Here is a 98,497-nt window from a genome sequence, read left to right as displayed (position 1 = left end):
GATGCCCGAACGTCACCACACCCGGCCTCGCCACCAGCACCTCCACCACAACCAAGATCAGTTGCACTGAAGCCTAGAAACCACCCGGCGTGTCGGGGCTATAACTCCATGATCACCGCAGAGGGGCGGGGACGGCGGGCCGCGTGGGGCAGGGGGCAGGGGGCAGGGGGCCGGGGGAAGGTCAGGTTAGGTGGGACTCTAGGGCGTTCAGGGCTTCGGGGACTGTGGTGGTTACCTGCAGGAGGTTGCGGCCGGCGGTCTTGAGGAAGGTCTGGTCGGCCAGGCCGTCCAGCCAGTCCAGCAGGGGGCGGTAGAAGCCGTCGGTGTCGATCAGCACCATCGGCTTGGTGTGCAGGGCAAGGGTCGCGGTGGTCCAGACCTCGAACAGCTCGTCCAGGGTGCCCAGCCCGCCGGGCAGGGTGAGGAACGCGTCCGACTTGTCGATCATCAGGGTCTTGCGGCTGGCCATCGAGTCGGTCACCAGCAGCTCGTCCGAGGCCAGGTCGGCGACCTCCAGATCGACGAGCGACTGTGGGATCACCCCCAGGGTGCGCCCACCGGCGGAGCGGGCGCCGTCCGCCAGCGCGCCCATCATGCCGACGCAGCCGCCGCCGCTGACCAGCGTGTGACCGCGTCGGGCCAGCTCCACACCGGTCTCGGTGGCCAGGTCCAGCCAGCGCTGGTCCAGCGTGCGGGAGGAGGCGCAGAAGACGCAGATCGCGGCCATCAGTTGTCCCGTGGCTGGTCGGCGGCCTGCGCGGCGGCGGCCTGCTGGTCCGCACCGGTACGGGCGACGGCCTCGTCGCGGACCGCCTCCTGCTCCACGGAGAGTGCGGCCTCCGCCTCGACGATGTACCGGACCGCGGCGTCGACGTCGTCGGTGAGACAGATCAGGTCCAGGTCGACCGGCCCGATCTTGCCGTCGGCGGCCATCGTGTCGCGCATCCAGTCGAGCAGGCCCTGCCAGTAGGCGACACCCATCAGCACCACCGGGAACCGGGTGACCTTGCCGGTCTGCACCAGGGTGAGCGCCTCGAACAGCTCGTCCATGGTGCCGAACCCACCGGGCAGCACGACGAACGCCTGCGCGTACTTGACGAACATCGTCTTGCGGGCGAAGAAGTAGCGGAAGTCGATGGCCAGGTCGACCCACTCGTTGAGGCCCTGCTCGAACGGAAGCTCGATGCCGAGCCCGACGGAGAGCCCACCTGCCTCACTGGCGCCGCGGTTGGCCGCCTCCATCACCCCCGGCCCACCCCCGGTGATCACCGCGTAGCCGGCCCGGGCGAGGGAGCCGCCCAGTTGCTCGGCCAACCGGCACTCGGCGCTGGCCGGGCCGCTGCGTGCGGAGCCGAACACGCTGACCGCTGGCGGCAGGTCGGCGAGGGTGTCGAAACCCTCGACGAACTCGGAGAGGATGCGCAGCGCGCGCCAGGCGTCCTTGGTCTTCCAGTCGCCGCGCCCACGCGAATCCAGCAGGCGTTGGTCGGCGGTGCTGCTCGGGATCGACCCTCGGCGCAGCGTGACCGCGCCCCGGTGTCGCTCCTGCCCTGGACCGCGACCGGCCTCCCGCCCGTTGCTCTGGCTCATGGGGCAACCGTAGTGGAGCGGCACCGCGCAGGTGTGCGGGGCGGGGACGCCGAGAAATAGTTCGGGATCATGGGCAACTATTCCGCTTCCCCGTACGTCTTACTATTCACATACCGGGTATGCCCGGCGCGCGCCTTCGGGGGAGGAGACAGCGTGATCAGTAACAGCGAGATGATCCGGATCCGTCGCCAGATGCAGCGACGGATCCGAGACGTGGTGGCTGAACGCCGCCGCAGCAGAGCGCAGGACCCCGCCCTCGTCTCCCCCGCAGCCTCCACCCCCTCGGGAGCTGATCAAGAGGTTTGCGTCGCCGACAACGGGCCCGGCTGACGCAAACCTCTTGATCACCGGGGCAACCCGGCCGGCGTCAGGCCGGGGCCAGCCAGCGGTGCAGGGTTGCCGCGCCGTCCCGGATCTTGCTGATCTCGACGTGCTCGTCCTTGTGGTGGGCGAGGTTGGGGTCGCCCGGGCCGAAGTTCAGCGCGGGGATGCCCATGGCCGCGAACCGGGCCACGTCCGTCCAGCCCAGCTTGCCGATCGGCGCCGCGCCCACCGCCGCCAGGAACTCCTGCGCCGGAGCCGCCTGTAGGCCCGGGGCCGCACCGGCCATCGCGTCGGTCACCGCCAGGTCGAAGCCAGCGAACACCTCCCGCAGGTGCGCCTCCGCGGCTGCCGGGTCGCGGTCCGGCGCGTACCGATAGTTGACCTCGATCTCGCAGCGATCGGGGATCACGTTGCCGGCGACCCCGCCGATGATCCGTACCGCGTTCATGCCCTCGCGGTAGTCGCAGCCCTCGATGGTGACCCGGCGCGCCTCGTACGTCTGGAGACGCCGCAGCACCTCGGTGGCCGCGTGGATGGCGTTCACGCCGTGCCAGGAGCGCGCCGCGTGCGCCCGCTCCCCCGTCGTCGTCACGATGGCCCGCATGGTGCCCTGACAGCCCGCCTCGACGATGCCGTACGTCGGCTCCAGCAGCACCGCGAAGTCCGCCTCCAGCCACTCCGGGTACGCCTGGCCCACCAGGTTGAGCCCGTTGTACCGCGACTCGATCTCCTCGGCCTCGTAGAAGAAGTACGTCACGTCGTAGCGCGGCTCGGGCAGCGTGACCGCCAGGTGCAGCGCGTACGCGGTGCCGGACTTCATGTCGGAGGTGCCGCAGCCGTACATCAGGTCGCCGCGCATGGTCGACGGGAAGTTGTTGTTCAGGGGCACCGTGTCGAGGTGCCCGGCCAACACGACGCGCTGCGACCGACCGAGGTCGGTACGCGCCATCACGGTGTTGCCGTGCCGGTGGGTGGTCAGGTGCGGTACGCCCCGCAGCACCTCCTCGACGCAGTCGGCGATCACCTTCTCGTTCAGGGATACGGACTCTATGTCGACCAGAGCGCGGGTCAGCTGCACCGGATCGGCGAGGACCTCGGGGGTCAGCGGGTTCTCCATGGTTCGCACGGTACCTTCAGGTCTGTCCGTGCGAGGAGTGAGCTGAGGCCGGCCCGGCCACGACCGAGAGGTGCAACAGTGACGTCCGCAGATTCCGCCTGGGGCATTGGCCTGGCCACGGTCACGGCAGATGAGCAGGTGCTCGACACCTGGTACCCGACCGGCAAGCTGGGCCTGGGTGAGCTGCCACTGGTCGCCGGTGAGGACAAGTCGGACGTGCTCGACCTGCCGCCGGCGGCGCTCGGCGACCGGCCCCTGCCCGGTCTGCGTACCGTCCAGGTGGTCACCGTGATCGGCTCGCTCGACGACCCGATCAAGGACGCCCCCGACGCGTACCTCCGGTTGCACCTGCTCTCGCACCGCCTGGTGCGACCCAACCAGCTCAACCTCGACGGCATCTTCGGCAAGCTAGCCAACGTGGCCTGGACGTCCGCCGGGCCGTGCCCACCGGAGCGGGTGGACGAGCTGCGGGTGATCGAGCGTGCGGCCGGCCGCCACCTGGCGGTGTACGGGGTGGACAAGTTCCCCCGGATGACCGACTACGTGGTGCCTTCCGGGGTGCGGATCGCCGACGCGGACCGGGTCCGGCTGGGCGCCCACCTGGCCGCCGGCACCACGGTGATGCACGAGGGTTTCGTGAACTTCAACGCCGGCACCGTCGGCACCTCGATGGTCGAGGGGCGGATCGTGCAGGGTGTGCTGGTCGGTGACGGCTCCGACATCGGCGGCGGCGCTTCCATCATGGGCACCCTCTCCGGCGGCGGCACCGACCGGGTCAGCATCGGCGAGCGCAGCCTGGTCGGGGCGAACGCCGGCGTCGGGATCTCACTCGGTGACGACTGTGTGGTCGAGGCCGGCTGCTACATCACCGCCGCGTCGAAGATCACTCTCCCGGACGGCCGGGTGGTCAAGGGCCGGGAGTTGTCCGGCGTCGACGGCCTGCTGTTCTGGCGCAACTCGGTGACCGGGGCGCTGGAGGCCCGGCCGCGTACCGGCCGGGGCATCGAGCTGAACGCCGCCCTGCACGCCAACGACTGACGAACCCGCCGGGTCCGCGGCGCTCGGCCGCGGACCCGGACGGGGTACGCCTCAGCGCAACCGGTACGCCTGGATGATCTTTTCGGTCACCGTGTTACCCGCGGTGTCCTGGGCGGTGGCCCGCAGCGACACGTGGCCGGTGCCGGCCGGATGCCGCAACGTGGCCGACCAGCCGTTGGCGGAGGTCCGGACCAGCTTCGCCCTGCCCCAGGTCTTCCCGCCGTCGTAGGAGACGTCGACGTTGATCTTCTCCACCCGGGCGGCCGGCGCGCCGGGCTGCCGTTGCACCCGCACCGGGACGACGAAGTCCCGACCGGCCGGCGCGCTGTTGTCGACCCGCAGCGGCGGCGCGAAACGCACCACCGACAGGGGCAGCCGGGCCGGCGTGTCACCGGCGACGTGCCGCGACCGGAAGGTCCAACTGGATTCGACCTCGGTGCTCAGGTCGGTGAAGCTTCGCTTCAACGACGTGACGAGCCGGTAGTCCGCCGCGCCCGGCGGCACGGCGAACTGTCCGTAGCCGGCGTACTCGTTCTCGCCGACCAGCTTGCCGTTGCGCCAGAGCGTGGTTGCCTCACTGTCGCTCAACGAGCCGCCCGGGTGCCCGGCCGCGTCGCTGAACAGCGGCACGTCGACCAGGATGGTGTCACCCTCCCGGGTGACGCTCTGGTGCGGCCATTTCGGGTTCGGGAAGGACGGTCCGTACGGGGCCTGGTTCCAGGTCTCCGTCACCGTCCGCCCGGCCCGGTACGCGGTGGGGGTGGAGAAGAGCGCGGCGTTCGCGTTCAACCAGCCGTCCTCGTCCCGCGTGCCGAAGTAGATCTCGGACTCCCACTTCACGTTCTTGGTGTTGTAGTGCTCGACCCGCTGGCCGGGCACTGTGGTGGGCAGGACCAGGGCGGCGCCGCCGACGTTGTACTCCAGCACGGGGTACACCAGCCGCTCGGCCTCGGTGCCCGGGTCGCCGCCGCGGAACCGGTGCACGACGGTGGCCAGGTCCCGTCGGGTGTAGTCGCGGATCAACCCGGTGGGCATGCGGCCCGGGATCGCTTCGGCCAGCGCGTACAGGTAGGGGCTGTTGGCCGTGTCCGGCTTGATCCACTGGCTGCTGACGGTGGCCACGAACCGGTCGGCGGAGACCGACTTGCCGATGTTGCCGCTGGCCAGGTCGGTGAACGTGTCCGTCCAGAGTCCAACGGTGTACCCGCTGCCGTCGTCGGCGGTGAAGTTGCCGCTGACGTCGATCAGCTCCGGGGCCGCCGTCCGGTCCGGAATGGTGGTCCGTACCGGCTTGGCCTGGCGGGCGTCCACGACGATCCGGGTGTCCCCTTCGACGGTCAGTACGGGTTGCGTCAACAGGGACATCCCGCGCGGCTCGTCCTCCGGGCCGGGCTCGTAGACCAGGCCGCTGAGGCCGTAGTGCCCCTTGGGCAGCCGCACGGTGGCCACCCCGTCCGAGCTGACGAGGTCCCAGGTGCCGAAGGTGTCCATCCCGACCAGCAGGGTCCAGTGGTCCGGGGTGCGGGCACCGGCGCGGTTCAGGTGCTCCACGGTGAGCGTGTAGCTCTCCACCTCCCGGTTCACGGCCAGCGGGGTGACCGCGACCGCCGCACCGGAGCGGGCCACGATCCGTCCGGTCCAGTAGCCGTCGGCGTCGCCGAGCCGGGTGTCCGCGGTGACGGTCGTGGCGGCGGTGCCGCCCGCCGGCACGGTGAGCTGGTTGGCACCCAGGGCGAACAGGCCGGCCGGCAGCGCGCGACCGCCGGGGCCGGCGCCCTCGACGCTCAGGTCCACCGTGATGGGGGCCGGACCGTCGTTGCGCCAGGTCACCGTGCGGGTGATCGGGGTGTCGTCACTGTGCGGCCAGAGCGTACGCCCGAACGAGACGCTCACCGGGTCGCTGGTGATCTGCTGGGTGATCGCGTGTGCGACGTCGACCCGCCCGGCGCCCTGCTGGTAGGCGGTCTGGTCCGGATGCGGCTTGGCGGCGGCCATCAGGGTGGCCTTGAGCCGGTCGGCCCGCCATCCCGGGTGCTGCTGGGCCAGCAGCGCGGCCGACCCGGCCACGTGCGGAGTGGCCATCGAGGTGCCGGAGATCGTGACGTAGCGGTCCCCCACCGGCTCGCCGATGACACCGTTGGCGGACCGTGCGGCGACGATGTCGACGCCGGGCGCGGTGATGTCCGGCTTCAGCGCGTCGTCGCCGACCCGGGGGCCCCGGCTGGAGAAGTCGGCCAGGTCGTCGTTGCGGTCCACCGCGCCCACGGCGAGCCCGGCGTCCGCGGAGGCCGGGGAGCCGACCGAGCCGTCTGCGCCGTCGTTGCCGGCGGCGAGGACGAACAGCGTCCCGGTCTGCGCCGTCAGGGTCTGCACCGCCTCCTCCAGCGGGTCGACCTCCGGGGTGTCCCAGCCGCCGAGGCTCATGTTGATCACGGCGGCCTTCTTCTCCACCGCGGCCCACTGCATGCCGGCGAGGATCGCCGAGTCGGGGCAGCCCTGGTCTTCGCAGACCTTGCCGTCCAGCAGCGTCGCGTCGGGCGCCACACCCCGGTACTTGCCGCCGGAGGCCGCGCCGGTGCCCGCGATGGTCGAGGCCACGTGGGTGCCGTGGCCGACCGTGTCCCGAGCGTCGGCGGCCTCGGTGAAGTTGCGCGCCTCGGCCACCTTGCCGGCCAGGTCCGGGTGGGTCGCGTCGACGCCGGTATCCAGCACCGCGACTGACACTCCCTTGCCGGTGAACCCGGCCGCCCAGGCGGCGGGCGCGCCGATCTGCGGCACGCTGTGGTCGAGGGACACCTTGCGGCGGCCGTCCAGCCAGATCCGCTCGACGCCCCCCGCCGCGTCGAGGCGGGCCCCAGCGGGGCCGGTGGCGACGGTCGCCCAGACCGCGCCGAGGGCGGACTTGTCGGTGGCCAGGGCGGCGCCGTGAATCGCCGGCAGGTCGCGGGTCACCCGCGTGCCGGGCAGAGCCGCCGGGGCACGCCGGGCGGTGCCGGTCGAGCCGTACGCCACCAGCAGCGGCAGGTTGTCGCGGCGGGCGTCGTCGTAGCCGGCGGCGATCAGCCCGGTCACGTCGAACAGTCGCCGGTCGACCCGGCCGGCGCGGATCAGCGGCAGGGCGTCCTCCGGCAGCACGGTGAGCTGACCGCGCTCGCGGCTGGTGAGGAAGCGCAGATGCGCACGGTCGGGGCCGGGGCGGACGGCGGCGGACCCGGACGCGGAGACGGTGACCCGGTCGCCGGTGAGCAGGGTGACCGTCTTCGGGGTGGCGGTGCCGGTCGCGGTACGCGGGGCGGCGTCGGGGGCGGACGTGGTGGTGGGTGGGCTGGCCATCGCGGTCACCGGTGTGCCCAGCACGAGAGCTGCGACGGCGGTGACGGCGATGGAAATTCTGCTGCGTCGATGCAACGGTTCCTCCTTCGTGGACGTTTATATCCATGAGACGTGCATAGACCGCCGCCAGTATTGCATACCCGGTATACAAAAAAAGGGTCGAAAATATGACGGACCTGCCAACCCACGGCAGGGTCGACGGGCATCATCGACCGGGTGACCTCCATGAAGGACCGGATGCTCGCCGGTGAGCCCTACCTCGCCGACGACCCCGAGATCATCGCCGACCTGGACCGGGCCGCCCGGCTGATGGAGCGCTTCAACACCAGCTCCGCTGCGGATCCGCGGGCGCGGCTGGGGGCACTGCGTGAGTTGCTCGGCGACCTGGGCGACGACACCTGGATCCGCCCGCCGTTCTACTGCGACTACGGCTGGCAGATCCGGATCGGCCCGCGCAGCTTCGTCAACTACCACGCGGTCTTCCTCGACGTCGCGCCGATCACCATCGGCGCGGACGTCCAGATCGGACCGAACGTGCAACTACTCACGCCGACTCACCCGGTGGAGCCCGGGCCGCGCCGCGACAAGTGGGAGGCCGCCAAACCGATCACCCTCGACGACAACGTCTGGCTCGGCGGCGGCGCCATCGTGCTGGCCGGGGTGTCGATCGGCGCCAACACCGTCGTCGGCGCGGGCGCGGTGGTGACCCGGGACCTGCCCGCCAACGTGGTCGCGGTCGGCAACCCCGCCCGGCCGGTCCGCGAACTGGGCTGACCGCGCCAACGCCGGCCGCCCGTCCAGGCGGCCGGCGGGTCAGACGGGCGGCGGGCAGGCGGCCGGCGGCTCAGGCAGGCGGACCACCAGGTCGGCCCGGTCGGCGGTGGGGGTGATCAGGGCCGCGTTGGCCTCGTCACTGCCCAGCGCCCACTCGCGTGCCTGCTCCGGCGACCGCCCGAACGCCTCGTGTCGGGCGGTCAACCGACGCTGGCGCAGGTCGGCGTCCAGATCGAGGAACCACGCCTCGTGCAGCAGCGTGCGCACCTCCTGCCACGGGAAGTCCGGCAGGAGCAAATAGTTGCCCTCGGTCACCACCAACCGGACCGACGGCGGCACCTCGATCGCCCCGGCCACCGGCTCCTCCAACTCCCGGCGGAACTCCGGCGCGTACACCGAGGTGGGCTCCAACCGACGCAACCGGCGCAGCAACGAGACGAACCCGTTGGCGTCGAAGGTGTCCACCGCGCCCTTGCGCTCCGCGCGACCCAACCGGACCAGCTGCGTCTGCGCCAGGTGGAAGCCGTCCATCGGCACCAGCCTGGCGGTCGACCCCACGGCCGCCACGACCTGCTCAGCCAGCGTGGACTTCCCGGCCCCCGGCGCGCCGGCGATGCCCAGCAACTGTCGCGGGCCCGCCTCGGCCAACGCCAGCGCGCGATGCACCAACGCGTCGACGGACAGCACCAGAGCCGGTGGCATCAGTCGAGGACCGGCGTGCTGATCGTGAACCGCGCCTGCACGGCCGCCTGGACGGTCTGCGGCTGCGGGTCCAACTCCAGCTCTGGTGGGCCACCGCCCGCGCCGCTCCCGGCGAACGCCGCGCGGGCGAACATCGGCCGGTCGGCCGGCCCGGCGTCGGCCAGCTCGAGCAACGAGGTGACCTGGGCACCGAGCGCCTCGGCGTACTCCCGGGCCCGCACCAGCGCGTCCCGGATCGCGGCGTGCCGGGCCTCGCGGTGGGCGGGGCTGTCCGGGCGAAGCTCCCACCAGGGCCCGGCCACCTCGACCTGATCCTGGTCGGCCAACCGGAGCATCAGCTCGCCGAGGGCGGTGAAGTCGGTGACGGTGACCGTGGTGGTCACGCTGCCGTGCCAGGCGACGACCCGCTCGCCCGAGCGACGGGTCTCCGGCCGCACCCGCAGGTCGCCGGTCTCCCGCCGTGCCACCGCCGGCCCGGAGCCGTCCAGCAGCACCCGGATGGCGGCGGCACGCTCGGCCAGCCTGGTCAGGGTGGTTTCCCGATCCCGGTCCCGCGCGGTCGCGGTGACCGCGAACCGGGCCAGCTCGGGCGGCACCTCCCGGTACGCCTCGCCGCGCACCTGCACCACCGGACTGTCCGCCGCCATGCCCCTCAGCCTAGTCAGCCGCGGGCCGCCGCGCCGCGTAGGAGACGGTCTCGACGCCGACTCGCAGACCGGTCAGATGACCGCCGGCCGCCCCCAACTCGTGCAGCCAGGACACCTCGGCGGTGTGGTCACCGCCGAGGGGGAACTGCCTGTCGTACGCGTCGAACCGGCGGTCGCGCAGCGCCAGGCGGGAGGTACGCGCCTCGTCGTAGCGTGCGGTGAGCGTCGGTGCGTCGCCGGCACGCAGCGCGGCGGTCAGGTCGTCCAGGAACGCGGTGACCTCGGTCAGCTCGCGCAGCACCCGGTCCCGGTTACCGAGCAGCATGTTCGCGGTCCGCTCGGCGGGGGTGCCGGCGACCCGGGTGCCGTCGGAGAAGCTGCCCGCGGCGAGCGCGAGGATCGCGTCGCGCAGTGGCGCCCGCTGCACGGCACCGGCCAGCGCGCCGGCCAGCAGGTGCGGCACGTGTGAGGCGAGGGCGGCGGCCGAGTCGTGCTCCGTCGGGGACATTGGCACCACCCGGGCCTCGAAGAGGTCCACCAGCAGCTCGGCCAGCCGGCGGAACGCGGCCGTGGCCGCCCCGGCCGTCGGGCACAGGACCCAGGCGGCGCCGGTGAGCAGGTCCGGCCCCGCAGCCGTCAGACCCGCCCGGTCGGTGCCGGCCATCGGGTGGCCGGGCACGAACCGGTGCGTCAGCCCCTGTGCGGTGGCGAACGCCGCCACCTCCTCCTTGGTGCTGCCGACGTCGGTCAGCACACACCGCTCACCGGTCATCGCCGCCACCTCGACGAGGGTCGCCGGCAGGGTGGGCAACGGCCCGCAGAGGAAGACCACGTCCCGGTCGGCCACCGCCTCGACCAGCCGGTCCGGAGCGGGTACGCCGATCCGGCGGGCCTCCCGGCGGGTGGCCTCGTCCGGGTCCCACCCGGTCACGTCGACGCCCGCGGCGTGCATCCGGAGCAGCACCGAGCCTCCGATCAGACCGGTGCCGACCACCGCCGCCCGCACCCGCGCGCCGGGCCTGTCCACCATCCGCACACCTCGACGTTCCTGCTGGGGGTGCGGGGCCGACACGGCCCCGACCGGGTCCGGCCGAGGATATCGTCCGAGGCCGGCCCGCCCGCCGCTCAGTCCTCGACGCCCAGCGCGCACCCGGTCACGAGCCGCAAGATCGTAGATCTGACCGAGGCCGACCGGAAGGGGGTTGTCCGGTTCAGACCAGCGTCGTACGGTCCGCTCCGCCGCCCGCCACGTCGACGCGGGCTACAGCGGGAAGGAAACGAAATGTCCGCGACATACCGGGCGCTCGCCTCGGTGGTCATGTTGATCGGCTTCTACGTCGTCGCGCTCCTCCAGCTCGCCGCCGTCGTCGCGCTCGGCGTCTGGCTGTTCGATCACACCAACGGGATCGTCACCGGGAAGCTGCTGCTGCCCCTGGTCATCGCGCTGGGCGCGGTGGCCGTCGGGTTGTGGCGCGCGATCCGTACGAAGAACGAGCCGGCACCCGGCCTGATCCTCACCGAGCGCGAGGCGCCGGGCCTCTGGGCCGCCGTGCGCGAGCTGGCCACCGCGGTCGGCACCCGCGCCCCGGACGAGATCCGGCTGGTGCCGGAGGTGAACGCGGCGGTCGCCGAGCAGAGCAAACTGCTCGGCCTGGTCGGCGGACGGCGCACCCTGTACGTCGGGCTGCCCCTGCTCCAGGCGATGCGGACCGACCAGTTGCGCTCGGTCCTCGCGCACGAGCTGGGCCACTACTCCGGCAAGCACACCCGCCTCGGCGGGGTGGCCTACCGGGGTCGGTTGGCGATCGCGGAGACGCTGGAGCAGATCAGCCCGCGTAACCCGATCGGCTGGGTCTTCAAGGGCTACGCGAAGCTCTACCTGATGGTGGACAACGCCGCGTCCCGGCGGCAGGAGCTGGAGGCCGACCGCTCCTCGGTGCTGCTGGCCGGGCACGACGCCGCGGCCTCCGCGCTGCGTACGCTGCCGGCGCTCGACGCGGCCTGGGGCTTCTTCATGCGTCGGTACGTCGAGCCGGGCTGGTCCGCCGAGCTGGCGCCGGACGACCTCTTCGGCGGCTTCGGTCAACTGCTGCACGGCCGGCGGGACGAGATCGCCGAGATGCGGGAGAACGTCCCTGACCGGGCTCCCTCCCCGTGGGACACCCACCCGCCGATCGGCGTCCGGGTCGGCGCGATGGCGGCCCTGCCGGCCGTAGCGGTCGCGCCGGACGAGCGGCCCGCCACGCTGCTGCTCGCCGACATCGCCACCGCCGGACGGCAGTTGCAGGGGCTCGTCGTCGACCACGGCCGCCGTCAGGTGTTGCCCTGGGCGCAGTTCATCGCCGCGGCGGTCGCGGCCGGCGTGCAACAGCGGGCGGACGGCATCTACCGGGCCACGGGGCGGTTCACCGGCGTTTCCCAGCCGGGCCTCACGACGGTGCTGGACCTGGTCCGCTCCGGTCGGTTGGGGGAGTTCGCCGAGCAGTTCTTCGACGACGCGACCCGCGAGGAGGCCGCGGCCCAGTTCGCCGGGCCGATGGAGACGCTGCTCGACAACGCGGCCGTCCGCTCCGGTCAGGCGCACTGGCAGCTCTCCTGGTCCGGTCCGGCGCAGCTCGTCGGGCCGCAGGGGCAGCCGTGGGACCTCGCCGAAATCGCCAAGTTGGCAGTCGCCCCGCAGAGCCTGGACGTGGCGTTGGCCCGCCTGGTCGAGCTGGGCGTCGACCCCGCCGGCGCGACGGTGGTGGAGGACCGGGTCTCCGGGCGGGACGCCGGCCTGATCGGCGCACTGGCCAACATCAAGATCGACGGTACGGAGCACGACGTGCTCATTCTCGACCGAGGGCTGGTCCTGATCAGCAACCCCGGCAAGGCCAGCCAGGGCGAGAAGCGGCTACGCGCGCTCGTCGGCTCGGTGCCGATGGCGGAGTTGGTGGCCGGGCACACGTTCCTGCCCTACGAGGAGATCGCCGCCGTGGACGTCAAGCGGGAGGTGCCGCTCAAGGCCGAGGTGACCCTGCACGACGGCCGGGTGGTCGCCCTGCAGGAGCTGATGGGCAGCGAACTGCTGGAGAAGCAGAGCCGGAACACCCTGCTGCGGGTCTTCCGTCAGATCGCCGACTGACACCGTCCGGGCGGTCGGGCCGACGGCTCGACCGCCCGGAGCGCGATCAGGCCTGGGCGAGGCGGGCCGCGACCCCGGCGATGTGCTCGTCGGACTCGGTCAGCGCCGCCCGTACGTGCTGTTGGCCGCCGGGACCGTAGAAGGCGCCGGCGGCGACCAGGATGCCGCGCCGAGCCAGCCAGTCGACGGTCTGCCAGCAGTCCTCACCTCGGGTCAACCAGAGGTAGAGACCCGCCTCGGAGTGCTCGACGGTGAACCCGGCACCGGTGAACGCGGCGGCCAGCACCTCCCGCCGGGCGCGGTAACGCTCCCGCTGTTCCTCGGCGTGTCGCTCGTCCTCCAGTGCCGCCACCATGGCCGCCTGCACCGGCGCGGGCACGATCATCCCCGCGTGTTTGCGCACCTTCAGCAGCTCGGCGACGAGCGCCGGGTCACCGGCGACGAAGCCGGCCCGGTAGCCGGCGAGGTTGGACCGCTTGGACAGCGAGTGCAGGGCGAGCAGCCCGGCATAGCTGCCACCGCTGACCTGCGGCGACAGCACCGAAACCGGATCGGCCGACCAGCCGAGCGGCAGGTAGCACTCGTCGCTGGCGACCACCGCCCCGCGTTCCCGAGCCCAGTCGACCACCTTGCGCAGATGCGCCGCGGGCAGCACCCGACCCGTCGGGTTGCCGGGCGAGTTGACCCACACCAGGCGGACCCGCGGGGTCGGCCCCAGCGAGGTGAGCGAGTCGGTGCGCACGACAGTCGCGCCGGCCAACCGGGCACCGTCCTCGTAGGTGGGGTACGCGATCGACGGCACCACCACCACGTCACCCGAGCCGATGCCGAGCAGGGTCGGCAGCCAGGCGACCATCTCCTTGGAGCCGATGGTCGGCAGCACACCGAGACCGTCGACCCCGGCACCACAGGCCCGGGACACCCACGCCGCGATCGCGGCCCGCAACGCCTGCGTGCCGGCGGTCAGCGGGTAACCGGGAGCATCGGACGCGTCAGCCAACGCCCGCCGGATCACCTCGGGCACCGGGTCGACCGGCGTACCCATGGAGAGGTTGATCAGGCCCTCCGGATGCGCCGCGGCCAGCGTGGCCGCGGCGTCCAGGGTGTCCCAGGTGAACTCGGGCAGTCGCGACGAGACCGGCGCGGGCCGGTTCAGTGGCCCTCGCCGCGCGGCGGCTGCGCGGCGACGAAGGTGGCGTCCTTCTCCACCTTGCCGATCTTCGAGGCGCCGCCGGGCGAGCCCAGCTCCTCGAAGAACTCGTAGTTGGCGCCGGTGTAGTCCTTCCACTGCTCCGGGACGTCGTCCTCGTAGAAGATCGCCTCCACCGGGCAGACCGGCTCACAGGCACCACAGTCGACGCACTCGTCGGGGTGGATGTAGAGCATCCGATTGCCCTCGTAAATGCAGTCGACCGGGCATTCCTCGATGCATGCCTTGTCGAGCACATCCACGCACGGCTCGGCGATGATGTAGGTCACCGGTCTTCTCCTCCGCAAGACACGCCGCGATCACCCGCGACAGTAAGAGCCTAGTATCTCGCCGGGGAGGGGGTCGATCGTGCTCCGACAGCAGGATGTGGGACACCGAATCGTAGTCCGCCGGATTGTGGGGATTCGCGAAGGCCGCCCGCTCTTCTCCGACGCCCTCGGCGAGCTGGTCGAGCTGAGCGAGACTCATCTCACGCTCTCCACCGCGCAGGGCCAACTGCGGGTCCCGGTGGCACAGGTCCACCGCGCCAAGCGGGTGCCACCCACCCGCCGGCCAACCGCCGCGGCGGTCGTGGCACTGGAACGGGCCGCCGACGAGGCCTGGCCGGCACCGACCCGGGGCCAACTCGGTGACTGGCTGCTCCGCGCCGCCGACGGCTGGACCGGGCGGGCCAACTCGGCGCTGCCGATCGGCGACCCTGACCGGCCGCTGCCCGCCGCCGTGGACGCGGTCGAACGCTGGTACTCCGAACAGGGCCAACCACCCATCATCAACACGCCACTGCCACTCGCCGCCCCGGTCGGCGCCGAGTTGGACACCCGCGGCTGGGCCGCCCGCCCGCCGGTCCTGGTCCAGACCGCCCCGCTCCCCCTACCGGCGCCAGCGGCCAGCTCACCGCCCGGCAACGCGCCGGTCGCCCGCCATACCCCCGCAACCGCCGGTCAGCACACCGACCAGCCCGGCACCACCGTTGCGGATGCCGATCGGTGGAACAGTGCGGTCGTCGAGCTGGCCGCCGCGCCGAGCGCGGAGTGGCTGGCCGTCGCGGCCGGCCGCAAGGGCGGCCTGCCGGACGCCGCCCGGCACGTGCTCACCGCCGTGGGCCAGGTTCGCTTCGCCCACGTGTACGACGACGGCACACTGGTGGCGGTCGGCCGAGGCACGGTGACCGGCCAGGGGCGTTGGCTGGGCCTCAGCCTGATCGAGGTGTTGCCGGTGGCCCGCCGTCAGGGACTGGCCAGTCGGGTGATCCACGAGTTGGCCGCCTGGGGCGTGTCGGCCGGTGCGACGCACGCGTTCCTCCAGGTCGAGCAGCACAACACCGCGGCGGTCGCGCTCTACCGGCGGCTGGGCTTCACCACGCACCACACCTACCTGACCCGAGTCGCCCCGCACTGACCCCGACCGGAACGCAGGGCGAACCCGCAAACGTGCGGGCCAGCCACACGCGGCGAGCCGGCACGCGGCCAGCCTGGCACGTGGCCCGCCGACACGTGGCCAGCCCGACACCTGGCCAGCCCGACACGCGGCAAGCCCGGCACCGTGATCGACTCGACTTTCAGGAAATCGCGGCATCTACCTGCCCAGGACGCCCCGATTTGACGAAATCCGAGTTGATCAACAGGAAGTCGGGGCATCCGCTCGCCCGGGACAGCCCGACTTCATGAAAACCGAGTTGATCAAGCCGCGAGCCCGACAGTGCACGCCCGCACAAGCCCGGAGGCACGCCAACTACGAACCCCACTGCCCCGACGACGCACGGCCCACTCACCCGAGTGGTGCGTTCGGGCGGGTCAGCGGCGGACGACGCGGCGGGGTTTGGCGGCTTTGACCTCGGCGTACCGCTTGAGCTGCCAGGAGCGGTAGTCACGCCCCAGCGCGGTGAGCACCAGGTAGCCGATCAGCACGCCGGCGCTGGCGGCGAGCAGGTACAGCCAGATCTGGGCGAAGAACGTCGGCGCGCCCCCGTCGAACGGGTTGTGACCGATCAGGAGGGGCCCGACCAGCACGGTCAACACCATTGCCGCGAGCACCACGAGGGCCATGTCGGCCGCCCAGTCCGCGAGTGGCCGGCGACGACCCCAGCGGAAGGCGACCACGGCCAGGGTCAGCCCGATCACCGCGAACATCGCCAGCGACACCCGGTCGGCGACGGTGTCGTCATCCTCGAAGCCGAGCCGGATGATCAGCCGGGCGACCACGTTGACCGCGAACAGTGCTGCCACGAGCACACCGATATCGCGCCACCGTCTGTCCATCGCCAGCCCTCCTGCCGTACGCCCCGTCGCGGGGCTCAGATCCCTGGCTGGAATATCTACCACCCTTACCTGGGTGGCGTCATCAGCCCGAGCGTGGCGGGCGGGGCGAGAATCTGCCGGAAGCCCATCACCGCGAAGGTCATCGCACCGGCCACGATCATGGCGAGGCCGACCCAGTTGTCGCCGGCCAGCAGCAGGTCACCCTCGTTGGTCCGGATGGCGGCTACCACCATCAGCGCAAACCACGGCACCGCCGGCAGCGCAACCGCCCACCTGCGGCCGACCGCCGCGTACGCGAACCAGCTCAGCGCGATGTTGGCGCCGACGGCGAGGAGTGCCGAGACGCCGATCAACTGCCCACCGACGCGGACCGTGGCGAGCAGCAGTTCGAGCACCCCGCTCAGCACTCCGGCGACCACTACGACGATCGCACCGGCCACCCGCAGGCCCAGGTCCAGCAGTCGCGGCGGCGGCCCCGCCGGGGGCGGGGCATCCTGGTCGTCCAGAACCGTCATCGACGCGGGCAGAGTCACCGAAGACCCGCCGCCGAGACCGAAGACCGGTCCGGGGCGTCCTCGACCGAAGACCGATCCGCACCAGCCCCGGCCGTAGACCGGCCCGCACCAGCCGCAGACCGGACCGCACCAGCCGCAGACCGATCCGTACCAGCCCCAACCACAGACCCGCCCACACCAGCCCCGACCGCAGACCGGGTCGGTGCGGTCTCCTCGGGGAGCCCGGCGAAGAGGTCGTCCTCCCAGCCGTACGGCCCGGAGCCCGGGCCCTTCTCGCCGACCGCGAGGGTGAAGAACTCCACGCCCATGAACTCGCCGCCGAAGTTACCGGCGATCGAGTAGAGCCAGGAGGTGGCCGGGATCTGGGTGGCGTGCGCCCGCATCGCGGCCTCCTTGGCCGTGTGCTCGTCGGTGCCGTCGATCCGGGCGGCGATCTGGGCGTCCGGAGTGCCGAAGGGCAGGTCGGCGATGTCCGCGATGCCGCCGAACGGGTTGTCGGAGGACTCCGCGAAGTGCGCCATGCCGGCTTCCAGGACGCTGAGCGGCAGGGCGGTCCAGTAGACCTTCAGCGGGGCGCAGCCCTCGGCGGCGGCCAACTCGACAGCGCGCATCGCCACCCGGTGGGCCTGGATGTGGTCGGGGTGGCCGTAGAAGCCGTCCGGGTCGTACGTGATCAGCACCTGCGGGCGTACCTCCCGCATGATCTCCACCAGGTGCCCGGCGGCCTCGTCGAGGTCGGCCTGCCAGAAGGCGCGGGGGTGGTCGTTGGTTTCGAGCCCCATCATTCCCGAGTCGCGGTAGCGGCCGGCCCCGCCCAGGAAGCGGTGGTCGCTGACGCCGAGCGCGGCGCAGGCGGCGGCCAGCTCGGCGATCCGGTACCCGCCGAGCTGGTCGGCCTCGGCGGCGGCGAGTTGGGCCAGCGCCGGGACGTGGATCTCGCCCTCCTCGCCGAGGGTGCAGGTCACCAGCGTGACGTGGGCGCCGTTGGCGGCGTAGTGGGCCATCGTCGAGCCGGTGCCGATCGACTCGTCGTCGGGGTGCGCGTGGACCAGCAACAGGCGGCGGTCGGGCAGCGTCGTCACGACGGTCACTCTAACCGGCAGTCAGGGCCCGCCGACGCTGACGCGTCCGCCCAGGTCGGCCACATCACCTCGCGTACGGCTCTACGATCTGGTCTGTGGACTTTCCGGAGCTGGCCGCCCGCACCCGCCGGTTCAGCCACGGCGCGCCGCGCGCTGTCTCCGTGGCTGAGGACGGCTCCCGGGTGATCTTCCTGCGCTCGGCCGGGCCGGAGGATCCGGCGGACGCGCTCTGGCTGCTGGACGTGGCCACCGCCGAGGAACGCCTGGTCGCCGACCCGGCGACCCTGCTGGGCGAGGGCGGAGACGTCCGGTCGCTCTCACCTGGCGAACGCGCGCTGCGCGAGCGGCTGCGGCTCAGCGCCGCCGGCATCGGCTCGTACGCGCTGGACGCCGCCGGTCGGATCGCGGTGTTCGCGCTGGCCGGGCGGTTGTTCCGGGCGGATCTGGTGCACGGCGACGTGGTGGAGGTGGCCGCCGTCGGCCCGGTGCTGGACCCACGTCCGGACCCGACCGGGCAACGGTTGGCGTACGTGACCGACGCGGGCGAGGGTGTGCGCCGGGGTGAGCTGCGGGTGATCGAGACGGACGGCACCGACACCCTGCTGGCCGGCGAGGACGCCGGGGTGAGCTGGGGGTTGGCCGAGCACATCGCGGCGGAGGAGTTCGGCCGGTTCCGTGGCTACTGGTGGGCGCCGGACGGGCGCTCGGTGCTCGCGGCCCGGGTCGACGAGTCCCGCCTGGACCGCTGGCACCTGCACGACCCGGCCCAGCCGGGCAGCCCGCCGACCGCCGTCGCGTACCCCCGGGCTGGTGGCCCGAACGCGGAGGTCAGCCTGCACCTGCTGGACCTCGATGACGGCTGGGTCGACGTGCACTGGGACCGGGAGACCTACCCGTACCTGACCTCGGTCAACTGGGTCGAGGGCAGCCCGTTGATCACTGTGCTGCGCCGTTCGCAGCAGCACGGGCTGGTGCTGGCGGTCGACCCCCGTACGGGTGAGACGCAGGTGCACGCCGAGCTGGCCGATCCGCGCTGGGTCGAGCCGATCGCCGGCACCCCGGCGCACCTGCCGGACGGCCGGGTGCTGGTCGGCGGGGAGTTGGCACACGACGGGTACGACGCACGGTGCCTGTTCGCCGACGGCACCCTGCTCACTCCGCCGTCGCTGTACGTGCGGCGGGTGGTGGGTCGCCTGTCGGCCGGTTCCGGCCCGGCCGATCTGCTGGTCGAGGCCAGCGATGGTGAGCCGAGCGAGCGGCATCTGTTCCGGATCCGCACCACCATCGGCGGTGGGGTGGACGCGCGCCGGATCACCACCGACTCGGGTTGGCACACCGCTGCCGTGGGCGGTGACGTGCTGGCCGTCGGGGTCGCGTCACTGGACCACGCCGGGGTGCGGTGGACGATCCGGCGCGGCGACCAGGAGCTCGCCGAGTTGCGGTCGTTGGCCGCCACCCCGCCGTATTCGCCGTTGCCGCTGCTGGAACGGGTGACCGACCGACGGTTGCCGGCGGCGGTGCTCTACCCGGACAACCACGTGACGGGCCGGCGGCTGCCGGTGCTGCTGGACATCTACGGCGGGCCGGGGCACCAGGAGGTCGTGGCGGCGCGGGCCGCGTGGCTGGAGCGGCAGTGGTGGGCCGATGCCGGGTTCGCGGTGGTCACCATCGACAACCGGGGTACGCCGGGAGTGGCCCCGTCGTTCGAGAAGGCGATCCACCGGCGGGTGGCCGACGTGGTCCTCACCGACCAGATCGACGCCCTGACCGCGCTCGCCGGGAAGCACCCCGACCTGGACATGGGGCGGGTGGGGGTGCGTGGTTGGTCGTTCGGCGGGTGGCTGGCCGGGTTGGCGGTGCTGCGCCACCCGGAGCTGTTCCGGTGCGGGATCGCGGGTGCGCCGGTGACCGACTGGGCGCTGTACGACACCGCGTACACCGAGCGTTATCTGGGGTTACCGGAGGACGGCACGGACGTCTACGCGCACCACTCGCTCGTCGAGTTGGCCGCCGAGCCGATCACTGGCCCGAACCAGACCCGCCCGTTACTGCTGGTGCACGGCCTGGCCGACGACAACGTGGTGGCCGCGCACACGCTGCGACTCTCCGCGGCCCTGCTGAGCACCGGCCGCCCGCACGCCGTGCTGCCGCTGACCGGGGCCACCCACCTGGCCGCGAACGGCACCGCCGAGCGACTGCTTCCGCTGGAGCTTGATTTCCTCCGTACCCATCTGCTTTGACGCAGCATTCGATAAACGGTTTCGGCATACCGCGCCCCGGTCGCATGCCATGCTGACCGAAGCGGGACCCGGCAGAGCGATTCCCCAGGGTGGCACCGCTTTCCCTTGTGCCGAAAGGACTCCATCATGGTGGGCATTGCGCAGAAACCCTCGGTCGCCGCCGTTCAGGAAGGCGAGTTTCCGGTCACGCACTTTCGCACGACGACCGTAAACGGAATCGACATCTTCTATCGCGAGGCCGGGCCGGCCGACGGTCCCGTCCTTCTGCTGCTGCACGGATTTCCCACGGCGTCCTCGCAGTTCCGCCACCTGATCCCCCTGCTCGCGGACCGGTACCGGGTGATCGCACCGGACTTCCCGGGTTTCGGCCACAGCGCCAGCCCGGACCGGTCGTCGTTCGACTACACGTTCGCCAACTTCGCCGACCTGATGGAAGGGCTGCTCGGCCAGCTCGGCGTGGATCGGTACGCGCTCTACTGCTTCGACTACGGGGCACCGACCGGCTATCGGCTGGCCCTCAAGGGGCCCGAACGGGTCAGCGCGCTCATCGTGCAGAACGGCAACGCGTACGAAGAGGGCCTGAGCGCATTCTGGGATCCGATCAAGGCCTACTGGGCAGAGAAGACCGACGAGCGCCGCCAGGCCATCGCGTTCATCCTCAACCCCGACACGGTCAAGCAGCAGTACACGGCAGGGGTGAAGGACCCCAGCCGGCTCGACCCCGACCGGTGGGCCCACGACGACGCGCAGCTCGCCCGCCCCGGCAACGCGGACATCCAGCTTGATCTGTTCTACGACTACGGCAGCAACGTCACGTTGTACCCGGAGTTCCACGCCTTCTTCCGCGACCACCAGCCGCCGACGCTGATCATCTGGGGCCAGAACGACCCGGTCTTCCCGGCCGCTGGCGCCCACCCCTATCGCAAGGACCTGCCGTCGGCCGAGTTCCACCTGCTCGACACCGGCCACTTCCTGCTGGAGGACAGGCTCGACGTCGCCGCGCCGATGATCCACGACTTCCTGGACCGCTCCATCGGCTGATCAGCACTGGCTGGTCCTCGGCGCGGCCCGCTGGACCAGGGGCTTGCATCTCAAGCCGCTTGAGATCGCATAGTGGGCGTCGTGGACAGAGACGAGCTGTACCCCATCGGGGATGTCGCCCGGCGGACCGGCCTGAGCGTCAGCGCCGTCCGGTACTACGCGGACGCCGGTGTCGTCACGCCGGCCGCCAGCACCCCGGCCGGCCACCGCCTGTACGACGTGGCGGCCATCGCCCGGCTGGAACTGGTTCGGACGCTTCGGGAACTCGACGCCGGCCTGGACGAGATCCGGCGGGTGCTGGCCGGCGAGGCGACACTGCGCGAACTGGCCGCCACCCACCTGTCCCTGCTGGCCCGGCAGGAGGCACGCCTGCGCAGCCGGCGGGCGGTGCTGTCGGCCATCCTGCGGCAGGACTCCACTGCCGAGCAGGTCACGCTGATGCACAAGCTGGTCGGCATGCCGGACGAGGAACGCGATCGACTGATCGACGAGTTCTGGGCCGAGGTCACCACCGGCTGGGAGCCGCCGGAGCGGATGGTCGACTGGTGGCGGGCGGCCCGACCGCAGCTGCCCGACCATCCCACCGCGGCCCAGTTGGAGGCGTGGATCGAGCTGGCCGAGCTGGTCCGGGACACCGAGGTCCGGCAGGCCGTGCGCCGTGAGCTGCACGAGGCGTGCACCACCGGCGCCGGGCCGCTGATGACCTCGTCGCCGATGTTGGACGCCCTGGAAGCGGGCGCGGCGATCGGCCAGCCGGTGCTGGACGCGGCGCGCGAGCAGGTGCCGCCGGACTCACCCAGGGGGCGGGAGATCGCCGAGGCGTGGATGGGGTGGCTGACCGGCATCTTCGCGACACCGGACAGCCCCGGGATACCGGACACACCCGAGTTTCGGATCCAGGCCGCGGACCAGATGCGCAAGGGCGCGGAGTGGGACCGCATGCCGCCGGAGGGACCATTCGACACCTACGTGGAGCTGGTCACCGCCGTGAACGACGTACCGCCGGAGCGATTCCCGTACGAGTGGCTGGCCGCGGCACTGCGCGCGTCCGTCGTACCGGCCCCCTGACCGGCGACATCCGCCCGCTCTCCCCTGCCTGGCACTGGTGCCGGATCCTCGCCACCGGCGTGGTCAGGACGGAGGGCCGCCGCGGTCGGCCGCCCGTGCGCGCACCTCGCGCGTGGCGGTGAGTAGCGCATCAGCAGCGCGGTCGAAATAGTCGAACAGCACCGCCAACTCCTCTGGCCGGTACTGCTGGAACAGCTCGCCCAGCCGCTGCCGGGCCGGGCCGACGATGGTGTCCACGTCGAGCGTGGGCACGGGTTCCACAAGCACCCGTCGCCGGTCGGCCGGGTCGGCGGTTCGCCGTACGTGCCCTGCCCGTTCCAGCCTGTCGATCAGCCGGGTGGTCGCGCCGGTGGTCAACCCGGTGCGCTCGGCCAGCTCGCCGGAGGCCAGCCGGCCGGCAAGATTCAGGACGCTGAGTGCCGCCCAGTCGGTGCTGTGCAGCCCTGCCGCGTCCGCAGCGGCCTGCGTGTGCGCGGTGACCGCGTCGAGGTAGCGCCGGAACGACTCATGGGCGCCCTCGGGAAGACCGGGCGGTGGCGTGGCGTCGGTCATGGCGGGACGGCTCCTTCTGCGCTAATCTCTGCATGCGTGCAGAGATTGCATGCGCGCAACCTCTGTCTGCACGAAGCCAATATAGGCATCGGCGGCGACAACCCGGAAGGAAAACCGATGAGCCACTCCGACCGCGGCACCGACCTGGCGGCGATCGCCGAGGTCATGGACGCGATCGCGCGCGCCTGGGACGCCGCCGACGCCGACGCGTTCGGGCGCTCCTTCACCGAGGACGCGTCGTACGTGACATTCGTCGGCACCCTCTACCGCGGCCGGGCCGACATCACCGAGGGCCACCGTGCCCTGTTCCGTGCCTTCACCAAGGGCACCCGGATGGCCTCGGAAACTCTCAGCACCACATTCCTCGGCCCCGACATCGCGGTCGTGGTCGGCCGGGGCGACACCTACAAGGGCCGCCGCCGGCCCGCCCTCGCCAAAATCCAGACCTACACCCTGGTACGCCAACCAGCGGGCTGGCGGGTCGCTGCCTTCCACAACACCCGCCGGCGCTCACTGATGGAGGCAGTGCAGTTCCGCTTCGCTCCCGGCACCCGCCCGGCGGCGACAGCGTAAGCCGTGCGGCCGGACGTTCACGACCACGCTCACAGCACCCCGAGGCCGATGGCGAGTGGGTGATCGTGGCTGGGGCGTCCGGGTCCCGGGCGACCTGGGCGACCACCTCTCGTGCGGGTGGCCGGTGGCGGATCCAGGGACCGAACCCCACGCTCGACCTTGTCCACCCAGCTCTTCGACTTCCCCAACCGATCCGCGAACGACTGTTGCGACAACCTCCGCCGCACCCGCAGGTACGCCACCCGACGACCGATCGGCACCGGCTCACCGCCCATCACGCCACCGCCGATCCGGCACGGCCCGAGTCGTCTCGTCCACCGGTATCCGCTCCGCCTCAGCCTGCGCGAGCAACCGACGTTTGGCCTCTTCGCGTTCGTCAGCGTCGATCTGCTCGCCCCGGCTCTGTGCCAATTCGGGCTGCGTACGGCCCACCTGCGACCTCCCTGGGAGTCGCGGCTGCGGTGCTCTGGAGTGAACTACCGTTGCCGCAAGACTGAGGGGCGCGGATCGCAGCAGGACCGATGGCAACATCCGCCGCTCGATCACGCCCTGTAGCCACCTGCTCACTTGGTGAGGGAAGGGCGGCCAGGTACACGAAAGACCAGGTCAGACGGAATCCGGAGGAAGTCGTACGCCCCGGGCGACTACGCGCCAACCAGAGCGGCCAGTTCGGCAAGTTCCTTGGACATCGCCCGCCGACGCCGCTCGGAGATTGACTGGACCATGTCACGGGCATACCGCTGCTGTCGCAGCCAGGCAGGCGCCTGGTCTCGCAGTGAGTGCGCTGGGCGTCGATACTCAAGCGGCCAGAGGCGTCCAGGGCCACGGGTGGAATGCGATGCGCCCGCTGCGACCGTCCGCGCCACTCGAGAGGCATCCGTGCGACCCAGGAGATGTGATGTGATGGCAACCCCTGCCGCTCCTCGCGTCCGGTTCCCGACTCGCGTCGTGAATTGGGGTACGTAGCTCAGTACTATCCGGTGGTTCCAGCGGGCAACCCCGGACGCGGGATGCCATAACCGCCACCAGCCCAAAATACGCAATCCGGAGCAGGCATCGCGACACCCGGCCGGTCGGTAGCCGGCAAAGTACCCAATTAAGTACTCATCTTGCCCTGGTACGAGATGTCGAAGATCGGATGTTGCCGTCAGCCCACACGGTGTGCCAAGGAGCTTCCATTATGATCAACCCTTCAGATCAGGTGTCTTACGAGCATTCGCCGCTTTGGCGGCGAACGCTCGGTGAAGTTCCAGAGGACAACTGGGCAGCGCACCGGACGGGGTTGCGCGCGGCGTATCAACAGTTTCGGTCGGCAGTGGCGCCGCTCGCCAACGAGATCGTACTCTCGATGCCAATGTTCACCGACCACTCCATCTCCCACATTGACGCCCTGTGGGATACCGCCTCTATCGTCTGCGGGGAAGACTTTCCCATCAATCCCGCCGAAGCTTTCGTCCTCGGCGGCGCCTTCCTGATGCACGATCTCGGGATGGGGCTGTGCGCCTATCCAGGCGGCGTAGATCAAGTAATCGCTGATCCTGCCTATCCTGGTCTCCTGACCATCGCGACAGAGCGGCTACAGAACCTGGAGCCCGCTGCTGATCCGGCGGCTGCCGCCGATGTGGCGCAAAAGCAGGCGCTCGTCGAGCTATTGCGTCGGCGCCACGCCGAGCGAGCCCAGCAGTTGCTGCGGACGCCCTTCACAGCGTCAGACGGCAGCGACAACTACCTCTTGTCCGACCTAAGCCTTCGACTCGACTATGGCAGCCTGATCGGCGAGATCGCCGAGAGTCACTGGTGGGACGTGGATCGCTTACGGAATCTGGACCGGGTGCAAGGTTCCCGGCCCGACCATCCGCCAGCCTGGACCGTGGACCCACTAAAGATCGCCTGTGTCCTGCGTTTAGCTGACGCCGCGCACATCGACAGCCGGCGCGCCCCGAGCTATGTGCACGCGTTTCGGCGTCCGACTGGCATCGCTGAGGATCACTGGGTCTTCCAGGAGCGACTGACTCGTCCGCAGTTGGATGACGACCGGCTCGTTTACACGTCGACTCGGCGCTTCGCTGGTGCAGAAGCACCTGCCTGGTGGCTGGCCTACGAGACGATTCAGATGATCGACGGCGAGTTGCGCCGTGTCGACGCACTTTGCGCCGACTTGAAGCGTCCACGTTTCCGCGCCCGGTCGGTCGCTGGGGCCGACTCTCCCGATCGACTTGCCAACCACTTGCAGACCGACAGGTGGCGTCCCATCGATGCACGCGTCAGGGTCACTGACGTCAATAAGGTTGTCGGCAATCTCGGTGGTGAGAAACTGTATGGGAATCGGCCGGATGTGGCCATGCGTGAACTGGTCGCCAATGCTTCTGATGCGACGCTAGCTCGCTCCGCCCGTGAGGGCACGCCACCTGGTGCCGTCACCATCATGCTTGCAATGGAAGGCGGTTCATGGTGGCTGACGGTCGCGGACCAAGGAATCGGTATGCAACCCGACACGATGGTGTCGGCGCTGACAGACTTCGGCTTCTCCCGCTGGCGATCCGCCGACTCATTGATCGAGTACCCGGAATTAAGCCGTTTCCAGCCCACCGGCCGCTTCGGCATCGGCTTCTTCTCGGTCTTCATGATCGCTGACGAGGTGATCGTCCGCAGCCTGGCGCTGGAAGAAGCCGCACGCGACACGCATGTCCTTGAATTCAGCAACGGCGCATCGGTGAGACCATTGCTGCGTGCAGCCGAACGCGCTGAATGGCTCCGGCAGCCCGGAACTGTAATACGAGTGCGACTCAGGCTTGATCCGCGGTCGACAAATGGCCTGTTTCGTAACGCGAGCCAACGCCTAACTCACACGGAATACCTGCATGCGATGGTGCTGCCGATGTGCGCGCTGGCTCGCGTGCATATCGATGTGCAAGGCCCGGATGACCCGGTGCCAGTTCGCTTGGTTCACTCGAATGACTGGGTGACGATCTCGAACTCAGAGTTGTTCGAGCGTATCTATCACCGACCCGATGACACCTACGGGCAACGACTCGGGCTCGATATCTACCGCCAGCGTTTCCTCGACCGTGCGGAGGAGATCCGTGACGAGCAGGGGCGCGTGATCGGCAGGGCCATGATGACGTCAATGTGGGAGGATATCAGCGGTGCGGGTTATTGGATAGCCTGCTTTTCGCACGTTTACGTAGGTGGCCTGCGGTCCGATACTCTTCGGGAGACCATGGGCGTCTTCGTCGGCAACCCTCTCACTGCGGATCGGCTTCGGTCGTTTCCGGAAGCCAATCCCCAGCAGCTGACCCAGTGGGCGGAGTCGCAGGCCGAGAGGGTTAGGCGAAGCTCACCGATGAGTTCGGCACAGCGACAAATGATAGGGAACCTGGGAAGGGCGTTGGGGGCGGTGGCACCACAACTGCCTTGTGCGCTGTCGAATGACAGAGCACTTGACGTAGCAGGCTTGCGACTGTGGCTGGAAGACCGCAGTTGCGTACTCCTGGTCGACGATCGATTCTACGTGCATCACAGGCTGGATGATACCCCGTGGTTCATTTCCTACAGCGGGGGCGAGTTGCAGTTCCCTCGGGACTGTTTGGTCGTTAGCTTCTACTCCGACTGGCTCTACCCGGAAGAGGTGCTGCCACGCCCCAAGGACGAACGCTTCGCTGACACAGAGCTTCAGGGACCAAAGTGGAACGCCCGTAGCTGGTGGTACGACAGCGGCAATTACGGAGCGATCGGTATTGTGGTCCGCACCATCGCGGAGATTTGGCGCCTTGATCTGGCTGAGCTGCTCGATCTGATGGAACCGATGCACCTGGACGAGGACGGCGATGTGCGGTGTCCTGTGCCGCTCGTCGGGGGCGGTGCCGAGCTGGTAGAAATGGTGCAGTTGAAGCGCCCAGATGTTGTGTCGCAGCTGGCACTGGCGGTTGACGCATGAACCGACCACCTCGGCTAGCAAGCTTCGCACGGCTACCAGCGGCGCGGCGCGCCGGCTCGCGCCCGGTGGCGCGGCAGTCCGGTGAGCGCTTGCCCCCGGCAATGTTCTGGGGCCGGAGCCCGGAAAGCGAGGCCGTTCAGGTTCAGTTCCAGTTGGAACGGTACCGCTACATACTGCAGCAGATCCAGGCCGCGAACGAGAATGTTCACCGCTTTCTTGGCATCTATCAGACGCTCGCCACCGCACTCATCGGAGCAGCGTTGGCGATCTTCGTTCGCTACACCGACTGGGGCATTACATCGGAGACTGCCAGAGCGAGCATTCTCGCTCTCATGTGGCTGGTGACTGTTATCGCCGCTTTCACCGTCCTGGTGGTGATCGTAGGCGTTCTGACCTGGCTCGACTACCGCCAGGAAGAATGCCAGTTGTTGTCTGAGGTCCTCCACCCGGAGTTCCGGGCCCCGCCAAGACTCCGAAACTTTTACCGGTGGTACGAGACCTATATCGTGGCCTTCATCGCGGTAACGGTCGCCATGATGTGGTGGTGCGGGACGGAGTTAATTATTCCTTCCATTAAGGCATAGGGCCACGAGATCATCGTCGTCGCCGAGTAACCGGATATGCCGCAATGCGCTGAACAAGCAGGCGGGTGTCCGCTGATCGCGCGTGCCGCCCGCTATCGAGTCACGGGCGGTACGCCTCGTACACCTCACGAAACGCTGCCGCCTCCGCCGTCCCGGTTTGCTCGACCGCCGGAGCACTTCCCGCGCCCGCCACCAGTTCGAGGACACCACCCGCCCCGACCGGACCTCGTCGGCGGCGACGACACTGGCCTCGTCCGGCTGGCCGGCGGCCAACAGTGCCATGGCGAGATCCAGACGGGCGGAAGCAGAGCGCCGTGGCCGCGCACCGCCATCGCCGCGCGGATCCAGTTCCGCCAAGGCAGCCCGGGCCATCTGCTCGGCAGCCGGGTCCCCCGCCCATGCCAGCGTGGTGGCCGTGTACGCCAATGCCTTCGTCGGGTCGTACCGGTAGTGGTGCTCGGCCCGCTCCGGCACTGGCAGGTTCGCCGTCAACCGCTCCAGACGATCCAGCGCCGCACGCGTCCGCCGCACGTCAGCCAACCGCGCCCACACCCGCGCCTCCTGGGCGGTCGCCTGGATGTACGCCGGACCACCCCGAGGAGCAACCCGCTGCGCCTGCCGCGACAGGTCCATCGCCCGCCGGTAGTCGCCCTGGGTGAGCGAGTCCCACGCCCGCGTCTGCTTCCACGTCCAAGGCGACGCTCGACAAGTACAACAGGTCGCCCGAGTAGGACACGTCGTCCATGGCCACCCCACCCGGCCAAGGTGCTACCCACCCGGCGGCGCCTGCCGGATCGTCGCCGCACACTCATTGCCGATGACAACGCACCCGATACGGCCGACGAGAGCACTTCGGGACAGTCAGATCGGGGCTGAGTCGGTAGGGTGCCGTCGTTGGGACGCCAGCCATTCCCGGATGTAGTCCCCGACATGCACCAAGTGGCATTCACCGATTCGAAGGAAGCCCGGCATGAGCAGCCCACGCGAAACCTTCCTCCGGCTGGTGAACGGTGTCTGCGACGGTCCGTACGAAGACTTGGCTGACCTGTACGCCGAAGAAACCCATGTCACGCATCCGTTCCACCCGCTCGACCCGCCTCCGCTGCTCAGCCGCAGTGAGCTGCACGAGCACTTCACCGCGCCACCTCCGGTCGCCCGGACGCTGAAGCGTAAGCCGGTCGACGTGACGATCCATGAAACCGCCGACCCGGAGGTGATCGTCGCCGAGTTCGCCTACCAGGGGCGGGTCGACGAGACAGGCGAGACGTTCCGGGTGCCGTGTGTCTTCGTGATGCGCATCCGCGACGGGCTCATCATCGAGTCCCGTGACTACATCGACCACATCTCCAGTGCGCGGGCCTGGGGTCAACTCGACAGTCTGCTGACCGCGCTTCGTCCGCAGGAAAGCACCACGATTGACGGTGCAGCCCAGCCCTGATTCCCTCCGGCTGCTCCACCGACAGCCCTCCCACAGTGACGACGCGGTGCAATCAAAACGTGTGGAGCCGCCCGGCGTCTGATGGGTACCGTCCGGCGGTGGGGCAGATCGGACGGTACCGCTACGTCGGTCCGGCGGAGCTGAATGACCACGGGGCCGCGGTCGTCGACGTCGTTGCCGTCGACACAACTGCCTCGCTCGACGGCTGGCTCGCCCAGCGGGATCGCAAGGAGGTCACCGAGCCCTTCACGTTCGTCGTTGCTCTCGACGGCACGCTCAGGCTGGCGCCCCGTCGAAGCGAACACGTCGTCCTTGCCGAGGGTCAGGATGTCCTCGCCGCCGGGGAGATCAGGTTCGCTCCCACGGAGACCGGCTGGCGCGTTGTCGAGGTGACCAATCAGTCGACTGGATACTGCCCCGATCCGGACTCCTGGCCCGCAGTGACCAGGGCACTCGACCGCTTGGGCGTACCTCATCCTGGCACCTTCACCGACAAGGTCATCTTCCGCCGATGTCCCACCTGCGGCGAGCGGAACATCGTGCGCGACGACGACTTCACCTGCGCCCTGTGCGACGGCCGTCTACCCACACGGTGGAACTTCCCGCCTGGCTGAGGCCCATCCCAGACGTAGGCTCTGCGGTCATGCACAGCACCCTGACCGAGCATGCCCGGTGCCTCTACGGCGACGAGTACCGGTCCGCGTCGCAGTGTGGACCGGACCACCAGGAGCAGTACTTCGTCGAAGAACTGACCTTCGCGGACGCGGAAGCCATCCTCGCGATGCTGCGGGAACTCTGCCCGAACCTGGCCGACGGATTTCTGCCGGTCTGGGTCCGCAATCTGGCTTACCGGCTTGTGCTCCTGCAGCGGCCGAACCAGCCGGCGCTCATGCGCGAGGCGGCCGCCAGCCTGTACCTGCACGGTCCCGATTGGGACGACCTCGCGGCAGAGCTACGCAGGCAGGCCGACGCACTGGAAGACCGCTGACCAGGACAGATGAGGTACGTGTGGGCGACGGACCGGGTCAGATCCACTGATCTGCCGCCGCTGCGAGGAGCGGGCGTCAAGAGACCGACGGCGGCCAGCGGTGTGTGCGCCACTCGTCCCAGGTCGCGAATCCAGCCGGTGGGTCATCGATGGGTTCGCTGCCGTCAAGCTCGCCCGGCGTCGGGATCTCGATGCTGGCAGCCCACTCGGCGAGTTCCTCGTCGGACATGGGCCAGGTCGTGTGTGGCGCTTCGGCCTGGCGCTGATCGAGTCGTCTGCGCTGCTCGGCTGGGGTGAGTGCGAAGTAGCGCAGCTCCACCGTCGCGCCGAGGTCCGCTGCTGCCTGCCGCAGCGCGGAGCGCTCGTCCCGACTCCAGAGGCCGAAGTCGATCACGACGTTGTTGCCGAGGTCGAGGGCGCGCAGCCCGATCTGGATGAGCAGTCCTTCGATCACGTCCTGAGCCGATGGCGGATTCTCCTGCCCGTAGAGAGCCTTCACCCACTCGTCCTTGGTGAGTCGAAGTGCTCTCTGCTCGGCCTCGATCCGCCGAGCGGCTGTGGTCTTCCCCGTGCAGGGGAGCCCGACGGTCAGGAACAGTGTTGGTTGCCTCATCATCACCCGCTTCCGCCCGAACGCCCCATCATCGCTGACAGCCGCTCACGCCGCCGGGAGGTCGCAACCAGCTCCGTCGCCCTGAGATGCTCGTTCCGACCGGGACGGCCGTGGCCCCGCCCGTCAGGGCAGCGGGTACGCGGTCAGACGGTCGGCGAGTTGCGTCGGGTGGCTGAGCGCCACCGCGTGGCCGCCGTCCATCTCGTCCGGGACGACGCCTAGTCGGTCGGCGGCCACCCGGCGCTGGAAGTCCGCCGGGAAGAACCGGTCCTCGCGTGCGATGAGCACCCTCGTCGGCACCTCTGGCCAGGTGTCCAGGGGCCACGGCTCGTCCCCTTCCGCGCTGACCTGGCCCCGGCTGTGTGCGGGTGCCGCCGCGACGATGTCGGCGGGCACGCCGTTGTAGAACTGCTGCTCCTCGCTGAGCCCTTCCGTGCCGCGGTAACCGGTGTTGGCCCACCAGTCACCGGGCCTCTCACCGGGCTTCGGGACCATCGGTGTGAGCAGGACGATCAGCCGCACCGGCAGCTTGTCGGCAATCAGCGGCGCGGTGAACGCACCGTACGAGTGCCCGACGACCACGAGGTCGCGCCGGTCGCCGATCGCGTCGACGACCGTCTGGCAGAACTCGGTGAACCCCGCCGAGCTGTCCTCGATCGGCAGCTCCGGGACCACCACGTCGTGGCCGCGCCTGGTCAGCTCGGGGACAAGGAGATGCCAGTCCCAGGCGCTGCCCCCGCCGCCGTGGATCAGAACGAAAGTCGCCATGCCCCGAAGCCTGACGCACGGGTACGACATCCAGCTCACCGATTCGCCGACAGACGTGCGGGGCGGATTTCGCCGCCACGCGCACCGACTATCGGACTTCGATGATGACCTTTCCGAATGGGCTGGCCGACTCGTAGTGCCGAAACGCCGCGCCGGCTTCCTCGAACGGGAACGCGCGACTGGTGACGGGCCGAAGCTGGTGCGCGGTGATGATCTCGTTCAGCTGGGTGAACTGGGCGTGATTTCCGACCGCCAGCGCCCGGACCGTCGCGGCGACACCGAACAGCAGGCGAGGGTCGAGTGGTGGCCAGTCACCGGAGAGGGACCCGACGAACGCGACGTGCCCGTTGACGGCAAGCGACTTCAGTGACTGCTCCAGTGAGCCGGCAGTGTCGACGACCCGGTCGACCCCTCGCCCGCCGGTGATGTCGCGGACCACGGTATGCCAGTCGGGAACGGCCCGATAGTTGACGACCTCGTCAGCGCCCAGGTCACGAAGGCGCCGCTCCTTTTCCACCTGGCCGGTTGTGGCGATCACCCTCGCACCGAGAAGCTTGGCCAGTTGCACAGCGAACAGTGATACGCCGCCCGATCCGGTGGTCAATACCGTGTGTCCGGGCTGGATCCCGGGACCGTCCCCGGTCAGCGCGTTCCATGCGGTGACGGCGGCGCACGGCAGCGTCGCGGCTTCGGCGTAGGAGAGGTGTTCGGGGACCGGGACGAGGGCTTGCTCCGGCAGGACGGCGAGTTCGGTGAGCATGCCGTCGAGGGAGCCTCCCAGTTGTGGCAGGTATGACGGTTCCAGGGGGCCGTCCAACCATTGCGGGAACAGCGCGGCGGTGACCCGGTCACCCGGTCGCACCAGTTGGACGCCTGGCCCCACGGCAATCACCTGTCCGGCACCGTCGCCGACCGGGATGACGTCCGATTTGACCGGCAGCACGTACCGCCCCCGCAGCACCAGCAGGTCGCGGAAGCTGAGCGAGACGGCGTGGACCGCGACCGCCACCTCGCCGACACCTGGCGTGGGCGGTTCGTGGGTACGCAGCTTCAGACCATCAATGCCGTCGCCGCTGTTCACACGGTAGCTGCGCACGGAAGGGGGCAGCACATTCATCGCGGTCATCCCTCGATGAACTGGTAGTCGCTGACGATGCACCCGTCCGTGCCGAGCACAAGGATCTCCAGCCCGACACCGCCCACGTCGCCACCGTCGCGAGGCACCATCTCCCAGCGAAACTTGACCATGTCGTGGAGCCGTTCCGCATCCCCACGGCAACGGAACACGAAGGTGCCCGGGGCGACGAACTCCTCGTACGCGCGTGTCACTCGCACCTGAAGCTCGTCGTGCCCACGCGCCTCCAGGACGAGGCGACCGAACCCCAGGCCCTTGGCGGCCTGTCGCATCTCCTGAGGCGCCTGCAGGACATGGACCCCGTCGGTGGACCACAGCTCGCGGACGGCGGCGCGTCGGCGTTCCGGGTCGGGTTCGTTCCACACCGCGACGTAGCGGTCAGTGAGGTTCTTCAGGTCGATGTCAGCCATGCTGATCCTTCGGTCGTGGATGATCGTTGCGACCACGACTGTTCTGTACCGGATGCGCCGCGACAATTCCCCGGAGGGAATCGCCAACCGGCCCGGCACCCGGTACACAGAAAGAATGATCACCGAATCCGCGAGTGGCGGACTCGCAGGTGCGTTACGCACATGGCGCACCCGACGACGCGTCAGCCAACTCGAACTGGCGGTGCGGGCCGGCACCACGCAACGGCACGTCAGCTTCATTGAGAGCGGACGCTCAATGCCTGGCCGGGCGATGATCATACGGCTGGCCGAATCGCTGGAGGTGCCGATCCGTGAACGCAACGGGCTGCTCCTCGCCGCCGGATTCGCGCCCGCGTACCCACAGCGTGAACTGGACGACCCCCAACTGGCGCCGGTCCGAGCCGCCCTCGAGCGCGTCCTGCAGGGCCACCTGCCGTACCCGGCCGTGATCGTCGACCGGCACGGCGACCTCATCTCCGCCAACGCCGGCTTCCAGATGATCACTCGCGGAGTGGACCCACACCTGCTCACTCCACCGGTGAGCGTCCCCCGAGTCCTGCTGCACCCCTGCGGTCTCGCACCCCGCATCGTCAACCTCGACGAATGGGCCTGGCACATCATCGACAGCGTCCGAGCTGAAAGCGTCCGCAACCCGAGCGACCGGCTCCAGCGCCTCGCCGAGGAACTCGTCGACCTGGCACCTCCGCGGCCACGGCAACTCTCGCCACATCACCTCGGGTTCGCGGTGCCAATGCATCTGCGCACAAGCAACCCGGACAGCCGGGAACTGCGGCTCATCACCACACTCACCCACTTCGGCACCGCCACCGACGTCACCATCGCCGAACTCCGCCTGGAAGCATTCCTCCCGGCCGACGAAGCCACCAGCGCAGCGCTAGCCGACCTCGTCAGGTGGTAGGTAACACTCCGCCAGCGCCGATCCGAGGAGGCTGGCCAGAAACCGACGCCGGCCGAGGGCCCCTACGGCACTGTCTGGCCGGGGCGGCCAGCACGGTAGTCCGCGGTGCCCCCAGTCTCCTCTGGGGCTAACGCTACGGGCGAGGTATACCTAGCCCTACGCCGTTCCGATAACTGGGGGTAGTGGTTTTCGTTCGGTGGAATGGTTGCCTGGCGACATGTCGAGATTCAAGGGAGTGGGAACGTTCCTACTCATCACCTTTGGCGCAACCTGGACTGTCGAGATCACGCTCTGCCTGCAGGGCTTCTCGCTGGCAAATCCGCTCGTGCAGATCCTCTCCCTCGCCTGGATCGCGCCCGCCGCCGCTGCCTTCATTGTTCGCCGCTGGGTCACACGCGAAGGTTTCACCGACGCCGGGATGGCGCTGCGACTGCGCGCGGCTTGGCCCCACTACCTTGCGGCCTGGCTCGGACCGCTGGCATTCGCCGCCGCCGCCGTCGGCATCGCAGCGGCCCTGGGGCTGTGGCGGCCGACCCTGGCACCGGTGAACGATCTGGTACCTGGCCTGCCGTGGTGGGCCTTCCTGACTGTCCTGATGCTCCTCGTACCGCTACTGGCCCCGCTCTACTGGGGCGAGGAGTTCGGCTGGACCAGCTACCTGCGGCTGCGGATCTTTCCCGGACGACCGCTGGCCGCCACCCTGGCCACCGGCCTGATCTGGGCGATCTGGCACTATCCGCTGCCCTTCCTCGGCTACATCGAGTTCAGCAACGTGACCCTGGGCCTGCTGGTCTGGACGGTGTCATTCCTGTGCCAAGAGATCATCCTTGCCTGGCTGCGGCTGCGCAGCGGCAGCATCTGGACCACAAGCGTTGCGCACGCCGGAAACAACATGACCCTGTCGCTGCTGACCGGCACCCTGCTGGGTGAAACATTCGATGCTATTGCGGCCACGATGCTGATGACCGCCCCCATGGCAGCGGTGGCCGGCTGGATTCTGCTCAGCGGGCGGTACCGGGCCGTGCCACAACGCCCGACACACCAGCCGTCTGCCAAGCCTCAAGACGTATCGACATGGTCCTCCTCGAGACACCACGCGTGACCGGAATGATCCGCACGCTCTGGATGACAGGGGTGCTCTGCGTCGTTCCCCCTCGATCACGTGCACGCTCATGACTCTGACGATGACCGGACAGCCGATCACGGCTGGCCGGTCATCGGTCCGAGGGAAAGGACGGTTCAAGGGCGTGGCACGTCAGCGAAAGGAGTCGATGTTGCGCGCGGCCCACGCGGCGAAGGGGCGTGGCGATCGGCCCAGCACCTCCGACACGTCTGGGCTGATCCGCTGCTCCCGTGCGGTCGGCGTGCCCACGATCGCCAGCGTCCCCTCGACCACCGGTGGTGGCATGAAACGCAGCATCTGTTCGCGGGCCTCGTCCGGCGTCTGCTCGAGAAAGTTGATCGGTTCGCCGAGCGCGGTAGCGAGATCGGCGACCCGTTCACGTGGTGTGCTCAGCGCCGGACCGGTCAGCTCATACGTGCGGCCGGCGTGGGTGGCGTCGCGAAGGGCGACAGCCGCCACCTCGGCGATGTCGTCGGGGTCGATCACCGGCAGACCGACCTCGCCGAACGGTGCGGCCACCGTCCGTTGGTTGCGAACCGGTCCGGCCCAGGCGAGGGCGTTGGAGGCGAAACCGCCAGGGCGCAGGATCGTCCAGCCGAGGCCGGACCGACGTACAAGGTCTTCGATGGCGTGCAGGGGTGCGTGCGACGCCGCCCCCGGCCTGGTACCGACCGCCTGCGAGGATTGCAGCACGATGCGCTTCACACCGGCGGCCGTGGTGACCCGCAGGATCTCGGGCATGTTGAGATGCGCCCCGGCGCCCTCCACGAGCAGGAACAGCGCTTCGGCGCCAGCGAGCGCCGGCCCCAGGCTGTCCGGCCGCTCCAGGTCCGCGCGATGGTGGCGCACCCCGTCCGGTACGACGACCGGGCGTCGTGCACGGGACACCGCCGTCGCCGCGGCACCCGACGCCGCGAGGATCGACAACAGCTTCCGACCGACGTTCCCGGTGGCGCCTGTCACGACGAACATGTCTCAACCTCCAGATCGACCGCGTCGTTCGCGCGGCTGGAGGAGACGTTAGTAGCGTCGATATAGCAGGTACCTAGAGGATAGTATTGGATCTATGAGGGAGGCCACATGCAACGGTCAGCGAACCCCGAGCTGGCCTGCCCGGTCGCGCCGGTCGTCGACATCGTGTTCAGCCGATGGACCACACCGATTTTGTGGGCTCTGCACGAGTACGGTCGGCAGCGATTCGTGGAGCTGGAGCGCCGGCTGACCAGCATCACCCCGAAGGTGCTCACGCAACGGCTCCGCCAACTCGAACGCGACGGGCTGGTGACGCGCACCTACCACGCCGAGGTGCCACCCCGGGTCGAATACGAGATCACCGAGCTGGGTGCCAGCCTCGGTCCGCTCTTCGCGCACCTGTCCACCTGGGCCGACACCCACCTCGGCGAGGTGGAGCGTGCACGGCACGCCTACGACGCAGAACGATGAGCCTACGCCGGCCAGCTCATGGCGGTGGTGGCCCGAGAGGCCATGACCCCTGTCCGCAGCTGGCCGATAAGCGGAAGTCCGGACTCATGGCTGTTGAGGAGTTTCGTCTGCTCTCGATGACGGAACCGCCGGGATCGCCGACTGCGGATCGACACCGGCGAACGCAAGCCCGATGACGAACCCGGCGACCTCCTCCAGCTGGCGTGCCCGGTCCAGCCCGCCAAGTACGGCAGGAACGCCTCCGACGTCGCGTACGAGCGAGCCGACGATCTCCAGCGCTCCGGGGTCGTCCCCGCACATCGCGACAGTTGCCGGTGTCGACGCGGGTGCCGTCCACCGCGTCGATGGGAACAGATGGAACGCCTTGACCACGTGAGCGCCGGGGGCGAGTTCGGCGACGTGCTGCGCAATCGCGCGTCCGGATCGCGTCCGCAGCACACCGATGCCATGCTCGACCGCGTTGGTCGGATCAATGAGCGGCTTACCGGCGAGCGACCCGGCGGGTGCGCCGGCCGCCGGGAGGATGTCGGCGATGCCCTCCCATTGCACCGAGAGCAGGACGGCGTCGGCGTCCGCGACCACGTCGGGTAGCCGCCTAGCACGACCTCCGGATGCCTTCGCCGCGATCTCCGCGCGCTCCGGCGAGCGGCCGCCGATGCTGATGTCATGTCCGGCCCGGGTCCAGCCGGTGGCCAGCGCCGTGGCGAGGGTTCCGGTGCCGAGAATTCCGATACGCATGACGTCAGACTCTAGGAAATCCAATGCGAACCGATCGGGTCGTTGCGCACCACCAGGTGCGTATCGGCCGTGACACGATGACCGAATGTCTCCTCAGACGGACGGCGACTGTGTGGATTTCGTGGCGGACTGCCGGTTGCGAATGGGAACTGACCTGTTCACGCATGTCTGGGATCCGGTGATTCTGGCCGCTCTCGCCGCCGGCCCGCAACGTCGCCGCGCTCTCCGGACGATGATCGGCGGCATCAGCGACAAGGCGCTCACCGAGGCACTCCACCGGCTCGTCACCAACGGCCTGATCGAGCGGACGTCATACGCCGAGTCGCCTCCCAGGGTCGACTACGCGTTGACACCTCTCGGTCGGACCTTCGCCGACGGCCCGATGCGCGCACTCGCCGAATGGATCACCCGCTACGGCGACGAGCTCTTCGAGGCGCAGGAACAGATGCGCCTGGCGTAACCCTGCCCGTAGGACTGGTTGCTGTTGCCCTCGGTTGTGCTGGTGCCCTCTTCGGCGCCTGCCAGGCGGTGACGCGTATCGGCTCTCGACCTATCCGGCGTGCGGATCGGCCAGACCAGCTCGCCATGCCCAGGCCGCGATGCCCACCCGATTGTGGAGCCCCAGTTTCGCCTGGATGTTCGCGATGTGGGTCTTGGCGGTGCCGGCGGAGATGAACAGTTCGGCCCCGATCTGCGCGTTGGTCAGACCCTGAGCGACAAGCCGTACGATGTCGATCTCGCGGTGTGTCAGGGGGTTGGGCACCGGGGGTTGGTCGGCCTTGGTGGCCGCTCGCAGCAGCCGGATGGTGACCTGGGGGCTGATCAGGGCGTCACCAGCCATCGCCGCACGGACTCCCTCGACCAGAAGCGTTGGCCCTGATCGTTTGAGCAGGAATCCGCAGGCGCCGTTGCGCAGGGCGGCATCCACGTACTCGTCCAGGTCGAAGGTGGTGACCACGACCACCCGCATGCCCGCGGCGGTGAGCAGCCGGGTCAGTTCCAGGCCGTCGATGCCGGGCATCCGGATGTCGGTGAGTACGACGTCCGGCCGCAGCCTGTTCGCCAGGGCCAGGGCCGCAGTCCCGTCGGCGGCCTCGCCGATGACCGTGATGTCGGGCTGGGAGTCCAGAACGAGGCGGAAGCCGCTCCGCACGTCCGGCTGGTCGTCGGCGAGCAGGACGCGGGTGCTGTTCATGACGGGACTGACGGGATGACGGCGACGACTTCCCAGCCGCGCTCGCATGGGCCGGCCGACAGCGCGCCGCCACCTGCGGCGACCTGCTCCCGGAGGCCGGCAAGGCCCCTCCCGCCGTGCCGGTCGCGGCGCTGGCGGGGTGGCGGCAGCGCCGTGTCGTTGTGGACCCGCACCGTGATGCCGGCGGCATCGCCGGTGACCGACACGTCGACCCGGGTCGACGTCGACGCGTGCCGCCGGACGTTGGTCAGGGCCTCGACCACGATCCGGTACGCCACGGCGGCGCTGTCGCGGGACACCTCGCCCGATGCGAGATCCTGGACGAGGCGCGCGTCGAGGTGACCCGCCGCGCGGAACCGATCCACCAGGCCCGGCAGGTCGTCCAGTGTGGGCAGCGGCCGAACGGTGCCGGCATCAGGTCCGTGCAGCATGCCGACCACCTGATCCATGGTGGCCAGCGCCGCCAGACCCGCGGCCTCGATACGCTCCAGGGCCGGACCGGCCGCCTCCGGCTGGCTGGCCGCGACGAAGCGGGCCGCCTGGGCCTGCGCCACGATCCCGCTGATGTCGTGGGCGACGAAATCGTGCAGGTCACGCGCCATCTGTAGGCGCTGAGCACGCTCGGCCTGCTCCACGGCCAGTGCCCGCCGGTGCAGCATCAGCCGTGGGTAGCCACCGCCGACGACCGCGACAAGTGCCGGTGTCGTCCAGACCGCTGCCGCGCCGATCCGTTCCGCGGTGGCCATGCCGTCGGTGAACGACCAGAGGACCAGGGCCATCGCCACCCCGGCGAGCCCGGCAGCAGGAGCGATGTGCCGGTGTGGTCCCCACCGCACCGCGATGGCCAACAGCACCGCGAGGGTGGCCATCACCAGGAAGAAAGGACCGCCGAGGTCGCTCACGAACGTCACGCCCAGCGTGCAGACGCTGGCCGCCATGCTGATCCGGCCGAGGTGCCGTCGCATCATCACCTGATCCTAGGTGGGCATCGCCGTATGCCGATCGGCGTAGGACAGCGCCGCGGTCGTGCTCCACCTCGCCCCGTCGGCAGATGGTGGCGTACACCCGGCGTGGCCAAGGCTGGTGAGGCAGCGGCGATCGGACGCCGCGCTCTCACGGGGAGTGACATGTCTGAAGGGGTAAAGAACGGGATCAGGTGGTGGCAGCGCTGGCCGACGTGGTCGGGGTACGCGGCGGCCGGCTGGTCGTTGGCGTACGCCATGCTCGGCGTGTACTGGACGGCCGGCGGTGACGGGTTCCCGTTCGCGCCGGTCGACGACGACCACAGGACAGGCTCGATTCTGGAGGGCGTCCCGGTGGAGGTCAGCGCGCCACTCATGGCGGCGCTCGGCCTGGTCGGTGCTGTGGTCGGGCTGGCGATGGCGCGAGGCGCTGGTTCTCGCCGTCAGTCGGCGGCGATGATCGCGTTCGGCTGGATCGCGGCGGCCAGCCTCACCATGCTCATCCCGGACTACACCATGATCGCCGTGCTGGCGTTCGCCCCACTGCTGCTGGTGTTCGCCTTCACCGGCGTGCCCGGCCCGCAGGGCGGCATCGGTGACATCCTGTACTGGCACCGAAACAACCTGATCATCCTGTTCGCGGGTGGGCTGCTGTGGGCCGTGGCCACGCTGGCCTACCAACGCCGCAGGCGTGCGGCATGCCAGCACTGCGGCCGTCGGCACGGGTCGACCGGCGACGGACCATCCCCGCAGACGCTGCTGCGGTGGGGGCGTTGGGCTGTCGTGATCGCCTGCCTGGCGCCGCTGCCCTACGAGATCACCAGAGTGGCCTGGTTCTTCGGCCACCCTCTGGGCATCAGCCGGGACTTTCTCACGATGATGCAGGACACCGACGGCATGCTCTGGATCGGGCTGGGCTGCGCCATCGCCTCGATGCTGGGTGGCGTGCTCACGCACGGTCTGGTCAGCCGGTGGGGCGAGGTCTACCCCCGGTGGATCTGGTTCAAGGCCGGAAGACCGGTGCCGCCGGCACTCGCGATCGTTCCGGCGTCCCTCGTCGCCGTCGTCCTCATCCCGGCCGGGCTGATGATGCTCTGGGACCTCGACATCCACGAGGGGTGGGGCCTGCGTCTCCCCAGCGTGCCCTGGGTGCTCTGGGGAGTCGCGCTCGGCGCGGCCACCGTCACCTACCACCTCCGCCGGCGCGGCACCTGCCCACACTGCGGACCGGACGGCGGGGTTGCCGGAGCTGACTCCGACCATCCACGGTCGGCGATGCCCGGAGTGAAAGGCGCTGCGACGGCTGTTCCGCAGACAACGGAAGGGCCCCTTCCCGTCGACAATGTCGGGAAGGGACCCTTGCCTGCCTGTGATCGAGCTACGGCCTGACGTACGCGTTCGGGATGTTCATCCGTTGCTGGGCGGGGACCAGCGGTCAGCCCTTGGGGCTGGGGCCGAAGCGGTTCGATCCGGGCGTGCTGTCCATAACAAAGAACACGATCAGGACGATGGCGCCCACGATCGGCACCAGGGCGATCAGCAACCACCACCCCGTCCGGTCGGTGTCGTGCAGGCGTCGCACCGCGACCGCCAGCGACGGCAGCAGCAGCACCAGCGAGGCGATAAGACCGATGACGCCGGTCGACGAGCCCTCGAAGGTCAATCCCAGCGCGCTGTCCAGGATGGCGGCGACAATGCTGACAAGCAGGGTGAACAGGGCGAACCACCAGTACTCAGACCGGCGGGCCCGACCCGAGAAGCCGACGTACTGGCTAAGAACCGATTTGATTGCGGCACCGAAGGACACAACTATCTCCCGTTATTTGAGGGGTTCTCAAGGTCATCGCGAGGGCAGCCAAACAGATCGATGTCGCGGGGTCAACGGCTAATTAGGCACGATCTTCTTCGCACGTATCTGCCGCTGTCCACCGCTTGTCCGGGCCGGCAAGGTGCCTGTCGTGTCGACCCGTGCACACAGGGGGCGATGCGGGATCGCCAAGCGATCTGCCCGGCAAGAACAGAAGGGCCCCCTCCCGACGACGCTGTCGGGAGGGGGCCCTTCTGGCCTGCGGTTCGACCTACGGCTTCACGTACGCGTTCACGAACGACGGGTAGCCGAAGACGCTGGAGATGAAGATCCCGCCGGCCTTGGATCCGTGCACGTTGTAGGCCACGTCGACGAAGAGCGGCACCACCGGTGCGTGCTCCTTCATGATCCGCTCGTCGAGCTTGGCCCACTCCGGGCCCTGGTCGGCGGCGGGCATGGCCTGGATCCGGTCCATCTCGGCGTTGATCGCCGGGTCGTTGAAGTAGGACTGGTTGCTGTTGCCCTCGGCCTTGATGGTGCGGCCGTCGTAGAGCACCGGCAGGATCGACGCCCCGCTCGGCCAGTCCGCCGCCCAGTTACCGATGTACAGGTCCCAGGGGTTGTCCTTCTTCTTGATCTCGTCGAGCTTCGCGTCGTCGGAGATGTTCCGCAGCGTGATCTTGAAGCCGGCGCGCTCCAGGTTGGCCTTGAGCTGGGCGCCCTGCTGCTGCTCGGTCGAGTTGTCGGCGACACCGAGGACCAGCTCCGGCGTCTTTCCGCCGAGCAGTTCCTTGGCCTTGTCGACGTTGCCGTTGGCGCCCGCCGGGTACGCGTCGTACGCCTTGTAGCCAATGGTGGCCGACGGCATCAGCGTGGTCAGCGGCGCGGCGACGGTCTGTCCACCCATCGCCTTGATGAAGCCCTCACGGTCGATGGCGTAGTTGAGGGCCTGGCGGACCTTCAGGTCGGTGACCCGCTGGTTGTTGATGACGAGCTGGTTGGCGCTCGGGGTCGGCGAGAGAATCGTCCGGGGCTTGAGCGCGGCGTCACCGGCCACCTTGGCGACCAGCGAGGCGGGCACGGTGTTGAAGGCGAGCGCGCTCTGGTCGGCGCCGTTGTCGGCGATCACCCGGTTGTTGGCCGCGTCCGCGGTCGGGCCGAAGCTCCAGACGAACTGGTCCGGGTACTGGTGCCGGACCGGGTCGGTCTTCGGGTCCCAGTTGGGGTTGCGGTCCAGGGTGATCTGCACGCCCACCTGGTTCTTGGCGACCTTGTACGGGCCGGACGAGAACGGCTGCTTGTCCAGGTCGACGCCGGTGTCCTTGTCGGCGGGCAGCGGCGCGGTGGTCGGCAGCGAGACCGCGAACGGCAGGTCACAGCGCGGCTTGGCGAACTCGAAGCGCAGCGTCTTGGCGTCCGGCGTGCTCAGGCCGGGCGGCAGCGACGTCTTGTTCTTCTTGAAGTCCCACTTGGTGTCGAACTGCGGGGTGTCGGCCAGCCACTCCTGGATGTAGGTCGGGCCGCCGGACAGGTCCGGGTCGAAGGAGCGGGCGATGCCGTACGCGATCTCCTTGGCGGTGATCGGCCGGCCGTCCTCGAACTTCACCCCGTCCTTGATCGTGAATTCCCAGACCTTGCAGTCGTTGTTGACGTTCTTGCCCGGCGTCTCGGCCAGGTCGCCCACCAGGACCAGGCCGCCCTTGCCGTCGTCCTTCCAGGTGGTCAGGTAGCGCGCGAAGAGCGGGTTGGTCATCAGACCGGCGAACGAGTACGTCCGCTGTGGGTCGAGGTGGGAGATCGGCGACTCCCGGATGATGGTGAAGGTGCCGCCCTTCGCCGCGCCGCTCACCTCGGCCGCCGGCCCCTGCGAGTCCTTGGGGTCGGTCGCGATGACCCCGGTCTGCTGCCGGTCGGTGTCCACGGTGGTGCCCTCGCCCGTGTTCTTCGAGCACGCACCCAATGCCACCACCAGAGCGATCGCGCCGCCCGCGGCGGCCACCACGCGTGGTCTCATGAATACCCCCTTCACCCATGTGCCGTGCGTTTCGTCGGGGCGAGAACCGCCGACGTCCCGAGGATCGTAAGGAAGAAAACCTACGAGTTGTGTAACAGTTGTCGATAAATTTCGCCACCGACCACGCGCTTCACATCTGGCTCAGCGCAACCGCACCCGTGGGTCAATGGCCGCGTAGAGCAGGTCGACAAGCACGTTCGCCAGCACCACGAAGACGGCCGCGATCAGCACTGTCGCCATGATGGTGGGCAGGTCCCCCGCGCGCACCGCGTCCACCGCCGTACGCCCCAGCCCCTGGATGCCGAACGTCGTCTCGGTGATCACCGTCCCGCCCAGCGCCCCGCCCACGTCCAGGCCGGCGATGGTCACCACCGGGGTGATCGCCGCGCGCAGCGCGTGTCGCCCGTACACCGTGGGTTTGGCCAGGCCCTTGGCCCGCGCGGTCCGGACGAAGTCCTCGGACAGGGTCTCCAGCATCTGCGCCCGGGACAGCCGGGCGTAGATGGCCGAGAAGAGGAAGGCCAGCGCCACCCAGGCGAGCACCAGCCCACTCGCCCACTTCGCCGGGTTGTCGAAGATGGAGGTGTAGCTGGGCACCGGCAGCAGCCGCAGGTTGTAGACGAAGACCAGCAGCAGCACCGCGCCCACGAAGTAGAGCTGCAACGACGCGCCGGTCAGCGAGAACCCGATGGCCGCCCGGTCGAGCCAGGTGCCGCGCCGCAACGCGGAGATCATGCCGAGGCCCACCCCGAGCAGCAACCAGAGGATGGCCGCCGGGAGCACGATGCTCAGCGTCACCGGCAGCACCCGGGCGATGGTGTCCGAGACGGCCTCGTTGCTGACGTACGACCAGCCCAGGCACGGCGCGTCACACCGGCCACCCTGAGCGCTGCCCAGGTCCCGGCCGGTGACGATGCCCTTCATGTAACCGGCGTACTGGCTGACCAGCGGGTCGTTGAGGCCCAGGTCGTCGCGGACCCGCTCCAGCCGCTCCGGGTTGCAGTTCTTCGAGCAGATGCTGCTGACCGGGTCGCGCGGCAGGGCGAAGAACATCAGGAAGGTCAGCACGCTCACCGCGAAGAGGGTCAGCGTGGCCGAGAAGAGCCGCTTGATCAGGAACCGGAACATGAGCCCACCCCTACCGGGACGACTTCGGGTCGAGCGCGTCCCGCAACGCGTCGCCGAAGAGGTTGAAGGCGAACACCAGCGCGAAGATCATGATGCCCGGGAAGAACACGTAGGCCGGGTCGGTCTGGAGGAAGTCCAGACTGTCGTAGATCATCCGACCGAAGCTCGGGGTCTCGTCGCTGAGGCCGACACCGATGAACGACAGCGCCGCCTCGCTGGTGATGAACTGCGGGACCGCCAGCGAGAACGAGACCAGGATCGGCGCCCAGATGTTTGGCAGCAGTTGCCGGAAGATGATGTGCCCCAGCCCGGCCCCGCTGGCCTTGGCCGCCTCCACGAACTCGCGCTCGCGCAGCGCGATCACCTGCCCGCGAACCAGCCGTGCCGTGCTGGTCCAGCCGAAGATGGCGAACACGGCGATCAGCACGCCCACCCCGAAGGCGGACGACACCTGCCCCCGCTCGCCGTAGAACCGCAGCGTGATGGTGGGGGTGAGGGCCAGCGCGATGATCAGGAACGGCATCGCGAGGGTCAGGTCGGTGATCCAGTTGATCACCGCGTCGAGCCAGCCGCCGAGGTAGCCCGCGAGCGCGCCGAGCACGATCCCGATCGTCGCGGTGATCAACGCGGCGGCGAACGCGATGAACAACGACGTCCGCAGCCCGTAGATCAGCCGGATGAAGATGTCCCTCCCCAGCCCCGGCTCCAGGCCGAACCAGTGCTCCCCGGTGACCCCGCCGGCATAACCCAGGGGCATGCCGAAGCCGTCCAGCAGGTTCTGGAACTGCTCCCGCGGACCCACGCCGTAGGCCATCTCGATCAGCGGAGCCGCCAACCCCACAAGCATGAAGAACACCAGGAGTACGCCGCTGACCATCGCCGTCCGGTCCCGGCGCAGCCGCAGCCAGGCGAGCTGACCTGGCGAACGCCCGACGACACCCTTCGCCGCGGGCGTGGTCGCGTCCGGGTCGGACTCGATCTCGGCCAGCGCCACACCCTCCACCGGGGACAGGCTCACGACGGCACCTCCTCGACGACCTGGGTGATCGACCCCGCAACCTCGGGAAAGTGACACGCGGTGGCCTGCCGACCGCCGTCGCGCGGGACCAGCGCGGGCTCCTCGGTGGCGCAGACGTCCTGCGCCTTCCAGCAGCGGGTGCGGAAGCGGCAGCCCGACGGCGGGTCCAGCGGAGTGGGCACGTCGCCGCTGAGCCGGATCCGGCCCGCCGGGCCGAGCTGGGTGACGTCCGGGATCGCCGAGAGCAACGCCCGGGTGTACGGGTGCTGCGGACGCTCGTAGATGTCCGCCCGGTCGCCGATCTCCACGATCCGGCCCAGATACATCACCGCGACCCGTTGGCAGAAGTGCCGGACCACGGCCAGGTCGTGCGCGATGAACACGAACGCCAGGCCAAGCTCCCGTTGCAGGTCGCGCAGCAGGTTGACGACCTGCGCCTGGATCGAGACGTCCAGCGCGGACACCGGCTCGTCGGCGACGATCAGCTTGGGCCGCAGCGCCAGCGCGCGGGCGATGCCGATACGTTGACGTTGACCGCCGGAGAACTCGTGCGGGTACCGGTTGTAGTGCTCCGGGTTCAACCCGACCAGCTCCAGCAGCTCCTGCACCCGTGCCCTGGTGCCGCCGGGCGGCTTGATCCCGTTGACCTGCAACGGCATCGCCACGATCCGGCCCACGGTGTGCCGAGGGTTCAACGAGGCGTACGGGTCCTGGAAGATGATCTGGAAGTCCTGCCGCAGCGGGCGCAACTCCCGCCGGCCGGCGTGGGTGATGTCGCGCCCGGCGAACTCGATGCTGCCGCTCGTCGGCTCCAACAGCCGCACCAGCATCCGGCCGGTGGTGGTCTTGCCGCAGCCCGACTCCCCCACCAGCCCGAGCGTCTCCCCCGGGCGCACGTCGAAGTCGAGCCCGTCCACCGCCCGCACCAGGCCGCTGGCGCGCAGCCCCTGGCGTACCGGGAAGTGCTTGGTCAGGCCGCGGACCCGCAGCAGTGGTTCGTCGGTCATCGGGCCACCCCCACGGATGCGACGTCCTCGGCGTAGCGCGCGGCGCGCTCCTCGGCACTCAGGTGGCAGGCCACCAGGTGGCCGGCCGCCCCCGCCACGCCGGCTGGGCCGGTCCCGCCGGCCGGGCGCAGTTCGGGGACCTCGGTGCGGGATCGACTGCCGACGCGGTCCGCGTAGCGGCAGCGTGGGTGGAACGCGCAGCCCGGCGGCAGGTTGATCAGGCTGGGCGGGTTGCCGGGGATGGGCACCAGGTCCGCGTCCGCGTCGCCGTGCAGCGACGGCACGCTGGAGAGCAACCCCCAGGTGTACGGATGCTGCGGCGCACGGAGCACCTGCTCGACGCTGCCCCGCTCGACGGCACGCCCGCCGTACATGACAAGCACGTCGTCGGCGACCTGGCCGACCACGCCCAGATCGTGGGTGATCAGGATGATCGCGGAGTGGAACTCCTCCTGCAGATCGGCGAGCAGGTCCAGGATCTGTGCCTGCACGGTGACGTCCAGCGCGGTGGTCGGCTCGTCGGCGATCAGCAGCGCCGGGTCGTTGACCAGGGACATCGCGATCATGACCCGTTGCCGCATGCCGCCGGAGAACTCGTGCGGGTACTGGTCGAAACGGCGCGCCGGCTGCGGGATGCCGACCCGGTCCAGCATGTCCACCGCCCGCTGGCGGGCCTCGCGCCGGTTGGCCTTCGGGTGGTGCACCCGATACGCCTCGGCGATCTGCCGGCCCACCGTGTAGTACGGGTGCAGCGCCGACAGTGGATCCTGGAAGATCATTGCCATGTCCCGGCCGCGCAGCCGGCGTACCTCCTCGTCGGCGAGACCGACCACCTGCCGGCCGCCGACGGAGATCTCCCCGGTGACGGTGGTCCGTTTCGGATCGTGCAGGCCGAGGATGGCCAGCGAGGTGACGCTCTTGCCGGAGCCCGACTCGCCGACGATGCCGAGCGTGCGCCCCCGTTCGACGGCGAACGACACCCCGTCGACCGCGCGCACCACGCCGTCCTCGGTGTCGAACCGGACCCGCAGGTCACTGACCCGCAGGTAGGCGTCCTGGTCGGAGCGCTGCGCCGGCACGGCGGGGCGGGCGTCCGGTTCCCCGGACGGCACCGGTTCCGAGCTGTCCACGGCCGCCTCCCTCTGTGACGAAGAGAACTTACAGGAAAGTCCCGAGGGTGAAAATAAGCTACAAAGTCGGCGCGTGTCAGCGGGCCCGAGCGTAACGAGTCCGCATCGGCCCCGCACCCCCGTCACCTCGCCATCCACACCCGTTCATGGCTCTGATCGCACGTCAAGTGCGATCATTGGGCGAGCAGCCAGCAGAGGATGCCGATGGCACGAGGTGGAGGTGACCCATGACCGCGGCAGTGTTCGATCACGAAGGTCCGTGGACCGAAGAGGAGTTCCTCGCCCTCGGCGAGACGCAGGATCGCGTCGAACTCTTCGACTGGAGCCTCCACGTGACCCCAGGGCCCACCCCACGGCACCAACGAATCTCCCGCAAGCTCGGCAACATCCTCGAAGCAGCGGCGGAGGCGGCCGACCTTGAGCTCTTGGAGGCAGTAAACGTCCGGCTCCGGCCAGGTCGGATACCGATTCCCGATCTCGTCGTCACCAACGCAATCGATCTCGACGAGCCCAACATCGAATCGGCTGATGTCCGGCTGGTCTGCGAAATCATCTCGCCGAGCAATGCATCCACCGACAAAGTCCTCAAGATGCATTACTACGCGGCGGCTGGCATCGAGTGGTACCTGTTGGTGGAGCAGAGGACTGGCACAATGCGCCTTTATCAGCGGCAGGGCGGCCACTACGTGGAGCGGGCAACGACGAAGCGCGGCGAGGTTCTGGAACTGACCGAGCCGGTGCGGGCCACGATTCGACCGGAGGATCTCGTCCCCTGACGGGTGTCGGTCGGCTGGCCTAGGGTCGGTCGCATGACCGAGTTCGACGCGGCCACCGCCGCCGTCCAGGCCGCCCTCGACGCGGGAGCGCGGTACGCCGACGCGCGGGTGATGCACCGCCGTTACGAGTCGATGAGCGCGCGCAACGGCGACGTGGAGGAGCTGACCCAGGACGAGAGCATCGGGCTCGGTGTCCGGGCACTTGTCGGTGCGAGTTGGGGCTTCTACGCCGTACCCGATCTCTCCGACGCCGCCGCCCGCGACGCCGGCCGGCGCGCCACGCGGACCGCCATGGCGAGCGCGCGCGTGCCGGGCCCGCCTGTCGACCTGGTGGCGGTCGAGGCGGTCACCGCGACCTGGGCCTCCGGTTGCGAGATCGACCCGCTCGGGGTGCCCCTGTCGGACAAGGGCGACCTGCTGGTCGGCGCGACCCGCACGATGGCCGAACACGGCGCGGACCTGGCCGAGGGCCTGTACCAGATCTGGGACACCACGAAGTGGTTCGTGTCCAGCGAGGGGCACCGGATCGACCAGCGGATCCGCGAGTGCGGCGGTGGCATCTCGGCTACCTCGATCGGCGACGGCGAGACGCAGCGCCGGTCCTGGCCGAGCTACCGGGGGCAGTACGGCACCACCGGCTGGGAGCTGGTCGAGTCGCTCGACCTGGCCGCGCACGCCGCGCAGATCGCCGAGGAGTCCCGGGCGCTGCTCACCGCGCCGCTCTGCCCGGCCGGCGAGACCGATCTGATCCTCGGCGGCGAGCAGTTGGCCCTGCAGATCCACGAGTCGGTCGGGCACGCCATCGAGCTGGACCGGATCCTCGGCTGGGAGGCTGCGTTCGCCGGCACGTCCTGGCTGGACCTGGCCCAGCTCGGTTCGCTGCGCTACGGCTCCGAGCTGATGAACATCACCATCGATCCGACGATCCCGGGCGCGCTCGGCAGTTTCGGGTTCGACGACGAGGGCTCCCCGGCGGTCAGGCGGGACGCGGTCCGCGACGGTCGCTGGGTGGGGGTGCTGGCCGGCCGGGACTCGGCCGCGATGGCCAGCCTCGACTACGGCGGCAGCGTACGCGCCGACGGGTGGGCCCGACTGCCGATGGTGCGGATGACGAACGTCGGCCTGGAACCCGGCCCGCACACGCTGGAGGAGATCATCGCGGCGACCGACGACGGTGTGCTGATGGACCTCAACCGATCCTGGTCGATCGACGACAAACGGCTCAACTTCCAGTTCGGCTGCGAGGTCGGCTGGGAGATCAAGAAGGGGCGGCGGGGGCGGATGTTGCGCAATCCCACGTACACCGGGATCGGCCCGCTCTTCTGGCGTTCGATGGACATGCTCTCCGGCGAGACGGTCTCCTGGGGCACGCCCAACTGCGGCAAGGGCCAGCCCGGCCAGATCGGCCACACCGGCCACCCGGCCGCGCCGGCCCGGTTCAAGAACGTCCGGGTGGGGGTGTCGGCGTGAGTACGGGTGGCTCGACCGAGGTGGAGCTGGCGGGGCAGGTCGTGGAGTTGGTGCGTCGCCTGGGCGGACCGGCCGCGCAGGCCGAGGTGGTGGTGACGCGGGCGGATCTGGCGCTGACCCGGTTCGCCAACTCGGCCATCCACCAGAACGTCGCCGAGTCGACAGTCGGGGTCCGGTTGCGGGTGCACGTCGACGGTCGGACCGCCGCCGGCAGCGGCAGCGTGGTCACCGCCGACGGGTTGAGCGCCCTGGTGGAGCGCACCCTGGTGGCGGCGCGGCTCTGCCCGCCCGATCCGGGCTGGCCGGGGCTGGCCCCGCCGACGCCCACGCCGGCCGCGCCGGAGGTCGACGAGGCCACCGCCCACGCGGAGCCGGATCAGCGGGCCGACCGGGTCGGCGCTTTCGTGGCCGCGGCCGGGGGCCTCAGCTCGGCCGGTTACTGCCGTACCGCGCTCCGCTCGTCGGCGTTCGCCAACTCGGCCGGGCACACGGCGTACGGCCGCTCGGCGGAGGCGGCGATGGACGGCATCGCGCGTCTCGACGGCGCGGACGGGGTGGCCCGACGCCACGCCCACCGACTCTCCGACCTCGACGGCGCCGAGCTGGGCGCGCAGGCGGCGGCGAAGGCCCGGGCGGCGGCCGACCCGGTGGAGCTGCCACCGGGGCACTACGAGGTGGTGTTCGAGCCGGCCGCCGTGGCGGACCTGCTGCAAAACCTCTCCTGGTACGGCTTCAACGGCAAGCGGTACGCCGAGCGTCAGTCGTTCGCCGAGCCGGGGGTGGCCCAGTTCGACCGGGCGGTGACCCTGGTGGACGACCCGCTGGGCGCGTCCGGGTTGCCGTTCGACGCGGAGGGCACCGGCCGACGGGCGCTGACCCTGGTCGAGGCGGGCACCACCCGGGCGGTGGCGCACGACCGGCGAACCGCGGCCGTGGCCGGTGTGGAGTCGACCGGGCACGCGGTCGCGGGTGGCGCCACCTGGGGCCCGATGGCCCGTAACCTGCGCCTCTCCGGCGCGGCGGCCGGCCCGGCCAGCGCGACCGGCCGGAGCACCACCGGCGCGGCGGCCGGAGCGGTCGTCGACGCGGACACCGCCGCCCTGGTCACCGGCGTACGTCGAGGGTTGCTGGTCACCGATCTCTGGTACACGAGGGTGCTCGACCCGAAGAGCCTCGTCGTCACCGGGTTGACCCGCAACGGCGTCTGGCTCATCGAGGACGGCACGGTCGTGCGTGCGGTACGCGACCTGCGGTTCACCGAGTCGTACCCGCGGGCGCTCGGCCCCGGTGCCGTGCTCGGGCTGGGCGCGCGGGCGGTGCGCCAACCGGATCGGGTGGACGGTGCGTGGTGGGCCGCACCCTCGCTGCGACTGGCGTCCTGGCACTTCACCGGAGGCGCTTCCGGGTGACCTTCCCGACCGGCGCGGCACGGCTTTTCCGCAGGCCAGACACACGGGACACTCCCTTGCGCGGACGGCTCGGGGAGATCGGCGTAACGTGTGTCACTTAGCTGCGTCGGTCGATCCGGCGTGGTCGTTGGTGTGCGCATGACGTGGCAGCGGGTGCGGGTTGCCGGTCCGCGTGCCGACCGGAGAAAGATCAGCCCGCCCGTACGGGCCCGTCGAGGAGACGACTCGAATGACTTCAACGGCAACGAGGCCGCGGAAAGCGCGGGCGCGCGCCGCCATCGCGGCGAAGACGTTGCGTACCGACCGCTGGTGGTTCGCTCCGCTGATCACCGTGATCGGGCTCAGCGCCTGGGTGGCGTACGCGACGGTCCGGGTCTTCCAGCACGACAACTACTGGGTCGACGCGTACCACTACCTGACCCCGTTCTACTCCCCGTGCGTGACCGACAGGTGCGTCGAGGCAGCCTCGCACTTCGGCCGGTTCCTGCCCGGCTGGTGGGTCATTCCGGATGCCGCGCTGACCCTGCCGTTCCTGCTGTTGTTCCGGCTCACCTGCTACTACTACCGCAAGGCCTACTACCGGTCGTTCTGGCTGTCGCCGCCGGCCTGCGCCGTCCCGGACGGCCACAAGGAGTACGCCGGTGAGACCCGCTTCCCGCTGCTCGGCCAGAACCTGCACCGCTACTTCTTCTACGCCGCCGCGATCATCTCGCTGATCAACACCTGGGACGCGATCCTCGCCTTCCACTCGCCGAAGGGCTTCGGCTTCGGGCTGGGCAACATCATCCTTCTGGTCAACGTGGTGGCGCTCTGGGCGTACACGATCTCCTGCCACTCGTGCCGGCACATCATCGGCGGCCGGCTCAAGCACTTCTCCAAGCACCCGGTGCGGTACAAGGCCTGGACGTTCGTCTCGGCGTTGAACGTCCGGCACATGCAGCTCGCCTGGATCACCCTCGGCACCCTGGCGCTCGCCGACTTCTACATCATGGCGCTCGCGGCCGAGTGGTTCTCCGACCTGCGGTTCATCAACTAAAGGGCCCCTGACATGACCACTACCACTCGCATCGAGCGACACCACTACGACGTCGTCGTCATCGGGGCCGGCGGCGCCGGTCTGCGCGCGGCGATCGAGGCCCGGCTCGCCGGCAAGAAGACCGCGATCATCTCCAAGTCGCTCTTCGGCAAGGCGCACACGGTGATGGCCGAGGGCGGCGCGGCAGCCGCCATGGGCAACGTGAACAGCCGGGACAACTGGCAGGTGCACTTCCGCGACACCATGCGCGGCGGCAAGTTCCTCAACAACTTCCGGATGGCCGAGCTGCACGCGAAGGAGTCGCCGCAGCGGATCTGGGAGCTGGAGACGTACGGTGCGCTCTTCGACCGCACCAAGGACGGCAAGATCTCGCAGCGCAACTTCGGTGGCCACGAGTACCCGCGCCTGGCGCACGTGGGTGACCGGACCGGCCTGGAGCTGATCCGCACCCTCCAGCAGAAGATCGTGTCGCTCCAGCAGGAGGACCAACGGGAGTTCGGCTCGTACGATGCCCGGATCAAGGTGTTCTCCGAGACCACCATCACCGAACTGCTGCTCGACGGTGACCGGGTCGCCGGCGCGTTCGGCTACTACCGCGAGTCCGGTGAGTTCATCCTCTTCGAGGCGCCGGCCGTCGTGCTGGCCACCGGCGGGGTCGGACGCTCCTACAAGGTCACCTCGAACTCCTGGGAGTACACCGGGGACGGGCACGCGTTGGCGCTGCGCGCCGGGGCCACGCTGATCAACATGGAGTTCCTCCAGTTCCACCCGACCGGCATGGTCTGGCCGCCCTCGGTGAAGGGCATCCTGGTCACCGAGTCGGTGCGTGGTGACGGTGGCGTGCTGAAGAACTCCGAGGGCAAGCGGTTCATGTTCGACTACGTCCCCGACGTCTTCCGCAAGCAGTACGCGGAGACCGAGGAGGAGGCGGACCGCTGGTACACCGACCCGGACAACAACCGGCGTCCGCCGGAGCTGCTGCCCCGCGACGAGGTGGCCCGCGCGATCAACAGTGAGGTCAAGGCCGGTCGGGGCTCCCCCGCCGGTGGCGTCTTCCTGGACATCGCGAGCCGGCGTTCGGCCGACGAGATCCGCCGGCGGCTGCCGTCGATGTACCACCAGTTCAAGGAGCTGGCCGACGTCGACATCACCGCCGAGCCGATGGAGGTCGGGCCGACCTGCCACTACGTGATGGGCGGCGTGGAGGTCGACCCGGACTCGGGTGCCGCCTTCGGCCACGTACGCGGGCTGTTCGCGGCCGGTGAGGTCTCCGGCGGCATGCACGGCTCCAACCGACTGGGCGGCAACTCGCTGTCCGACCTGCTGGTCTTCGGCAAGCGGGCGGGCGGGCACGCGGCCAGCTACGCCGACGGGCTGGCCGCCCGGCCGAAGGTGGCCGTGGACGCGGTCGAGGCCGCCGTGGAGACCGCGCTCGCCCCGCTGCAGCGGGACACCGGCGAGAGCCCGTACACCCTCCAGCAGGACCTCCAGGTCGTCATGGGGGATTTAGTAGGAATCATTCGGCGCGAGGGCGAGCTGGCCGACGCGCTGGTACGGCTGGCCGAGCTGCGCGAGCGGGTCGCCAAGGTGAGCGCGTTCGGCGGCCGGCGCTACAACCCCGGCTGGCACCTGGCACTGGACCTGCGCAACATGCTCGTGGTCTCGGAGTGCACCGCGAAGGCGGCGCTGGAGCGGCAGGAGTCGCGCGGCGGGCACACCCGGGAGGACTATCCGGCGATGGAGCCGAAGTGGCGGCAGGTCAACCTGGTCTGCTCGCTGGACGGCGACGCCGTACGCCTGACCCGCAAGCCGCTGCCGAAGATGCGGCCGGAGCTGATCGGCCTCTTCGACCGGGCCGAGCTGGCCAAGTACCTCACCGACGAGGAGCTCGCCGACTTCGACGCCCTCGTTGCCGACGCTGGAGAGGCGGACAACCGATGAGCGCGAAGCGTCAGTTCCGGATCTGGCGGGGTGACGAGACCGGCGGGGACCTCCAGGACTACATGGTCGAGGTGAACGAGGGCGAGGTCGTCCTCGACGTCATCCACCGCCTCCAGGCCACCGACGCGCCCGACCTGGCCTGCCGGTGGAACTGCAAGGCCGGCAAGTGCGGCTCCTGTTCCATGGAGATCAACGGCAAGCCGCGGTTGGGCTGCATGACCCGGATGTCGACCTTCGGCGACGAGGAGACCGTCACGGTCACCCCGCTGCGGACCTTCCCGGTCATCCGGGACCTGGTCACCGACGTCTCGTTCAACTACGAGAAGGCGCGGGAGACTCCGGCGTTCGCCCCGCCGGCGGACGTGGCCCCGGGTGACTACCGGATGCAGCAGGTCGACGTCGAGCGCTCGCAGGAGTTCCGCAAGTGCATCGAGTGCTTCCTGTGCCAGACGGTCTGCCACGTGATCCGCGACCACGAGGAGAACAAGCAGGCGTTCTCCGGTCCGCGGTACTTCATCCGGGCGGCCGAGCTGGACATGCACCCGCTGGACAGCCGGACCGACCGCAAGGAGTACGCGCAGGCCGAACAGGGCCTCGGCTTCTGCAACATCACCAAGTGCTGCACCGAGGTCTGCCCCGAGCACATCAAGATCACTGACAACGGGATCATCCCCATGAAGGAACGGGTCGTCGACCGCAGGTACGATCCCCTTGTGTGGCTTGGTAGCAAGATCTTCCGTCGGGGCGAGACGCCCCAGACCAGCGTGACCACCGCCCGTCCGGGCTCGGCGACGCCGGGCTCCGCCCGGGGTGGGGTGCACTCGCACGCGGGTGGCTCCCACGACCCGCGGGCCGAGGCGCAGGCGCAGAGCGGCGTGAACTGGGACCGGGAGGTGCCCCACCCGACCGCTCCGGCGGTCGACGACCGGGGCAAGCTGCCGCTGACCGAGCTCACATTCGACCGGGCGGCCGCGCCGTCACCGTTCGGTGACGACGTGACCTTCCCGCTGCCCCCGGAGCACCTCAACTTCGCACACCCAGACCAGGACAAGCACTAAAACCCGCAACGAAGGTGGGGGCCGCGGCAACAGCCGCGGCCCCCACTCCGTTCCCCCACCCCACCCCCACCCCGCCCCCGCCCCGCCCCGCCCGTTGATCATGGAGTTATTGCCCGCTCGCTCGGCGTGTCGCGACAATAACTTCATGATCAACGGGAGCTGAGGGGGCGGGGGCGGGGCGAGGGACCGGGGGGCGGGGCGGGGCGGGGCGGGGTTAGGGGGTTTTGAGGAGTTGGCGGAGGGCGGCCACGATGGGGGTGTCGGCGGGGAGCCAGGTGACCGAGTCCAGTTCGTTGGCCGCGAGCCAGCGCAGCGCCTCGTGTTCCAGCGCCTGCGGCTGGTCGTCGTCCAGCAGCCGGGCGGTGTACACCTTCAGCACCGAACGACCGTGTGCCATCCGGACATCGCGGCCGACCCGGTCGCCGATCTCGACGCGTACGGCCAACTCCTCGGCGCACTCCCGGATCAGCGCGTCGGTTTCGGTCTCCCCCGGCTCGACCTTCCCGCCGGGGAACTCCCACATCCCCGCCACCTCCGGCGGGGCGGCACGCGCACAGGCGAGCACCCGCCCGTCCCGGATGATCGCCGCACCGACGATCACCTTCAGGTCTCGTCGTTCGGTCTGCCCGCCGTCATTCGCCCGTTCGGTCCGCACGGGCGTCCAGGGTGCCAGATCAATCGGCGGTTTGGGTACCGTAGCCGTCCGCTAGGCCAACAGAACACGGAAGTGTGGGCGTGGACACCCCTTCCGAGCGGCGACAGACTAGAGGACACCGACAAGACACGGGATGGCGACGATTTGGCCACGAGCCGACAACGGCGCTTGGGGGGTGCGGTGATGCGCGTGCTGTTCAACAGCAGGGCCAAGCACGACTATCTCTCCGACGCGTTGACCTTGCTATCTGGTTGGACGCGCGAAGGCGAGCAGATCCGACGGACGCTCGCGATCGACGACAGCCAGCACGCCGCCCTGACCGAACGGGTCAAGGTCGTCGCTGACGCACTGCACCTGCGCCCCGAGATCAGCCGCCTGCCCGACAGCACCCAGATCCGGGTCGGTCATGGCAACGGCGAGCCGCTGACCGAGGGTGAGGTCCTGTTGGCCGCCCGCATCGAGGACGCGTACCGGGCGGTCACCGAGTCCTGACGCCCGTCGCTCTCGCGGGCGGGCTGGCACCGGTTTTCTAGCCTTGGACCCATGGCGAACATCGCGTACGACCGCAAAGAGCAGGTCCAGCAGATCGAGAGCGGCCTCCTCGACGGCGAGCAGATCATCGCCGTCTACGACGCGGTCGGCACCGGCACCGGGTTCATCGGGCTGACGGACCGTCGCGTGATCATCCAGGACCGCTCGTTCATCGGGAAGCGGTTCGCGATCACCAGCATCCCGTACTCGAAGATCACCAGCGTGAGTGTGGTCAGCAACAAGTCCTGGGGTGGCTCGTTCTTCTCCACCGGTGCGATCGCGATCCACGTGGGGACGCACACCTACGAGGTGGAGTTCCGTGGCGCGCAGAAGAGCCACCACGTGCACAACGTGATCCTGCACCACATCTCCTGACCGCCCGAGCACCGCGGCCCGGCTGGCATATATGCCTTGCCGGGCCGCAGCCGTCTCTGGTCTGCTCGGTCCACAGCCGCGCGAAGGGAGCAGCCACCATGCCGAACACGACGAAGTCCCTCCGACCCAACGTCACCCGACTTGAGGAATCGAGGCTTCGTGAGCAGATCTGCTCCGACTCCCCCGGCGCGGGAGCGCGCCACTGACCCCCTGACCAACCCCGGAGGCCGCTGATGTCGGTCTTCGACGATCCCGGCCTCTTCGGCCGGTTGTGGGCCGCCGGCTACGACAGCCCCGGCAACCCCGACCCGGTGCCAGCCGTCGATTTCCTGGCCGACCTGGCCGACGGTGGACCAGTTCTCGAACTGGCGATCGGCACCGGCCGGGTCGCGCTGCCGCTGGCCGAGCGAGGTCTCGACGTGCACGGTGTCGAGGCGTCCGAGGAGATGGTGGCGCAGCTGCGGGCCAAGCCCGGCGGCGACCGGATCCCGGTGGTCGTCGCCGACATGGCGGACGTACCGGTGACGGGTGAGTTCCGGCTCGCGTACCTGGTCTTCAACACGCTGTTCAACCTGGTGGACGCCGGGCGGCAGGCGGACTGTTTCCGCAACGTCGCCCGGGTGTTGTCGCCTGGCGGGGCGTTCGTCATCGAGACGTTCGTGCCCGACCCGCGCACCTTCGACGCCGACGAGCAGGTGCAGGTCTGGGGCGTCACCGAGGACTCCGCGACGATCCGACTGCATCGGTACGACCGACCGGCGCAGTCCTTCATCCGGCAGACCATCACCTTCGACGCTGACGGTGTGCACCTGAAGCCGTTCGCCATGCGGTATGCCTGGCCGCACCAGATCGACGAGATGGCGCAGCAGGCAGGGCTCCGGCTCACCGAGCGGTACGCCGACTGGCACCGGCGGCCGTTCACCGCCGACAGCACGTCCCACATCTCCGTCTACCGAGCGGAGTAACGGCGGCTGGTCGACTCCGGTTCCGGGATTCCGGGGTGTCGAGGTCTCCTTGACCCCCCGACTTCAAAGAACCGGAGTCGATCTCCGCCGCCGCCCTTTCGCCCTGGGCTGATTCTGCTGTTGGCAGTCTTTGTTGATCCGCAGGGTCCGCGAGGGGTCAGCTGGCTCCATGACAGCCCGGTTTCCGCGCTCCTCGCCGTACTGGCCGGTGGTCAGTCACCCGCAACTTCGGCGCGTCCTACCCGGGCTCGCCGTGTCGGCGTTGGGCGACGGCATGGCGGTGGTCGCGGTGACCTGGCTCGCCATCGACCTCGCACCGGCGGACCGGCGCGGCATCTGGATCGCGCTGGCCATGGCGGCGTACTCCGTGCCGAGCGCGGTCGGGACTGTCGTCTTCGGCCGGCTGCTGCGCGGGCGCGGCGGCGCCCAGCTCGCCGGGTGGGACGCGATCCTGCGGGCGGGCGCGCTCGCGGCGATCCCCGTCGCCCACCTCGCGGGTGTGCTCACCCTCGGGCTGTACGTGGTCCTGCTGGCCGCGTCGGCGCTGTTGCACTCGTGGGGCTCGGCCGGGCGGTTCACCCTGATCGCCGAGCTGCTGCCGCAGCGCCACCACCTGCCCGCGAACGCGCTGCTCGGCACCATCGCCGGGTTCGCCACGATCGTCGGCCCCCCATTGGCGGGCCTCCTGATCGGCTGGGCGGGGCCGGTGTGGGTCATCGCCATCGACGCCGCCACCTTCGCCGCGCTGGCCCTCACGTACCGCCTCGCTCTTCCCACCACCGACGGCGTCCAGCGGGCCGAGCGCGGCGCATCGCGGACCGCCGGCTTCGCGGTCATCCGCCGCGACCCGGCCCTGCTGGGACTCCTGCTGCTGAGCCTGGGGTTCTTCTTCCTCTTCGGGCCGGTGTACGTGGCGATGCCGATCCACATCACCGACGACCTGCACGCCTCGGCGACGCTGCTCGGGATCTTCTACACCGCCTTCGGCGTCGGCGGTCTCGTCGGCGGTCTGGTCGCCGGTTACCTGCGCCGCTGGCCGCTGCGGGCCACCACCATCGGCATCGTCGTCGGGTTCGGGGCAACCATGCTGCCCCTCGGCCTGGGTGCGCCGCTCGTCGTGTCGTTGCCGGCCTTCGCCCTGGCGGGCCTGATCTGGGCGCCGTACATGTCCACGTCGATGGCGCTCTTCCAGCGCAGTACGTCGACCGCGCAACTGCCGGCGGTGCTCGCCGCGAACGGTGCCATCCTCGTCCTGGCGGTGCCCCTGGGCACCATGCTGGGCGGGCCACTGGTGGGTGCCGTGGGCGCCCGCCCGACGCTGCTGTTCTGCGCCGTGGCGATAGTGGCCCTCGGCCTGATCGCCGGAGGGTTCGCGATCTCGCGGCGGAGCGCGGGAACCCCCGGCGGCTCGCGGCGGAACGCGCGAACCCCCGGCGGCCCGACCGGCACCGAGGTCAGTGCCCGGCGCTGATCTGCACGTCGTCCGGTGCCGGCCGACCGTGCCCCGTCTCCATCAGCGCCTTGAGGCTCAGCAGGAACGTCGCCCACTTGGTGCTGCACTGGTGCATGAGCTCGGTCGGCTCGCGCCAGCCCTCGTGCCTGAACTGGACGACGGTGAACTCGCCACGCTGTTCGAGACGCCAGTCGATCTCGGTGCCGATCCACTCCGCGGGGCCGTCGATGACCCGCCACCGCACCCGGCCGGCCGGGTCCAGCTCAAGGATGTCCAGGTCGAACCCAGGGTCGTCGCCGAACCGGACCGCCAGCCGGCCGCCGACCTCGCTCTTGCCGGTCGTGTCGACCGACCACCAGCCGGCAACGCCCTTGGGAGTTGCCACCGCTCGGTAGACGTCGTCGAGTGCGGCGACGGCGCCGACCTGGTGCAGGATGTCGACCACTGTCAGTCTCCTTCGTTGGTGTGGCGGCTGCGCTCGATCGCCTCGGCGATCCGCTTGATCCGGCGGAGCCGGGCGTCCCAGCTGGAGCCCACCGCCGACAGCTGCGCGACGGCACGGGCGAGCTGCACCTCGTCGACCTGGTAGTGGCGCTCACGACCGGCCGGCTCGGCGTGGATCAGCCCCACCCGGTCCAGGACGGCCAGGTGCTTCGCGACGGCCTGCCGGGTGACCGGTAGCCGCCGGCTCAGCGACGTCGCGGTGCCCGGCCCGTCGGAGAGCAGAAGATCGATCATCGTACGCCGGGTCGGGTCGCCGATCGCCGACCACAGCTCGTCGTCGACCACGGTGCTCACGGCGTGGCGACCAGCCGCGCGACGTACCCGCCCAGCCGGGGCAGGTAGTGGTCCCAACCGTTCTCGTGGTCCTGGTACTGCGCCTCCAGCACGGCGACCTCCCAGCCCATCTCGCGGAAGCCGGTCTCGGTCATCCGGATCTGCGTCCCCGTGCCGGTGGGGATCAGGTCGAAGGTGACGAGCAGCGCCGGCCCACTGCGGTCCGGCTCGGTGAAGCACCACCGGAAGGAGAATCGCTTCGGCGGGTCGACCTCGACGACGGCGAACGCGACGGTCGTCGTCTCGCCGGTGTCGGCGTTGCGCCACACCAGCTCGCCGGGCGCGCCCGCGACCGACTCGAACCGCGCGTCGTCGGGCCACCACTGCCGCATGTGCTCGGGCTGACTGACCACCTCGAAGACCACCTCGGGTGACGCGTCGACGTGGATGTCCCGTTCGATGGTTCCCTGCTCCATGTGCCCACCCTTTCGCAACCTTTGGTTGCACTTAACCTACGGCAGCTCCGACTCTCGCGCAACCTCTAGTTGCATGTCGCGGTCGCGTCGCACCCGGGGCGGACAATGGCGTTCATGTCTGAGTCATCTCCGCACCAGCACCACGCCATCGACTACGTCGAGCTCACGGTGACGAACCTCGCCGAGGCCAAGCGCTTCTACGCCGACGCGTTCGGCTGGCAGTTCAACGACTACGGCCCCGGGTACGCGGGCATCCGCAGCCCGCACGGCGACGCCGCACCCGAGGTGGGCGGCCTCCGCCTGGACCAGACCGTCCGGGCGGGCGGCCCACTGGTGCTGCTCTACTCAGGCGATCTGGACCGGTCCGTGCAGGCCGTGAAGGAGGCCGGTGGTCAGGTGGTCAACGGGCCGTACGAGTTCCCCGGGGGCCGCCGGTTCCACTTCACCGACCCCAGCGGCAACGAGCTGGGCGCCTGGGCCGAGCAGTAACGCGCGGAGAATCGTAGGGGCGTCAGCGCAAGCCTCCAGAAGCGAGGATGACGTCCCCGGTGATCCAGCGCGCGTCGTCGGAAGCCAGGAAGGCCACAAGCGGGCCGTAGTCGTCAGGGCTACCCGTACGGCCCAGGGGGGTGACGGCAATCGCCTGTGCCTCGTGATCCGACCCGACATAGCCCATGGCTCTGGTGCCGTCGGTGTCCGACGGTCCGGGCATGATCGCGTTGACCCGGATGCCGCGCGGGCCCAACTCCTTGGACGCAACGATGGTGAAGGCGTTGACGGCGCTCTTGGACGCGACGTAGAGCGAGGCGTACGGAGGGTGGCTGAGAGTGCCGGCCGTCGAGACGTTGATGATCGACGCCGCGTCGATGTCGTCCTGCGCGGCCAGGGCCTGCGTAGTCAGGATCGTGCCCAGCAGGTTCGTGGTCATCTCACGCTGGAACTCGTCCCCGGTGATGCTCGACAGTGGCGCGAACGTGGCGACGGCCGCATTGTTCACGAGCACGTCGACCGGGCCGAACACCTCGCGTGCCCGGTCGAAGAGGCGGCGCACATCGTCGCTGCTGGCCACGTCCGCCTGGACCGCGATCGCTCGGCCGTCCTTGGCGGTGATGCCCGCGACCACCCGCTCGGCACCCTGCGCGTCCCCCCGGTAGTTCACCACGACGGCAGCGCCGCTCTCGGCAAGAGCCGCGGCGATCCCCGCACCCAGGCCCTTCGACGCGCCCGTGACGATCGCCGTACGTCCGTTGTTGCTGCTCACAGTGACTCCTTGGCCAGTAGTGCCTGGAGAAGTCACCATAGAAAAGCTACTTACTGGTGGGAAGTAGGTACTTTTTTGTAAGCTCCTGTCGTGATGGAAACAGAGCAGGCCGCGACAGCCGCCCGGCTCCTGGCCTATGACACCTTCGACAACAAGTGCCTACTCAGACCGATCATGGATCAGACAACAAGCCGCTGGGCGACGCTGATCATGGCGGCCCTCATCGCCGGCCCGCATCGCTTCGCGCAGTTGCACGCACGAGTCGGTGGCATCAGCCAGAAAATGCTGTCGCAGAACCTCAAAGCACTGGCCCGGGCCGGGCTTGTCGCCCGCCATGTGGCACCCACCAACCCGCCCCAGGTCACCTACAGCCTGACGGAACTCGGTGTCAGCCTGGCCGGACCACTCACCGATCTCATCCGATGGTTCGGCCAACACGGAGACGAGCTCCTCGCCGCCCAGAAGCACTACGACAGCCAGCAGGAATGACGCGGTGACGCGCAAACCACGCCGAGCGGGCCGGCGAGTTCAGTGATCGTCGTCGGAGCGTCCGGGGCGCGGGCCACTCGCCGAAGATCATCTGGTGCGGCACAGTGATCCCATGACCGGCAGAGGATTGACCGTCGACGGTTGGATCGCGCGGGAAGGTGCGCTGAGTCGGGTCCCACCGGAATTCGCCGGTGTTGTCGACGCGGCACGCACCCGGACAGCCGAGTCTTTTGGCGGCGGCCGACTGCACAGCGCCTACCTCTACGGCAGCATTCCGCGTGGCACCGCCGTACCCGGAATCTCCGATCTTGATTTGTTGCTCGCTCTGCACGCCGAGCCGACGGAGGCCGACCGCCTGGATGCCACGCGGATCGAGCAAGCCCTCGACCAGTCCTTCGACGAGATCGACGGCGTGGGCATCCTGCTGTTCAGCGCACGCACCCTGCTCAGCGAGCTTGAACGTCACGATCTCGGCTTCTTCGTCGCCTGCCTGTGCACTCCCTTGCTGGGCGACGACCTCGCCGACCAACTCCCCGGCTACCGGCCCACTCCCCTGCTCGCCCGCGAGACAAACGGCGACCTGTCGATCGCGCTTCCCAACTGGCGTGGGCAAGCGGCCCAAGCGAGCACCGACAACCACCGTAGGAGCCTCTGCCGGCTCGTCGCTCGTCGCATCGTCAGAACGGGATTCACGCTGGTCATGCCCCGCTGGGGAGGCTGGACAAGCGACCTCACCGAGTCCGCCGAGGCGTTCGGTCTCTACTACCCGGAACGCGCCGAGCAGATGCGCGCCGCTGCGAGGATCGGGCACGCGCCCTCGGCGGATCCGGCGGTACTACTCCACCTCATCGACGACCTGGGGCCATGGCTCGCGGTGGAGTACGCGGCCGTCCATGGTGAGAAGGCGGTTCGTCCCTGACGTTGCACCATGCCCTATCGGAGGTCGGCACCGCTCATCACCCGACAGCCGAACATGTCGGCGAGGACAGCGCGCTGATGGTCGGTCAAGGGGTTCACGAAGACCGCGACGTCGACCCCATCCAGCCGGCAGGCGTCGGCGACTTCACGGGTTACCGTCGGGGCGTGGTGGATCCGGTTCCGCTGGCGTCGGGCCGAGACGCCGACGTCTTCGCCATCGACGATCGGCGCGTCCTCCGCCGCTACCGCAGCGGTGGAGACGTGGCCGCCGAGGCGGCAGTCATGGCGTACGTGGGCAGCCTGGGATTTCCCGTACCCACTGTGTACGAGGCACGCGGGACCGATCTGGTCATGGAACGCCTGGACGGGGGCACCATGCTGTCGGCGCTCATCGCCGGTCAGCTCGATGCCCTGGCGGCAGCCGACTGTCTGGCGGATCTGCATCGCCGACTCCACGCGTTGCCGCCCCGGCTCGGCGAACGCGACGGGGACCGGATCCTGCACCTCGACCTGCACCCGGACAACGTCATGCTGACGTCACGGGGACCGGTCCTCATCGACTGGCGCAACGCCACCGAGGGGCCGCCAGAACTCGATGTCGCGCTCTCCGCCGTCATCCTCGCCCAGGTGGCTGTCGATGGCGAGCACCCCCTGGCCCCGCCGGTCGCAACGCTGTTGGCTGCCTTCCTGGACCGCGTCGGCGGCAGCCTGCTGACCGTGCTGGACCACGCCCTGGCGGTACGGCGAAAGGATCCGGCACTCACCACACCCGAGCGGGCGCGACTCGACGCCGCCGCCGTCCTCATCACCGGTCACTGGTAGGACCCGGCGGGGGTTGGTGGCGCTCGTCCTCGTCCGGGTCATCCGGTCGCGGCGGGCGTCTCCGCAGCGGAACGGGCCGGGTCGGGTTCGCGCAGCATGCTCAGCAGCCCGGGAAAGCGTTGTTCCACGTCGTCGTAACGAAGCGTGACCAGCCGACGAATGCCGTCGACGCGCGTACGGATCAGGCCGGCATCGCGCAGCACCTTGATGTGGTGCGACAGCGTCGACTTGCCGATGGTGACGCCGGTCCCCTTGAGGATGTCGCTGCCGCAGGTCCAGTCCCCCGCGGCGGCGAGGGCACGCACGAGCGTGAGCCGCACCGGGTCGGCGAGCGCGCTGAGCACGACGTCGATCGTCACGGTCTCGATGGCGGGTTCGATCACCTCGGTCACGGGACGAAGCCTAGCCAGGTCTTGCGAAATGTTCGACTTGCATCGAACTGTTCGATCCAGCTCGAACGGTACGATGTGAATCGAACAAAGGATGGATCATGAAGGCGATCATCTACCGCGACACCGGCGGCCCCGACGTGCTCCAGCTCGTCGAGCATGACCGACCCACGCCCGCACCCGGCGAGGTCCGCGTCCGGGTTGCCGTGTCCGGGGTCAACCCGACCGACTGGCAGGCCCGCTCCGGCACCGCCCACCGCAAGCTGTCCTCCGAGATCACCCCGCACCTCGACGGCGCCGGCGTGGTCGACGCCGTCGGTGACGGGGTTGACCCGGGCCGCGTCGGTCAGCGTGTCTGGCTGTTCATGGCCGCCGCCGGGCGGCCCACCGGCACCGCCGCCGAGTTCACAGTCGTACCCGCCGATCAGGCCGTGCCGCTGCCGGACGCGGCCGGTTTCGACGTCGGTGCCTCGCTCGGCGTCCCCGCGCTCACCGCTCATCGCGCACTCACCGTCGCCGAGGACGGACCACACCGGCTGCGCCCCGGCGCACTCGACGGCAAGGTCGTGCTCGCCGCCGGCGGAGCCGGCGCGGTCGGGCACGCGGTGATCCAGCTCGCCCGATGGGCCGGCGCCACCGTGATCAGCACGGTCAGCGGCCCGGAGAAGGCCACGCTGGCCACCGCGGCCGGAGCCCACCACACCATCAACTACCGCGAGGGCGACCCGGCCGCCGCCATCCGGGCGATCACCCCTGCCGGCGTCGACATCGTCGCCGAGGTGGCGCTCGGCGCAAACCTCGCTCTGGACCTAGCCGTGCTGCGCATCCGCGGCACGATCGCGACGTACGCCAACGAGGGCGGACATGCGGTCGAGCTGAACGTGGGTCAGAACATGGTGCTGAACACCCGCCTGCAGTTCCTGGTGCTCTACACGGCTGGCCCGCAGGCACGCGCCGCAGCCGTCGAGGACGTCACCGCCGCTCTCCACGACGGCGCTCTGCCGGTCGGCGAGGAGCACGGCCTGGCACTGCTCCGCTTTCCGCTGCACCGCACCGCCGATGCGCATCGAGCGGTCGAGGCCGGCGCGGTCGGCAAGGTGCTGGTGGACGTCACACCCTGAGGTCAGCCGGCCACCGCAGCCCGTCTTTACCGACCTGCGGTGGGACCTGACCTGTGAGACCAGGCCGGGTCAGACGTTGAAGCGGAACTAAGAGCCGGGATTCCCTTACCAGCGGCGGCACCGTCCGGCACCTGATCACACGCCGTCTTGGGCTCTCAGCGTTGTTCGTTAGTTGACGACGTTTCACGGTGCCTTGTGCCCCCTGTGTGCCCCAGAACCCGGCGCTACCGCTTCCGACGCCATTCGAGGCGACCTCGATGCGCCGCCACAACCGGGACGTCCCCCTCGCTGGACGTACAGCACCTCGTCCTCAACCCACCAGACGTCGCCAACGCGAAGAAAGACCGGCAACTCCAACGTCAGGGCAAGAAGACAGCCTCCGGAACTGCCGGGCAGCCCTTCCAGGTCATCCACCAGTTCCATCCGGCCGGCGGTCAGGGGCTCGGTCATCACGTCACCATCTTGCCGTTGTTCGGGCGGGCCGCGACGACTCCTTGACCCCCAGGCAACCAGCCGAACCGCCCCACCTGCTCCCCCGCGACAGGCGAGCTGCGATAAGCGTCCTCCGGCGTCCACGGCAGTCCGTCAACGTCGGTCCCTGTCGTCACTCAGTTAGTCACCCAGTCCCACTGGACCAGCCTTAGGTCTCTGTGCCGGGCCGCTCGGTCGGTCGCTCCGTCGTTCCCCCTGATTACGGATTGAACGGGCACGGTCCGGGCACACAATCACCTTCTTGATGTGCCGCCCTACCGTTACCGCTGCGGGCCGTGCCGCAACAGATCGGAGGTAGTTCGATTCTTACCCTCGGCCTGCTTGTGTCGGCCAACCGACAGTGCGGGTCAAGCGGGACCCGTGCAAGATGTCAAGGTGAGATTTGATCGACCAGCGCCGCTGACGCTATGGGGTGACTAGTCGAGCCCTTAGCTGCGCTGATAGCGCCGGTTCCCCTTTTCCGATCGCGACCGAGGTAAACAGATGTCTCACGGGCATGACCACCTGTTCTTTCCTGAGGATCTCATCACAAAGGGAAAATGGTGGCGGCTTGCAAATTGGACAACGGCAGCCGCCCCATCCATTGCGCGCTTGGCTGCAGCCTTAGCGTTGATTGCCACAGTCGCATTCCTGGTCGTAATTGCTCCGGAGATGCTGTTCTCGTCACCTAAGGGCCTATCGCCCGCCGACCAGGTCAAGGCACAGAATGACATCCGCACCGCCCTACTTCAGGCGACAGCCGGACTTGCACTAGTCGCCGGCCTCTATTTCACCGCAAAGACTGTCTCGGTTAATCAGAGAGGGCAGGTGACCGACAGGTTCACCAAGACTGTCGAACAAATCGGCAGCGAGAATGTTGACGTGCGGATCGGCGGCCTCTACTCGCTTGCACGGATAGCTAAGGACTCGCCCGAGTATCGGGCAGAGGTTACAGAGATTGTTGTTCATTACATCCAGGGGCGAGCCCGTGATGTCTCTAGGGAGCAGTTGGATATCGGCGTTGACCCCGTTCCAAGGGACGTCCAAGTCGCTGCTGGCATCTTGGGCCGACGACAGGGGAGGGGGTTGGAAACCAAGACATTGAACCTCTGGGGACGGAATCTAAACAAGACGGACTTCACCAAGGCTCACTTGGCCGACGCCAACCTCTGCTACGCCTACGTAGACAACTCGTACTTCGAGCAAGCAGACTTAAGTGAAGCGACCTTCGTAGCAGCCAAGATGAGGAGCGCTTCTGCATGTAGCGCGAACTTTAGAGGGGCCTTTTTCACTGGCGCTGACGTGAGTGGCACCTACTTTTGCGGTACCGATTTCACGAACGCCTTCTTCGGAGGCGCGGATTTGACCGGCGCGGATTTTAGCGGGCGCAAGGCCGGTGCGCGCTGGGATATTCGGCCTGCGAAAATGAGGGGGGCGAATCTTCGCGGGGCGAAGCTGGAAGGCACCAACTTCTCCGGCGTTGATCTAAGGCGCACCATAGGTCTGACTCAAGCACAGTTGGACGACGCAACGATTGATGCCGAAACTCGCCTACCGGTAGGGCTATCTCCTCGGAAAGCCAGCGGGGAGCCCTAGTCATTGCTGGCTGCCGAGCACGGAACCCAACCATCCCGTATGCCGTCGACCCGCCCTTTGGGAAGCGGGGCACCGCCCGGCCCGCCACGTCAAGCGGACCTTGACGGAGGTTCGGACGCTGGCGGGTCGGGCGGTGGTCTGCTCGGCTCGTCCCCGGGTTGAGGGCAGGGCGGGATGGCCTACCGCAACCACCCACTTACCGCGACGCGCCAACGGTGCCCCGGCCTTCACCACCCGATTCGCCGGCCCGTACCGGCACGACTACTACGGCTCGCTGATCTTCTCGGCGGCCGTCGAGCGAGCCGGGCTACCGAAGGGCACCACGAGTCACGACCTGCGGCACCACTACGCCTCGGTACTGCTGATGCAGGGCGAGTCGGTCATCGTTGTCGCCGAGCGGCTGGGGCACGAGAACGCGACCTTGGTCCTGTCGACGTACGGCCACCTGGTGCCGGACTCGGAGGAACGCACCCGTCGCGCAGTCGATGACGCTTGGGGTTGTGCCCCCGATGTGCCCCAGGGCGACGTTTCAACCGTCTGACCTGCGGGAATAGGCTGAATTCAGACGTTGAAGCGGAACTCCACCACGTCGCCGTCCTGCATGACGTACTCCTTGCCCTCGATGCGGACCTTGCCCGCCGCCTTGGCCGACGACATCGAACCGTGCTCGACCAGGTCGTGGTAGGAGACCACCTCGGCCTTGATGAAGCCGCGCTGGAAGTCGCTGTGGATGACACCCGCGGCCTCCGGCGCGGTCGCGCCGACCGGGACGGTCCAGGCGCGTGCTTCCTTGGGGCCGGCCGTGAGGTACGTCTGGAGGCCGAGCGTGCGGAAGCCGACCCGGACGAGCTGGTTGAGGCCGGGCTCGTTCTGCCCGATCGACTCCAGCAGCTCGCGGGCCTCCTCCTCGGGCAGGTCCACCAGCTCGGATTCGATCTTCGCGTCCATGAAGACGGCTTCGGCGGGGGCGACCAGGGCGCGCAGCTCGTCGAGGAACGTCTCGTTGGCCAGCTCGGCCTCGTCGACGTTGAAGACGTACAGGAAGGGCTTGGTGGTGAGCAGGTGCAGCTCGCGCAGGTGCTCCAGCTCGATCTTGGCGGCGGCGGCCCCGGAGTAGAGGGTGGTGCCGCCGTCGAGCACCTCGATGGCTGCCTTCGCGGCGGCGACCGCGGCGGCCCGGTCCTTGCGGAGCTTGGCTTCCTTCTCCAACCGGGGCAGCGCCTTGTCCAGGGTTTGCAGGTCGGCGAGGATCAGCTCGGTGTTGATCGTCTCGATGTCGTCGGCCGGGGAGATCTTGCCGTCGACGTGCACCACGTTCGGGTCGGAGAAGGCGCGGACGACCTGGCAGATCGCCGAGGCGTCGCGGATGTTGGCCAGGAAGGCGTTGCCCCGACCCTGCCCCTTCGACGCGCCGCGGACCAGGCCGGCGATGTCGACGAACGACACCGGGGCCGGCAGCACCTTCTGCGAGGAGAAGATCTCGGCCAGCTTGCCCAGCCGCTCGTCGGGCAGGCCGACCACGCCGACGTTGGGCTCGATGGTGGCGAACGGATAGTTCGCCGCCAGCACGTCGTTCTTGGTCAACGCGTTGAACAACGTGCTCTTGCCGACGTTGGGCAGGCCGACGATGCCGATGGAAAGACTCACGACCAGCCAGCTTACGCGGGGTGCGGATTATGTCGCGACCGGACCCGGCAAGCGTTGCTACCCTGCCGAACCCGATGTCTCGCTACTGGAGGTGGGATGACCTCGACGTTGCCCGAGCTGTACGTCGCCGTCGATGTGGAGGCGGACGGGCCGATCCCCGGGCCGTACAGCATGATCTCGCTGGGCATGGCCGTGGCCGGCCACCCGGACCTGACCTTCTACACCGAGCTGCGTCCGATCTCCGACGAGTTCGTGCCGGCGGCGCTGGCCGTCTCCGGCCTGGACCGGGACCGCCTGCTGCGGGAGGCACCCACCGCGCAGGACGCGATGTCCGCCGCGGCCACCTGGGTCAACGGGCTGCGCCGGATCGGCCGCCCGGTCTTCCTGGCCGCCCCGGCCGTCTGGGACGGCATGTTCGTGCACTGGTACTTCGTCCGCTTCGTCGGCCACAGCCCGTTCGGTGCCACCGGCTCGGGTGTCGATCTGCGCAGCTACTGGATGGGGCTGACCGGCAGCGAGTGGGTCCAGACCCGCAAGGGCAAGATCAAGCACGAGTTGGGTCTGCACGACGTGCCGCACACGCACCACGCCGGGGAGGACGCCGCCGAGCTGGCGCAGGTCTTCGATGCGGTGCTCCGACGCCAGCCGCCTGCCGAGCAGGCGTGACGCTCAGCCGAGCAGGCGCGGGGCGATGACCGCCTCCCGGACGCTGCCGTCCGCGCCGCGGCTGACCTCGTACGCCGACGCGCCCTCGCGGTCCGCGATCGCCTCGACCAACTGGGTGCCGCGGTAGACCAGGCCGACCCCGTCGTCGGTGCAGTGGCTGGTCGGCAGCGTCCCGTTGCCGACCAGCTCGTGCATGAGCGGACGCCGCTGCCCCTCGCTGTCGTAGTGCACCCCGTTGCCGTACGGCAGCCAGGCCAAGCCCTCGGTGAAGCCGCGCAGGCGCGGGCCGAAGCTGTCGGTGGCGCCGCCGACGTGCCAGCAGATCGAGCCCGCGGAGACCCCGGCCAGCACCACGCCGGCCTGCCAGCACTCGCGCAGGATCTCGTCGAGCCCGTGCACCCGCCACACGGCCACCAGGTTGGCCACGCTGCCACCGTCGACCCAGATCACGTCCTGGGCGAGCAGGTGGGCGCGGATGTCCTCGACGTTCGGCATGGGGAACAGGGCGAGGTGCGACAGCCGGAACCGGGTGTCGGCGAACGCTCCGTAGATGGCGCTCAGCACGGTGGGCTGGTCCCCGATGGCCTGACCGAGATAGCAGACCCGTGGCTGTGGACCGGCCTCGGCCAGCTCGGCCGCCAACTCGAAGACCGGGCTGGGACGCAGGTTGGAGGGGCCGCGGTCGCCGCGGAAGAAGCCCATGCTGGTGGCGAGGATGGTCGGTGCGCTGGCGGGCATCGGGCGTCCTTCCGTCGGTGGTCCGTCGTCCATCCTGCCGCAGCCGCCCGCCGGCACACCGTCGGCCCCAATTCGGTGATCATCGGTTGGTGGGCTGCCTGTCGGTCGAACACCCCGCCAACCCCATCATCAACGCGAGCGTTCCGGGCGGCGCTGGTGCGGCACCCGGGCCTCGGGTCGGGCGGCCGGCGGCAGCTGGGCCTCGGGCTGGAGGGCAGCCGGGGGCAGCTCGGCGAGCGGTCGGTCGGCCGGGGGTAGTTGGGCCGCGGCGGCCCGCGGCAGCGTGAACCGGTCGGCGGCGGCCGGGCCGGCCGACCACGACTCGCGCAGCATCCAGCGCACCTCGTCGGCCGTCCAGCCCAGCCCCTGCCGGGCCGCGATCTCGCGAACCAACCGTCGGCCGGCCCGGGTGTCGTCGTCGTAGAAGCGCATGCACCAGTGGTGTGTCCACATGCCGAGCGCCCGCAGGCCCGCGTCGTCGAGGGAGTCGACCAACCGGCCGCAGGCGGTGTCGGCGAAGGCCCGCTCGGAGTCGGTCGCCCGGTCCCGGTCGATGGCGCCCCGGGCGGCGGGTGCGACGGCCCGCATCCGGCGGTAGAGGGACTGCGCCACCGCGCGGGGCAGCGGCGGGAACGTGCCCGGTGTCGACGCCGCCGCCCAACCCGCCACGCTCGCCATGTCGCGCCACCCCTTCTTGAATTGGTGGCCGGACGTTACCCGTCCCGACCGACACTTCCGGGGCGGAAAAACCCGGCAGATCGCGGATAGCCACGATGACCTGCGGCGTCTGTATCTGTGACAACGAAACGGAGGTGTGGGTGGACGAGGACGAGCGGGCTCGGCTGGCCGAGTTCGTCGGCAACCGGACGCCGGCGCTGATGCGGGTCGCGTACCTGCTGACCGGGGACCACACCGCCGCCGAGGATCTGTTCCAGTCGGCGTTGGCGCGGACCATCCCGAAGTGGGGGTCCATCCGACACGCCGATCCCGAGGGCTATCTGCGCGTGGTGATGTACCGCGAGCAGATCAGCTGGTGGCGACGACTGCGCCGGTGGCGGGAGACGCCGCTCAACCCGGCGGACGAACCGGTCGGCGTCGATCCGAGCGGCGGCTCCGACGTGCGGTTGGCGATGCGCGCCGCGCTGCGCCACCTGCCACCGACCCAGCGGACGGTGGTGGTCCTGCGCTACTACGAGGACCTGCCCGAAGCCCGGGTCGCCGAGCTGCTCGGCTGCTCCGTGGGCACGGTACGCAGCCGTACCCACCGGGCTGTCACGCGCCTGCGCGAGCTGCTGCCGGAGGTCGAAATGCTGGAGGTACGGCGATGACCGATCCCTTCGAGCACCTCATCCGCTGCACCCTCACCGACCTGGCCGAGGAGGCACCGATCGTGCATGACCAGTTGAACCGAGCGGAACGGCGGGTGCGCAACCGGCGCCGCGCCACGGTGACGATGGGGGCGGTCGGCACCCTCGCGGCGATCCTCATCGCCACTCCGCTCGCTCTCGCCTCGACCGGCTCGGGCGAGGCCCCACCGGCCGCACCCAGCCCGGCGGGTCCGGCGGCCGTGCCCGGCCCGCCCGCGCCCGAGTCGACGGTTGCACCGAGCCCCGGCGGCGCGAAACAGGACCCGGGGACGCGGCCGGGCGCGCCCGGCAAGCCCGGTGCGCCCGGTGATACCGCTGATGCCCCGGGGATGCCCGGTGCTCCCGGGGTGCCCGGGGTACCCGGGGATACCGGCGAATCTGGAGTGCCCGGTACGCCCGGGGTGCCCGGTGCGCCTGGGGTGCCCGCTACGCCTGGTGATCCGTCGCCGATGAACCCGCCCGGCGCGCCGGCTGCGCCGTTGAACCCATCCGGCGCGCCGATAGCCACCCCGACTGTGTCGCGCTGAGCGGAACCGGTCAGGTCGACGGCCTCCTCGCCCCGGCCTGACCGGCCCACCGTGGCCGGCTCCGGCGGCAGCGCCAGCGCAGGGTCCGACCGGAGATACCTGTCACCTCCCCCACCCCGGCGAGCGCAGCGCGGCTCCGTGACCAGCGCGCACCCGCCCACCGGGTTTGCCGAGGCCGGTAAGCCCGCCCATCCTTGGGCCATGACCGATCTCGGGCACCCGACGTGCGAGCCGTGGGGGCGACGATGAGCACCGCCATGCCCCGGGTGCCCGCCTCGCTCACCGGGCAGATCGTCACACCCGGCGACCGCCGGTACGCGCAGCTGCGCTCCACGTACACCACCACGGCGTCGCCGGCCGCCGTGCTGCTGCCGAAGACCACGGCCCAGGTGGTCGACGCGTTGCGCTATGCGCGGGAGCAACGGCTGCCGATCGCCGTCCGCAGCGGCGGGCACGGCTTCTCCGGGGCCTCCTCGAACAACGGTGGAGTGGTCATCGACCTGTCCATGCTCAACCGCGTGCAGGTGCTCGACGAGCGGGCCGGGCTGGTCCGGGTCGAGGCCGGTGCCCGCTGGGCGAACGTCGCGAAGGCGTTGGCACCGTACGGCCTGGTGGTCAGCTCGGGTGACTACGGCGGCGTCGGGGTCGGCGGTCTGGCTACCGGCGGCGGGGTCGGCTGGCTGGTCCGCGCCCACGGCCTCACCATCGACCGCGTCCGCGCCGTCGAGGTGGTGCTCGCCGACGGGACGCTGGTACGCGCGGACGCCGCGCACGAGCCGGAGCTGTTCTGGCTGGTCCGTGGTGCCGGAGCTGGTGCGGGGATCGTGGTGGCCTTCGAGATCGAGGCCGTCGAGCAACGCAACGTCGGCGTGACGCAGGTGGTCGTCGAGGCGCATCCGGACGGGCGCACCGTCCGGGAGTGGACGGCCTACCTCGCGCAGGCCCCACGGGAGTTGTCCGCGGCGGCGATGGTGTTCGCGGACGGGCGTTCGGCACTCATGTCCATCACCGCCGTGGTGGCCGCCGAGAGCCTGCGCCGGGCGCGGCCCGCGGTGGAGCCGCTGCTCGCCATCGGCAAGGTGCTCGAACACCGCACCGACCTGCTGCCCTACCCGACCCTGGTGCCGACCGCGCACCTCAACCCCAACGTCGGCCAGCAGCGCGGCACTACCACCAACGGCCTGTTCACCGGGCTGAACGACGCGGGGGCGCGGGCCGTGATGCGAGCCGTGACCGGGCCGGGGCGCGCGGTGGTGCAGCTCCGCTCGCTGGGCGGGGCGGTCAACGACGTGGCTCCCGACGCGACCGCGTACTCCCATCGCCACCAGGACACCCTGGTCATCGCCTCGGTGTTCCCACCGCAGGGCGGTGCGGCGTTGGACGCCGCCTGGCGGTCCGTCGGGGCGCGGGCCGACGGCGCGTACGTCAACTTCGAGAGCCGACCGGACCCGGCCGCGTTCGCCCGGATCTACCCGGGCGAGACCGGGGCCCGGGTGCGGCGGCTGTGGAAGCGGTACGACCCGGACGGCGTCTTCCGGTCCGCCCTGCTGACCGGCCAGCCACAGCGCGCCACCCAGCCGAACCGTGCCGCGCAGCCCAACCGTGCCGCCCAGCCGAATCGTGCCGCGCAGCCGAGTCGTGCCGGCCAGCCCACCGGGGTCGGCCAACCTCATCGGCGTCGCCGTCGTCCCCGTTGACGGGCCCCTGCTCACCGGCACGGCAAGGTCCGATTCCCGCCAGCCGACGGCGGGTCGAGCGGGGCATGATCGGTGACATGGAGCTGGACTTCGAGCGGTGTTACCGGGCCGTGGACAGTCGTGACCAACGGTTCGACGGTTGGTTCTACACGGGCGTGACGTCCACCGGCATCTACTGCCGGCCGTCCTGCCCGGCGATCACACCCAAGCGGCAGAACGTCCGGTTCTTTCCGTCCGCCGCCGCCGCGCAGGGTGTCGGGCTGCGCGCCTGCCGCCGCTGCCGGCCGGACGCCGCGCCGGGCTCACCCCTGTGGGACGTCCGCGCGGACGTGGTCGGCCGCGCGATGCGGCTGATCGCCGACGGGGTGGTCGACCGGGACGGCGTACCGGGGTTGGCCTCCCGACTGGGCTACACCGAACGGCACCTGCACCGGATGCTGCGCGCCGAGATGGGCGCCGGGCCGCTCGCACTGGCCCGGGCCCAGCGGGCGCAGACCGCCCGGATCCTGATCGAGACCACAAGCCTCTCGATGGCGGAGATCGCGTTCGCCGCCGGCTTCGGCAGCGTCCGACAGTTCAACGACACGCTCCGCGAGGTGTACGCGAGTGCCCCGTCCGACCTGCGGACGGCTCGCGGCGGTCAGCAGGCGTCGACCGGTGCGGGGACCATCGCGCTCCGGCTGGCGTACCGTCCGCCGCTGCACGCGGGCGCGCTGCTGGACTTCTTCGCGGTGCGGGCGCTGCCCGGCGTGGACGAGGTGCGCGATGGGGCGTACCACCGGGGTTTGCGGTTGCCGCACGGCACCGGCGAGGTGGCGCTGACCCCGGCGGCCGGGCACGTGGCGGCGACGCTGCGGTTGACCGACGTCCGTGACCTGGCGCCCGCGGTGGCCCGGTGTCGCCGGCTGCTCGACCTGGACGCGGACCCGGCCGCCATCGACGCCACGCTGGCCGCCGACCCGGCGCTGGCCCCCGCGGTGGCGGCGGAACCCGGCATCCGGGTCCCCCGAGCGGTAGACGGCTTCGAAATGGCCGTCCGAGCCATCATCGGCCAACAAATCTCCCTACCCGCCGCCAAAAAAACCCTAACCCGCCTCCTAACCGCCTCCCTCCGCCCGGTTGATCATGAGGTTATTGCCACCGACTCCGGCGTGTCGGGACAACAACTCCATGATCACCGGGGGTTTTTGAGCGCGGAGGAACTGTTGTCGCTGCCGGACTCGGGGTTTGGGATGCCGGTGGGGCGGCGGGAGACATTGCGGGGGGTGGCTCGGGCGGTGGTTGACGGGTCGGTCGATCTGGGGGCTTCGGCGGATCGGGGGGAGGCCGTCCGGGGGTTGCTTGCGCTGCCTGGTATTGGGCCGTGGACCGCCAACTATTTGGCCATGCGCGCCTTCGGCGACCCGGACATCCTGCTCAGCACCGACCTCGCGGTCCGCCGCGGCGCCGCCGCCCTCGGCCTGCCCGACAACCCGACAAACCTCGACCGGTACGCCGAGCGTTGGCGTCCCTGGCGGTCCTACGCAACGATGAGACTCTGGAGAGCGGCATGAGCATCGACAGCACCGTAATGAGCACGCCGGCCGGCCCGTTGAGCATCCTCGCCGGCCCGGACGGCGACGTACGAGCGGCCGGCTTCACCCCGGACCCGGCGGCGCTGCTGCCCCTGGTCCACCCGAGCCTGCGGGCGCCGGTGCGCGAACGGGCCGACCTCGGCCCGGTCAGCGCGGCGGTCCGGTCCTACCTGGACGGCGACCTCGGCGCCATCGACACGGTGCCGGTGCGGCAGCGCACCGGCGGGGAGTTCATGGCGCACGCCTGGCAGGTGCTGCGCGAGGTGCCGGCGGGCACCCCGGTCACCTACACCGGGTACGCCGCGCTGGCCGGTCGACCACCGGCGGTGCGGGCCGCCGCGGCGGCGTGCGCCCGGAACGCGGCGGCACTGTTCGTGCCCTGCCACCGGGTGCTGCGCACCGATGGCACGCTCGGCGGGTACCGCTGGGGGCTGGACGTGAAGACGTGGCTTCTCGGTCATGAGCGGCGCCTGACAGCAAGCTGACACCGGCTCCGGCCGCCATTGACGCTACCGTCTGGTATGCCTCTGCGGAGCGACGGCGACCCGGCCACCCCGGTCGCCGCGCCCCGGCACCCGTTGCACAACCTCTGGCGGTTGCGTCCCTACCTGCGCCCGTACGCCGCCGAGTTCGCCTGGCTGCTCGTCGCGGGCCTGGCGGGCACGGCGGCCGGGATCGCCGTGCCGCTGGTCGTGCAGCGGGTGGTGGACGGGCCGGCGGCCCGGCACGAACCGGCCGGGCTGCTCCAGCTCGGCGGCCTGGCGCTGCTGCTCGGCGTCGTCGAGGCGGTGCTCATCTTCATCCGCCGGTGGGTGCAGTCGTCCTCGGCCGTGGGCATGGAGGCGGCGCTGCGCGCCGACGTCTACGCCCACCTGCAACGGCTGCCGACGAGCTTCCACGACCGCTGGCAGTCCGGCCAGTTGCTCTCCCGAATCACCAGCGACCTGTCGGTGATCCGCCGGTTCCTCTCCTTCGGCGTGTTCTTCCTGCTGCTCAACCTGACCACCTACGTGGTCGTGGTCGTGCTGCTGGTCAACCTGCACCCGATGCTCGGGGCGCTGGTCGCGGCCAGCTCGGTGCCGCTGCTGCTGATCAGCCGCCGGTTCGGGCGGCACTACCATGCCGCGTCCCGGCGGATGCAGGACCAGCAGGGCGACGTGGCGACCCTGGTCGAGGAGACCGCGCAGGGTCTGCGCACCATGAAGGCGTACGGCCGGGGGCCGGAACTGGCCGCCCGCTTCGCGGTGGGGGCACAGCGGGTGCACGACACGGGCGTGGGCAAGGCGCGGCTGCTGGCCAACACCTCGGCGTTGCTCGACCTGGTGCCCAACGTGACCCTGGGCGTGGTGCTGGTGGCCGGGGCGGCCGCCGCCGCGAAGGGTGCGCTGACCATCGGCGAGTTGGTCGCGTTCGTCAGCCTGCAACTGATGCTCATCTGGCCGGTGCAGTCGCTGGGTTGGATCATCGCCAACGGTCAGGAGGCCGCCACCGCCGCCGACCGGCTCCAGGAGGTGCTGGACACCCCACCGGAGATCGTGGACTCTCCCGGCGCGCTCGCCCTGACCCGCGACGCCGTGCACGGCCAACTCCGCATCGAGCGGGTCTCGTTCAGCTACCCGGGTGGCACCGCGCCGGTGCTACGCGGGATCGACCTGGTCATCGAGCCGGGCGAGACGCTCGCCCTGGTCGGTGCCACCGGCTCCGGCAAGAGCACGCTGCTCTCGCTGGTGCCCCGGCTGCAGGAGGTGACCGCCGGCCGGATCACTCTGGACGGGCACGACCTGCGCGATCTACGGCTGGCCTCGCTGCGCCGGCTGGTCGGGGTGGCGTTCGAGGAGCCCACGCTCTTCTCCATGTCGGTGCGGGAGAACCTCACCCTGGGGCGCCCGGACGCCGGCGACGACGATGTCCGGGCGGCCCTCGCGCTGGCCCAGGCCGACTTCGCGTACGAGCTGCCGTGGGGGTTGGCCACCCGGGTCGGTGAGCAGGGGATCTCCCTCTCCGGTGGGCAGCGGCAGCGACTCGCGTTGGCACGGGCCGTGCTCGGCCGACCGGCGGTGCTGGTGCTCGACGACCCCCTGTCCGCGCTCGACGTGCACACCGAGGCACTTGTCGAGGGGGCACTGCGACAGGTGCTGCGCGACAGTACCGCGCTGCTGGTGGTGCACCGGCCGTCGACGATCGCCCTGGCCGACCGGGTCGCCCTGCTCGAGGACGGGCGGATCACCGCCGTGGGCCGGCACTCCGACCTGCTGGCCACCGTTCCGGCGTACCGGGCGCTGCTGGCAGCCGACCCACCCACCGGGCACCCACCGGCGGCCGACGCCGGCCCGCGCCCGTCCGCCTCCGGCGGATGGGGGCTGGTGCGCTCGTGACCGTGCCGCAGCAGGGCGACCCACCGCCGGAGGAGGAACCGGAGCTGACCCGGTGGCGCGGGACCGCCACGGACCCGGAGGCCGACCGGAGTCGGGCCGAGGACACCGCACCCGAGGCGGTGGCCCGGCTGCGCCGGCTCAGCCGGACTCTGCTCGCCGAGCAGCTCCGACCACACCGGGGGCGACTCGCCGCCGCCGTCGGCCTGCTGCTGACCCAGAACGCCGCCGCGATGGCCGGGCCGTACCTGGTCATGATCGGCATCGATCGGGCCATCGCGCCGCTGCGCGCCGGCGACGCCCGCCCGCTGGTCGCGGTCGCCGCGGCGTTCGTGGTGGCCGCGTTGACCGAGTACGCGGCCCGACGTGGGTTCCTCACCCTCTCCGCCCGGATCGGTCAGGCCGTCCTGCTCGACCTGCGGCAGCGCGTGTTCGGGCACTTCCTGCGATTGTCCGTGGGCTTCCACGAGCGGTACACCTCAGGTCGGATGGTCTCCCGGCTCACCAGTGACCTCGACTCGATCGCCGAGCTTGTCGACGGTGGGATCGACAACCTGGTGATGGCCGGGTTGTCGATGCTGTCGGTGGCCGCCATCCTGCTCTGGCTGGACCTGCCGCTGGCCGCCGTGACGCTGCTCGCCTTTCCGTTCCTGTTCTGGCTCTCCCGCTGGTTCGCCCGGTCGTCGGCGAGCGCGTACCGGCGGACCCGGGACGCGGTCGCGCTTGTCATCGTGCACTTCGTCGAGTCGATGCGGGGCATCCGGGCGGTGCAGGCGTTCCGCCGGGAGCCGCGCAACCAACGGATCTTCGTGGCGCTCGGCGACGACTACCGACGAACCAGCCTGCTCACGTTCCGCCTGATCGCCACGTACTCGCCGGCGATCAAGCTGATCGGCAACGTCACCGTGGCGGTGGTGCTCTGCTACGGCGGCTGGCGGGTGCTCGACGGGCAGACCGAGGTGGGCGTGCTCGCCGCGTTCCTGCTCTACCTGCGTCGTTTCTTCGAGCCGATGCAGGAGCTGAGCCAGTTCTACAACTCGCTCCAGTCGGCCACGGCGGCACTGGAGAAGCTGGCCGGGGTGCTCGACGAACGGCCAGCCGTCGCCGAGCCGGCCCGACCCACACCGCTGCCGACCGGGCCCGGGCGCGGCGAGTTGACCTTCCGGGCGGTTTCCTTCGGCTACCGGGCCGGCGCCCCGATCCTCGGCGGGCTGGAGCTGACCGTGTCGGCCGGGCAGACGGTGGCACTGATCGGGCCGACCGGCGCGGGCAAGTCGACGATCGCCAAGCTGGTCGCCCGTTTCCACGACCCGGACACCGGCACGGTCCGGCTGGACGGGGTCGACCTGCGTGACGTGAGCGACGCCGACCTGCGTCGCGCCGTGGTGTTGGTGACCCAGGAGAACCACCTGTTCAGTGGGACCGTCGCGGAGAACATCAGGTTCGGCCGCCCCGGCGCGGACGACGAGACGGTCCAGGCCGCCGCGCGGGCGATCGGCGCGCACGACTTCATCGCCGCCCTACCCGAGGGGTACGCGACCCAGGTGCACCGGCGCGGCGGCCGACTCTCCGCCGGGCAACGCCAACTTGTCGCGTTCGCCCGGGCGTTCCTGGCCGACCCGACCGTGCTGATCCTGGACGAGGCGACGTCGTCGCTGGACGTGCCGACCGAACGGCTGGTACAGCGCGCACTCGGCACCATCCTGCGCGACCGCACCGCCCTGGTCATCGCGCACCGACTCTCCACCGTGGAAACCGCCGACCGGGTGCTCGTCCTCGACGACGGGCAGGTCGTCGAGGACGGCCCACCCGCCGTGCTGGCCGAGGCCGACGGCCGGTACGCGGCCCTGCACCGGCAGTGGCGCGACTCGCTGATCTGACCCAGCGATGCGCTAACTACGTGGCCGGGCCCTCCCCCGGTGCCTACGATCGCAGGATGACCGATACGGCGAGGACGTCCCGCGCCGGCGTTCCCGAGCGTCCGAGTCTGGACGGGCTCGAGGAGAGCTGGGCACGCCACTGGCAGGAGGAGGGCACGTACGCGTTCGACCGCTCGAAGGCGACTGTTCCCGGTCGCGGCGCGGCGTCAGACGCGCCGAGCGGGAATGGTCGCAGGGCCGACGTGTACGCGATCGACACCCCGCCGCCGACCGTATCGGGCGAGTTGCACATGGGGCACGTGTACTCGTACACGCACACCGACATCGTCGCGCGGTACCAGCGGATGCGCGGCAAGGTGGTCTTCTACCCGATGGGCTGGGACGACAACGGCCTGCCCACCGAGCGTCGGGTGCAGAACGTGTACGGGGTGCGCTGCGATCCGGCGCTGGCGTACGACCCGGTGTGGCGACCACCGACCGCCCCGGTCGACGATGCCGCACGCCGCGACCCCACCCCGATCTCCCGGCGAAACTTCATCGAGCTGTGCGAACGGCTGACGGTCACCGACGAGCAGGCCTTCGAGGCGCTGTGGCGGCGGCTCGGGCTCTCGGTGGACTGGTCGTTGACCTACACGACGATCGGCCGGATCGCCCGCACCACCAGTCAGCGGGCGTTCGTGCGCAACCTGCTGCGTGGCGAGGCGTACCAGTCGGAGGCGCCGACACTGTGGGACGTCGGCTTCGCCACCGCCGTCGCCCAGGCGGAGTTGGAGGACCGGGAGCGCCCCGGCGCCTACCACCGGCTGCGGTTCGCCGGGCCGGCCGGGCGGGAGGTGCTCATCGACACCACCCGGCCCGAACTGCTGCCGGCCTGCGTCGCGCTGGTCTGTCACCCCGACGACGAGCGGTACGCCGACCTGGTGGGTGCGACGGTGCGCAGCCCGCTGTTCGACGTCGAGGTGCCGGTGCGCGCCCATCCGCTCGCCGACCCGGGCAAGGGCACCGGCGTCGCGATGGTCTGCACGTTCGGCGACCTGAGCGACGTGACCTGGTGGCGTGATCTCAACCTCGACACCCGGGTGGTCATCGGCCGCGACGGCCGACTGCTCGCGGAGCCGCCGGCCGGGGTGCCGGCACAGCCGTACGCGGCGCTGGCCGGGCAGACCGTCAACGGCGCCCGCCGGGAGATCGTGGGGATGCTGGCCGACACCGGTGACCTGGTCGGCGAGCCGCGCCCGATCACCCACCCGGTCAAGTTCTACGAGCGTGGCGACCGCCCACTGGAGATCGTCTCGACTCGACAGTGGTATCTGCGCAACGGCGGCCGGGACGCCGACCTGCGGGCCACGCTGCTGGCCCGGGGCGGGGAGCTGCACTGGGTGCCGGCACACATGAAGCACCGCTACGACAACTGGGTGGGCGGCCTGACCGGGGACTGGCTGGTCAGTCGACAGCGCTTCTTCGGGGTGCCGGTGCCGGTGTGGTACCGGCTCGACAACACTGGCGAGCCGGACTGGTCCCACCCTCTCACGCCGGACGAGTCCGCGCTGCCAGTCGACCCATCCAGTGACCCGGCGCCCGGCTACGACGAGTCGCAGCGCGGCCAACCGGGTGGCTTCATCGGTGACCCGGACGTGCTGGACACCTGGGCCACCTCGTCGCTGACCCCGCAGATCGTCGGTGGTTGGGAGACCGACCCGGAGCTGTTCGCACAGATCTTCCCGATGGACCTGCGCCCGCAGGGGCAGGAGATCATCCGGACGTGGCTCTTCGACACCGTGGTCCGTTCGCACTTCGAGCACGGGGTGCTGCCCTGGCGGGACACCGTGCTCTCGGGCTGGATCCTCGACCCGGACCACAAGAAGATGGCCAAGTCCAAGGGCAACGTGGTCACCCCGGTGGCGCTGTTGGAGCAGCACGGTTCGGACGCGGTGCGCTACTGGGCGGCCAGCGGCAAGCCCGGCATGGACCTGGCCTTCGACCCGGCGCAGATCAAGATTGGTCGCCGGCTGGCCACCAAACTGCTCAACGCGTCCAAGTTCGTTCTCGGGCTGGGCGCGGCGGACGCGCTGCGCGCCCCGTACGACAACGCCAGCTCGGCGCGTCTGACGCCGCGCCGCGACCTGGAGCTGAAGGCCACCACCGCACTGGACCGGGCCATGCTCGCCGAGCTGACCACCGTGGTCACCGCCGCGAGCACCGCCCTCGCCGCGTACGACCACACCGCGGCGTTGCAGGCGACCGAGGCGTTCTTCTGGCGGTTCTGCGACGACTACATCGAGTTGGTCAAGGAGCGGGCCTACGGCACCGGGGCGGGCGCCGACTCGGCGCGGGCGGCGCTGGCCTCGGCGCTCTCGGTGCAGCTGCGGCTGTTCGCCCCGGTCCTGCCCTACGTGACCGAGGAGGTCTGGTCGTGGTGGCGGTACGGCTCGGTGCACCGTGCGCCGTGGCCCACCACCCACGAGGTGGCCCGGACGATCGAGGGGTCGGGTGAGCCGGCGCTGCTGCGGCTCGCCGGCGACGCGTTGAGCCAGGTGCGGCGGGCCAAGTCGGAGCGGAAGCTGTCGATGAAGGCGGAGGTGCCGCTGGCCGAGGCGCTCGGCCCGGCGGCGCTTCTGGAACAGCTCACCCTCGTCGCCGACGACCTGCGGGCGGCGGGCCGGATCGGCAAACTCGACCTGCTCCCCGACCGCACCCCGGAGCTCGTCATCGCCTGCGCGTTCTGACCGCCGTCCGCCGCCGCCACCCCCCTCCGGCGGCGGCGGACGGGAGTCACCAGCCGCGCAGGAAGCGCAGCCCGAGCAGGATCGCGATCACGGACGGCCCCACCAGCAGGGTGATCGCCTGGAGCCGGTACGGCATCCGGTGCCGGGTCAGCTCGCCCGCGTTGCCCAGCACGATGGCCCCGGCCAGCATCAGGAACGCGCCCCACCAACCGGTCTCCAGGTCGATCACGTCCAGCCGGATCAGTTGCAGGGTCAGGCCGAGCAACGCGCCGGTCAGCGCGAGCAGAGCCACCGCCCGGTGCAGGCCGCGGGCCAGTGGGTGGGCCGCCCGCCAGCCGTAGGTGCCGGCGACCGCCAGGCAGGGCAGCACCACCATCAGCGGCCAACCCCGCCCCATCACGCCGAACATCAGCAGCGCACCCACGGTGAACACCAGGGTGCCGACGCAGGCGAGCAGGTAACCGCCGAAAGCCCGACCACCACCCCGGGCCAGCAACGGCCCGCCGCTGGCCGCCAGCAACGCGCCCGGGATCAGGATGAACACCGCCCACCAGTGGAACTGGCCGGTGCCCTGGGCGGCCGTGGCGACCGTGGCGCAGGCCAGCCCGGCGACCGCCAGGCTGGTCAGCCACGGCCGGCTACTCCGGGAGTACGGCTCAGCCAACGACGTTCGTTCCGCTTGGACGCTCACGCCCACCAGCCTGGCCCGACGTGGGGTAGCCGGTCCATCCGGCCAGCCCTACCGCCGGAGGGTGGCTGGCCGGAACACCGCCGCGCACCGGCCTCAGCTCGTCTCGCCGGCCACGCTGAACGACCGCAGACGGTCGATGGCCAGCACGGTGAAGCCGACGCTGACCAGCGCCGTCATCACCGAGGCCACCGGCACCGAGACGGTGGTCTCCAACAGCCCGCTGGGGGCGAGCCGGTCGGCGAGGGCGATCACGTACTGCTGGATGGAGAGCACCTTGGTGCCGCTGACGAAGTTGCCCAGCAGCCCCTCCCAGATCAACACGTAGACCAGGCCGAGCAGCACCGGCCGCCTGGTGACCAGGCTGAGCGCGAGGAACAACGCCGAGTACGCCAGCGCGCCGAGCGCCGCCGCGAACGCCAGCGCCAGACCGAGGCGTACCGAATCGGCCAGCACGCCCGCGACGTAGAGCGGCACCGCGACGGTGGCCGCGCTGACCCCGGCGGCCACCGCGAGCTTCGGCAGCACGATCTGCCAACGCGGCAGCGGCTTGGTCAGGATGTGCACCACAGTGCCGTCGTCGATCTCGGCGCCCAACACGCCCGTGCCGATGATCAGCGCGACCACCGGCAGCACCACGGCCAGCCCGAGCCCGACGAGCACCGGCGGCCCCCACTCGCCCGGGTCGACGCCCAGTGACCGGCAGAGCACGGCCAACCCGAGCAGCACCAACGGCAACGGGAGCAGCAGCAGGAACCGACGCCGGCCGAACAGCCCGCGTGCGGTGATCCAGGTAATTGTCGACATGTCAGGCCTCCACCAGGTAGGAGAAGACGCTCTCCAGAGACTCGTCGGACGGCACCAGCTGGCGCACCCGGATGCCTTGCTTGAGCGCGATCCGGGGCAGTGCCCGGGTGAAGGCGCCGTAGTCGCCGGCCCGCACGGTCAGACCCGTGGGGTCCAGCTCGACCCCACTGACCGACGGCTCGGCGATCAGCGCGACGGCCAGGGCCCGGTCGTTCGTCGACCGCACCGCGAACACGTGCGGACGGTTGGTCATCAACCGGCGGATGGTCCGGAAGTCGCCGGAGGCCGCCAACCGCCCGGCCACCATCACCTGCACCGTCCCGGAGACCTGCTCGACCTCCTCCAGGATGTGCGAGCTGAACAGGATGGTCCGGCCGGCGTCGCCAAGCGTGTGCAGCAGCTGCATCATGTGCAGCCGCTGGCGCGGGTCCATCCCGTTGAACGGCTCGTCGAGCAACAGCACCTGCGGGTCGTGCACCATCGCGGCGGCCACCCGGGCCCGCTGCCGCATGCCTTTGGAATACGTGCCGATCCGGCGGTCCTGCGCCGACTCCAGCTCCACCAGGTCGATCGCCCGCCGGGCCGCCGCCGCCGGGTCGGCCAGCCGGTGCAGCTTCGCGCTTGCCAACACGAACTCGTACGCGGTGAGGAAACCCTGCACCGCCTCCCGTTCACTGACCAGCCCCAGCCGCCGGTAGACGTCGGGGTTGCGCCAGGTCGGCTGGTCGTCGAGGGTGACCGTGCCGCGCGACGGGGACAGGAAACCGGCCATCATGTGCAGCAGGGTGGTCTTGCCGGCGCCGTTCGGGCCGAGCAGGCCCGTCACGCCCGGCCCCAGGGCCATGCTGATGTCGTTGACCGCGACCACGTTGCCGTACCACCGGGACACCCCGGTCAGGCTCAGCGTGCTCATCAGGAGGCGACCTTCCGGTAGCGGACCAGCAGGAGGGCGGTCGCGCCGGCGACCAACAGCACCGCGGCCAGGGCGTAGACCGGGCCGAACCCGCCGATCGACAGGCCGGCCTCGCCGTCGTCGAAGAGGAGGTCGCCGAGCGCCCAGATGCCCGTCCCCCGCACCAGCGTGGTGGGTGAGGCCAGACCGGCCAGTTCGTTGGCGGCACGCGACGGCAGGATGCTCAGCACCCCGACGATCGGGGTGGTCATCAGGAAGACCGCGACCACCCCACCGGCGGCGAAGGCGCGCTTGCCGGTCAGCGAGGCGACCAGCAGCCCGATCGAGGCGAAGACCGCCGCCCACAGCCCGGCGTAGAGCAGCCCGGGCAGCAGGTCGAGCAGCTCGTTCCAGACCCCACTCATCCCGTCCTTGGTGGTGAACGCGGCACCCAGGAACATCAGCAACTGTGGTCCGCCGAGCAGCAGCCAGAGCGCCGTGACAAGCGCCAGCAGCTTGGCCAGTGCGTAGTCGGTGCGTGGCAGCGGTCGGGAGAAGTACAGCGGCAGCACACCGCTGCGCAGGTCCCGGGAGACCAACTCGGGCGCGGCCACCGCGACGAAGAAGATGACAAGCCAGCTCATCGAGTCGGCGAACTGGGCGTACGTGGCGACCACCTCGCCGATCTGGCTGCGGATGGCCGCGAGAGCCACCGCGACCAGGGTGACGATGCCGACCACCAGCCACGGGAAGATCTTCGCCTTGGCGCTGCGCCCGAACCCGAACACGGTACGTACCCCGTGCAGGTAGAGGGCGCCGAAGACGTGGCGGCGGCCCAGCCTCGGGCCCTCGTAGCGCTGGTAGCCGATGTCGTGGATGACGCCGGTCGGCGCGGGGCGCACGGCGGCTGCGGTCGGCTCAGGCATGGGAGAGCTCCCTCGTGGCGAAGAGTTCGGCCACCCGGTGCCGGCGCTGGTCCAGTCGGTGCAGTGGCAGGTCCAGTTCGGCGACCGCGCCGAGGATCAGGTCGTAGGTGGCGTCGTCCGCCAGTGGCACGAGGAGCAGTCGCCCGTCCCGTGCCACCGGCAGCTTGAGCTCGGCGAGCCGGGCGGCGAGCTCCTCGGTGCCCTCGCTGACCTCCACGGCGAGCACGTCGGTGGCCGACGTCATCGCGGAGATGTGGTCGGCGCGCAGCAGTTTGCCGCCGTCGATGGCGATCAGCGTGTCGCAGATCCGCTCCACCTCGCCGAGCAGGTGCGAGCAGACCAGCACGGAGATGCCGAACTCGGTGCCGATCCGGTGCACCAGCGCCAGCATGGCGTCCCGGCCGGCCGGGTCCAGGCCGTTGGTCGGCTCGTCGAGCAGCAGCAGGTCGGGGTCGTGCACCAGCGCCTGGGCCAGCTTGACGCGCTGCTTCATGCCGGTGGAGTAGCCGCCCACCGGGCGGTAACGCTCCTCGTAGAGCCCGACGTGCCGCAGGGCCTCCGAGGCTCGCTCGCGGGCGGCGGTGCGAGGTAGGCCGCTCATCCGGCCGAGGTGGGTGACCAGCTCGGCGGCGGACAGGTCGGGTGGGAGGCAGTCGTGCTCGGGCATGTAGCCGACGCGGGCACGAACCGCCGCCGGGTCGGCGGACGGGTCGATGCCGAGCACCGAGACCTGACCGCTGGTCGGGGGGATCAGGCCGAGCAGAATCTTGATCAACGTGGATTTTCCGGCGCCGTTCGCGCCCACCAGGCCGATGATCCCGGGCTCGACGGCGACGGTGAGGTCGGCGAGCGCGGTGACCCGACCTCCGTACGTCTTGGTGAGCGACTGGGTCGCGATCAGTGTCACGCTGCCAGCGTAGGGAGTCGACACCCGTCGCGGACAGCGGCTCGCCCCCCGTGCTCCCCTGATCCTTGCCCCGACGGACCCCTAAGGCCTGTTTCATCAGGGCGGTCGGGCCGAGGCGGAGTCCAGACGGCGATCCGAGGACGGCCGCCCACGGGAGTCGTGGAGTGGCGGCCTCGACCGATCGACGGTCGGCTGCGAAACTGTGTGCCGGTCAGCGAGTGGGGGGCGTGGATGAGCAACGGCTGGGTGCTGCCCGACGAGGTGCTACGGGACGCGCCGGCGTACACGCCGCGTCCCGGTGAGCTGGCTGATCTGGAGCTGCTGCTGACCGGTGCGTACGCCCCACTGAGCGGTTTCATGACCCGCGCCGACCTGGTGTCGGTCAGCCGGCGGGGCCAACTGGCCGACGGCACTCCGTGGCAGGTCGCGGTGACCCTACAGGTGCCGGCGGCGCTGGCCCAGAGCTTCGATCCGGGCGACCCGGCCCGCCGGGCGCTGGTGCTGACCGACGGCGAGGGCGCTCCGGCGGCGGCCCTGGACGTGGCCGACGTCTGGCCGGTACGCGAGGGCGTGGCCGGGGTGGGCGGCCAGGTCCGGCGACTCGGCGACGGTGGGCACGGCCCGTTCCAGCGGCTGCGCCGCAGCCCGGAGGAGGTCCGCGCGCTGCTGCCACCGGGCCGGGTGCTGGGAGTCATCGCCGACCGACCGCTGCACCGTCCACAGCTCGCGCAGATCGCCCACGCCGCCCGCACCCTGGCCGCGCACCTGCTCGTGATGATCCCGGTCGGTGAGGGTGGTGTCGGTGGGCTTCCGCCGGAGGCGCTGGTGCGCACGATCTTCGCCGCCCGGGACCGGATGCCGCCGGCCACCGTGATCGCGGTGCCGCTGTCGCACCGGCGGGAGGAGATCAGCGACGCGTTGCTGCGCGCCCGGGTGTCCGCCGCGTACGGGGTCACCCACCTGCTCTCCACCGGCGAGATGCTCTCCGGTGCCGGGCTGCGGGTGCTGGTGCCGCGCGAGCTCGCGTACGACAACCGGGACGGGCAGTGGCGCTGGCGGGAGGACATCCCACCGCGCAACCGTCGGCTCGCGCTGACCCAGCAGGAGATCGACGACCTGCTCGACCGGGGCTTTCCCCTGCCGGAGTGGCACACCCCGCCGGCCGTGGCGAGGGAGCTGGCCCGGGCCCGGCCACCGCGTCGGCACCGCGGGCTGGTGGTCTTCCTGACCGGGTTCTCCGGCTCCGGCAAGTCGACGATCGCCCGCGGGCTGGCGGACGCGTTGCGGGAGAGCGGCGACCGCACGGTGACCCTGCTCGACGGTGACGTGGTGCGCCGGGAGCTCACCGCGGGGCTGGGCTTCAGCAAGGCCGACCGGGACACCAACGTCCGGCGGATCGGGTGGGCGGCCGCCGAGATCGCCCGGCATCGGGGGGTGGCCATCTGCTGCCCGATCGCCCCGTACGCGGCGGCCCGCGCCACCGCCCGCGAGATGGCCCTGGCGGCCGGGGCGGGCTTCGTGTTGGTGCACATCGCCACTCCGCTGGAGGTGTGTGAGCGCCGGGACCGCAAGGGCCTGTACGCGCGGGCGCGCGCCGGCCTGCTCACCGGGATGACCGGCATCGACGACCCGTACGAGGAGCCGACCGACGCCGACCTGGTGCTGGACACCACCGATCTGAGCGTCGCGGACGCGGTGCAGGCCGTGCTGCACCAGCTGACCGAGACCGGTTGGGTGGAGCTGAAGATCGCGGCCGGCTGAGGCGTTTCCGTGGCCCCCGTTCGGCCCCCGCTCACTACGCGCTAGTGTTCGTCTTTGTTGGAACACGTTTGACCGCGTGAGAGTCGGGAAGCCCCGGGGGAGGCACGGCGAATGCTCGCTCAGCAGCGGCAGGCGGCCATCCTGGAGCGGGTCCGGTCCACCGGCGGCGTCCGGGTCACCGAGTTGGCCGGCGAGTTCGGTGTCTCCGACATGACCATCCGCCGTGATCTGGAGGCGCTGCAGGAGCGTGGCCTGCTGGCCAAGGTCCACGGCGGCGCCACGACGGCCGGGCCGAGTTCGACAGACGAGCCGGGCTTTCACGCCAAGTCGGTCCGCCAACTGGCGGAGAAGGCCGCCATCGCGGACCGGGCCGCCCAACTGGTCCGGCCGGGCGCGGCGGTCGCGCTCTCCGCCGGCACCACCACCGCCGAGCTGGCCCGCAGGCTGGTGGACGTGCCCGGCCTGACCGTGGTGACCAACTCGCTGCCGGTGGCCGAGATCCTGCACGCCGCGGGTCGACCGGACCAGACGGTGGTGCTCACCGGGGGCGTACGCACCCCGTCGGACGCGCTCGTCGGCCCGCTCGCGGTCGGGGCCGTCCGGTCACTGCACCTGGATCTGCTCTTCCTGGGCGTCCACGGCATCACCGAACGGGCCGGGTTCACCACCCCGAACCTGATGGAGGCCGAGACCGACCGGGCGCTCGTGGCCGCGGCGGACCGGCTGGTGGTGCTCGCCGACCACAGCAAGTGGGGCACGGTGGGCATCTCCTCGATCGTCGAGCTGGCAGCAGCACACGTACTGGTCAGCGACGACCGGTTGCCTCCGCCCGCACGACGGGTACTCGGCGAACACGTGGGCGAATTGATCATGGTAGAAGCGACAGGGGCGGGCCGCGAGACGCGCACGCCGACGAGTGAGGGGGCGGCGCAGTGAAACGCACCGCGATCGACCTGGCCGACGGCCGGGAGCTGATCTACTTCGACGAGCGCGACGACGCCGTCCGCGACCAGCCGGACCGCCGCGACCTGCCGCCGCCGCCCCCCGCGTCCCAGCTGCGCTACGACCCGCTCACCGACGAGTGGGTGGCGGTGGCCGTGCACCGGCAGACCCGCACCTTCCTCCCGCCGGCGAACGAGTGCCCCCTCGACCCGTCGGTGGGTGACCGGCTGACCGAGGTGCCCGCGCCCGACTACGACGTGGTGGTCTTCGAGAACCGGTTCCCGTCGCTCAGCGGACGAGTGGTGGACGAGCCCGGCGAGATCACCCCGTTCACCCCTGTTCGACCGGGTGTCGGCCGTTGCGAGGTGGTCTGCTTCACCTCGGACCACAACGCATCCTTCGCCAGCCTGCCGCCGCGCCGGGTCCGCACCGTCCTGGACGCGCTCGCCGACCGCACCGAGGTGCTCGGCGAGTTGCCCGGCGTGGAGCAGATCTTCTGCTTCGAGAACCGGGGCGTCGAGATCGGCGTCACGCTGCACCACCCGCACGGGCAGATCTACGCGTACCCCTTCGTGACGCCGCGCACCCGCGCGCTGCTGGCCGCGGCGCGCCGGCACGCGGAACGGACCGGCGGGAGCAACCTGTACGCGGACGTGCTGGCCGCCGAGCGCGCCACCGGCGACCGGGTGGTCACCGAGAACGAGCACTGGACGGCGTTCGTCCCGGCGGCCGCCCGCTGGCCGTTCGAGGTGCACGTCGCGCCACACCGGCTGGTACCGGACATCCCGGCGCTCAGCGACAGCGAGCGGGACGCCTTCGGGCCGCTCTACCTGGATCTGCTGCGCCGCTTCGACGGCCTGTTCGACATGCCGATGCCGTACATCTCGGCTTGGCACCAGGCTCCGGTGCGCATCGACCGCGACCTGGGCTACCTGCACCTGCAGCTGTTCAGCATCCGGCGGGCCACGGACAAGCTGAAGTACCTGGCGGGCTCCGAGTCCGGGATGGGCGTCTTCATCAACGACATCGCCCCCGAGCGCGCCGCCGACCTGCTGCGCGCCGCCTGAACGGTCTGCTGCGCGGCGCCGCCTTCGCGGAAACAGGGCGCGGGGGGCCCGGGACAGGGCCCCCCGCAGGGAAGGGACGGCTGGCTGTGCACGGCACAGCCGGGAAGGCTGGCTGATCGGCGCACGGGTGCCGCGGGTCGACCGTGGTCAACCTTCCTCGGACGCGACTGGCATCTCGTCCATCCTGGTCAACGAGGCGCGCCGACAGCAGTGACGCCGACCGGCGCGTCAGCCCCGGACACGCCGAAGCCCGCCGGCGCAGAGGCCGGCGGGCTCCGATAACGCGGTACGCCTGGATCAGGCGGCGATCTTGCGGGCCAGGTTCTCGTCGAGCGCGTTCATGAACTCGTCGGTGGTCAGCCATGGGGCGTCGCGCGAGATGAGCAGCGCGAGGTCCTTGGTCATCTGGCCGCCCTCGACGGTGTCGACGATGACCTGCTCCAGGGTGTTGGCGAACTCGGTGACCGCCGGGGTGCCGTCCAGCTTGCCCCGGTGGGCCAGGCCCCGGGTCCAGGCGTAGATCGACGCGATCGGGTTGGTCGAGGTCTTCTCGCCCTTCTGGTACTGCCGGTAGTGCCGGGTGACCGTGCCGTGCGCGGCCTCGGCCTCGACGGTCCGGCCGTCCGGGGAGAGCAGCACCGAGGTCATCAGACCCAGCGAGCCGAAGCCCTGCGCGACGGTGTCGGACTGCACGTCACCGTCGTAGTTCTTGCAGGCCCAGACGTAGCCACCCTCCCACTTGAGCGCGGCGGCGACCATGTCGTCGATGAGCCGGTGCTCGTAGGTGATGCCGGCGGCGGCGAACTCGTCCTTGAACTCGGTCTCGAACACCTCGGCGAAGATGTCCTTGAACCGGCCGTCGTACGCCTTGAGGATGGTGTTCTTGGTGGACAGGTAGACCGGGTAGTTGCGGTCCAACCCGTACCGGAACGAGGCCCGGGCGAAGTCCCGGATCGACTCGTCGTAGTTGTACATGCCCATGGCGATGCCGCCGCCGGGGAAGTTGGCGACCTCCATCTCCATCGGCGCGCCGCCGTCGGCCGGGGTGTAGGTGATGGTCACCGTGCCCGGGCCGGGGACGACGAAGTCGGTGGCCTTGTACTGGTCACCGTGGGCGTGCCGGCCGATGATGATCGGCTTGGTCCAGCCGGGGACCAGCCGCGGCACGTTGGACATGATGATCGGCTCGCGGAAGACGACGCCGCCGAGGATGTTGCGGATGGTGCCGTTGGGCGACCGCCACATCTTCTTCAGGCCGAACTCCTCCACCCGGGCCTCGTCCGGGGTGATGGTCGCGCACTTGACGCCGACGCCGTGCTCCTTGATGGCGTTGGCGGCGTCAATGGTGACCTGGTCGTCGGTCTCGTCGCGGTGCTGGATCGACAGGTCGTAGTAGTGCAGGTCGACGTCGAGGTAGGGCAGGATCAGCTGCTCCCGGATCTGCTTCCAGATGATCCGGGTCATCTCGTCGCCGTCGAGCTCCACGACCGGGTTGTTTACCTTGATCTTCGCCATCGGCCGGCGCTCCTCTCGGGGGACACGTGCTCAAGCAGTACGAGCGTACTGCAATTGGGCCGGCAGCCCCCAGCCGGCCTCGACCGGCCGGCGAAAACCGGGCTGCACGGAACAGGAATGCCCTGGAATCATCGTCCGATGCCACTGAGCCGCACCCTCGGGTCTATCACGGTCACCGCGCTCACCGACTCCGAGGGAGCTTTCTTCCAACCTCGCAGCGAGGCGTTTCCGCACGCCACGGCGGCCCACTGGCGGGAGGCCGACCGCCGCGACCCGGGTGCGGTGACCACCGACGGGCAGTGGTGGCTGCCGTTCCGCAGCTTCGCGATCCGATCCGGGGACGGGCCGGTCACACTTGTCGACGCCGGTATCGGCCCGGCCGACTCGCTGGCCGCGAGCTGGGCACCCGTGCCCGGCCGCCTGCCGGCCGAGCTGGCCGCCGCCGGCATCGACCCCGCGGACGTCGACACAGTCGTGCTCACCCACCTGCACACCGACCACATCGGCTGGGCCGTGACCGGCACGCCGGGCCGGCCGTACTTCTCGAACGCGAGCTACCTGGTGCAGCGCGCCGAACTCGACGCGGCGGAGACCCTCAACCCGGCCCTGCCGGCCGGCCTGGTCGCACCGTTGCGCGCCGCCGGCCAGCTCCGGGTGGTCGACGGCGAGACCACCCTCACCCCGGCGGTACGTCTGCTGCCCACTCCCGGCCACACGCCCGGCCACCAGTCGGTGCTGGTGACCTCGGCCGAGGAACGCGTGCTGCTCACCGGCGACCTGCTGGTGCACATGGTGCAGCTGGTCGACCCCGACCTGGCGTACGCCCACGAGGTGAACCCGGAACAGGCCCGCTACTCCCGACGAACAACCCTGGACACCCACTCCCCCACCCTCCTAGCCACCCCCCATCTGTCCCACCCCTTCACCCCCACCCCGTTACCGCCCCCGCCCCCGCCCACCCCGATACCGCGTTGATCATGAGGTTATTGCCACGACTCGCCGACGAAACTGGCAATAACCTCATGATCAACGCGGTATCGGGGTGGGTGAGGTGGGGTGGACGGCGAAGGGCGCGCCGGCTAACCGGCGCGCCCTTCCTGCGAGCGGTGGTTCGGGGGGATCACATGCTGGAGATGTCGCCCTGCTTGGCGCGGACGGCTTCGGCGGCCTCCAGGAGGCTGGCGCGCTCGTCGGCGTCCAGGTCGGTCTCGACGACCCGCTTGACGCCCTCGGCGCCGATCTCCGCCTCGACGCCGAGGTAGACACCGGAGATGCCGTACTCACCGTCGACCCAGGCGCAGACCGGCATGACCTCACCGGAGTCCTCGGCGACGGCCTTCGCCATCCGGGCGGCGGCGGCGGACGGGGCGTAGTACGCCGAACCGGTCTTGAGCAGCGCGACCACCTCGGCGCCACCGTTGCGGGTCTTGACGACCAGCTCCTCGATCTGCTCGGCCGGCATCGCGTCGCGCAGCGGCTTGCCGTTGACGGTGCTCTTGGAGGGCACCGGCACCATGGTGTCGCCGTGTGAGCCCAGGGTCAGCGTGCGTACCGACGCGACCGGCACGCTCAGTGCCTCGGCGACGAAGTTGCTGAACCGGGCAGTGTCCAGCATGCCGGCCTGGCCGAGGACCCGGTTCTTCGGGAACTGGGTGGCGAGCTGCGCCAGGGCGGTCATCTCGTCCAGCGGGTTGGAGACCACGATGACGACGGCGCTCGGCGCGTACTTGGCGACGTTCTCGGCGACCTGCCGGACGATCTTGGCGTTGGTCTCCAGCAGGTCCATCCGGCTCATGCCGGGCTTGCGCGGCAGACCAGCGGTGATCACGACGACGTCGGAGCCCTCGATGGCCTCGTAGCCCTCACCGTTGGCACCGGTGGTCACACCGACCACCTTGGTCTCGAAGCCCTCGATGGCCCGGGACTGGTTGAGGTCGAGTGCGAGACCCGCGGGCTTGCCCTCCACGATGTCGGTGATCACTACGGTGTCGAAGACGTCGTACTCGGCCAGGCGCTGTGCGGTGGTGGAGCCGTAGAAGCCAGCCCCGACGACAGTGACCTTCTTACCCATGGTCGTCCCACTCCCTGATACCAGTCGGTTTTCCGGACCGTATCAGTCATCCTGGCACCCATCCGGCCAGGGGCGGCGGCCATCGCCGGGATGGGGCGAACGTCACCGCCGTCCTGGTTCGACACCCGACGGGCGAGTCAGCCGCGCTCGGCGCGCTCCACGACGTTGCTGAGCAGCATGGCCCGGGTCATCGGGCCCACGCCGCCCGGCATGGGGACCAGCGCGCCGGCCGTCTCGGCCACCTCCGGGTCCACGTCACCGGTGTAGCGGCCCTTGCCGTCCGCGCCGATCACGCGCGTGATGCCGACGTCGACCACGACCGCGCCCGGGTTGATCATGTCGGCGGTGAGCAGGCCCGGTACGCCGGCCGCGACGATGACGATGTCGGCGGCGCGGGTGTGCGAGGCGAGGTCGAGGGTGCCGGTGTGGCACAGGGTGACGGTGGCGTTCTCGCTGCGGCGGGTGAGCAGCAGGCCGAGCGGCCGGCCGACGGTGTTGCCGCGGCCGACCACGGCGACGGTGGCGCCGCGCAGGGCCACGTCGTGCCGGCGGAGCAACTCGACGATGCCGCGCGGGGTGCAGGGCAGCGGGCCGTCGTAGCCGAGCACGAGCCGACCCAGGTTGACCGGGTGCAGACCGTCGGCGTCCTTGTCCGGGTCGATCAACTCCAGCACCCGCTGGGTGTCGAGGTGGGCTGGCAGCGGCAGTTGGACGATGTAGCCGTGGCACGCCGGGTCGGCGTTCAGCTCGGCCAGCACGTCGTCGACCTGCTGCTGGGTGGCGTCGGCCGACAACTCGCGGCGGATCGAGGCGATGCCGACCTCGGCGCAGTCGCGGTGCTTGCCGTTGACGTACGCCTGGCTGCCCGGGTCCGCCCCGACCAGGACCGTGCCGAGCCCGGGGGTGATGCCGCGTTCCGCGAGTGCCTTGACCCGTATCCGCAACTCGTCCTTGATCTCCGCCGCGGTTGCCTTGCCGTCCAGAAGCGTCGCCGTCACGACCAGATCGTCTCACGGCCATCGCCCGCCGTTCGGACGACCTCGCTTCAGCGGCCCGCCACCAGCTGGTCGCCATCGACCGCGTGTGACGTTCAGTGACGTGGCGCTAGTCACTCTCAGTCACATATTGTGGATTCGGTCACCGGCGAACCAGACACGCCGCTGCGGCAAGGCAGAGACCGGACGACCGGACGAGAGGGCGTCAGCACGGCCGAGGCCGGCACAGCGTGCGCGCGAGCCGACCCAATATGTGCAGCCAGAGGGCGCATAGGTCGAATTTTGCTAGCAGAAACGCCGGCCCCCGACAAGCCCGGCGGTGCCTGACCGTTACCCACCCGCAACCGCGTCGTTGCCGAAGGCCCATCGCCGACCTACCGTTGCCGCTTGTTGCGCAGCGTAACCCAGCGTCGGGCCTGACTGCGCAGCGTGAGGAGATGAGGAGGCACGATGCGAGTTCGTAGACTCGCCGCCTGGACCGCCCTCCCGCTCGCGGTGACGCTGGGCCTCGCGGCCTGCGGCAGCGGCGGAGACGGTGGATCCGGCGGCAGCGCCAGTTCGGCGGTCAGCATTCAGATCGCCGAGCCGAAGCACCTGGTTCCCACCAACACCACCGAGACGTCCGGGTCGCAGGTGCTCGCCGGCCTGTTCAGCCCGCTCGTGGACTACGACGCCCAGAACAAGCCGTACGAGGTCGCCGCGCAGTCGATCACCTCGTCGGACAACAAGGTCTGGACGATCAAGCTCAAGGACGGCTTCACCTTCCACAACGGCGAGAAGGTCACGTCCGAGGACTACATCAACGCCTGGAACTACGGCGCGTACGCCCCCAACGGTCAGGACGCCAACGCCTTCTTCGACAAGATCGCTGGCTACGCGGACCTGCAGGGCAAGGCGCCGAAGGCCAAGGAGATGTCCGGCCTGAAGAAGGTCGACGACGCCACGTTCACCGTGACGCTGTCCGACCCGTACATCGACTTCAAGACCACGCTCGGCTACAACGCGTTCTTCCCCCTGCCGAAGGCCGCGTTCTCGGCCCCGGGCGTGCTCAAGGACGGCTTCGAGCAGGCGCCGATCGGGCAGGGCCCCTTCAAGATGAAGGGCACCTGGCAGCACGACAGCAAGATCGACGTCGAGCGCTTCGACGCGTACCCGGGTGAGAAGCCCAAGGTCAAGGACGTCGAGTTCCGGATCTACCAGCAGCTCACCGCGGCCTACGCGGACGTCCAGGCGGACAACCTGGACGTGCTGCCGACGATCCCCACCGAGAGCCTGAGCACCGCGCCGAGCGACCTGGGCGACAGGTACCAGACCAGCCCGATGTCGTCGTTCCAGTTCCTCGCGTTCCCGACGTTCGACAAGGACTACAGCAACCCGGACGTGCGCAAGGCCATCTCGATGGCGATCGACCGTGACGAGATCACCAAGTCGGTCTTCAAGGGCTCGCAGACGTCGGCGCGTTCCTTCGTCTCGCCGGTCCTGCCGGGCTACCGCGACAACACCACGGGCAAGGCGGGCGAGTTCAACCCGACCGAGGCCAAGAAGCTCTACCAGGCCGCCGGCGGCCCGTCGAAGATCGTCATCTCCTACAACGGCGACGGCGGGCACAAGGACTGGGTCGACGCCACGGTCAACCAGCTCAAGGCCAACCTGGGTGTGGACGCCGTCGGCTCGGCCGAGCCGAAGTTCGCCGACCTGCTCACCAAGGTCGAGAAGAAGCAGCCGGTGGGTGCGTTCCGGATGGGTTGGGTCATGGACTACCCGACCATGGAGGACTACCTCGGCCCGCTGTACAGCACCAACGGCTCGTCGAACTACTACGGCTACAGCAACAAGGAGTTCGACAAGCTGGTCAAGGAGGGTTCCGCCGCCAAGACGCAGGACGAGGCGATCGCCAAGTACCAGCAGGCGGAGGACATCCTGGCCAAGGACATGCCGGTGATCCCGCTCCGCTTCGGCGAGAACGTGTTCGGCCACTCGTCCAAGGTCAAGAACGTGCAGATGGACCTGTTCCAGCGGGTCAACCTCGTCAAGATCGAAGCGGCCAGCTGAGCTGACCATGGTGCGGGCCATCCGGGCGACGACGCCCGGGTGGCCCGACCGCACCACCGGGGCCGGGTCGCGGTAGCGGACCCGGCGTCGGTGGTGCCGGCTTCCCCGGGCCGGACGGCACGTCTCGGATATTTCGGGTACGACCAGAGATGCCGTCCTGCGACCCTTTCGCACATTTCCGGAGAGACTGCTAAGCATGTTCCGCTACATCTTGCGGCGCCTACTGCAGATGGTCCTGGCGTTCTTCGGGACCACCCTGATCGTCTACGCGCTGACATTCGCCGGGCAGGGCGACCCCATCCAGGCGCTCGCCGGTGAGCGGCCGGTGACGCCGGCCCAACGGGCCTACCTGACCGAGAGGTACCACCTGGACGCGACAGGCGTCGGCGGGTTCTTCTACCGCTACTTCGACTACGTGAAGAACCTGCTCCAGGGCAACCTGGGCGAGTCGCTCACCGGTCGGAACATCGGCGACATCCTCCAGCAGGCCTGGCCGGTCACCGTCCAGCTCGCGCTCATCGCGCTCGCCGTGGCGATCATCTTCGGTGTCACCGCCGGCGTGCTCGCCGGCATCCGCCGGGCCAGCATCTTCGACAACTCGACACTGGTGCTGACCCTGCTGGTGCTGGGCATCCCGACGATCGTGCTGGCGCCTCTGGCGCAGTACTTCCTGGGCGTGAAGTGGCAACTCTTCCCACCCACCGCCGGCTCCGACCCGACGTTCTACGCGCTCCTGCTGCCGGGCATCGTGCTCGGCTCGCTGTCGCTGGCCACCGCCCTGCGGCTCACCCGGGCCTCGGTGGCGGAGAACCTACGCGCCGACTACGTCCGGACCGCCCGGTCCAAGGGCCTGGTCAAGCGCCGCATCGTCGTCGTCCACGTGCTGCGCAACTCACTGATCCCGGTGGTCACCTTCCTCGGTGTGGAACTGGGCAACCTGATGAGTGGCGCGATCATCACCGAGGGCGTCTTCAACATCCCCGGCGTGGGCTTCAACCTCTTCCGCGGCATCCGCACCGAGGACGGCCCCCTGGTGGTGGGCATCGTCAGCGTGCTCGTCGTGGTCTACCTGGTCTCGAACCTGGTGGTGGACGTCCTGTACGCCGTACTCGACCCGAGGATCCGCTATGAGTGAGCGCAGCGAGG

General features: G+C 70.0%; 93 protein-coding genes and 4 pseudogenes. 50 read left to right on the top strand and 47 right to left on the bottom strand.

Annotated elements, in window-relative coordinates; genetic code table 11:
• Window positions 1-181: 181 nt before the first annotated feature.
• The 3 genes from AB0B57_RS11385 to dapE form a co-directional block, all read right to left on the bottom strand.
• Window positions 182-727 carry a TIGR00730 family Rossman fold protein gene (locus tag AB0B57_RS11385; RefSeq protein ID WP_357067856.1) on the bottom strand — a complete coding sequence of 182 codons (546 nt, stop codon included), beginning with the start codon at window positions 725-727 and terminating at the stop codon, window positions 182-184.
• A complete protein-coding gene (locus tag AB0B57_RS11380; protein WP_357067854.1) occupies window positions 727-1,590 on the bottom strand; it encodes a TIGR00730 family Rossman fold protein in 864 nt (287 codons plus the stop codon). Before AB0B57_RS11380 ends, AB0B57_RS11385 begins: the two co-directional genes overlap by 1 nt.
• Before the next feature lie 367 nt (window positions 1,591-1,957).
• Entirely contained in the window at window positions 1,958-3,031 is a 1,074-nt protein-coding gene (dapE, locus tag AB0B57_RS11375; protein ID WP_357067852.1) for a succinyl-diaminopimelate desuccinylase, read from the bottom strand.
• A 78-nt stretch (window positions 3,032-3,109) separates the two neighbouring features.
• Here dapE and dapD point away from each other — a divergent pair, with 78 nt between their 5' ends.
• The gene (gene dapD, locus AB0B57_RS11370) at window positions 3,110-4,069 is read left to right on the top strand and encodes a 2,3,4,5-tetrahydropyridine-2,6-dicarboxylate N-succinyltransferase (RefSeq protein WP_357067850.1); all 960 of its coding nucleotides are present in this window, start codon (window positions 3,110-3,112) and stop codon (window positions 4,067-4,069) included.
• 51 nt (window positions 4,070-4,120) lie between these two features.
• On the opposite strand, the gene AB0B57_RS11365 is transcribed toward dapD, so the two are convergent.
• Window positions 4,121-7,402 carry a S8 family serine peptidase gene (locus tag AB0B57_RS11365; RefSeq protein WP_357067899.1) on the bottom strand — a complete coding sequence of 1,094 codons (3,282 nt, stop codon included), beginning with the start codon at window positions 7,400-7,402 and terminating at the stop codon, window positions 4,121-4,123.
• A 216-nt stretch (window positions 7,403-7,618) separates the two neighbouring features.
• Between AB0B57_RS11365 and AB0B57_RS11360 the strand changes: the two genes are divergently transcribed.
• Window positions 7,619-8,176: a sugar O-acetyltransferase gene (locus tag AB0B57_RS11360; protein ID WP_357067848.1), complete on the top strand. Its 558-nt coding sequence runs from the start codon at window positions 7,619-7,621 to the stop codon at window positions 8,174-8,176.
• 39 nt (window positions 8,177-8,215) lie between these two features.
• Here AB0B57_RS11360 and AB0B57_RS11355 read toward each other — a convergent pair whose 3' ends face one another.
• Genes AB0B57_RS11355 through AB0B57_RS11345 form a run of 3 tightly spaced genes read right to left on the bottom strand, consistent with a single transcriptional unit; the run spans window position 8,216 to window position 10,555 of the window.
• Window positions 8,216-8,878, bottom strand: a complete 663-nt coding sequence (locus tag AB0B57_RS11355; protein ID WP_357067846.1) for a nucleoside/nucleotide kinase family protein — start codon at window positions 8,876-8,878, stop codon at window positions 8,216-8,218.
• A complete protein-coding gene (locus AB0B57_RS11350) occupies window positions 8,878-9,525 on the bottom strand; it encodes an SIMPL domain-containing protein (protein ID WP_357067844.1) in 648 nt (215 codons plus the stop codon). Before AB0B57_RS11350 ends, AB0B57_RS11355 begins: the two co-directional genes overlap by 1 nt.
• Before the next feature lie 10 nt (window positions 9,526-9,535).
• Window positions 9,536-10,555 carry a prephenate dehydrogenase/arogenate dehydrogenase family protein gene (locus AB0B57_RS11345; protein WP_357067842.1) on the bottom strand — a complete coding sequence of 340 codons (1,020 nt, stop codon included), beginning with the start codon at window positions 10,553-10,555 and terminating at the stop codon, window positions 9,536-9,538.
• Between the two features lie 252 nt (window positions 10,556-10,807).
• On the opposite strand from AB0B57_RS11345, the gene AB0B57_RS11340 reads away from it, so the two are divergent.
• Window positions 10,808-12,649 carry a M48 family metallopeptidase gene (locus AB0B57_RS11340; protein WP_357067840.1) on the top strand — a complete coding sequence of 614 codons (1,842 nt, stop codon included), beginning with the start codon at window positions 10,808-10,810 and terminating at the stop codon, window positions 12,647-12,649.
• 46 nt (window positions 12,650-12,695) lie between these two features.
• Here the strand turns inward: AB0B57_RS11340 and dapC are convergent, their stop codons facing one another.
• Both dapC and fdxA read right to left on the bottom strand, forming a co-directional pair.
• On the bottom strand, window positions 12,696-13,805 hold the full coding sequence (dapC, locus tag AB0B57_RS11335) for a succinyldiaminopimelate transaminase (protein WP_357067897.1): 1,110 nt from the start codon (window positions 13,803-13,805) through the stop codon (window positions 12,696-12,698).
• Window positions 13,802-14,128, bottom strand: coding sequence for a ferredoxin (gene fdxA / locus AB0B57_RS11330; RefSeq protein WP_091422126.1), 327 nt, complete (start codon window positions 14,126-14,128; stop codon window positions 13,802-13,804). The genes dapC and fdxA overlap by 4 nt, the downstream gene beginning before the upstream one ends.
• Window positions 14,129-14,207: 79 nt before the next feature.
• Here fdxA and AB0B57_RS11325 point away from each other — a divergent pair, with 79 nt between their 5' ends.
• A complete protein-coding gene (locus AB0B57_RS11325; protein WP_357067837.1) occupies window positions 14,208-15,257 on the top strand; it encodes a GNAT family N-acetyltransferase in 1,050 nt (349 codons plus the stop codon).
• Between the two features lie 395 nt (window positions 15,258-15,652).
• On the opposite strand, the gene AB0B57_RS11320 is transcribed toward AB0B57_RS11325, so the two are convergent.
• The 3 genes from AB0B57_RS11320 to mshB all read right to left on the bottom strand — a co-directional run bounded on the left by AB0B57_RS11320 (window position 15,653) and on the right by mshB (window position 17,723).
• Window positions 15,653-16,117: a hypothetical protein gene (locus tag AB0B57_RS11320; RefSeq protein ID WP_357067835.1), complete on the bottom strand. Its 465-nt coding sequence runs from the start codon at window positions 16,115-16,117 to the stop codon at window positions 15,653-15,655.
• A gap of 65 nt (window positions 16,118-16,182) precedes the next feature.
• The gene (locus AB0B57_RS11315; RefSeq protein ID WP_357067833.1) at window positions 16,183-16,632 is read right to left on the bottom strand and encodes a hypothetical protein; all 450 of its coding nucleotides are present in this window, start codon (window positions 16,630-16,632) and stop codon (window positions 16,183-16,185) included.
• Between the two features lie 14 nt (window positions 16,633-16,646).
• On the bottom strand, window positions 16,647-17,723 hold the full coding sequence (gene mshB, locus AB0B57_RS11310; protein ID WP_357067831.1) for an N-acetyl-1-D-myo-inositol-2-amino-2-deoxy-alpha-D-glucopyranoside deacetylase: 1,077 nt from the start codon (window positions 17,721-17,723) through the stop codon (window positions 16,647-16,649).
• A gap of 86 nt (window positions 17,724-17,809) precedes the next feature.
• Here mshB and AB0B57_RS11305 point away from each other — a divergent pair, with 86 nt between their 5' ends.
• From AB0B57_RS11305 to AB0B57_RS11295, 3 genes are all read left to right on the top strand, one after another.
• Window positions 17,810-19,954 carry a prolyl oligopeptidase family serine peptidase gene (locus tag AB0B57_RS11305; RefSeq protein ID WP_357067829.1) on the top strand — a complete coding sequence of 715 codons (2,145 nt, stop codon included), beginning with the start codon at window positions 17,810-17,812 and terminating at the stop codon, window positions 19,952-19,954.
• Between the two features lie 126 nt (window positions 19,955-20,080).
• The gene (locus AB0B57_RS11300; protein WP_357067827.1) at window positions 20,081-20,995 is read left to right on the top strand and encodes an alpha/beta hydrolase; all 915 of its coding nucleotides are present in this window, start codon (window positions 20,081-20,083) and stop codon (window positions 20,993-20,995) included.
• 81 nt (window positions 20,996-21,076) lie between these two features.
• A complete protein-coding gene (locus AB0B57_RS11295; RefSeq protein WP_357067825.1) occupies window positions 21,077-22,063 on the top strand; it encodes a MerR family transcriptional regulator in 987 nt (328 codons plus the stop codon).
• A gap of 63 nt (window positions 22,064-22,126) precedes the next feature.
• On the opposite strand, the gene AB0B57_RS11290 is transcribed toward AB0B57_RS11295, so the two are convergent.
• Entirely contained in the window at window positions 22,127-22,615 is a 489-nt protein-coding gene (locus AB0B57_RS11290; RefSeq protein WP_357067823.1) for a MarR family transcriptional regulator, read from the bottom strand.
• A gap of 117 nt (window positions 22,616-22,732) precedes the next feature.
• Here AB0B57_RS11290 and AB0B57_RS11285 point away from each other — a divergent pair, with 117 nt between their 5' ends.
• Window positions 22,733-23,188: an SgcJ/EcaC family oxidoreductase gene (locus AB0B57_RS11285; RefSeq protein WP_357067821.1), complete on the top strand. Its 456-nt coding sequence runs from the start codon at window positions 22,733-22,735 to the stop codon at window positions 23,186-23,188.
• A 131-nt stretch (window positions 23,189-23,319) separates the two neighbouring features.
• Here AB0B57_RS11285 and AB0B57_RS11280 read toward each other — a convergent pair.
• Window positions 23,320-23,463: pseudogene (locus AB0B57_RS11280) on the bottom strand (helix-turn-helix domain-containing protein); the annotation flags it as partial.
• A 369-nt stretch (window positions 23,464-23,832) separates the two neighbouring features.
• Window positions 23,833-23,964, bottom strand: a pseudogene (locus AB0B57_RS11275) (transcriptional regulator); the annotation flags it as partial.
• A 404-nt stretch (window positions 23,965-24,368) separates the two neighbouring features.
• Here AB0B57_RS11275 and AB0B57_RS11270 point away from each other — a divergent pair.
• Together AB0B57_RS11270 and AB0B57_RS11265 are read left to right on the top strand one after the other, a co-directional pair.
• A complete protein-coding gene (locus tag AB0B57_RS11270) occupies window positions 24,369-27,125 on the top strand; it encodes an ATP-binding protein (RefSeq protein ID WP_357067819.1) in 2,757 nt (918 codons plus the stop codon).
• A gap of 65 nt (window positions 27,126-27,190) precedes the next feature.
• Entirely contained in the window at window positions 27,191-27,709 is a 519-nt protein-coding gene (locus AB0B57_RS11265; protein WP_357067816.1) for a hypothetical protein, read from the top strand.
• A gap of 100 nt (window positions 27,710-27,809) precedes the next feature.
• Here AB0B57_RS11265 and AB0B57_RS11260 read toward each other — a convergent pair.
• Window positions 27,810-28,390, bottom strand: a pseudogene (locus AB0B57_RS11260) (transcriptional regulator); the annotation flags it as partial.
• Between the two features lie 289 nt (window positions 28,391-28,679).
• Here AB0B57_RS11260 and AB0B57_RS11255 point away from each other — a divergent pair.
• The 3 genes from AB0B57_RS11255 to AB0B57_RS11245 all read left to right on the top strand — a co-directional run bounded on the left by AB0B57_RS11255 (window position 28,680) and on the right by AB0B57_RS11245 (window position 30,135).
• Window positions 28,680-29,147, top strand: a complete 468-nt coding sequence (locus AB0B57_RS11255; RefSeq protein WP_357067814.1) for a nuclear transport factor 2 family protein — start codon at window positions 28,680-28,682, stop codon at window positions 29,145-29,147.
• Between the two features lie 98 nt (window positions 29,148-29,245).
• Complete coding sequence (locus AB0B57_RS11250; protein WP_357067812.1) at window positions 29,246-29,761, top strand: hypothetical protein; 516 nt, start codon at window positions 29,246-29,248, stop codon at window positions 29,759-29,761.
• A gap of 29 nt (window positions 29,762-29,790) precedes the next feature.
• A complete protein-coding gene (locus AB0B57_RS11245; protein WP_357067810.1) occupies window positions 29,791-30,135 on the top strand; it encodes a hypothetical protein in 345 nt (114 codons plus the stop codon).
• A gap of 76 nt (window positions 30,136-30,211) precedes the next feature.
• On the opposite strand, the pseudogene AB0B57_RS11240 reads toward AB0B57_RS11245, so the two are convergent.
• The 4 genes and pseudogenes from AB0B57_RS11240 to AB0B57_RS11225 all read right to left on the bottom strand — a co-directional run.
• A pseudogene (locus AB0B57_RS11240) lies at window positions 30,212-30,757 on the bottom strand (ATP-binding protein); the annotation flags it as partial.
• 114 nt (window positions 30,758-30,871) lie between these two features.
• Window positions 30,872-31,516, bottom strand: a complete 645-nt coding sequence (locus AB0B57_RS11235; protein ID WP_357067808.1) for an alpha/beta hydrolase — start codon at window positions 31,514-31,516, stop codon at window positions 30,872-30,874.
• Between the two features lie 88 nt (window positions 31,517-31,604).
• A complete protein-coding gene (locus AB0B57_RS11230; RefSeq protein WP_357067806.1) occupies window positions 31,605-32,612 on the bottom strand; it encodes an NAD(P)-dependent alcohol dehydrogenase in 1,008 nt (335 codons plus the stop codon).
• A gap of 26 nt (window positions 32,613-32,638) precedes the next feature.
• The gene (locus tag AB0B57_RS11225) at window positions 32,639-33,061 is read right to left on the bottom strand and encodes a hypothetical protein (RefSeq protein WP_357067804.1); all 423 of its coding nucleotides are present in this window, start codon (window positions 33,059-33,061) and stop codon (window positions 32,639-32,641) included.
• Here AB0B57_RS11225 and AB0B57_RS11220 point away from each other — a divergent pair.
• The gene (locus tag AB0B57_RS11220) at window positions 33,051-33,980 is read left to right on the top strand and encodes a helix-turn-helix transcriptional regulator (protein ID WP_357067802.1); all 930 of its coding nucleotides are present in this window, start codon (window positions 33,051-33,053) and stop codon (window positions 33,978-33,980) included. The genes AB0B57_RS11225 and AB0B57_RS11220 overlap by 11 nt on opposite strands.
• Before the next feature lie 217 nt (window positions 33,981-34,197).
• Window positions 34,198-35,082, top strand: coding sequence for a CPBP family intramembrane glutamic endopeptidase (locus AB0B57_RS11215; protein WP_357067800.1), 885 nt, complete (start codon window positions 34,198-34,200; stop codon window positions 35,080-35,082).
• Between the two features lie 153 nt (window positions 35,083-35,235).
• On the opposite strand, the gene AB0B57_RS11210 is transcribed toward AB0B57_RS11215, so the two are convergent.
• Window positions 35,236-36,075 carry an NAD(P)H-binding protein gene (locus tag AB0B57_RS11210; protein ID WP_357067798.1) on the bottom strand — a complete coding sequence of 280 codons (840 nt, stop codon included), beginning with the start codon at window positions 36,073-36,075 and terminating at the stop codon, window positions 35,236-35,238.
• 108 nt (window positions 36,076-36,183) lie between these two features.
• Here AB0B57_RS11210 and AB0B57_RS11205 point away from each other — a divergent pair, with 108 nt between their 5' ends.
• A complete protein-coding gene (locus AB0B57_RS11205; RefSeq protein WP_357067796.1) occupies window positions 36,184-36,546 on the top strand; it encodes a helix-turn-helix domain-containing protein in 363 nt (120 codons plus the stop codon).
• An 84-nt stretch (window positions 36,547-36,630) separates the two neighbouring features.
• Here the strand turns inward: AB0B57_RS11205 and AB0B57_RS11200 are convergent, their stop codons facing one another.
• Window positions 36,631-37,284 (bottom strand): NAD(P)-binding domain-containing protein, encoded by a 654-nt coding sequence (locus AB0B57_RS11200; RefSeq protein WP_357067794.1) that lies wholly within the window; start codon window positions 37,282-37,284, stop codon window positions 36,631-36,633.
• 85 nt (window positions 37,285-37,369) lie between these two features.
• Between AB0B57_RS11200 and AB0B57_RS11195 the strand changes: the two genes are divergently transcribed.
• Window positions 37,370-37,744, top strand: coding sequence for a helix-turn-helix domain-containing protein (locus tag AB0B57_RS11195; RefSeq protein WP_357067792.1), 375 nt, complete (start codon window positions 37,370-37,372; stop codon window positions 37,742-37,744).
• A gap of 90 nt (window positions 37,745-37,834) precedes the next feature.
• Here the strand turns inward: AB0B57_RS11195 and AB0B57_RS11190 are convergent, their stop codons facing one another.
• Together AB0B57_RS11190 and AB0B57_RS11185 are read right to left on the bottom strand one after the other, a co-directional pair.
• On the bottom strand, window positions 37,835-38,479 hold the full coding sequence (locus AB0B57_RS11190; protein ID WP_357067790.1) for a response regulator transcription factor: 645 nt from the start codon (window positions 38,477-38,479) through the stop codon (window positions 37,835-37,837).
• Window positions 38,476-39,447: a histidine kinase gene (locus AB0B57_RS11185; protein WP_357067788.1), complete on the bottom strand. Its 972-nt coding sequence runs from the start codon at window positions 39,445-39,447 to the stop codon at window positions 38,476-38,478. The genes AB0B57_RS11190 and AB0B57_RS11185 overlap by 4 nt, the downstream gene beginning before the upstream one ends.
• Window positions 39,448-39,606: 159 nt before the next feature.
• On the opposite strand from AB0B57_RS11185, the gene AB0B57_RS11180 reads away from it, so the two are divergent.
• Window positions 39,607-40,830, top strand: a complete 1,224-nt coding sequence (locus AB0B57_RS11180; protein ID WP_357067786.1) for an NYN domain-containing protein — start codon at window positions 39,607-39,609, stop codon at window positions 40,828-40,830.
• A 46-nt stretch (window positions 40,831-40,876) separates the two neighbouring features.
• On the opposite strand, the gene AB0B57_RS11175 is transcribed toward AB0B57_RS11180, so the two are convergent.
• From AB0B57_RS11175 to AB0B57_RS11150, 6 genes are all read right to left on the bottom strand, one after another.
• A complete protein-coding gene (locus tag AB0B57_RS11175) occupies window positions 40,877-41,248 on the bottom strand; it encodes a DUF805 domain-containing protein (protein ID WP_357067784.1) in 372 nt (123 codons plus the stop codon).
• 271 nt (window positions 41,249-41,519) lie between these two features.
• Window positions 41,520-43,262: an ABC transporter substrate-binding protein gene (locus AB0B57_RS11170; RefSeq protein ID WP_357067782.1), complete on the bottom strand. Its 1,743-nt coding sequence runs from the start codon at window positions 43,260-43,262 to the stop codon at window positions 41,520-41,522.
• A 141-nt stretch (window positions 43,263-43,403) separates the two neighbouring features.
• Window positions 43,404-44,390, bottom strand: coding sequence for an ABC transporter permease (locus AB0B57_RS11165; protein WP_357067780.1), 987 nt, complete (start codon window positions 44,388-44,390; stop codon window positions 43,404-43,406).
• 10 nt (window positions 44,391-44,400) lie between these two features.
• Window positions 44,401-45,408, bottom strand: coding sequence for an ABC transporter permease (locus tag AB0B57_RS11160; RefSeq protein ID WP_357067778.1), 1,008 nt, complete (start codon window positions 45,406-45,408; stop codon window positions 44,401-44,403).
• Window positions 45,405-46,415: a dipeptide ABC transporter ATP-binding protein gene (locus AB0B57_RS11155; protein ID WP_357067776.1), complete on the bottom strand. Its 1,011-nt coding sequence runs from the start codon at window positions 46,413-46,415 to the stop codon at window positions 45,405-45,407. Before AB0B57_RS11155 ends, AB0B57_RS11160 begins: the two co-directional genes overlap by 4 nt.
• Window positions 46,412-47,494 (bottom strand): ABC transporter ATP-binding protein, encoded by a 1,083-nt coding sequence (locus AB0B57_RS11150; RefSeq protein WP_357067895.1) that lies wholly within the window; start codon window positions 47,492-47,494, stop codon window positions 46,412-46,414. Before AB0B57_RS11150 ends, AB0B57_RS11155 begins: the two co-directional genes overlap by 4 nt.
• A gap of 278 nt (window positions 47,495-47,772) precedes the next feature.
• On the opposite strand from AB0B57_RS11150, the gene AB0B57_RS11145 reads away from it, so the two are divergent.
• The 6 genes from AB0B57_RS11145 to AB0B57_RS11120 all read left to right on the top strand — a co-directional run bounded on the left by AB0B57_RS11145 (window position 47,773) and on the right by AB0B57_RS11120 (window position 55,235).
• Entirely contained in the window at window positions 47,773-48,321 is a 549-nt protein-coding gene (locus AB0B57_RS11145) for a Uma2 family endonuclease (RefSeq protein WP_357067774.1), read from the top strand.
• A gap of 33 nt (window positions 48,322-48,354) precedes the next feature.
• Window positions 48,355-49,791, top strand: coding sequence for a TldD/PmbA family protein (locus AB0B57_RS11140; RefSeq protein WP_357067771.1), 1,437 nt, complete (start codon window positions 48,355-48,357; stop codon window positions 49,789-49,791).
• Entirely contained in the window at window positions 49,788-51,200 is a 1,413-nt protein-coding gene (locus tag AB0B57_RS11135; RefSeq protein ID WP_357067769.1) for a metallopeptidase TldD-related protein, read from the top strand. The genes AB0B57_RS11140 and AB0B57_RS11135 overlap by 4 nt, the downstream gene beginning before the upstream one ends.
• A gap of 229 nt (window positions 51,201-51,429) precedes the next feature.
• Window positions 51,430-52,236: a hypothetical protein gene (locus tag AB0B57_RS11130; RefSeq protein WP_357067767.1), complete on the top strand. Its 807-nt coding sequence runs from the start codon at window positions 51,430-51,432 to the stop codon at window positions 52,234-52,236.
• Between the two features lie 12 nt (window positions 52,237-52,248).
• The gene (locus AB0B57_RS11125) at window positions 52,249-54,177 is read left to right on the top strand and encodes a fumarate reductase/succinate dehydrogenase flavoprotein subunit (RefSeq protein ID WP_357067765.1); all 1,929 of its coding nucleotides are present in this window, start codon (window positions 52,249-52,251) and stop codon (window positions 54,175-54,177) included.
• Window positions 54,174-55,235: a succinate dehydrogenase/fumarate reductase iron-sulfur subunit gene (locus AB0B57_RS11120; protein WP_357067763.1), complete on the top strand. Its 1,062-nt coding sequence runs from the start codon at window positions 54,174-54,176 to the stop codon at window positions 55,233-55,235. The genes AB0B57_RS11125 and AB0B57_RS11120 overlap by 4 nt, the downstream gene beginning before the upstream one ends.
• 214 nt (window positions 55,236-55,449) lie before the next feature.
• On the opposite strand, the gene AB0B57_RS11115 is transcribed toward AB0B57_RS11120, so the two are convergent.
• Entirely contained in the window at window positions 55,450-55,890 is a 441-nt protein-coding gene (locus tag AB0B57_RS11115; RefSeq protein WP_357067761.1) for a (deoxy)nucleoside triphosphate pyrophosphohydrolase, read from the bottom strand.
• A gap of 183 nt (window positions 55,891-56,073) precedes the next feature.
• Here AB0B57_RS11115 and AB0B57_RS11110 point away from each other — a divergent pair, with 183 nt between their 5' ends.
• The 4 genes from AB0B57_RS11110 (at window position 56,074) to AB0B57_RS11095 (ending at window position 59,232) form a co-directional block, all read left to right on the top strand.
• Entirely contained in the window at window positions 56,074-56,382 is a 309-nt protein-coding gene (locus tag AB0B57_RS11110; protein WP_357067759.1) for a 4a-hydroxytetrahydrobiopterin dehydratase, read from the top strand.
• Window positions 56,383-56,433: 51 nt separating this feature from the next.
• Window positions 56,434-56,796 (top strand): PH domain-containing protein, encoded by a 363-nt coding sequence (locus AB0B57_RS11105; RefSeq protein ID WP_110563545.1) that lies wholly within the window; start codon window positions 56,434-56,436, stop codon window positions 56,794-56,796.
• A gap of 233 nt (window positions 56,797-57,029) precedes the next feature.
• On the top strand, window positions 57,030-57,761 hold the full coding sequence (locus AB0B57_RS11100; RefSeq protein WP_357067756.1) for a class I SAM-dependent methyltransferase: 732 nt from the start codon (window positions 57,030-57,032) through the stop codon (window positions 57,759-57,761).
• 169 nt (window positions 57,762-57,930) lie between these two features.
• A complete protein-coding gene (locus AB0B57_RS11095; protein WP_357067754.1) occupies window positions 57,931-59,232 on the top strand; it encodes an MFS transporter in 1,302 nt (433 codons plus the stop codon).
• Here AB0B57_RS11095 and AB0B57_RS11090 read toward each other — a convergent pair.
• The 3 genes from AB0B57_RS11090 to AB0B57_RS11080 are packed head-to-tail and all read right to left on the bottom strand — an operon-like array spanning window position 59,216 to window position 60,467.
• Entirely contained in the window at window positions 59,216-59,659 is a 444-nt protein-coding gene (locus tag AB0B57_RS11090) for an SRPBCC domain-containing protein (protein ID WP_357067751.1), read from the bottom strand. The two genes, AB0B57_RS11095 and AB0B57_RS11090, sit on opposite strands and share 17 nt — an antisense overlap.
• A 2-nt stretch (window positions 59,660-59,661) precedes the next feature.
• Window positions 59,662-60,012, bottom strand: coding sequence for a metalloregulator ArsR/SmtB family transcription factor (locus AB0B57_RS11085; protein WP_357067749.1), 351 nt, complete (start codon window positions 60,010-60,012; stop codon window positions 59,662-59,664).
• Entirely contained in the window at window positions 60,009-60,467 is a 459-nt protein-coding gene (locus tag AB0B57_RS11080; RefSeq protein ID WP_357067747.1) for an SRPBCC domain-containing protein, read from the bottom strand. The genes AB0B57_RS11085 and AB0B57_RS11080 overlap by 4 nt, the downstream gene beginning before the upstream one ends.
• A gap of 114 nt (window positions 60,468-60,581) precedes the next feature.
• Here AB0B57_RS11080 and AB0B57_RS11075 point away from each other — a divergent pair, with 114 nt between their 5' ends.
• Window positions 60,582-60,956, top strand: coding sequence for a VOC family protein (locus AB0B57_RS11075; protein ID WP_357067745.1), 375 nt, complete (start codon window positions 60,582-60,584; stop codon window positions 60,954-60,956).
• Window positions 60,957-60,978: 22 nt separating this feature from the next.
• Here the strand turns inward: AB0B57_RS11075 and AB0B57_RS11070 are convergent, their stop codons facing one another.
• Entirely contained in the window at window positions 60,979-61,728 is a 750-nt protein-coding gene (locus AB0B57_RS11070; protein WP_357067743.1) for an SDR family oxidoreductase, read from the bottom strand.
• Window positions 61,729-61,821: 93 nt separating this feature from the next.
• Here AB0B57_RS11070 and AB0B57_RS11065 point away from each other — a divergent pair, with 93 nt between their 5' ends.
• From AB0B57_RS11065 to AB0B57_RS11055, 3 genes are all read left to right on the top strand, one after another.
• The gene (locus AB0B57_RS11065; protein WP_357067893.1) at window positions 61,822-62,217 is read left to right on the top strand and encodes a helix-turn-helix domain-containing protein; all 396 of its coding nucleotides are present in this window, start codon (window positions 61,822-61,824) and stop codon (window positions 62,215-62,217) included.
• Between the two features lie 112 nt (window positions 62,218-62,329).
• Entirely contained in the window at window positions 62,330-63,136 is an 807-nt protein-coding gene (locus AB0B57_RS11060; RefSeq protein ID WP_357067741.1) for a hypothetical protein, read from the top strand.
• A gap of 164 nt (window positions 63,137-63,300) precedes the next feature.
• Window positions 63,301-63,957, top strand: a complete 657-nt coding sequence (locus AB0B57_RS11055) for a phosphotransferase (protein ID WP_357067739.1) — start codon at window positions 63,301-63,303, stop codon at window positions 63,955-63,957.
• Window positions 63,958-63,995: 38 nt separating this feature from the next.
• On the opposite strand, the gene AB0B57_RS11050 is transcribed toward AB0B57_RS11055, so the two are convergent.
• On the bottom strand, window positions 63,996-64,349 hold the full coding sequence (locus AB0B57_RS11050) for a metalloregulator ArsR/SmtB family transcription factor (protein ID WP_357067737.1): 354 nt from the start codon (window positions 64,347-64,349) through the stop codon (window positions 63,996-63,998).
• 98 nt (window positions 64,350-64,447) lie between these two features.
• On the opposite strand from AB0B57_RS11050, the gene AB0B57_RS11045 reads away from it, so the two are divergent.
• From AB0B57_RS11045 to AB0B57_RS11035, 3 genes are all read left to right on the top strand, one after another.
• The gene (locus AB0B57_RS11045) at window positions 64,448-65,467 is read left to right on the top strand and encodes an NADPH:quinone reductase (RefSeq protein ID WP_357067735.1); all 1,020 of its coding nucleotides are present in this window, start codon (window positions 64,448-64,450) and stop codon (window positions 65,465-65,467) included.
• A gap of 975 nt (window positions 65,468-66,442) precedes the next feature.
• Window positions 66,443-67,534, top strand: coding sequence for a pentapeptide repeat-containing protein (locus AB0B57_RS11040; RefSeq protein ID WP_357067733.1), 1,092 nt, complete (start codon window positions 66,443-66,445; stop codon window positions 67,532-67,534).
• A gap of 100 nt (window positions 67,535-67,634) precedes the next feature.
• Complete coding sequence (locus tag AB0B57_RS11035; protein ID WP_357067731.1) at window positions 67,635-68,075, top strand: tyrosine-type recombinase/integrase; 441 nt, start codon at window positions 67,635-67,637, stop codon at window positions 68,073-68,075.
• A 20-nt stretch (window positions 68,076-68,095) separates the two neighbouring features.
• On the opposite strand, the gene ychF is transcribed toward AB0B57_RS11035, so the two are convergent.
• On the bottom strand, window positions 68,096-69,181 hold the full coding sequence (ychF, locus tag AB0B57_RS11030; RefSeq protein WP_357067729.1) for a redox-regulated ATPase YchF: 1,086 nt from the start codon (window positions 69,179-69,181) through the stop codon (window positions 68,096-68,098).
• A 96-nt stretch (window positions 69,182-69,277) separates the two neighbouring features.
• On the opposite strand from ychF, the gene AB0B57_RS11025 reads away from it, so the two are divergent.
• On the top strand, window positions 69,278-69,847 hold the full coding sequence (locus tag AB0B57_RS11025) for an exonuclease (protein WP_357067727.1): 570 nt from the start codon (window positions 69,278-69,280) through the stop codon (window positions 69,845-69,847).
• Window positions 69,848-69,850: 3 nt separating this feature from the next.
• On the opposite strand, the gene AB0B57_RS11020 is transcribed toward AB0B57_RS11025, so the two are convergent.
• Together AB0B57_RS11020 and AB0B57_RS11015 are read right to left on the bottom strand one after the other, a co-directional pair.
• Window positions 69,851-70,585 carry a peptidase E gene (locus AB0B57_RS11020; protein WP_357067725.1) on the bottom strand — a complete coding sequence of 245 codons (735 nt, stop codon included), beginning with the start codon at window positions 70,583-70,585 and terminating at the stop codon, window positions 69,851-69,853.
• Window positions 70,586-70,714: 129 nt separating this feature from the next.
• Complete coding sequence (locus tag AB0B57_RS11015; RefSeq protein ID WP_357067723.1) at window positions 70,715-71,263, bottom strand: hypothetical protein; 549 nt, start codon at window positions 71,261-71,263, stop codon at window positions 70,715-70,717.
• Between the two features lie 140 nt (window positions 71,264-71,403).
• Here AB0B57_RS11015 and AB0B57_RS11010 point away from each other — a divergent pair, with 140 nt between their 5' ends.
• The 8 genes from AB0B57_RS11010 (at window position 71,404) to valS (ending at window position 82,728) form a co-directional block, all read left to right on the top strand.
• The gene (locus AB0B57_RS11010) at window positions 71,404-71,913 is read left to right on the top strand and encodes a SigE family RNA polymerase sigma factor (protein WP_357067721.1); all 510 of its coding nucleotides are present in this window, start codon (window positions 71,404-71,406) and stop codon (window positions 71,911-71,913) included.
• Complete coding sequence (locus tag AB0B57_RS11005; protein ID WP_357067719.1) at window positions 71,910-72,479, top strand: hypothetical protein; 570 nt, start codon at window positions 71,910-71,912, stop codon at window positions 72,477-72,479. The genes AB0B57_RS11010 and AB0B57_RS11005 overlap by 4 nt, the downstream gene beginning before the upstream one ends.
• Window positions 72,480-72,724: 245 nt before the next feature.
• A complete protein-coding gene (locus AB0B57_RS11000; protein ID WP_357067717.1) occupies window positions 72,725-74,176 on the top strand; it encodes an FAD-binding oxidoreductase in 1,452 nt (483 codons plus the stop codon).
• A 77-nt stretch (window positions 74,177-74,253) separates the two neighbouring features.
• Entirely contained in the window at window positions 74,254-75,729 is a 1,476-nt protein-coding gene (locus AB0B57_RS10995) for an AlkA N-terminal domain-containing protein (protein ID WP_357067715.1), read from the top strand.
• On the top strand, window positions 75,726-76,235 hold the full coding sequence (locus tag AB0B57_RS10990; RefSeq protein WP_357067713.1) for a methylated-DNA--[protein]-cysteine S-methyltransferase: 510 nt from the start codon (window positions 75,726-75,728) through the stop codon (window positions 76,233-76,235). Before AB0B57_RS10995 ends, AB0B57_RS10990 begins: the two co-directional genes overlap by 4 nt.
• Before the next feature lie 36 nt (window positions 76,236-76,271).
• Window positions 76,272-78,125, top strand: coding sequence for an ABC transporter ATP-binding protein (locus AB0B57_RS10985; protein WP_357067711.1), 1,854 nt, complete (start codon window positions 76,272-76,274; stop codon window positions 78,123-78,125).
• Window positions 78,104-80,002 (top strand): ABC transporter ATP-binding protein, encoded by a 1,899-nt coding sequence (locus AB0B57_RS10980; protein WP_357067709.1) that lies wholly within the window; start codon window positions 78,104-78,106, stop codon window positions 80,000-80,002. The genes AB0B57_RS10985 and AB0B57_RS10980 overlap by 22 nt, the downstream gene beginning before the upstream one ends.
• A gap of 56 nt (window positions 80,003-80,058) precedes the next feature.
• Window positions 80,059-82,728, top strand: a complete 2,670-nt coding sequence (gene valS, locus AB0B57_RS10975; protein WP_357067708.1) for a valine--tRNA ligase — start codon at window positions 80,059-80,061, stop codon at window positions 82,726-82,728.
• Window positions 82,729-82,774: 46 nt separating this feature from the next.
• Here valS and AB0B57_RS10970 read toward each other — a convergent pair whose 3' ends face one another.
• From AB0B57_RS10970 to AB0B57_RS10950, 5 genes are all read right to left on the bottom strand, one after another.
• Window positions 82,775-83,419 carry a hypothetical protein gene (locus AB0B57_RS10970; RefSeq protein ID WP_357067705.1) on the bottom strand — a complete coding sequence of 215 codons (645 nt, stop codon included), beginning with the start codon at window positions 83,417-83,419 and terminating at the stop codon, window positions 82,775-82,777.
• 93 nt (window positions 83,420-83,512) lie between these two features.
• Window positions 83,513-84,223: an ABC transporter permease subunit gene (locus AB0B57_RS10965; RefSeq protein WP_357067703.1), complete on the bottom strand. Its 711-nt coding sequence runs from the start codon at window positions 84,221-84,223 to the stop codon at window positions 83,513-83,515.
• A gap of 1 nt (window position 84,224) precedes the next feature.
• Window positions 84,225-85,136, bottom strand: coding sequence for an ABC transporter ATP-binding protein (locus AB0B57_RS10960; protein WP_357067701.1), 912 nt, complete (start codon window positions 85,134-85,136; stop codon window positions 84,225-84,227).
• Entirely contained in the window at window positions 85,136-86,041 is a 906-nt protein-coding gene (locus tag AB0B57_RS10955; RefSeq protein ID WP_357067699.1) for an ABC transporter permease, read from the bottom strand. The genes AB0B57_RS10960 and AB0B57_RS10955 overlap by 1 nt, the downstream gene beginning before the upstream one ends.
• Window positions 86,034-86,948, bottom strand: a complete 915-nt coding sequence (locus tag AB0B57_RS10950; RefSeq protein WP_357067697.1) for an ABC transporter ATP-binding protein — start codon at window positions 86,946-86,948, stop codon at window positions 86,034-86,036. Before AB0B57_RS10950 ends, AB0B57_RS10955 begins: the two co-directional genes overlap by 8 nt.
• Before the next feature lie 231 nt (window positions 86,949-87,179).
• Between AB0B57_RS10950 and cysC the strand changes: the two genes are divergently transcribed.
• The 3 genes from cysC to galT all read left to right on the top strand — a co-directional run bounded on the left by cysC (window position 87,180) and on the right by galT (window position 90,718).
• Entirely contained in the window at window positions 87,180-88,709 is a 1,530-nt protein-coding gene (cysC, locus tag AB0B57_RS10945; protein ID WP_357067695.1) for an adenylyl-sulfate kinase, read from the top strand.
• A 111-nt stretch (window positions 88,710-88,820) separates the two neighbouring features.
• A complete protein-coding gene (locus AB0B57_RS10940) occupies window positions 88,821-89,645 on the top strand; it encodes a DeoR/GlpR family DNA-binding transcription regulator (protein ID WP_357067693.1) in 825 nt (274 codons plus the stop codon).
• A complete protein-coding gene (gene galT / locus AB0B57_RS10935) occupies window positions 89,642-90,718 on the top strand; it encodes a galactose-1-phosphate uridylyltransferase (protein ID WP_357067691.1) in 1,077 nt (358 codons plus the stop codon). Before AB0B57_RS10940 ends, galT begins: the two co-directional genes overlap by 4 nt.
• 297 nt (window positions 90,719-91,015) lie before the next feature.
• On the opposite strand, the gene AB0B57_RS10930 is transcribed toward galT, so the two are convergent.
• Window positions 91,016-92,233, bottom strand: coding sequence for an NADP-dependent isocitrate dehydrogenase (locus AB0B57_RS10930; protein WP_357067689.1), 1,218 nt, complete (start codon window positions 92,231-92,233; stop codon window positions 91,016-91,018).
• 138 nt (window positions 92,234-92,371) lie between these two features.
• Here AB0B57_RS10930 and AB0B57_RS10925 point away from each other — a divergent pair, with 138 nt between their 5' ends.
• Complete coding sequence (locus AB0B57_RS10925; protein ID WP_357067687.1) at window positions 92,372-93,208, top strand: MBL fold metallo-hydrolase; 837 nt, start codon at window positions 92,372-92,374, stop codon at window positions 93,206-93,208.
• 145 nt (window positions 93,209-93,353) lie between these two features.
• Here the strand turns inward: AB0B57_RS10925 and AB0B57_RS10920 are convergent, their stop codons facing one another.
• Window positions 93,354-94,304, bottom strand: coding sequence for a malate dehydrogenase (locus AB0B57_RS10920; RefSeq protein WP_357067685.1), 951 nt, complete (start codon window positions 94,302-94,304; stop codon window positions 93,354-93,356).
• Window positions 94,305-94,441: 137 nt separating this feature from the next.
• Window positions 94,442-95,302 (bottom strand): bifunctional methylenetetrahydrofolate dehydrogenase/methenyltetrahydrofolate cyclohydrolase, encoded by an 861-nt coding sequence (locus tag AB0B57_RS10915; protein WP_357067683.1) that lies wholly within the window; start codon window positions 95,300-95,302, stop codon window positions 94,442-94,444.
• A 447-nt stretch (window positions 95,303-95,749) separates the two neighbouring features.
• On the opposite strand from AB0B57_RS10915, the gene AB0B57_RS10910 reads away from it, so the two are divergent.
• Complete coding sequence (locus AB0B57_RS10910) at window positions 95,750-97,351, top strand: ABC transporter substrate-binding protein (protein WP_357067681.1); 1,602 nt, start codon at window positions 95,750-95,752, stop codon at window positions 97,349-97,351.
• Window positions 97,352-97,547: 196 nt separating this feature from the next.
• Window positions 97,548-98,486 carry an ABC transporter permease gene (locus AB0B57_RS10905; protein WP_357067679.1) on the top strand — a complete coding sequence of 313 codons (939 nt, stop codon included), beginning with the start codon at window positions 97,548-97,550 and terminating at the stop codon, window positions 98,484-98,486.
• Window positions 98,487-98,497 lie beyond the last annotated feature (11 nt).

Origin of the sequence: Micromonospora sp. NPDC049101 (assembly GCF_040648675.1) — a bacterium.
Lineage (GTDB): Bacteria > Actinomycetota > Actinomycetes > Mycobacteriales > Micromonosporaceae > Micromonospora.
The sequence above is the reverse complement of the archived record's forward strand: the minus strand, read 5'-3'. Positions and strand labels throughout refer to the sequence as shown.

What these genes read in the sequence shown, in the direction of transcription:
- AB0B57_RS11125 (WP_357067765.1), top strand. Translation starts at nt 52,249, where the DNA reads ATGACCACTACCACTCGCATCGAGCGACACCACTACGACGTCGTCGTC.
- AB0B57_RS11145 (WP_357067774.1), top strand. Translation starts at nt 47,773, where the DNA reads ATGACCGCGGCAGTGTTCGATCACGAAGGTCCGTGGACCGAAGAGGAG.
- AB0B57_RS11025 (WP_357067727.1), top strand. Translation starts at nt 69,278, where the DNA reads ATGACCTCGACGTTGCCCGAGCTGTACGTCGCCGTCGATGTGGAGGCG.
- AB0B57_RS11120 (WP_357067763.1), top strand. Translation starts at nt 54,174, where the DNA reads ATGAGCGCGAAGCGTCAGTTCCGGATCTGGCGGGGTGACGAGACCGGC.
- AB0B57_RS10920 (WP_357067685.1), bottom strand. Translation starts at nt 94,304, where the DNA reads ATGGGTAAGAAGGTCACTGTCGTCGGGGCTGGCTTCTACGGCTCCACC.
- dapE (WP_357067852.1), bottom strand. Translation starts at nt 3,031, where the DNA reads ATGGAGAACCCGCTGACCCCCGAGGTCCTCGCCGATCCGGTGCAGCTG.
- AB0B57_RS10965 (WP_357067703.1), bottom strand. Translation starts at nt 84,223, where the DNA reads ATGTCGACAATTACCTGGATCACCGCACGCGGGCTGTTCGGCCGGCGT.
- AB0B57_RS11290 (WP_357067823.1), bottom strand. Translation starts at nt 22,615, where the DNA reads ATGACCGACGCCACGCCACCGCCCGGTCTTCCCGAGGGCGCCCATGAG.
- AB0B57_RS10905 (WP_357067679.1), top strand. Translation starts at nt 97,548, where the DNA reads ATGTTCCGCTACATCTTGCGGCGCCTACTGCAGATGGTCCTGGCGTTC.
- AB0B57_RS11080 (WP_357067747.1), bottom strand. Translation starts at nt 60,467, where the DNA reads ATGGAGCAGGGAACCATCGAACGGGACATCCACGTCGACGCGTCACCC.
- AB0B57_RS11060 (WP_357067741.1), top strand. Translation starts at nt 62,330, where the DNA reads ATGACCGGCAGAGGATTGACCGTCGACGGTTGGATCGCGCGGGAAGGT.
- AB0B57_RS11065 (WP_357067893.1), top strand. Translation starts at nt 61,822, where the DNA reads ATGGAAACAGAGCAGGCCGCGACAGCCGCCCGGCTCCTGGCCTATGAC.
- AB0B57_RS10925 (WP_357067687.1), top strand. Translation starts at nt 92,372, where the DNA reads ATGCCACTGAGCCGCACCCTCGGGTCTATCACGGTCACCGCGCTCACC.
- AB0B57_RS11020 (WP_357067725.1), bottom strand. Translation starts at nt 70,585, where the DNA reads ATGCCCGCCAGCGCACCGACCATCCTCGCCACCAGCATGGGCTTCTTC.
- AB0B57_RS11320 (WP_357067835.1), bottom strand. Translation starts at nt 16,117, where the DNA reads ATGGACAGACGGTGGCGCGATATCGGTGTGCTCGTGGCAGCACTGTTC.
- AB0B57_RS10910 (WP_357067681.1), top strand. Translation starts at nt 95,750, where the DNA reads ATGCGAGTTCGTAGACTCGCCGCCTGGACCGCCCTCCCGCTCGCGGTG.
- AB0B57_RS11200 (WP_357067794.1), bottom strand. Translation starts at nt 37,284, where the DNA reads ATGCGTATCGGAATTCTCGGCACCGGAACCCTCGCCACGGCGCTGGCC.
- AB0B57_RS11040 (WP_357067733.1), top strand. Translation starts at nt 66,443, where the DNA reads ATGTCTCACGGGCATGACCACCTGTTCTTTCCTGAGGATCTCATCACA.
- AB0B57_RS10985 (WP_357067711.1), top strand. Translation starts at nt 76,272, where the DNA reads ATGCCTCTGCGGAGCGACGGCGACCCGGCCACCCCGGTCGCCGCGCCC.
- AB0B57_RS11355 (WP_357067846.1), bottom strand. Translation starts at nt 8,878, where the DNA reads ATGCCACCGGCTCTGGTGCTGTCCGTCGACGCGTTGGTGCATCGCGCG.
- AB0B57_RS11045 (WP_357067735.1), top strand. Translation starts at nt 64,448, where the DNA reads ATGAAGGCGATCATCTACCGCGACACCGGCGGCCCCGACGTGCTCCAG.
- AB0B57_RS10955 (WP_357067699.1), bottom strand. Translation starts at nt 86,041, where the DNA reads ATGCCTGAGCCGACCGCAGCCGCCGTGCGCCCCGCGCCGACCGGCGTC.
- AB0B57_RS11210 (WP_357067798.1), bottom strand. Translation starts at nt 36,075, where the DNA reads ATGTTCGTCGTGACAGGCGCCACCGGGAACGTCGGTCGGAAGCTGTTG.
- AB0B57_RS10930 (WP_357067689.1), bottom strand. Translation starts at nt 92,233, where the DNA reads ATGGCGAAGATCAAGGTAAACAACCCGGTCGTGGAGCTCGACGGCGAC.
- AB0B57_RS11385 (WP_357067856.1), bottom strand. Translation starts at nt 727, where the DNA reads ATGGCCGCGATCTGCGTCTTCTGCGCCTCCTCCCGCACGCTGGACCAG.
- AB0B57_RS11075 (WP_357067745.1), top strand. Translation starts at nt 60,582, where the DNA reads ATGTCTGAGTCATCTCCGCACCAGCACCACGCCATCGACTACGTCGAG.
- AB0B57_RS11155 (WP_357067776.1), bottom strand. Translation starts at nt 46,415, where the DNA reads ATGACCGACGAACCACTGCTGCGGGTCCGCGGCCTGACCAAGCACTTC.
- AB0B57_RS11340 (WP_357067840.1), top strand. Translation starts at nt 10,808, where the DNA reads ATGTCCGCGACATACCGGGCGCTCGCCTCGGTGGTCATGTTGATCGGC.
- AB0B57_RS11170 (WP_357067782.1), bottom strand. Translation starts at nt 43,262, where the DNA reads ATGAGACCACGCGTGGTGGCCGCCGCGGGCGGCGCGATCGCTCTGGTG.
- AB0B57_RS11345 (WP_357067842.1), bottom strand. Translation starts at nt 10,555, where the DNA reads ATGGTGGACAGGCCCGGCGCGCGGGTGCGGGCGGCGGTGGTCGGCACC.
- AB0B57_RS11185 (WP_357067788.1), bottom strand. Translation starts at nt 39,447, where the DNA reads ATGATGCGACGGCACCTCGGCCGGATCAGCATGGCGGCCAGCGTCTGC.
- AB0B57_RS11015 (WP_357067723.1), bottom strand. Translation starts at nt 71,263, where the DNA reads ATGGCGAGCGTGGCGGGTTGGGCGGCGGCGTCGACACCGGGCACGTTC.
- AB0B57_RS11100 (WP_357067756.1), top strand. Translation starts at nt 57,030, where the DNA reads ATGTCGGTCTTCGACGATCCCGGCCTCTTCGGCCGGTTGTGGGCCGCC.
- AB0B57_RS11255 (WP_357067814.1), top strand. Translation starts at nt 28,680, where the DNA reads ATGAGCAGCCCACGCGAAACCTTCCTCCGGCTGGTGAACGGTGTCTGC.
- AB0B57_RS10980 (WP_357067709.1), top strand. Translation starts at nt 78,104, where the DNA reads ATGGGGGCTGGTGCGCTCGTGACCGTGCCGCAGCAGGGCGACCCACCG.
- AB0B57_RS11195 (WP_357067792.1), top strand. Translation starts at nt 37,370, where the DNA reads ATGTCTCCTCAGACGGACGGCGACTGTGTGGATTTCGTGGCGGACTGC.
- AB0B57_RS10995 (WP_357067715.1), top strand. Translation starts at nt 74,254, where the DNA reads ATGGAGCTGGACTTCGAGCGGTGTTACCGGGCCGTGGACAGTCGTGAC.
- cysC (WP_357067695.1), top strand. Translation starts at nt 87,180, where the DNA reads ATGAGCAACGGCTGGGTGCTGCCCGACGAGGTGCTACGGGACGCGCCG.
- AB0B57_RS10940 (WP_357067693.1), top strand. Translation starts at nt 88,821, where the DNA reads ATGCTCGCTCAGCAGCGGCAGGCGGCCATCCTGGAGCGGGTCCGGTCC.
- AB0B57_RS11285 (WP_357067821.1), top strand. Translation starts at nt 22,733, where the DNA reads ATGAGCCACTCCGACCGCGGCACCGACCTGGCGGCGATCGCCGAGGTC.
- AB0B57_RS11000 (WP_357067717.1), top strand. Translation starts at nt 72,725, where the DNA reads ATGAGCACCGCCATGCCCCGGGTGCCCGCCTCGCTCACCGGGCAGATC.
- AB0B57_RS11315 (WP_357067833.1), bottom strand. Translation starts at nt 16,632, where the DNA reads ATGACGGTTCTGGACGACCAGGATGCCCCGCCCCCGGCGGGGCCGCCG.
- AB0B57_RS11220 (WP_357067802.1), top strand. Translation starts at nt 33,051, where the DNA reads ATGTCAGCCATGCTGATCCTTCGGTCGTGGATGATCGTTGCGACCACG.
- AB0B57_RS11225 (WP_357067804.1), bottom strand. Translation starts at nt 33,061, where the DNA reads ATGGCTGACATCGACCTGAAGAACCTCACTGACCGCTACGTCGCGGTG.
- AB0B57_RS11245 (WP_357067810.1), top strand. Translation starts at nt 29,791, where the DNA reads ATGCACAGCACCCTGACCGAGCATGCCCGGTGCCTCTACGGCGACGAG.
- AB0B57_RS11190 (WP_357067790.1), bottom strand. Translation starts at nt 38,479, where the DNA reads ATGAACAGCACCCGCGTCCTGCTCGCCGACGACCAGCCGGACGTGCGG.
- AB0B57_RS11140 (WP_357067771.1), top strand. Translation starts at nt 48,355, where the DNA reads ATGACCGAGTTCGACGCGGCCACCGCCGCCGTCCAGGCCGCCCTCGAC.
- AB0B57_RS11105 (WP_110563545.1), top strand. Translation starts at nt 56,434, where the DNA reads ATGGCGAACATCGCGTACGACCGCAAAGAGCAGGTCCAGCAGATCGAG.
- AB0B57_RS11270 (WP_357067819.1), top strand. Translation starts at nt 24,369, where the DNA reads ATGATCAACCCTTCAGATCAGGTGTCTTACGAGCATTCGCCGCTTTGG.
- AB0B57_RS11205 (WP_357067796.1), top strand. Translation starts at nt 36,184, where the DNA reads ATGCAACGGTCAGCGAACCCCGAGCTGGCCTGCCCGGTCGCGCCGGTC.
- AB0B57_RS11110 (WP_357067759.1), top strand. Translation starts at nt 56,074, where the DNA reads ATGCGCGTGCTGTTCAACAGCAGGGCCAAGCACGACTATCTCTCCGAC.
- AB0B57_RS11380 (WP_357067854.1), bottom strand. Translation starts at nt 1,590, where the DNA reads ATGAGCCAGAGCAACGGGCGGGAGGCCGGTCGCGGTCCAGGGCAGGAG.
- AB0B57_RS11300 (WP_357067827.1), top strand. Translation starts at nt 20,081, where the DNA reads ATGGTGGGCATTGCGCAGAAACCCTCGGTCGCCGCCGTTCAGGAAGGC.
- AB0B57_RS11215 (WP_357067800.1), top strand. Translation starts at nt 34,198, where the DNA reads ATGTCGAGATTCAAGGGAGTGGGAACGTTCCTACTCATCACCTTTGGC.
- AB0B57_RS11005 (WP_357067719.1), top strand. Translation starts at nt 71,910, where the DNA reads ATGACCGATCCCTTCGAGCACCTCATCCGCTGCACCCTCACCGACCTG.
- AB0B57_RS11130 (WP_357067767.1), top strand. Translation starts at nt 51,430, where the DNA reads ATGACTTCAACGGCAACGAGGCCGCGGAAAGCGCGGGCGCGCGCCGCC.
- AB0B57_RS11350 (WP_357067844.1), bottom strand. Translation starts at nt 9,525, where the DNA reads ATGGCGGCGGACAGTCCGGTGGTGCAGGTGCGCGGCGAGGCGTACCGG.
- valS (WP_357067708.1), top strand. Translation starts at nt 80,059, where the DNA reads ATGACCGATACGGCGAGGACGTCCCGCGCCGGCGTTCCCGAGCGTCCG.
- AB0B57_RS11095 (WP_357067754.1), top strand. Translation starts at nt 57,931, where the DNA reads ATGACAGCCCGGTTTCCGCGCTCCTCGCCGTACTGGCCGGTGGTCAGT.
- AB0B57_RS11365 (WP_357067899.1), bottom strand. Translation starts at nt 7,402, where the DNA reads ATGGCCAGCCCACCCACCACCACGTCCGCCCCCGACGCCGCCCCGCGT.
- AB0B57_RS11180 (WP_357067786.1), top strand. Translation starts at nt 39,607, where the DNA reads ATGTCTGAAGGGGTAAAGAACGGGATCAGGTGGTGGCAGCGCTGGCCG.
- AB0B57_RS11165 (WP_357067780.1), bottom strand. Translation starts at nt 44,390, where the DNA reads ATGTTCCGGTTCCTGATCAAGCGGCTCTTCTCGGCCACGCTGACCCTC.
- AB0B57_RS10990 (WP_357067713.1), top strand. Translation starts at nt 75,726, where the DNA reads ATGAGCATCGACAGCACCGTAATGAGCACGCCGGCCGGCCCGTTGAGC.
- AB0B57_RS11235 (WP_357067808.1), bottom strand. Translation starts at nt 31,516, where the DNA reads ATGGCGACTTTCGTTCTGATCCACGGCGGCGGGGGCAGCGCCTGGGAC.
- AB0B57_RS10960 (WP_357067701.1), bottom strand. Translation starts at nt 85,136, where the DNA reads ATGAGCACGCTGAGCCTGACCGGGGTGTCCCGGTGGTACGGCAACGTG.